The organism is Ruegeria sp. BF7 (assembly GCF_056538605.1).
In genome coordinates this window covers 275721-388230 of record NZ_JBQFTM010000003.1, presented here as the reverse complement: position 1 = coordinate 388230, position 112510 = coordinate 275721, and the positions used below count along the sequence as shown (strand labels likewise).

109 protein-coding genes, 1 pseudogene and 1 riboswitch (2 of these 111 only partly in view) are annotated in these 112510 nt (G+C 59.4%); of the genes and pseudogenes, 73 read left to right on the top strand and 37 right to left on the bottom strand.

Features of this window, described 5'->3' with window-relative positions; translation table 11 throughout:
• The 10 genes and pseudogenes from regB to ACR0IK_RS10405 form a co-directional block, all read left to right on the top strand.
• Window positions 1-1113, top strand: the 3' portion of a protein-coding gene (regB, locus tag ACR0IK_RS10450; RefSeq protein ID WP_480641431.1) for a sensor histidine kinase RegB. 285 nt of this gene lie to the left of the window's left edge; 1113 of the gene's 1398 nt are visible here — the last part of the coding sequence; its start codon lies beyond the left edge, outside the window; its stop codon occupies window positions 1111-1113.
• Window positions 1114-1173: 60 nt separating this feature from the next.
• Window positions 1174-2679 (top strand): PAS-domain containing protein, encoded by a 1506-nt coding sequence (locus ACR0IK_RS10445; protein WP_480641430.1) that lies wholly within the window; start codon window positions 1174-1176, stop codon window positions 2677-2679.
• A 41-nt stretch (window positions 2680-2720) separates the two neighbouring features.
• A complete protein-coding gene (tsaE, locus tag ACR0IK_RS10440; RefSeq protein ID WP_480641429.1) occupies window positions 2721-3194 on the top strand; it encodes a tRNA (adenosine(37)-N6)-threonylcarbamoyltransferase complex ATPase subunit type 1 TsaE in 474 nt (157 codons plus the stop codon).
• Window positions 3191-4195 carry an aminoglycoside phosphotransferase family protein gene (locus ACR0IK_RS10435; RefSeq protein WP_480641428.1) on the top strand — a complete coding sequence of 335 codons (1005 nt, stop codon included), beginning with the start codon at window positions 3191-3193 and terminating at the stop codon, window positions 4193-4195. Before tsaE ends, ACR0IK_RS10435 begins: the two co-directional genes overlap by 4 nt.
• The gene (locus ACR0IK_RS10430; protein WP_480641427.1) at window positions 4192-4878 is read left to right on the top strand and encodes a nucleotidyltransferase family protein; all 687 of its coding nucleotides are present in this window, start codon (window positions 4192-4194) and stop codon (window positions 4876-4878) included. Before ACR0IK_RS10435 ends, ACR0IK_RS10430 begins: the two co-directional genes overlap by 4 nt.
• Window positions 4871-7798 (top strand): double-strand break repair protein AddB, encoded by a 2928-nt coding sequence (gene addB, locus ACR0IK_RS10425; protein ID WP_480641426.1) that lies wholly within the window; start codon window positions 4871-4873, stop codon window positions 7796-7798. Before ACR0IK_RS10430 ends, addB begins: the two co-directional genes overlap by 8 nt.
• Window positions 7795-11154, top strand: a complete 3360-nt coding sequence (addA, locus tag ACR0IK_RS10420; protein WP_480641425.1) for a double-strand break repair helicase AddA — start codon at window positions 7795-7797, stop codon at window positions 11152-11154. Before addB ends, addA begins: the two co-directional genes overlap by 4 nt.
• 42 nt (window positions 11155-11196) lie before the next feature.
• Window positions 11197-11535: pseudogene (gene trxA, locus ACR0IK_RS10415) on the top strand (thioredoxin); the annotation flags it as partial.
• 66 nt (window positions 11536-11601) lie between these two features.
• Window positions 11602-11952: a Lin0512 family protein gene (locus ACR0IK_RS10410; protein ID WP_480641424.1), complete on the top strand. Its 351-nt coding sequence runs from the start codon at window positions 11602-11604 to the stop codon at window positions 11950-11952.
• Window positions 11949-12311: a Lin0512 family protein gene (locus ACR0IK_RS10405; protein ID WP_480641423.1), complete on the top strand. Its 363-nt coding sequence runs from the start codon at window positions 11949-11951 to the stop codon at window positions 12309-12311. Before ACR0IK_RS10410 ends, ACR0IK_RS10405 begins: the two co-directional genes overlap by 4 nt.
• A 57-nt stretch (window positions 12312-12368) precedes the next feature.
• Here the strand turns inward: ACR0IK_RS10405 and ACR0IK_RS10400 are convergent, their stop codons facing one another.
• Window positions 12369-12563 (bottom strand): DUF1127 domain-containing protein, encoded by a 195-nt coding sequence (locus tag ACR0IK_RS10400; protein WP_480592006.1) that lies wholly within the window; start codon window positions 12561-12563, stop codon window positions 12369-12371.
• A gap of 196 nt (window positions 12564-12759) precedes the next feature.
• Here ACR0IK_RS10400 and hslV point away from each other — a divergent pair, with 196 nt between their 5' ends.
• A complete protein-coding gene (hslV, locus tag ACR0IK_RS10395) occupies window positions 12760-13317 on the top strand; it encodes an ATP-dependent protease subunit HslV (RefSeq protein ID WP_480641422.1) in 558 nt (185 codons plus the stop codon).
• Here the strand turns inward: hslV and ACR0IK_RS10390 are convergent.
• Window positions 13309-14550 (bottom strand): MFS transporter, encoded by a 1242-nt coding sequence (locus ACR0IK_RS10390; protein WP_480641421.1) that lies wholly within the window; start codon window positions 14548-14550, stop codon window positions 13309-13311. The genes hslV and ACR0IK_RS10390 overlap by 9 nt on opposite strands.
• 190 nt (window positions 14551-14740) lie before the next feature.
• Here ACR0IK_RS10390 and hslU point away from each other — a divergent pair, with 190 nt between their 5' ends.
• The 3 genes from hslU to ACR0IK_RS10375 all read left to right on the top strand — a co-directional run bounded on the left by hslU (window position 14741) and on the right by ACR0IK_RS10375 (window position 18459).
• Window positions 14741-16048, top strand: coding sequence for an ATP-dependent protease ATPase subunit HslU (gene hslU, locus ACR0IK_RS10385; RefSeq protein WP_480641420.1), 1308 nt, complete (start codon window positions 14741-14743; stop codon window positions 16046-16048).
• 96 nt (window positions 16049-16144) lie between these two features.
• Entirely contained in the window at window positions 16145-17245 is a 1101-nt protein-coding gene (locus ACR0IK_RS10380; protein ID WP_480641419.1) for an alpha/beta hydrolase, read from the top strand.
• Window positions 17242-18459 carry an MFS transporter gene (locus ACR0IK_RS10375; RefSeq protein WP_480641418.1) on the top strand — a complete coding sequence of 406 codons (1218 nt, stop codon included), beginning with the start codon at window positions 17242-17244 and terminating at the stop codon, window positions 18457-18459. The genes ACR0IK_RS10380 and ACR0IK_RS10375 overlap by 4 nt, the downstream gene beginning before the upstream one ends.
• Here ACR0IK_RS10375 and ACR0IK_RS10370 read toward each other — a convergent pair.
• From ACR0IK_RS10370 to ACR0IK_RS10360, 3 genes are read right to left on the bottom strand one after another with little or no spacing between them, the layout of a single operon-like run.
• Entirely contained in the window at window positions 18456-19043 is a 588-nt protein-coding gene (locus ACR0IK_RS10370; protein ID WP_480641417.1) for a Smr/MutS family protein, read from the bottom strand. The genes ACR0IK_RS10375 and ACR0IK_RS10370 overlap by 4 nt on opposite strands.
• Window positions 19043-20083, bottom strand: coding sequence for a murein transglycosylase A (gene mltA, locus ACR0IK_RS10365; RefSeq protein WP_480641416.1), 1041 nt, complete (start codon window positions 20081-20083; stop codon window positions 19043-19045). The genes ACR0IK_RS10370 and mltA overlap by 1 nt, the downstream gene beginning before the upstream one ends.
• Entirely contained in the window at window positions 20080-20739 is a 660-nt protein-coding gene (locus ACR0IK_RS10360) for a Tim44/TimA family putative adaptor protein (RefSeq protein ID WP_480641415.1), read from the bottom strand. Before ACR0IK_RS10360 ends, mltA begins: the two co-directional genes overlap by 4 nt.
• 107 nt (window positions 20740-20846) lie before the next feature.
• Here ACR0IK_RS10360 and ACR0IK_RS10355 point away from each other — a divergent pair, with 107 nt between their 5' ends.
• Complete coding sequence (locus ACR0IK_RS10355) at window positions 20847-21347, top strand: FxsA family protein (protein ID WP_480641414.1); 501 nt, start codon at window positions 20847-20849, stop codon at window positions 21345-21347.
• A gap of 54 nt (window positions 21348-21401) precedes the next feature.
• Window positions 21402-21899 (top strand): protein-export chaperone SecB, encoded by a 498-nt coding sequence (gene secB / locus ACR0IK_RS10350; RefSeq protein ID WP_480641413.1) that lies wholly within the window; start codon window positions 21402-21404, stop codon window positions 21897-21899.
• Between the two features lie 27 nt (window positions 21900-21926).
• On the opposite strand, the gene dnaQ is transcribed toward secB, so the two are convergent.
• Genes dnaQ through ACR0IK_RS10330 form a run of 4 tightly spaced genes read right to left on the bottom strand, consistent with a single transcriptional unit; the run spans window position 21927 to window position 24661 of the window.
• A complete protein-coding gene (dnaQ, locus tag ACR0IK_RS10345; RefSeq protein WP_480641412.1) occupies window positions 21927-22649 on the bottom strand; it encodes a DNA polymerase III subunit epsilon in 723 nt (240 codons plus the stop codon).
• A complete protein-coding gene (gene coaE / locus ACR0IK_RS10340; RefSeq protein WP_480591980.1) occupies window positions 22642-23235 on the bottom strand; it encodes a dephospho-CoA kinase in 594 nt (197 codons plus the stop codon). Before coaE ends, dnaQ begins: the two co-directional genes overlap by 8 nt.
• Window positions 23232-24065, bottom strand: coding sequence for a shikimate dehydrogenase (locus ACR0IK_RS10335; protein ID WP_480641411.1), 834 nt, complete (start codon window positions 24063-24065; stop codon window positions 23232-23234). Before ACR0IK_RS10335 ends, coaE begins: the two co-directional genes overlap by 4 nt.
• Window positions 24062-24661: a Maf family protein gene (locus tag ACR0IK_RS10330; RefSeq protein ID WP_480641410.1), complete on the bottom strand. Its 600-nt coding sequence runs from the start codon at window positions 24659-24661 to the stop codon at window positions 24062-24064. The genes ACR0IK_RS10335 and ACR0IK_RS10330 overlap by 4 nt, the downstream gene beginning before the upstream one ends.
• A gap of 404 nt (window positions 24662-25065) precedes the next feature.
• Between ACR0IK_RS10330 and ACR0IK_RS10325 the strand changes: the two genes are divergently transcribed.
• From ACR0IK_RS10325 to ACR0IK_RS10295, 7 genes are all read left to right on the top strand, one after another.
• Window positions 25066-25515, top strand: coding sequence for a CopD family protein (locus ACR0IK_RS10325; RefSeq protein ID WP_480591975.1), 450 nt, complete (start codon window positions 25066-25068; stop codon window positions 25513-25515).
• Between the two features lie 122 nt (window positions 25516-25637).
• Window positions 25638-26909, top strand: coding sequence for a transcription termination factor Rho (gene rho, locus ACR0IK_RS10320; protein ID WP_480591973.1), 1272 nt, complete (start codon window positions 25638-25640; stop codon window positions 26907-26909).
• A gap of 30 nt (window positions 26910-26939) precedes the next feature.
• Window positions 26940-28226, top strand: coding sequence for a tRNA uridine-5-carboxymethylaminomethyl(34) synthesis GTPase MnmE (gene mnmE, locus ACR0IK_RS10315; RefSeq protein WP_480641409.1), 1287 nt, complete (start codon window positions 26940-26942; stop codon window positions 28224-28226).
• Window positions 28227-28238: 12 nt separating this feature from the next.
• Window positions 28239-30107 carry a tRNA uridine-5-carboxymethylaminomethyl(34) synthesis enzyme MnmG gene (gene mnmG, locus ACR0IK_RS10310; RefSeq protein WP_480641408.1) on the top strand — a complete coding sequence of 623 codons (1869 nt, stop codon included), beginning with the start codon at window positions 28239-28241 and terminating at the stop codon, window positions 30105-30107.
• Entirely contained in the window at window positions 30104-30718 is a 615-nt protein-coding gene (gene rsmG / locus ACR0IK_RS10305) for a 16S rRNA (guanine(527)-N(7))-methyltransferase RsmG (protein ID WP_480641407.1), read from the top strand. The genes mnmG and rsmG overlap by 4 nt, the downstream gene beginning before the upstream one ends.
• Window positions 30711-31514, top strand: coding sequence for a ParA family protein (locus ACR0IK_RS10300; protein ID WP_480591965.1), 804 nt, complete (start codon window positions 30711-30713; stop codon window positions 31512-31514). The genes rsmG and ACR0IK_RS10300 overlap by 8 nt, the downstream gene beginning before the upstream one ends.
• Window positions 31515-31534: 20 nt before the next feature.
• The gene (locus ACR0IK_RS10295) at window positions 31535-32428 is read left to right on the top strand and encodes a ParB/RepB/Spo0J family partition protein (protein WP_480641406.1); all 894 of its coding nucleotides are present in this window, start codon (window positions 31535-31537) and stop codon (window positions 32426-32428) included.
• Here the strand turns inward: ACR0IK_RS10295 and ACR0IK_RS10290 are convergent.
• The 4 genes from ACR0IK_RS10290 to rph are packed head-to-tail and all read right to left on the bottom strand — an operon-like array spanning window position 32418 to window position 35243.
• Window positions 32418-32771 carry a YbaN family protein gene (locus tag ACR0IK_RS10290; protein ID WP_480641488.1) on the bottom strand — a complete coding sequence of 118 codons (354 nt, stop codon included), beginning with the start codon at window positions 32769-32771 and terminating at the stop codon, window positions 32418-32420. The genes ACR0IK_RS10295 and ACR0IK_RS10290 overlap by 11 nt on opposite strands.
• 3 nt (window positions 32772-32774) lie before the next feature.
• Complete coding sequence (gene hemW / locus ACR0IK_RS10285) at window positions 32775-33929, bottom strand: radical SAM family heme chaperone HemW (protein WP_480641405.1); 1155 nt, start codon at window positions 33927-33929, stop codon at window positions 32775-32777.
• On the bottom strand, window positions 33919-34533 hold the full coding sequence (gene rdgB / locus ACR0IK_RS10280; RefSeq protein WP_480641404.1) for an RdgB/HAM1 family non-canonical purine NTP pyrophosphatase: 615 nt from the start codon (window positions 34531-34533) through the stop codon (window positions 33919-33921). Before rdgB ends, hemW begins: the two co-directional genes overlap by 11 nt.
• Entirely contained in the window at window positions 34530-35243 is a 714-nt protein-coding gene (gene rph / locus ACR0IK_RS10275) for a ribonuclease PH (RefSeq protein WP_480641403.1), read from the bottom strand. The genes rdgB and rph overlap by 4 nt, the downstream gene beginning before the upstream one ends.
• 112 nt (window positions 35244-35355) lie before the next feature.
• Between rph and hrcA the strand changes: the two genes are divergently transcribed.
• Both hrcA and ACR0IK_RS10265 read left to right on the top strand, forming a co-directional pair.
• Entirely contained in the window at window positions 35356-36420 is a 1065-nt protein-coding gene (hrcA, locus tag ACR0IK_RS10270) for a heat-inducible transcriptional repressor HrcA (protein ID WP_480641402.1), read from the top strand.
• Between the two features lie 10 nt (window positions 36421-36430).
• Window positions 36431-36994, top strand: coding sequence for a nucleotide exchange factor GrpE (locus ACR0IK_RS10265; protein WP_480591953.1), 564 nt, complete (start codon window positions 36431-36433; stop codon window positions 36992-36994).
• A gap of 31 nt (window positions 36995-37025) precedes the next feature.
• On the opposite strand, the gene mutS is transcribed toward ACR0IK_RS10265, so the two are convergent.
• Complete coding sequence (mutS, locus tag ACR0IK_RS10260) at window positions 37026-39638, bottom strand: DNA mismatch repair protein MutS (RefSeq protein WP_480641487.1); 2613 nt, start codon at window positions 39636-39638, stop codon at window positions 37026-37028.
• Window positions 39639-39799: 161 nt separating this feature from the next.
• On the opposite strand from mutS, the gene ACR0IK_RS10255 reads away from it, so the two are divergent.
• Together ACR0IK_RS10255 and ACR0IK_RS10250 are read left to right on the top strand one after the other, a co-directional pair.
• A complete protein-coding gene (locus ACR0IK_RS10255) occupies window positions 39800-42064 on the top strand; it encodes an NADP-dependent malic enzyme (RefSeq protein ID WP_480591952.1) in 2265 nt (754 codons plus the stop codon).
• A complete protein-coding gene (locus ACR0IK_RS10250) occupies window positions 42061-42930 on the top strand; it encodes a ribokinase (protein ID WP_480641401.1) in 870 nt (289 codons plus the stop codon). Before ACR0IK_RS10255 ends, ACR0IK_RS10250 begins: the two co-directional genes overlap by 4 nt.
• Here ACR0IK_RS10250 and msrA read toward each other — a convergent pair.
• The 5 genes from msrA to ACR0IK_RS10225 form a co-directional block, all read right to left on the bottom strand.
• The gene (msrA, locus tag ACR0IK_RS10245) at window positions 42927-43598 is read right to left on the bottom strand and encodes a peptide-methionine (S)-S-oxide reductase MsrA (RefSeq protein ID WP_480641400.1); all 672 of its coding nucleotides are present in this window, start codon (window positions 43596-43598) and stop codon (window positions 42927-42929) included. The genes ACR0IK_RS10250 and msrA overlap by 4 nt on opposite strands.
• 96 nt (window positions 43599-43694) lie before the next feature.
• Window positions 43695-43979: an SCP2 sterol-binding domain-containing protein gene (locus tag ACR0IK_RS10240; protein ID WP_170326135.1), complete on the bottom strand. Its 285-nt coding sequence runs from the start codon at window positions 43977-43979 to the stop codon at window positions 43695-43697.
• Between the two features lie 63 nt (window positions 43980-44042).
• Window positions 44043-45086, bottom strand: a complete 1044-nt coding sequence (locus ACR0IK_RS10235) for a M48 family metallopeptidase (protein WP_480641399.1) — start codon at window positions 45084-45086, stop codon at window positions 44043-44045.
• A 3-nt stretch (window positions 45087-45089) separates the two neighbouring features.
• Window positions 45090-46157, bottom strand: a complete 1068-nt coding sequence (locus tag ACR0IK_RS10230) for a YjgN family protein (RefSeq protein ID WP_480641398.1) — start codon at window positions 46155-46157, stop codon at window positions 45090-45092.
• A gap of 141 nt (window positions 46158-46298) precedes the next feature.
• Entirely contained in the window at window positions 46299-47522 is a 1224-nt protein-coding gene (locus ACR0IK_RS10225) for an argininosuccinate synthase (protein WP_480641397.1), read from the bottom strand.
• A 140-nt stretch (window positions 47523-47662) separates the two neighbouring features.
• Between ACR0IK_RS10225 and ACR0IK_RS10220 the strand changes: the two genes are divergently transcribed.
• Both ACR0IK_RS10220 and ilvA read left to right on the top strand, forming a co-directional pair.
• A complete protein-coding gene (locus ACR0IK_RS10220; protein ID WP_480641396.1) occupies window positions 47663-48403 on the top strand; it encodes a hypothetical protein in 741 nt (246 codons plus the stop codon).
• 58 nt (window positions 48404-48461) lie between these two features.
• Window positions 48462-49688, top strand: coding sequence for a threonine ammonia-lyase IlvA (gene ilvA, locus ACR0IK_RS10215; protein ID WP_480591939.1), 1227 nt, complete (start codon window positions 48462-48464; stop codon window positions 49686-49688).
• Here the strand turns inward: ilvA and ACR0IK_RS10210 are convergent.
• Entirely contained in the window at window positions 49685-50014 is a 330-nt protein-coding gene (locus ACR0IK_RS10210; protein ID WP_480641395.1) for an Hpt domain-containing protein, read from the bottom strand. The genes ilvA and ACR0IK_RS10210 overlap by 4 nt on opposite strands.
• 132 nt (window positions 50015-50146) lie before the next feature.
• Between ACR0IK_RS10210 and ACR0IK_RS10205 the strand changes: the two genes are divergently transcribed.
• Complete coding sequence (locus ACR0IK_RS10205; protein ID WP_480592162.1) at window positions 50147-51442, top strand: PP2C family protein-serine/threonine phosphatase; 1296 nt, start codon at window positions 50147-50149, stop codon at window positions 51440-51442.
• Here ACR0IK_RS10205 and ACR0IK_RS10200 read toward each other — a convergent pair.
• A complete protein-coding gene (locus ACR0IK_RS10200) occupies window positions 51439-51882 on the bottom strand; it encodes an NUDIX hydrolase (RefSeq protein WP_480591936.1) in 444 nt (147 codons plus the stop codon). The two genes, ACR0IK_RS10205 and ACR0IK_RS10200, sit on opposite strands and share 4 nt — an antisense overlap.
• A gap of 76 nt (window positions 51883-51958) precedes the next feature.
• Between ACR0IK_RS10200 and hslO the strand changes: the two genes are divergently transcribed.
• The 8 genes from hslO (at window position 51959) to ACR0IK_RS10160 (ending at window position 61210) form a co-directional block, all read left to right on the top strand.
• Window positions 51959-52936: an Hsp33 family molecular chaperone HslO gene (gene hslO, locus ACR0IK_RS10195; protein WP_480641394.1), complete on the top strand. Its 978-nt coding sequence runs from the start codon at window positions 51959-51961 to the stop codon at window positions 52934-52936.
• Complete coding sequence (locus ACR0IK_RS10190; RefSeq protein ID WP_480641393.1) at window positions 52920-53525, top strand: CoA pyrophosphatase; 606 nt, start codon at window positions 52920-52922, stop codon at window positions 53523-53525. The genes hslO and ACR0IK_RS10190 overlap by 17 nt, the downstream gene beginning before the upstream one ends.
• Window positions 53522-54676 carry a CCA tRNA nucleotidyltransferase gene (locus ACR0IK_RS10185; protein WP_480641392.1) on the top strand — a complete coding sequence of 385 codons (1155 nt, stop codon included), beginning with the start codon at window positions 53522-53524 and terminating at the stop codon, window positions 54674-54676. Before ACR0IK_RS10190 ends, ACR0IK_RS10185 begins: the two co-directional genes overlap by 4 nt.
• Window positions 54677-54874: 198 nt before the next feature.
• Window positions 54875-56713, top strand: a complete 1839-nt coding sequence (locus ACR0IK_RS10180) for an ABC transporter ATP-binding protein (RefSeq protein ID WP_480591928.1) — start codon at window positions 54875-54877, stop codon at window positions 56711-56713.
• A complete protein-coding gene (locus ACR0IK_RS10175; protein WP_480641391.1) occupies window positions 56710-58542 on the top strand; it encodes an ABC transporter ATP-binding protein in 1833 nt (610 codons plus the stop codon). Before ACR0IK_RS10180 ends, ACR0IK_RS10175 begins: the two co-directional genes overlap by 4 nt.
• 57 nt (window positions 58543-58599) lie before the next feature.
• Window positions 58600-59829, top strand: a complete 1230-nt coding sequence (locus ACR0IK_RS10170; RefSeq protein ID WP_480641390.1) for a class I SAM-dependent RNA methyltransferase — start codon at window positions 58600-58602, stop codon at window positions 59827-59829.
• A gap of 20 nt (window positions 59830-59849) precedes the next feature.
• The gene (locus ACR0IK_RS10165; protein ID WP_480591921.1) at window positions 59850-60635 is read left to right on the top strand and encodes an ion transporter; all 786 of its coding nucleotides are present in this window, start codon (window positions 59850-59852) and stop codon (window positions 60633-60635) included.
• 56 nt (window positions 60636-60691) lie between these two features.
• Window positions 60692-61210, top strand: a complete 519-nt coding sequence (locus ACR0IK_RS10160) for a L,D-transpeptidase family protein (protein ID WP_480591917.1) — start codon at window positions 60692-60694, stop codon at window positions 61208-61210.
• On the opposite strand, the gene ACR0IK_RS10155 is transcribed toward ACR0IK_RS10160, so the two are convergent.
• The 7 genes from ACR0IK_RS10155 to cysQ form a co-directional block, all read right to left on the bottom strand.
• On the bottom strand, window positions 61194-62639 hold the full coding sequence (locus ACR0IK_RS10155; protein WP_480641389.1) for a nodulation protein NodH: 1446 nt from the start codon (window positions 62637-62639) through the stop codon (window positions 61194-61196). The genes ACR0IK_RS10160 and ACR0IK_RS10155 overlap by 17 nt on opposite strands.
• A 6-nt stretch (window positions 62640-62645) precedes the next feature.
• A complete protein-coding gene (locus ACR0IK_RS10150; RefSeq protein ID WP_480641388.1) occupies window positions 62646-64346 on the bottom strand; it encodes a DUF5927 domain-containing protein in 1701 nt (566 codons plus the stop codon).
• A complete protein-coding gene (locus ACR0IK_RS10145) occupies window positions 64343-65329 on the bottom strand; it encodes a glycosyltransferase family 2 protein (protein ID WP_480641387.1) in 987 nt (328 codons plus the stop codon). The genes ACR0IK_RS10150 and ACR0IK_RS10145 overlap by 4 nt, the downstream gene beginning before the upstream one ends.
• 166 nt (window positions 65330-65495) lie before the next feature.
• On the bottom strand, window positions 65496-66533 hold the full coding sequence (locus tag ACR0IK_RS10140; protein ID WP_480641386.1) for a glycosyltransferase family 2 protein: 1038 nt from the start codon (window positions 66531-66533) through the stop codon (window positions 65496-65498).
• 7 nt (window positions 66534-66540) lie between these two features.
• A complete protein-coding gene (gene galE, locus ACR0IK_RS10135) occupies window positions 66541-67524 on the bottom strand; it encodes a UDP-glucose 4-epimerase GalE (protein WP_480641385.1) in 984 nt (327 codons plus the stop codon).
• A 68-nt stretch (window positions 67525-67592) separates the two neighbouring features.
• Window positions 67593-68393 carry a 3-deoxy-manno-octulosonate cytidylyltransferase gene (locus ACR0IK_RS10130; RefSeq protein WP_480591897.1) on the bottom strand — a complete coding sequence of 267 codons (801 nt, stop codon included), beginning with the start codon at window positions 68391-68393 and terminating at the stop codon, window positions 67593-67595.
• Complete coding sequence (gene cysQ / locus ACR0IK_RS10125) at window positions 68393-69190, bottom strand: 3'(2'),5'-bisphosphate nucleotidase CysQ (protein ID WP_480591894.1); 798 nt, start codon at window positions 69188-69190, stop codon at window positions 68393-68395. Before cysQ ends, ACR0IK_RS10130 begins: the two co-directional genes overlap by 1 nt.
• 122 nt (window positions 69191-69312) lie before the next feature.
• Here cysQ and ACR0IK_RS10120 point away from each other — a divergent pair, with 122 nt between their 5' ends.
• Entirely contained in the window at window positions 69313-70134 is an 822-nt protein-coding gene (locus ACR0IK_RS10120) for an ABC transporter permease (protein WP_480591891.1), read from the top strand.
• On the opposite strand, the gene ACR0IK_RS10115 is transcribed toward ACR0IK_RS10120, so the two are convergent.
• Window positions 70131-70733 carry an alpha-ketoglutarate-dependent dioxygenase AlkB family protein gene (locus ACR0IK_RS10115; protein WP_480641384.1) on the bottom strand — a complete coding sequence of 201 codons (603 nt, stop codon included), beginning with the start codon at window positions 70731-70733 and terminating at the stop codon, window positions 70131-70133. The genes ACR0IK_RS10120 and ACR0IK_RS10115 overlap by 4 nt on opposite strands.
• Window positions 70734-70945: 212 nt before the next feature.
• Here ACR0IK_RS10115 and dnaK point away from each other — a divergent pair, with 212 nt between their 5' ends.
• The 13 genes from dnaK to radC all read left to right on the top strand — a co-directional run bounded on the left by dnaK (window position 70946) and on the right by radC (window position 82518).
• The gene (dnaK, locus tag ACR0IK_RS10110) at window positions 70946-72856 is read left to right on the top strand and encodes a molecular chaperone DnaK (RefSeq protein ID WP_480641383.1); all 1911 of its coding nucleotides are present in this window, start codon (window positions 70946-70948) and stop codon (window positions 72854-72856) included.
• A gap of 74 nt (window positions 72857-72930) precedes the next feature.
• A complete protein-coding gene (gene dnaJ / locus ACR0IK_RS10105) occupies window positions 72931-74085 on the top strand; it encodes a molecular chaperone DnaJ (RefSeq protein ID WP_480591880.1) in 1155 nt (384 codons plus the stop codon).
• Window positions 74086-74216: 131 nt separating this feature from the next.
• Window positions 74217-74323, top strand: a riboswitch (TPP riboswitch).
• A gap of 46 nt (window positions 74324-74369) precedes the next feature.
• Complete coding sequence (thiD, locus tag ACR0IK_RS10100) at window positions 74370-75173, top strand: bifunctional hydroxymethylpyrimidine kinase/phosphomethylpyrimidine kinase (protein WP_480641382.1); 804 nt, start codon at window positions 74370-74372, stop codon at window positions 75171-75173.
• Window positions 75170-76147, top strand: a complete 978-nt coding sequence (locus ACR0IK_RS10095; RefSeq protein WP_480641381.1) for an FAD-dependent oxidoreductase — start codon at window positions 75170-75172, stop codon at window positions 76145-76147. Before thiD ends, ACR0IK_RS10095 begins: the two co-directional genes overlap by 4 nt.
• On the top strand, window positions 76131-76325 hold the full coding sequence (gene thiS / locus ACR0IK_RS10090; protein ID WP_480641380.1) for a sulfur carrier protein ThiS: 195 nt from the start codon (window positions 76131-76133) through the stop codon (window positions 76323-76325). The genes ACR0IK_RS10095 and thiS overlap by 17 nt, the downstream gene beginning before the upstream one ends.
• 2 nt (window positions 76326-76327) lie before the next feature.
• Window positions 76328-77092, top strand: a complete 765-nt coding sequence (locus tag ACR0IK_RS10085) for a thiazole synthase (protein WP_480641379.1) — start codon at window positions 76328-76330, stop codon at window positions 77090-77092.
• Window positions 77089-77685, top strand: a complete 597-nt coding sequence (locus ACR0IK_RS10080; RefSeq protein ID WP_480641378.1) for a thiamine phosphate synthase — start codon at window positions 77089-77091, stop codon at window positions 77683-77685. Before ACR0IK_RS10085 ends, ACR0IK_RS10080 begins: the two co-directional genes overlap by 4 nt.
• Window positions 77682-78644 carry a ThiF family adenylyltransferase gene (locus ACR0IK_RS10075; RefSeq protein WP_480641377.1) on the top strand — a complete coding sequence of 321 codons (963 nt, stop codon included), beginning with the start codon at window positions 77682-77684 and terminating at the stop codon, window positions 78642-78644. The genes ACR0IK_RS10080 and ACR0IK_RS10075 overlap by 4 nt, the downstream gene beginning before the upstream one ends.
• A 20-nt stretch (window positions 78645-78664) precedes the next feature.
• Entirely contained in the window at window positions 78665-79600 is a 936-nt protein-coding gene (locus ACR0IK_RS10070) for an ABC transporter substrate-binding protein (RefSeq protein WP_480641376.1), read from the top strand.
• Entirely contained in the window at window positions 79597-80271 is a 675-nt protein-coding gene (tenA, locus tag ACR0IK_RS10065) for a thiaminase II (RefSeq protein ID WP_480641375.1), read from the top strand. Before ACR0IK_RS10070 ends, tenA begins: the two co-directional genes overlap by 4 nt.
• Window positions 80268-80996 carry an ABC transporter ATP-binding protein gene (locus ACR0IK_RS10060; RefSeq protein ID WP_480591852.1) on the top strand — a complete coding sequence of 243 codons (729 nt, stop codon included), beginning with the start codon at window positions 80268-80270 and terminating at the stop codon, window positions 80994-80996. The genes tenA and ACR0IK_RS10060 overlap by 4 nt, the downstream gene beginning before the upstream one ends.
• Window positions 80993-81727, top strand: a complete 735-nt coding sequence (locus tag ACR0IK_RS10055; protein WP_480591849.1) for an ABC transporter permease — start codon at window positions 80993-80995, stop codon at window positions 81725-81727. Before ACR0IK_RS10060 ends, ACR0IK_RS10055 begins: the two co-directional genes overlap by 4 nt.
• A gap of 35 nt (window positions 81728-81762) precedes the next feature.
• Entirely contained in the window at window positions 81763-82518 is a 756-nt protein-coding gene (radC, locus tag ACR0IK_RS10050; protein WP_480591846.1) for a RadC family protein, read from the top strand.
• Window positions 82519-82522: 4 nt separating this feature from the next.
• On the opposite strand, the gene ACR0IK_RS10045 is transcribed toward radC, so the two are convergent.
• The 3 genes from ACR0IK_RS10045 to secA form a co-directional block, all read right to left on the bottom strand.
• The gene (locus ACR0IK_RS10045) at window positions 82523-84079 is read right to left on the bottom strand and encodes a phosphate ABC transporter substrate-binding/OmpA family protein (protein WP_480641374.1); all 1557 of its coding nucleotides are present in this window, start codon (window positions 84077-84079) and stop codon (window positions 82523-82525) included.
• Between the two features lie 25 nt (window positions 84080-84104).
• The gene (locus tag ACR0IK_RS10040; RefSeq protein ID WP_480591840.1) at window positions 84105-85028 is read right to left on the bottom strand and encodes a hypothetical protein; all 924 of its coding nucleotides are present in this window, start codon (window positions 85026-85028) and stop codon (window positions 84105-84107) included.
• 100 nt (window positions 85029-85128) lie between these two features.
• On the bottom strand, window positions 85129-87846 hold the full coding sequence (secA, locus tag ACR0IK_RS10035; protein ID WP_480641373.1) for a preprotein translocase subunit SecA: 2718 nt from the start codon (window positions 87844-87846) through the stop codon (window positions 85129-85131).
• A 176-nt stretch (window positions 87847-88022) separates the two neighbouring features.
• Here secA and ACR0IK_RS10030 point away from each other — a divergent pair, with 176 nt between their 5' ends.
• The 3 genes from ACR0IK_RS10030 to ACR0IK_RS10020 are packed head-to-tail and all read left to right on the top strand — an operon-like array spanning window position 88023 to window position 90499.
• Complete coding sequence (locus tag ACR0IK_RS10030) at window positions 88023-88871, top strand: peptidylprolyl isomerase (RefSeq protein ID WP_480591834.1); 849 nt, start codon at window positions 88023-88025, stop codon at window positions 88869-88871.
• A gap of 6 nt (window positions 88872-88877) precedes the next feature.
• Window positions 88878-90104 (top strand): bifunctional glutamate N-acetyltransferase/amino-acid acetyltransferase ArgJ, encoded by a 1227-nt coding sequence (argJ, locus tag ACR0IK_RS10025; protein ID WP_480641372.1) that lies wholly within the window; start codon window positions 88878-88880, stop codon window positions 90102-90104.
• Window positions 90101-90499 (top strand): (deoxy)nucleoside triphosphate pyrophosphohydrolase, encoded by a 399-nt coding sequence (locus ACR0IK_RS10020; protein WP_480641371.1) that lies wholly within the window; start codon window positions 90101-90103, stop codon window positions 90497-90499. The genes argJ and ACR0IK_RS10020 overlap by 4 nt, the downstream gene beginning before the upstream one ends.
• A 69-nt stretch (window positions 90500-90568) precedes the next feature.
• Here the strand turns inward: ACR0IK_RS10020 and ACR0IK_RS10015 are convergent, their stop codons facing one another.
• The gene (locus tag ACR0IK_RS10015; protein WP_480591826.1) at window positions 90569-90988 is read right to left on the bottom strand and encodes a putative quinol monooxygenase; all 420 of its coding nucleotides are present in this window, start codon (window positions 90986-90988) and stop codon (window positions 90569-90571) included.
• Between the two features lie 331 nt (window positions 90989-91319).
• On the opposite strand from ACR0IK_RS10015, the gene ACR0IK_RS10010 reads away from it, so the two are divergent.
• The 9 genes from ACR0IK_RS10010 (at window position 91320) to ACR0IK_RS09970 (ending at window position 100268) form a co-directional block, all read left to right on the top strand.
• Window positions 91320-93263 (top strand): AMP-binding protein, encoded by a 1944-nt coding sequence (locus ACR0IK_RS10010; RefSeq protein ID WP_480641486.1) that lies wholly within the window; start codon window positions 91320-91322, stop codon window positions 93261-93263.
• A gap of 78 nt (window positions 93264-93341) precedes the next feature.
• The gene (locus ACR0IK_RS10005) at window positions 93342-94160 is read left to right on the top strand and encodes an ABC transporter ATP-binding protein (protein WP_480591824.1); all 819 of its coding nucleotides are present in this window, start codon (window positions 93342-93344) and stop codon (window positions 94158-94160) included.
• Between the two features lie 29 nt (window positions 94161-94189).
• Window positions 94190-95176, top strand: coding sequence for a branched-chain amino acid ABC transporter permease (locus ACR0IK_RS10000; protein WP_480641370.1), 987 nt, complete (start codon window positions 94190-94192; stop codon window positions 95174-95176).
• Entirely contained in the window at window positions 95177-95431 is a 255-nt protein-coding gene (locus ACR0IK_RS09995; protein ID WP_480641369.1) for a hypothetical protein, read from the top strand.
• Window positions 95428-95685: a hypothetical protein gene (locus ACR0IK_RS09990; protein WP_480641368.1), complete on the top strand. Its 258-nt coding sequence runs from the start codon at window positions 95428-95430 to the stop codon at window positions 95683-95685. The genes ACR0IK_RS09995 and ACR0IK_RS09990 overlap by 4 nt, the downstream gene beginning before the upstream one ends.
• A 3-nt stretch (window positions 95686-95688) precedes the next feature.
• Window positions 95689-96765 (top strand): branched-chain amino acid ABC transporter permease, encoded by a 1077-nt coding sequence (locus ACR0IK_RS09985; protein WP_480591815.1) that lies wholly within the window; start codon window positions 95689-95691, stop codon window positions 96763-96765.
• 74 nt (window positions 96766-96839) lie between these two features.
• The gene (locus tag ACR0IK_RS09980) at window positions 96840-98123 is read left to right on the top strand and encodes an ABC transporter substrate-binding protein (RefSeq protein ID WP_480591812.1); all 1284 of its coding nucleotides are present in this window, start codon (window positions 96840-96842) and stop codon (window positions 98121-98123) included.
• A 71-nt stretch (window positions 98124-98194) separates the two neighbouring features.
• Window positions 98195-99028: an ABC transporter ATP-binding protein gene (locus ACR0IK_RS09975; protein WP_480591809.1), complete on the top strand. Its 834-nt coding sequence runs from the start codon at window positions 98195-98197 to the stop codon at window positions 99026-99028.
• A gap of 19 nt (window positions 99029-99047) precedes the next feature.
• The gene (locus ACR0IK_RS09970) at window positions 99048-100268 is read left to right on the top strand and encodes a phenylacetate--CoA ligase family protein (RefSeq protein ID WP_480641367.1); all 1221 of its coding nucleotides are present in this window, start codon (window positions 99048-99050) and stop codon (window positions 100266-100268) included.
• A gap of 67 nt (window positions 100269-100335) precedes the next feature.
• Here the strand turns inward: ACR0IK_RS09970 and ACR0IK_RS09965 are convergent, their stop codons facing one another.
• Window positions 100336-100800 carry a hypothetical protein gene (locus ACR0IK_RS09965; protein WP_480641366.1) on the bottom strand — a complete coding sequence of 155 codons (465 nt, stop codon included), beginning with the start codon at window positions 100798-100800 and terminating at the stop codon, window positions 100336-100338.
• 202 nt (window positions 100801-101002) lie between these two features.
• On the opposite strand from ACR0IK_RS09965, the gene ACR0IK_RS09960 reads away from it, so the two are divergent.
• Together ACR0IK_RS09960 and ACR0IK_RS09955 are read left to right on the top strand one after the other, a co-directional pair.
• Window positions 101003-102667, top strand: a complete 1665-nt coding sequence (locus ACR0IK_RS09960) for an ABC transporter permease (RefSeq protein WP_480591803.1) — start codon at window positions 101003-101005, stop codon at window positions 102665-102667.
• A 76-nt stretch (window positions 102668-102743) separates the two neighbouring features.
• On the top strand, window positions 102744-103094 hold the full coding sequence (locus ACR0IK_RS09955; protein ID WP_480591800.1) for a DUF2794 domain-containing protein: 351 nt from the start codon (window positions 102744-102746) through the stop codon (window positions 103092-103094).
• Here the strand turns inward: ACR0IK_RS09955 and ACR0IK_RS09950 are convergent.
• The 3 genes from ACR0IK_RS09950 to ACR0IK_RS09940 form a co-directional block, all read right to left on the bottom strand.
• The gene (locus tag ACR0IK_RS09950; protein WP_480591797.1) at window positions 103091-103828 is read right to left on the bottom strand and encodes a C40 family peptidase; all 738 of its coding nucleotides are present in this window, start codon (window positions 103826-103828) and stop codon (window positions 103091-103093) included. The genes ACR0IK_RS09955 and ACR0IK_RS09950 overlap by 4 nt on opposite strands.
• A complete protein-coding gene (locus ACR0IK_RS09945; RefSeq protein WP_480641365.1) occupies window positions 103825-105207 on the bottom strand; it encodes a leucyl aminopeptidase family protein in 1383 nt (460 codons plus the stop codon). The genes ACR0IK_RS09950 and ACR0IK_RS09945 overlap by 4 nt, the downstream gene beginning before the upstream one ends.
• Before the next feature lie 63 nt (window positions 105208-105270).
• Complete coding sequence (locus ACR0IK_RS09940) at window positions 105271-105660, bottom strand: hypothetical protein (protein WP_480641485.1); 390 nt, start codon at window positions 105658-105660, stop codon at window positions 105271-105273.
• Window positions 105661-105804: 144 nt separating this feature from the next.
• Here ACR0IK_RS09940 and ACR0IK_RS09935 point away from each other — a divergent pair, with 144 nt between their 5' ends.
• The 7 genes from ACR0IK_RS09935 to ACR0IK_RS09905 all read left to right on the top strand — a co-directional run.
• Window positions 105805-106455, top strand: coding sequence for a carbonic anhydrase (locus tag ACR0IK_RS09935; RefSeq protein WP_480641364.1), 651 nt, complete (start codon window positions 105805-105807; stop codon window positions 106453-106455).
• A 105-nt stretch (window positions 106456-106560) separates the two neighbouring features.
• Window positions 106561-107097, top strand: a complete 537-nt coding sequence (locus ACR0IK_RS09930) for an SRPBCC family protein (protein WP_480641363.1) — start codon at window positions 106561-106563, stop codon at window positions 107095-107097.
• Window positions 107098-107227: 130 nt separating this feature from the next.
• Complete coding sequence (locus ACR0IK_RS09925) at window positions 107228-108364, top strand: LacI family DNA-binding transcriptional regulator (protein ID WP_480641362.1); 1137 nt, start codon at window positions 107228-107230, stop codon at window positions 108362-108364.
• A 17-nt stretch (window positions 108365-108381) separates the two neighbouring features.
• Window positions 108382-109737: an ABC transporter substrate-binding protein gene (locus ACR0IK_RS09920; protein ID WP_480641361.1), complete on the top strand. Its 1356-nt coding sequence runs from the start codon at window positions 108382-108384 to the stop codon at window positions 109735-109737.
• A 57-nt stretch (window positions 109738-109794) separates the two neighbouring features.
• The gene (locus ACR0IK_RS09915) at window positions 109795-111027 is read left to right on the top strand and encodes a carbohydrate ABC transporter permease (protein ID WP_480641360.1); all 1233 of its coding nucleotides are present in this window, start codon (window positions 109795-109797) and stop codon (window positions 111025-111027) included.
• A complete protein-coding gene (locus ACR0IK_RS09910) occupies window positions 111027-112235 on the top strand; it encodes a carbohydrate ABC transporter permease (RefSeq protein ID WP_480591773.1) in 1209 nt (402 codons plus the stop codon). Before ACR0IK_RS09915 ends, ACR0IK_RS09910 begins: the two co-directional genes overlap by 1 nt.
• Window positions 112236-112240: 5 nt before the next feature.
• Window positions 112241-112510, top strand: the start of a protein-coding gene (locus ACR0IK_RS09905) for an MGH1-like glycoside hydrolase domain-containing protein (protein ID WP_480641359.1). The gene runs 978 nt beyond the window's last position; the window shows 270 of its 1248 coding nt (coding positions 1-270); its start codon is at window positions 112241-112243; the stop codon falls past the right edge of the window.

The window sequence follows — 112510 nt, the reverse complement described above, 5'->3', positions numbered from 1 at the left end:
ATCCTGTTGTACCTGACCGGCGGCCTGAACAACCCCTTTGCCCTGTTGCTGTTGGGACCAGTGACAATCTCGGCCAATGTTATGAGCACGCGTTCAACTCTGATTGTTGGTACAGTGGCAATCGTGTTGACCAGCTTACTGGCTGAGTTTCACCTTCCATTGCGCACCGAACAGGGTCTCATACTGCAGATTCCGGATATGCTTCTGTTCGGCAACTGGGCGGCGGTTGTCATCGCGATCGTGTTCATCGGGGCCTATTCTCACCGCGTCAGCGCTGAGGTGCAATCGATGTCCGAGGCGCTGGCCGCCACGCATATGGCCCTGGCGCGTGAGCAGAAACTGACCGATCTGGGCGGCGTGGTCGCAGCCGCAGCGCATGAGCTGGGCACGCCGCTGGCCACCATCAAACTGGCCAGTTCCGAACTGATCGAAGAACTGGATGACCGCCCCGACCTGAAGGACGACGCCGCTCTGATCCGCGAACAGGCCAACCGCTGCCGTGATATCCTGCGCGATATGGGCCGGGCTGGCAAAGACGACTTGCATCTGCGGCAGGCACCCCTGTCCACCGTGGTGCATGAGGCCGCCGAGCCGCACCTTCATCGGGGCAAGACCGTGCACTTTTCCGAAGGCCCGGCCGGGGATGGCGATGTGCAACAACCCTCGATCCTGCGTAAGCCCGAGATCATTCACGGGCTGCGCAACCTTATCCAGAACGCGGTGGACTTTTCCCGAGCAAATGTCTGGGTCGAGGCCGAATGGAGCACGGATCAGATCACCGTTAACATCATGGATGACGGGCGCGGGTACCCATCGCAGATGATTGGCCGGATCGGAGACCCTTTCATGCGCCGCCGCCGGGTCGAGAACGATCAAAGAACCCGCCCGGAATATGAGGGCATGGGGCTGGGCCTGTTCATCGCCAAGACCCTGCTGGAACGCAGCGGCGCCGAGCTGGATTTTGCAAACGGCGCGGACCCATACCAAACCCTATGTGACAATCCCGAGCGCCGAGGCGCGATTGTTCGTGTGTCGTGGCCGCGCAATATGGTGGATGCCCAGACTGGCGACACCCCCGTTCCGTCAGGTGAGAACCAGCAAATCCAGGTCTGAGTTAAGACCCCGTTAACCATTAACACGCATAGTTTCTTCGGTATAAGTTCCGGAGGTCGCATGGTCGACTGGATCATTTTGGCCGCGATCAGTCTGGTGTCTGCCAGCCTGGCCGTACAATGGCTTCTGCCCCGCCGACGGCACAAGGGTGACAATTTCGGATTGTCCACGCCCGCATCGCTGTATGATGCGGTGTTTCTGTTCGACGGCAACCGCCTGATCAGCCATTCCGATATCGCGCTCGAAGGGTTCGAAGCCGTCCGCGACTGGCCCGACCTGCGCCGCCTGTTAAAGCGGGATTTTCCCAGCTTTCCCGAAACCCCCGACCAAATTCGTCATCAGGGCTCGCTGGTCATTCCCCCGATCGACTGCACCGTCGAGCGGGACATTCTGTGCGAATGGGTTGACGGCATCGTCCGCGTTCAGCTTCGCGACAGCGCCGAACGCCCCACCCTGGTCCAGCGCGATGCGCAGGATCCGATCCGTCTGGCGATGGAGCAAGCTCCGTATCCTGTCTGGCTGCTGGATCATCAAGGCAATGTCCGTTGGTGCAATGCTGCCTATGTCACATTGGTCAGAAAGGTCCGTGGTCCCGATACCGATCTGACCGCGCCGCTGTTTCCCGGCGCGGACGGGGATGCGCGGTTGGGTGCAAAAACCCGCATCTCAATCTCGTCCGAGAGCAGCGAGAACAAGCTGTGGTTCGACCTGACGCTGGTCGATCACCCCGAAGGCCACCTGTGCTATGCCGTTGATATCAATGCCATTGTTGCCGCCGAAACCGCCCAGCGCAAATTCGTTCAGACCATGACGAAAACCTTTGCCCAGCTATCTATCGGGCTGGCGATTTTCGACCGCAACCGGCAACTGGCGCTGTTCAACCCGGCGCTGATTGACCTGACCACCCTGCCCCCGGACTTCCTCAGTTGCCGCCCCAGCCTGTCCAGCTTTTTCGACCGGCTGCGCGATCAGCACATGATGCCGGAACCCAAGAATTACCGCAGTTGGCGCAGCCAGATGAATGATCTGCTCGAGGCCGCCGAGGACGGGAATTATCAGGAAACCTGGTCGCTGCCTTCAGGATCGGTCTATTCGGTCAGCGGGCGCCCGCATCCCGACGGTGCGGTGGCGTTCCTGTTCGAAGATATCACCGCCGAGATTACCCTGACCCGCCGGTTCCGCTCGGAAATGGACCTGATGCAATCGGTGCTGGACAAGCTGGCCGATGCAATCGCGGTGTTCGGCGATGACGGAACGCTGGCCTTCACCAACCGCGCCTATCAAGAATTGTGGGGGGCTTCTGATGAGACCGGGTTCGAACCGGATTCCGTGCTGGACGTGACCCGTAGCTGGCAGGACCAATGTGCCGCCACACCGCTGCTGGGTGAGGTTCGCGACTTTGTCGGGATGCGCGACAAACGCGCCGAATGGTCGGGTGAGATACGTATGCGCAACGGCACCGATCTGACCTGTGTCGTCAGCCCGATGCAGAACGGCGCAACGATTGTCCGGTTCGTGGTGGAGGAGCTTGCGACAACACAGCCTATCCGCCAAATCAGCGCCTGAACCGGGTTGCAGCCGACAGGGCCTGAGGTCATTGTGACGCCATGACGTTGCACCCTCGTTCGATCACCCTGAGTTCGCCCGAAGAAACATCGCAATTCGCCGCGCGGCTGGGGGCGGAATTGCGCCCCGGCGACGTGGTGCTGCTTGAAGGTGTAATCGGCAGCGGAAAGACACATTTCGCCCGCAGCCTGATCCAATCCCTGATGACTGTGCCCGAGGATGTACCCTCGCCCACCTACACGCTGGTGCAGGCCTATGACACACCGGCGGGCGAGATCTGGCATTGCGATCTCTACCGGCTGAGCGCCGTGGAAGAGATCGAGGAGCTGGGCCTGACCGAGGCATTTGATACAGCCATCTGTCTGATCGAATGGCCCGAAAAGCTGGGTCCTCTGACCCCTGAAACTGCCCTGAAACTTAGCTTTGAAACAAATCCTGATACGATGGAAAGCCGCCATCTGACCTTGTCGTGGTCCGATCCGAAATGGCCCCGCAAGATGGAGAGCGCCGCATGACGAACCGCGCTGTGCTGGCCGAGGCGCTGATTGCACAAACACCGTGGGCCAACGCAAGGCGTGCGCCACTGGCCGGGGATGCCTCGAACCGCCGATACGAGCGTCTGACCGATCCCGAAACCGGCCGGACCGCCGTGTTGATGGACTCCCCTCCGGGGAAGGCCGAACCGGTCGAAAACTTTGTGCGTATGGCAAACCACCTGCGCTCTATCGGCCTCAGCGCGCCCGAGATTTATGCCGAGGATACGGAATTCGGCTTTCTGCTGCTGGAAGATCTGGGCGACGACCTGTTTGCCCGCGTTCTGAGGCAAGACCCAAAGATGGAGCGGCAGCTATACGAGGCCGCAACCGACGTTTTGATTGCGCTGCATCAGGCCCCCACCCTGTCTTTGCCCTCATACGGCCCATCCCTGATGACCGAGCTGGCGGCGTTGTCCTTCACCAAATACGCGCAGGCGGTTCTGGGTCAGCACGACACGGGCGCGCGGCAACAGTTCGAATACCGTTTTTCGGACATTCTGCACCAGGAAACCTCGGGGACCAAAGTGGTGATCCAGCGCGACTACCACGCCGAAAACATGGTCTGGTTACCGGGCCGTAAAGGCGTGAAACGCGTGGGTTTGCTGGATTTCCAGACCGCCATGCTGGGCCATCCGGCCTATGACCTTGTGTCGATGCTGCAGGATGTCCGCCGCGACGTAGCCCCGGGCACCGAGATGCGAATGGTCAACCGCTATATCGCCGCGACCGGGGTGAATGATCACGATTTCCGCACCGCCTATGCCGTCCTGGGGGTGCAAAGGAACCTTCGAATTCTGGGCGTGTTTGCCCGTCTGGCGACGGAATACGGTAAACCTCAGTATGTTGATTTTATCCCGGCCACGTGGGCACATCTGATGCGCGATCTGGACCACCCGGCACTTGCAACCATAGCTGATCTGCTACGTACGGCCCTGCCCGCGCCAACACCGGAAAACCTGGACAGGCTCAGACAGACATGACCCGACTTCCCGAAGCCGTGATGCTGTTTGCCGCCGGGTTTGGCACCCGCATGGCCGCGCTGACCAGAGACCGCCCAAAACCGCTGATCGAGGTCGCAGGCCGCCCCCTGATCGATCATGCGCTGGATTTGGTAGATGATCTGGGTCCGGATCGTGTCGTGGCCAATCTGCACTATCTGCCCGATCAACTTGAGGCCCATCTGGCCCCCAAAGGTGTCCTGTTGTCCCGGGAAGCACCCGAGATTCTGGAAACCGGCGGTGGGTTGCGCGCCGCATTGCCCCTGTTGGGGGCGAATCCGGTATTCACCCTGAACACCGATGCGATTTGGGCCGGGCCGAATCCTTTGACCCTGCTGCGCGATGCGTGGGATCCCGATCGAATGGATGCGTTACTGATGTGCGTACCTATCGACCAGACCATCGGGTACTCCGGCACAGGTGATTTCACCGCCGATGCCGAAGGCCGGATCACCCGTGGTCCCGGTTTGATTTATGGCGGAACGCAGATTCTCAAGACCGAGGGTCTGATGGCCATACCGGATAAAGCGTTCTCACTAAACCTGCTTTGGGATCAAATGCATAGCCAAGGTCGCCTGTTCGCGGCTACTTATCCCGGCCGCTGGTGCGATGTAGGACGGCCCGAAGGGATTACATTGGCCGAGGGGCTGATTGCGGATGTTTAAGCCCAGCGCCACACCTCGTGTCTTTGCCGTACCGCCCGGATCAGATTTTCCCAAAGCACTGGTGGATGGGCTTCACCTACGCGGCACCAAACACCCACCCGAAGCCTTGGCACGCATTCAGCTTGTCGTGAACACCCGCCGCATGGCCCGCCGCGTACGGGATCTGTTCGATCAGGGGCCCGCTTGCCTGCTGCCGCGTCTTTCACTGGTCACCGATCTAGGCGAAAGCGTCGATCTGGCGCAAATTCCACCCGCCATTCCGCCGCTTCGGCTCCGGCTGAAACTAACTCAACTAGTCGCCAAGTTGTTGGAACAGCAGCCGGATCTGGCGGCGCGGTCCTCTCTGTTCGACTTGTCCGACAGTCTGGCCGCGCTGATTGATGAGATGCAGGGCGAAGGCGTTTTGCCTGATGCAATCCGGCAGTTGGATGTCAGCGACTTGTCCGGGCATTGGGAACGCGCGCAAAAGTTCATTGGGATTGCCGATCAAATCATCGACTCCGGCCCAAATGCGCTGGACGTTCAGGCGCGGCAACGGCGTGTGGTGGAAAACCTGATCGACCGCTGGCAGGTGGCACCGCCGCTGCATCCCGTGATCCTTGCGGGTTCAACCGGGTCGCGCGGCACCACGCTGATGCTGATGGAGGCCGTCGCGCGCCTGCCCCAAGGCGCTCTGATTCTGCCCGGTTACGATTTCGATCAGCCGGATCACGTCTGGCAGGGGCTGGACGAGGCGCTGACGTCAGAAGATCACCCGCAATACCGGTTCCGCAAGCTGATGGCACGGCTTGATATGCAACCTGGTCAGATCGAACCTTGGACCGATGATCCTGCGCCCTCACCTGCCCGCAACAAATTGATTTCACTGGCGTTACGTCCCGCTCCGATCACTGATGCCTGGATGTCCGAAGGGCCGCAGTTGACCGATCTGGACGATGCCACGCAAAACCTGACACTGGTCGAGGCGCAATCCCCCCGGGCCGAGGCGCTGGTCATCGCGCTGCGACTGCGCGAAGCGGCTGAAACCGGCCAGACCGCCGCACTGATCACCCCGGACCGGATGCTGACCCGTCAGGTCAGCGCCGCGCTGGATCGTTGGAACATCCTGCCTGATGACAGTGCGGGCCTGCCGCTGCAATTGTCACCTCCGGGCCGATTCCTGCGCCATGTGGCAGGTCTGTTCGCCCGGCGGCTGGAAGGTGAGGCGCTGCTGACCCTCCTTAAACATCCGCTCTGCCATGGTGGCGGTGATCGCGGTGCACATCTGCTGCATAGCCGCGATCTTGAACTGGATTTGCGGCGTCACGGCCCACCATACCCTGACCGCGCCAGCCTGACCGCGTTCGCCATCCGCAAAGAGGTGCCCGAGAGTTGGATGCGCTGGCTGTCGACGCATTTCTGCGACCAGAATGTGAACGACGAACTGCCGTTATCGGACTGGGTGACGCGCCTGCGTATTTTGGCCGAGGCGATTTCCGCCGGTAGCGAGGGCGAAACCGGCCCGCTGTGGGAAAAAAACGCGGGTCAAAAGGCACTGTCGGTTCTGACAGCGCTAGAGGATGAGGCTGAACATGGTGGCCCGATGACCGCCCACGACTTCGCGGACCTGCTGGGTGCCTTGCTGGCCGGGGAAGAGGTCCGCGACCGCGACGCGCCGCATCCGCATATCATGATCTGGGGCACGCTTGAGGCACGGGTGCAGGGCGCCGAACTGCTGATCCTTGGGGGCCTCAACGAAGGCAGCTGGCCCGAAGCCGCTGCACCTGACCCCTGGCTGAACCGCCAGATGCGCGACAAGGCCGGGCTGTTGCTGCCCGAACGCCGCATTGGCCTGTCAGCCCACGACTTTCAACAGGCTGTCGGCGCGCCCGAGGTCTGGCTGACCCGCGCGACCCGGTCGGACGACGCCGAAACTGTGCCTTCGCGCTGGCTGAACCGGATGACGAACCTATTGCAGGGTTTGCCGGGGCAGGGTGGCCCTGTGGCTTTGTCGGCGATGCGTGGCCGTGGACAGTCGTACCTGCGTTGGTCGGAACAACTTGAAGCCGCGCCCCGGATCGACCCGGCACCGCGCCCGTCTCCACGCCCGCCGATCACCGCACGTCCGCGCCGTCTGAGCGTCACCGAAATCAAACGCCTGATCCGCGACCCGTACGCGATCTATGCCAAACATGTGCTGCGGCTGCGGCCCCTGGACCCTCTGGTTCAGGCCCCGGATGCCCTGTTGCGCGGGATTGTCATCCACGAAATCCTCGAACATTTCATCAAGGACAGTGTTTTTGACAGCGCCTTGCTGACCCGCGAGAACTTCCTGAAACGGGCCGAGACACTGCTGGATCAACATGTGGCCTGGCCCACGGCCCGCAAACTCTGGTTGGCGCGATTGGAACGCATTGCCGACGACTTTCTGACCGCCGAAACCGCCCGGCGCGGCGACGGAGGTCCGGTGGCCTTTGAGGCCGCGATGAAACTGGTGCTGAGCCCTGTGGATTTCACCATCGCAGGCCGGGCGGATCGGATCGACCACAACAGTCGCGGCGCGCTGCGGATTGTGGATTACAAGACAGGCACGCCTCCGACCGAAAGCCAGCAAGCCAAGTTCGACAAACAACTGCTGATCGAAGCTGCGATGGCCGAGCGGGGCGCCATCGACGGAATCGACCCGATCCCCGTGGCCGAGGCTTTCTTTATTGGCATGGGCGGCACGTATAAAGAGGTCACAGCCCCGTTGGCCAAGGAACCGCCCGACAAGGTTCTTGCCGAGCTGACAGAGCTTGTTTCCGCATATTTAGAGCCTGATCAAGGCTTCACATCCCGCCGAATGCTGCACAAAGACACCGACATCGGCGACTATGACCATCTGGCCCGCTTCGGCGAATGGGATCGCACCGATGAGACCGATCCAGAGGTGCTGAAATGAGTGCACGCAACGACGCAACCGAGCGGCAGGTGCAGGCCGCACGGCCCGACGCCTCGACCTGGCTGGCGGCCAATGCCGGCTCGGGCAAGACGCGGGTTTTGACCGATCGGGTGGCGCGGTTGCTGCTGGGTGGGGTGCAACCGCAGCACATCTTGTGCCTGACTTACACCAAAGCCGCTGCCAGCGAAATGCAGAACAGGCTGTTCAAACGGCTGGGTGAGTGGGCGATGTTGGGCGACAGTACGCTGCTGGCTCAACTGACCGACCTGGGCGTGCCGGGCGTCATTGACTCCGACAGGTTGGCGCAGGCCCGCACCTTGTTCGCCCGCGCCATCGAGACGCCGGGTGGGTTGAAGATTCAGACGATCCACTCGTTCTGCGCCTCACTGCTGCGCCGTTTTCCGCTGGAGGCCGGGGTCAGTCCACAATTCTCGGAAATGGAGGATCGCGCGGCGGCATTGCTGCGGGAAGAAATCGTGGAAGATTTCGCCGGAGGCCCGCAAGCCGCGCTGATCGAGGATGTCGCGCGATTCGTCACCGATACCGGGTTTGAAAACCTGACCGCGGCCATCACTCATAAACGCAACTTGTTTGCGCAACCGCTGGACTGGCGCGACCTGCAGCAACGGTTCGACCTGCCGGAGGGGCTTGATGAAGACACCCTGCAGGCCCGCGTTTTTCTGGGCGGTGAGGTTGACCTTATCCGCTCGATCCTGCCAGCGCTAACCGAAAGTGGCGGCAACAACGCCAAAGCGGCTACCAAACTGTCGGCCTTCACCGAGGCGCGGATAAGCAGCCTTACTGTACTGGAAAGCGTGTTTCTGACAGGGAAATCCGCAAAGGAACCCTTTACAGCCAAGATAAACAGCTTTCCCACCAAGGCCCTGCGCGAAGGCGCGTTGGCCGCTCAGATGCCGCAGCTGGAATCCTTCATGCTGCGCATCGAGGCCGCGCGAGAGCAGCGGTTAGCGCTGGTTGCGGCGCGCAAAACCCGTGTGCTGCACCGCTTTGCCGCTGCCTTCCTGCCGGAATATGAACGGCGCAAGCAGCTGCGCGGCTGGCTGGATTTCGACGATCTAATCCTGCGCGCGCGGCAAGTGCTGAACGACCCGGCGGTGGCGGAATGGGTGCTGTACCGTCTGGACGGTGGCATCGACCACATTCTGGTCGATGAGGCTCAGGACACCAGCCCCGACCAATGGGACGTGGTTGAAAAACTGGCGCAGGAATTCACCAGCGGGGAAGGGGCCCGTTCCGGGGTCGAGCGCACAATCTTCGTCGTCGGCGATAAGAAACAGTCGATCTATTCCTTTCAGGGCGCCGACCCGCAGGCTTTTGATCGGATGCAGGCCGAGTTTGGGCGCAGGTTGGCAGAATCAGGCTCTAAACTGTGGGATTCGACGCTGGAGTATTCGTTTCGATCCTCCAGCGCGATCCTGTCGCTGGTCGATATTATGTTCGAGAACCGCGCTGAAGCAGGGTTTCACAAGGACAGCTTGCACCGTGCCTTCAAAGCTGATCTGCCCGGTCGGGTTGATCTGTGGCCAGTGGTCGAGAAGGTGGAAGAAGACGATGATGGCGACTGGACTGATCCGGTCGATCGCCCCGGCGCGCGGCACCACACCGTCATTCTGGCCGAGAAGGTGGCCCGGTCGATCAAGGACATGATCGACCGCGGAGAGACGATCCCTGAGGATGGCGACCCGTCAGGCACATTTGTACGCCGCAAGGTGCAACCAGGGGATTTCCTGATCCTCGTGCAGCGCCGCTCCGATCTGTTTGCCGAGATCATCCGAGCGTGCAAGGCCCTGCGCCTGCCCATTGCCGGGGCTGACCGCCTGAAAGTCGGCGCCGAACTGGCCGTGAAAGACCTGGCCGCGCTGCTGAGTTTTCTGGCCACGCCCGAGGACAGCCTGTCGCTGGCGACCGTGCTGAAATCACCCTTGTTTGGTTGGAGCGAACAGCAACTTTTCGACCTAGCGCATCGGCGGCAGGAGCAATTCCTGTGGGCTGCACTACGCCAGCGCGCCGAGGAGTTTCCGAAAACACTGGAAATCCTGAACGACTTGCGCGGTCAAATCGACTTCCTGCGCCCCTATGACCTGATCGAGCGAATCCTGACCCGCCATGACGGACGGCGTAAACTGCTGGGGCGTCTGGGGGCCGAGGCCGAGGATGGCATCAACGCGCTGCTGTCGCAGGCGCTGGCTTATGAACGCACCGATATCCCCAGCCTGACCGGATTTCTCGTCTGGATGCAGACAGACGATCTGGAAATCAAGCGGCAGATGAGCGGCGTCGGCAACATGATCCGGGTGATGACGGTGCATGGATCCAAAGGGTTGGAGGCGCCGATCGTGATCCTGCCGGACACCGGCAAACGGCAGGCTCCGCGCGACGCCGAGATCATGGTGAGTGAGGGCACGCCACTGTGGAAAGTGCCTGCGGACGCATCGCCAGCCCTGATCGCCAAGGCACGAACCGAGGCGCGGGCAAGGGAGGAGAATGAACGGCTTCGGCTTCTGTATGTGGCTCTAACACGTGCTGAAAAGTGGTTAATCGTGGGCGCGGCCGGGGATGTCGGCAAGGACGGAACCAGCTGGTATCAGATGGTCGAGGCGGCGATGGCGCGGGCAGGGGCCACTCAACTGTCAGAGACTGACACGTTGCGCCTGTCCCATGCGGATTGGGACGCGCTGCCGATTGTGGAACACACTGCGGCCGAGGTTGCCCAAACTCCGCTGCCGGACCAGTTCCTGAACACCGCCACGGCACCGGAGCCGGCACCTGAAACGCTCAGCCCCTCTGATCTGGGCGGGGCCAAGGCGTTGCCCGGCGATACCGGTCAGGATGAAGAGGCCGCCAAGCTGCGCGGTACGCGTCTGCACCTGCTGTTGGAACACTTGTCGTCGGATACGCAAAAAAACTGGCCTCAGCTCTGCGCCCGGGTTCTGCCCGATATGCAGGAAGTGGACAGGCAAGAGCTACTGACCGAGGCGCAAAACGTGCTGACAGCGGACCATCTGCAAGCCGTTTTTGCAGGCGACGCACTGGCCGAGGTTCCGGTGACTGCCGAGCTGAACAGGCGGCGGATGCACGGGGTGATCGACCGGCTGATCGTGACGGATACCGAAGTGCAGGTGGTTGATTTCAAATCAAATGCCATGGTTCCCAGCAGCCCATCGGCCTGCCCCGAAGGCCTGTTGAGGCAGATGGGGGCTTATGCGCATGCGCTGGCCCAGATTTATCCGGGTCGAGAAATCCGAACGGCAGTCCTTTGGACACGAACGGCGGAGCTTATGTGGTTGCCACACGATCTTGTGACGGATGCACTGGCCCGCACCCATATATCTTGACCTTGCCATGCCCGGCCCCTACGTTCTGTTCCCGAGTTTACCCCATTCAGGAGACAGAAAATGTCGACCGTAGCCGTAACCGACGATACCTTTGACGCCGAAGTCAAGAATTCCGACATCCCCGTTGTTGTCGATTTCTGGGCCGAATGGTGTGGCCCCTGTAAGCAGATCGGCCCCGCTCTGGAAGAGCTGGCCGCTGAATACGGCGGCAAAGTGAAGATCGCCAAGGTGGATGTGGACAGCAACCCGAACGCGGCAGCCGCCATGGGCGTGCGCGGCATCCCGGCGCTGTTCATTTTCAAGGACGGTCAGGTTGTCTCGAACCGCGCAGGTGCCGCCCCGAAGGCTGCGCTGCAAAGCTGGATCGACGAATCCATCTGATCCGTTTCGATGCAGACAGATCAAAGGCGCCCCGCACTGGGCGCCTTTTTTACGCCGGAGGATCAAATGGCAAAAACACGGGTTCTTGTGGAATTCGGCATGGGCACCTCGCTGCGGCGGGAAGACTATACCGAGGCCGCGCTGCGGGCGATCAAAGACGCGTTGTGGCACAATTCGGTCAACATGGCCGAGCTGTTCGACTTCCCGAAAGAAGCGATGGTCATCGACGCCGAGATTGGGGTGCAGAAACCCGATCAGGTGGATCAGGACGCGCTGAAAGCCATCTTTCCCTATGGCCAGCCGAATATCACCGTCACGCTGGGCGGGTTGGATATCGAAAAACCGCATACCGCGGGACACACAGTCATTGCCAATGCGGCCATCGTTGTCTCGTTCGACATGGAGCCCGTGGGATGACCGAAAAACGCATCATACTTGAGATGGGCACCGGCAACGACCTGTATGGGCAGGATTACACCAAGGCGGCACGGCGGGCGGTGCAGGACGCGCTGCATCATTCCTCGATCACCCTGTTTTCCAAGCTGGGTATCGACCATTCCGAAATGCGCGTTATGGTCACGATTGGCGCACAGGAACCTGAGCGTGTGGATTGTGAACTAATAGCCGCTGATCTGCCTCGCGGCCGAGCCGAGGTGCGGGCCGTTAAAGGCGGTCTGGATATAGAAGACGCCGAAGCTGGTACCCGGCATGTCGTGGCTACAGCTGCGATTGAGGCCTTCTTGCCTGACCGTTCGGGTCAATACAAACTGGTGTGACAAAGAAAAAGCCGCTCGAATGAGCGGCTCATCTTTTGCGGTCGTACTGATCGCGGATCAGATATTCTTGATGTCCGCGCGGCACAGGCCGATATCTTCCAGCTGTGCGTCGCTCAGTTCCGACAGAACTTTGCGTGTCTTGCGGGTTTCATTCCACTCGGCAGCTTTTTCGAAAGCTGCGGTGAACGCGTCCACTACATGCAGGATGGTAGCTGCTCCGAGCGGCGCATGGATATTTGCGGTGGTTGCCATTTGCGCATTCCTTAAACTGAAACAGCCGACCCTTCGTCGGTTGTGAGCTTCATTTAGGACCAGTTGCCGAGTCTCACAATTGCTAGTCCGGTAACCCCGATTTGCGATTCTTGCATATCTTTTGAGCAGTTTGAGAACTGTTGCGCTACGGACGGGTCCGGCCCATATAGGATGCCAGCGAAGAACGGAGGCCCTGATGGCAGACAGCGATTTTCCCGGTTGGCATGGCACAACGATCATTGGCGTCAAAAAGGGCGGACAGGTGGTGATTGCCGGCGACGGACAGGTCAGCCTGGGCCAGACCGTGATCAAGGGTACCGCCCGCAAGGTACGTCGCCTGTCGCCGGGCGGGTTCGAAGTCGTCGCCGGGTTTGCCGGATCGACCGCCGATGCGTTCACTCTGCTGGAACGGCTGGAAGCCAAGCTTGAGGCCACGCCCGGCCAACTGGCCCGCGCCTCGGTCGAGCTGGCCAAAGACTGGCGCACCGACAAATACCTGCAAAAGCTCGAGGCGATGCTGATCGTCACCGATGGCAAGGATCTGCTGGTGATCACCGGGGCAGGGGACGTGTTGGAGCCGGAACACAACGTCGCGGCCATCGGGTCGGGCGGCAATTTCGCTCTGGCCGCAGCCCGTGCGATGATGGACGGTGACAAACCGGCCGAACTGGTCGCGCGTGAGGCGATGGCGATCGCCGCAGATATCTGCGTCTATACCAACGGCAATCTGACGGTCGAGACTATTTCAGGCTAAAAGCGCCTTGATCTCTTTCCCTTTCCAGCGGCGATGCATCCCGATCAGGCCAATGATCGCGGCGATGATCACTATGTAGTAGGGCACGCGGATATCGATGCTCATCAACCCGCCGCCGATCAGGGACATGACCCCTCCGGCCAGACAGAAGACCGCCGTTGTCACACCCATAACCCAGCCCTGATCCGTCTCACTGACGCTGGACGAGAACAAGCCCAGCAGGGTTGGGTAAGAAACGCCGAAGAAGAAATAGAAGAAGAAGACCGGCACATAGCTCAGTACGCCGCTGGGGCTGAAGGCGAAGGCAAAGCCGCAGATCACCATGACGATCAGCGAGGTGTAGACGATCTGGTGCTTGCTGAACTTCTCCTGCGCCGGTTTCACCAGGAAGGTACTGGAAAAGGCCAGCGCAAAGCCGATCACCACCATCGCCACGCTGCCGCCAATCACGCCATAGCCAAAGCGGCTGGTCAGGAAATTGTCGACAAACACGTAAAAGGTCACGTTGGCGATCATGAAGAATGAATAGACGGGCAGGATTTTCAGGACCATCGGATGACCGCGCACCGCGATCAGGCTGTCGGTGATGTCGCGGGGGCGGAACACGAAGGCCGTGCGTTCTGTGCGCGTGTCTTTGAAGAATGTCAGAACAAGGAAGATGGCAATCAGCACCAGAATAAATGCACCGTAGAAAGGGGTTTTCAGCGTGGCAATACTACCCAACAGAGCCGAGTCCGACAAAACAGCGCCAATGATCGGGCCGCCAACAAGGCCAAAACTGACACCGGTCACGATATAGCCCATGTTTCGGTCTCGATCGGCAGCATCGGTGCTGCCATCAATCATCGCCGCCTGCGCGATGGGCTGGTTTCCGGCCGTGAACCCGGTGATCGACCGCCCAAGGATCAACAGAAGCAAACTGTCCATATAGAGCGAAGCGATGGTGATGGCATAACCCGCCAGCGCTCCACACAAGCAGACCAAAAGCGCGTTCTTGCGCCCGATGGAATCCGAAACCTTAGAGACATAGACCACTCCCAGAAACCACGACAGAAAGAAACACCCAATCACCAGCCCGTAATAGAAATGGCGTCGGCCATCCGGCGTGTTGTCAGGCAGGAAACCGGATTTCGTCTCCATGATCAGCGAGTTGATGATCGGAAAGACAAGCCCCTGTCCGATCAGGTCGACAAACACCACAAACAGCAAGGTGATCTTGGCAATTTTCGTCATGTCCGCGCTCCTGACGTTCAACGCCTTGAAAACAATGTAACAGAACGCCCGCGTTTCACCTATGGAAAGCATTTGCAAACCGGGTAGGGCATTGCTAACCAACGCTGCCAATGAAAAAGGCTTGGTTGTTTTCGCCTCAGCGGTGATTACCTAAGCCCAAGTTTTGCTATGCCGACCGAAAGGATGCGCTTTGACCGACCTCACCCCGCGCGAGATTGTCTCGGAACTGGACCGTTTCATTATCGGTCAGAAGGATGCCAAGCGTGCCGTGGCCGTGGCCCTGCGCAATCGCTGGCGGCGCAAGCAGCTGGACGACGACATCCGAGATGAGGTTTATCCCAAGAACATCCTGATGATCGGCCCCACTGGTGTAGGTAAAACCGAGATCAGCCGCCGTCTGGCCAAACTGGCCCGCGCGCCGTTTATAAAGGTCGAGGCCACCAAATTCACCGAGGTCGGATATGTTGGCCGTGACGTGGAACAGATCGTCCGTGATCTGGCCGATGCCGCCATCATCCAGACCCGAGAATACATGCGCGAGGACGTGAAGGCCAAGGCCTATCAGGCGGCAGAAGACCGCGTGATCGCGGCCATCGCCGGTGAAGACGCCCGCGAGGGCACCCGCGAGATGTTCCGCAAAAAACTGAAAGCCGGTGAGCTGGACGACACGGTGATTGAGCTGGAGCTGTCCGACACCTCAAACCCTATGCCGATGTTTGACGTGCCCGGCCAGCCCGGCAGCCAGATGGGCATGATGAATCTGGGCGATATCTTTGGCAAAGCCTTTGGTGGGCGTACCGTCAAGAAGCGCATGACCGTCGCCGAAAGCTATGACGCCCTGATCGGGGAAGAGGCCGACAAGCTGCTGGATGACGAAACCGTCAACCGTGTGGCGTTGGAGTCGGTCGAACAGAACGGCATCGTGTTTCTGGACGAGATCGACAAGGTCTGCGCCCGGTCCGACGCGCGCGGCGGCGATGTCAGCCGCGAGGGCGTTCAGCGCGATCTGTTGCCTCTGATCGAGGGCACCACCGTATCCACCAAACACGGGCCGGTGAAAACCGACCATATCCTGTTCATTGCATCTGGGGCGTTCCACATCGCCAAACCCTCGGACCTGCTGCCGGAACTACAGGGTCGGCTGCCAATCCGCGTGGAACTGCGCGCGCTGACCGAAGAGGACTTCGTGCGCATCCTGACTGAGACCGACAACGCCCTGACCCTCCAGTACACCGCTTTGATGCGTACCGAAGAAGTCATCGTCAGCTTTACCGAAGACGGCATCGCGGCACTGGCCCGCATCGCCGCGAATGTGAACCAGACCATCGAGAACATCGGCGCGCGGCGGCTTTACACGGTGATGGAGCGGGTGTTCGAGGAGCTGTCCTTTACCGCCCCCGATCAGGCTGGCGCCGAGATCACAGTGAACGCGCAGTTCGTGGACGACAATCTGGGTGAGCTGACCAAGTCCACCGACCTCAGCCGTTACGTTCTGTAACACGGCCAGCTGGTTTTTGCCGTTCCCCTTGCCCCATGTCGCTGGACGTGGGATCAGAAATCGATAGCTTAGCGCAAAATGCTCTGAGGGTTTTCCGTGCTGCGCTATTTTATTGTTCTGATTGCCTCCGTGTCTTTGACCGCCTGCGTCGACCGGACGATTACGGAGACCGTGCCCTCGGCCCTGACCGTTGGCACGCCTCAAACCGTGTTTGCCAGCACAACGCGCGCCCGCGAGCCGGACGGGTCTTACGGCTTCCGTCGCGGTGAAACTTTACAGTTTCTGGAAACCAAGGTTTCGATCCCGCCAAACCACACGCCTGGAACGCTTAAGTTTTCCTACGCGAATCCGAACCCGCAGAAAGAATTCGTTCTGGCCGACATAACAGAATTGGACGGTCCTCAGGGTTTACGAGAGCACCTGCGTGGCCAGGACGACGTCACGATCTTTGTGCACGGCTATAACTCGACCCAGACGGAAACCATCTTCCGTGCGGCGCAGCTGACTCATGACATCGGTTTGCCCGGTTCAATCCTAGTCTATTCCTGGCCCAGCCGCGCGACAGGGTACGGTTATGCCTACGATCTGGACAGTATGCTGTTCGCCCGCGACGGGTTAGAGCAGACCATCCGCGAACTGAAATCCATGGGCGTCAAGCGTGTCGTTCTGGTGGCGCATTCGATGGGCAGCGCACTGTCGATGGAAATGATGCGGCAAACCGAAATGCAGGAACCCGGCTGGGCCAACAGGAACCTCGAAGGGGTCATTTTGATCTCGCCTGACCTGGACGTGGACCTGTTCCGCTCGCAGATGGAGCGGATCGACACGCCGCCCGACCCCTTTATTGTTATGGTGTCGCAGAAAGACAAAATCCTGAACATCTCGGCCCGCCTGCGTGGAACTGCGGAAGGGGAAAGGTTGGGCAATATCAGCTCAATCGGCGAACTGGCCGAGTTTCCGATCAACGTGATCGACACCACGGCCTTCAACAGTGATGCACAATCTTCACATTTCGTGGCAGCGACCTCTCCCGCACTGTTAGCGATCCTCAGCTCGGTCCGACGGGTCAGCAATACCTTCGGACCCGATGAGCGACCCGGAATCGACGTTCTGGTACCGCGCAACCAACGCAACCCCGATGGTGCGACCGAGATCGTCCTGACGGAAACCGGCGAGGCCGAGGTGACCACTCCGTGACGTTCAGCCTGCGTCGGTATCTGATCGAAAATGCGAACTGGCTGAGCGCGGGTGTCCTTCTGACCTTTTTGTCCAGCTTTGGGCAGACCTTCTTCATCTCGATCTTCTCGGGGCAGATCCGTGCTGAATTCGGCCTGAGCCATGGTTCATGGGGGGCGATCTATTCGCTAGGCACCACCGTGTCGGCCATCGTTATGATCTGGGCAGGGGGGCTGACCGACATCTTCCGCGTCCGGATCTTAGGGCCGGTGGTTTTGGCCGGTTTGGCGCTTGCGGCGTTGGCGATGGCGACAAACAGCGCATTGTTGCTGCTGCCGATCGTGATCTTTCTGCTGCGCCTTTTCGGTCAGGGGATGAGCATTCATCTGGCGCAGGTCGCCATGGCGCGTTGGTTCACCGCGACCCGGGGCAAGGCGCTGTCCATCGCCTCATTGGGTTACGCGATCGGGGAATCCCTGCTGCCACTGATCTTTGTGGCCGCGATGGCTTTTCTGGACTGGCGCTGGTTGTGGGTGATTGCCGCGGGGGTGGCGATCCTGAGCATCCCGGTTCTGATTGGTTTGCTGCGGCAGGAACGCACCCCGCAGAGCCTCTCCGGCGATCAGACCGCCACCGGAATGCAGGATCGGCACTGGACCCGGCGCGCGGCGCTGCTCCATCCGCTGTTCTGGTTCATGGCACCCGCGATCCTGGGGCCATCGGCCTTCATCACGGCCTTCTTCTTTCATCAGGTCCATCTGGCCGCGGTCAAGGACTGGCCGCATATCCAACTGGTCGCTTTGTTCCCGGTATTCACCGGCGTTTCGATCCTGTCGATGTTTGCGGCGGGCTGGGCGCTGGATAAATGGGGCACCGCACGGATCATGCCGTTTTACCAGCTGCCCATGGCTGTCGGCTTTGCCATCCTCTCGGCAGTCGACACAATCAGCGGTGCACTGATCGGGCTAATCTTTCTGGCCCTGACCGTCGGCGCGAACAACACCTTGCCCAGCGCCTTTTGGGCCGAGTTCTACGGCACACGGCACATAGGCGCGATCAAGGCGCTGGCAACGGCGGTTATGGTGTTGGGATCAGCCATCGGCCCGGCGCTGACCGGGGTGCTGATCGACCGGGGCGTATCGCTGGGCGCTCAGTTCCTGTGGATTGCCGTTTTCTTTGTTCTGGTCTGCGCGTTGGCCTGGACCGGTATCCGCCGGGCCCGGGCCGAGTTCTAGCGAGTGCGCCGCAGATAGACGTAATAGGCCCCGTCGCCACCATGGCTGATATGCGCGGGCGTCACCTGCAGTACTGATTGCGCCAGAGGCGGGATCGACAGCCAGTGCGGCACCTGATTGCGCAACACACCGCGCGGGGTGGGAATAGGCCCGGGTTCATCCCGATCCTTGCCCTTGCCGGTCACCACCAGAACCAGCCGCTTGCCCTGCGCCTGCGATGTCAGGACAAACCGGATCAGCGCCGGATGCGCGGTGTCAACCCGCATCCCGTGCAGGTCCAGCTTTCCTTCGGGCTTGAGCTTGCCGCGTTTCATCCGCCCATAGGCCTTGATGTCCATCTGCACCGGGCTGGCCCGCAGGTTGTCAGTGACCGAGGGTTTCAACGCATTCCGCACCGGCTTTACCTGCGCATTCTGGCCGACCTCAAACCCCTCCAGCCGGAATTTCGGCGCTTTGGTCGGTTTGGGCTTGGGCAGAGAGGTCGGATGCACCGATTGCGGCAGCTCGGGGTGCAGGCGTTCGGCCTGTTTGGTGACCTTGCGCCACAGCTCGATCTCTTCAGAGGTCAATTTGCGGCGGGGCATCAGAACTCATCCGGGATCAGGGCATAGGCACGCTGGATCGGCAGCAGCAGGACCATCCGACCCGGATCCTTCAAACGTCCGGCGGCCTGTCCGGCCTCATCCCCGGTGCCATAGAAGATATCCGCCCGCTGCGCCCCCTTGATGGCCGCACCTGTGTCTTGCGCGATCATCAGTCGGCGCATGGGCTCTTTCCCGTCCTTTTCCACCCAGACCGGAGACCCCAGCGGCGTATAGGCCGGATCGGCGGCGATGCTGCGCATGGTGGTGACGGATCGGTTCATCGCACCCAGCGGCCCAAATTCAGGCGCAACACGGGTCACCTCGCGAAAAAACACGTAAGAGGGGTTGTGAAAAAGCAATTCCGCCCCGGCCTCGGGGTTTTTGCGCACCCAGGCCTTGATCATCTGGGCACTGACCTGATGTGCCCCCAATGCGCCCTGCCGGATCAGTTCAACTCCGACGGAACGATAGGGGTGCCCGTTGGCACCGCCATACCCCACCCGCAAGGCCCCGCCGTCGGCCAAGCGAATACGGCCCGAGCCCTGAATCTGCAAAAAGAAGAGCTCGACCGGGTCATCGACCCAGGCAATCTCAAGCCCCCGGCCGGTCATTGCATCGCCGGTCAGGATTTCCCGGCGGCTGAGCCAAGGTCCTTCGGCCCGCGCCTCAGGCGGCATCTTATAGACCGGGTATTTAAATCGATCTGTCCGACTGCGGGACCCGTCCAATTCGGGTTCAAAATACCCGGTGAACAGCGCATCATTGCCGTCTTCGACCAAAACCGGGCGGAAGAACAGCTCAAAGAACGACCGCGCGGCGTCGGCCTCATAGGTCTTCGCCACGCCACACAACGCGCGCCAGTCCGGGTCATCCAGATCGCCACATGTGTTCAGAAAAACAGAAAGGGCCGCCCCGTGGTCATCAGCGGCCCAGCCTTCAAGATCGTCAAACGACAGGATCGAGCGCATCGCCTCGGCTCCGGCGGCGCTTGCGGTGGTCATCACGCCCACCAGTAAGAGCGACCGGAGTGCAGCAATCATGCGTCCGTGGCGACAAGCAGCCAGTTCGGATCGTCCGAGCCCATGACACGGGCAAAGGTCCAGCTGTCCTTTTGGCGTTTGACGGTGTTCGGGTTGCCTTCAATGATATCACCGCCGCGATCCCGCACGACCGAGGTCAGTTCACCTACGAATTTCATGGTGATCTCGGCCTGATTGGTATCCTTGTCGAACCTCGCATCAGCCAGCGTGGTTTCACGGACGCCAATGAATTCGGCTTCGATGGTCAGCCCCTGATCTTCGCGGGCTGCAACGACGGAAACGAAGGTGTCAAACACCTCTTCGGACAGGAAAGGCTGGATTTCGTCCAGGTTTCCTTTTTCGAACCCCATAACGATCATTTCATAAGCGCCGCGCGCGCCCTGCACAAATTCACTGACCGAGAAGCTGGGCTCAATCCGCTTCATCGCAGTCAGGGTTTGTGCCTGCTCGCTGTCTTCGGCAACATGGTCAGTGATGTCGTGATCCGGGCCACCTTCGATCACCTCGAACCCGCGACGGGCGTTCTGTGTATCGGGCTGCTGCTGAACGGGAGGTTTTTCAAAACCTTCACGCGTGCCCAGCACGCTTTTCAGACGCAGGATCAGGAAAACGGCAATTCCGGCCAGGACCAGCAACTGGATCATCGGTTCGTTCATTTCATCCTCTTTTCAGACCGCGACTTTGTATACACGGCCTCATGCCACTATGTAGGTGACAGTTCGTGGCAAGTCCACTGCCCGACCTCTGGTAAAGGATAACGCAAATGTATCTGTTCTTGGCATTTTTATTGGTCCCGATCATCGAGATCGCCCTGTTCATTCAGGTTGGCGGTCTGATCGGCCTGTGGCCAACGCTTGCGATCGTGGTTCTGACGGCCGTTCTGGGCACCGCCTTGGTCAGGACACAAGGTCGCATGGCACTGGCCAATCTGCAGCGATCCTTTGCCGAACTGGACGACCCGACCGAACCTTTGGCCCATGGTGCAATGATCCTGCTGTCGGGCGTTTTGCTGCTGACGCCAGGGTTTTTCACCGATGCGGTCGGGTTTGCGCTGCTGATCCCCAGCGTTCGGGTGGCCGTTTTCCGCTATCTCAAGTCGAAAGTGCAAATCACCCAGTTCCAGATGGGCACCGGTGCACAGTTTCGGTCCGGTCCACAGCCATTTGATCAGGATGACGTGATCGATGGCGAATTTACCGAGGTCCGGCCACGTCAGGACCCATCTAAGCCGTCCAAATGGGTCGAAGGGCCGCACCAGCATTGAGGTGCCGCGCCCAACTTGCTAAGCAGTGGCGAAATTCATTTTCGGAGTAGATCCATGGCTGACGAAAGCCCTGCAGAAAACAACGCGGCACAGGCCGCCCCGCAAATCCAGATGCGCGTTCTGGGACAATTCATTCGCGATATGTCCTTTGAGAACGTGATGGCGCAAAAAGGCGTGTCCGGTGACGTTCAGCCCGAGATCGCGGTTCAGGTGAACCTGGACGCGAAAAAGCGTTCGGTCGAGCATCAGTACGAAGTGGCAATCAAGCTGAACCTCAAGTCGAAAGCCAAGGGCATGGAGGACGTTCTGTTCCTGTGCGAGATCGACTATTGCGGCCTGTTCCACATCGAAGGTGTGGCCGATGATCAGCTGCATCCCTTCCTGATGATCGAATGCCCGCGGATGCTGTTCCCGTTCCTGCGCCGCATCGTAAGCGACATCACCCGCGACGGTGGCTATCCGCCGGTGAACCTGGACACTATCGATTTCGTCACGCTGTATCGCAATGAATTGATGCGCCGCCAGGCCGAAGCTCAGAAAACCGAAGCCTGATTGGCCTGACCCGCGCCGGGATGTGTCTCAGGCGCGGGTCCACAGGGCGTTTCCGCCCAGCTTCTCCACAAATGCCTCGTGCGCCACACGTTCTTCGTCGGTTATTTTTGACGCCAAAGGGGTCGGGCGCGCCATTGGACGCCAGTCGTCCTGTCCACCTGCGCCCGAAGACGCCGAGGTAGAAAGACCGAAATCCGGCTGCCGTCCCCCGATCAGTTCAAGATAGACCTCGGCTAGAATCTCCGAGTCGAGCAATGCTCCGTGCAGCACGCGGTTTGTATTGTCGATGTTGAACCGCCGGCACAATGCATCCAGCGAGGCCGGCGAGCCCGGAAAGCGTTTGCGCGCAATAGCCAGCGTATCCAGCGCCTGATCCATCGGAATCTGCGGCAACCCCATCCATCTGAGTTCCGCGTTCAGGAATTTCATATCGAAGGATGCGTTGTGGATCACCAGCTTGGAATCCTGGATAAAATCAAGAAAACCCTGACCCACCCTGGCAAAGACCGGCTTGTCCTTCAGCGTGACCTCACCCTTTTCTGGCGGGCGTGGGCTTTCCAGCAGGTCCGGCCCGATCCCATGTACGCCAAAGGCCTCTTCAGGCATCGACCGTTCGGGGTTGATGTAGACGTGATAGGTCTCGCCCGTGGCCACGTGGTTCCACAACTCGACCGCACCGATCTCGACAATCCGGTCGCCGCTTTCGGGGTCGAACCCTGTGGTTTCGGTATCAAGTACAATCTCACGCATCTGCCAGCCCCGCCCGTATCTGCCTGATTACATCCTGCACCTGCGCGCGGGCGTGGTCCAGCGTATCCGTCACGATCACAAAATCCGACCGCGCGCATTTTTCCTCATTCGGCATCTGCTTGGCGCGGATCTGCTCGAACTGCGCCTCGGTCATGGTGCCACGCTCCATCACCCGGCGCTTTTGCTCGTCGGCCGGAATCGAGACACAGGCAACCGCATTCATCGCCACATCTCCGCCTGTTTCGAACAGCAGCGGAATGTCGAACACCAGAATATCGGCCTTGGTCTGTTCCCGGAAAGCAGCGCGATCAGCGGCCACCAACGGATGCACGATGGCTTCGATCTGTTTCAGCGCAGACGAGTCCCGCGCGATGATCTGTTTCAGCGCCTCTCGGCTGACCGCTTCCTCGACAATGGCACCGGGAAAGGCCGCCCGCATGGGCTCAACAGCGGCTCCGCCCCTTGTATAGAGTCTATGTACGGCCGCATCTGCATCCCACAGCGCGCAGCCTTCGGCGACGAACATCTGCGCCGTCGTGCTTTTGCCCATTCCGATCGAGCCCGTCAGGCCAAGCGCGAAACTCATCCCAAAACCGCCGCGCGCAGGTCATCTGTCACCTCGGGGCGGGTACCGAACCAGCGTTCGAACCCGGGAACCGCCTGATGCAGCAGCATGCCCAACCCGTCCACAGTGGTACAGCCGGCCTCTTCTGCCACTTGCAGCAGATGGGTTTTCAGCGGGGCGTAGACCAGATCGGTCACAACGGCACCGGGTTGCAGTCCATCCAGCGGCACCCGCAACTCGGGCTGCCCCTGCATACCCAATGAGGTCGTGTTGACCACCAGCTCCGCATTTTCGATGACATTCCCAGCCTGCAGCCAATCGACCACGGTAACGCGGTCGCCGAATTCCTTCTGCAACTGGTCTGCTCGGGCGCGGGTGCGATTGGTCAGCAAGATCTGAGGCACGCCCGCGTCCAGCAGGCTCTGTATCACCGCCCGCGCCGCGCCGCCTGCGCCAAACACCACGGCCGGGCCATCCGAGGGCGTCCAATCCGGCGCGCCGCTGCGCAGGTTCTCCAGGAACCCGTAGCCGTCGGTGTTGTCCGCGTGGATCGTGCCGTCCTCGTGAAACACCAGCGTATTCGCCGCACCGATGACCGAGGCCCGCTCGGATACGTGATCGGCAACGCGCAGCGCGGCCTCTTTATGGGGGACCGTCACATTGGTGCCGACGAACCCGGCCTTGGGCAGGGACCGCAGAACGGTTTCAAAATCTTCGGGGGCTACGTCCATCGGGACGTAATGCCCATCCAGTCCGTATTTCTTTAGCCAGTGGCCATGCAGTTTCGGCGATTTGGAATGCGCAATCGGGTGCCCGATCACGCCGGCCAACGGAATACGGTTATGCGTCATTGATCGATCACCCCTTTGGCGGCCAGAAAATTGAGCAGTTCCAACAGGGGCATACCCAAGACATTAAAATAGTCGCCGTCAATGGTGGCGAACAGGCGGACGCCTTCCTCTTCCAGCTTATAAGCGCCGACCGCGTGGCGAATGCTGTCCCAGTTGCGTTCTATATAGTCGCGCAGATAAGCGTCCGAGCTCATCCGCATCCGCAGGCGTACTTGGCCGACGTGGCGCCAGATCGGCTCGCCATCCTGATAGATCACCGCAGCCGACAACAGCATGTGCCGCTTGCCCCGCATTGCCTTGAGCTGTGCCAGCGCATCCTCGGGCGTTTCGGGTTTCGACAGCAACTGCCCGTCGAAATCCAGCACCTGATCACAGCCCAGAACCATCTCCCCGGTGGTCTTGTCACTAACCCTGCGCGCCTTCATCTCAGCCAGAGCGTCGGCGATATCGCGGGGCGGGGCACCTTCGGCCAGCAGTGCGCGTTTCATGGACTCTTCGTCCACGCGCGCGACCTGAACAGAAAACGGCACGCCTGCGTTTTCCAGCAACTGCGCGCGAATGGATGACCCCGAGGCCAGGATGATGGGGACAGACATGTGGACAACCCCGTGTGCAAATCGTAGAGCGTTCTTGAACGGTTTGTATGGTTTTCCGATTGACACGCAACCCCGGGAATTTCGCGCAAAACTTCCCTGAGTCGCTCGAACGCAGTCCATCCGGGACAAGGATAAGTCGAACAGGGGGGATAAGCGGAAACTCCACAGATACCCCGCGATTTATCCCCAGACAGATTGCAGAAAATACATGGTATATGACTGTAATTAAACGATTATTGTTGTAACTCACAGAATCACTCCCCTGTACCGGATAATTTTCCACCTGGGGAAAACACATGTTTAAAAAAGTAATCCAAGGATTTTGTTCACCCTACAAAACCATCATCCTTTTTCTTTTCTTATTTTTTTAATAGGGAGAGTTCCGAGCAACGCCCGGAGCCAGAATGACCGATCTTCTTTTCACGATTTACCCGTGGGTGAAGTCTTTACACATCATGGCCGTGATCTCGTGGATGGCAGGCCTGTTCTATCTGCCAAGACTGTTCGTCTATCACGTAGAAAAGGCACAGGCAGTCGATGGGGCTGAAACCATTTTCTTTGAAATGGAAGACAAGCTGCTGCGCGTGATCATGCGTCCTGCAATGTACGTGGCGTGGATCTGCGGGCTGATCATGGTCTTGACACCGGGCATTGTCGGCTGGGACTGGTCCTGGCCCTGGGTCAAAGGCGCGGCGGTGATTGGGATGACCTGGTTCCATCATTGGCTGATGGCGCGGCGCAAGGACTTCGTGGAGGGCCGAAACAAGCTCACTGGGCGGCAGTACCGCATGATGAACGAGGTTCCGACCATTCTGATGGTTGCCATCGTTCTGGCGGTCATTCTGAAGTTCTGAGGGCCTGTTTGACTCCGACGGCTGCCGCGCTTATGTAGGGATCAACTCGCCCGTCCGGGCGGCGTATCTTCCGTACTGAAATTCCACTTCGTGCCGCGCTGTCAGCGGTGAAGGTATATATCATGACAACTGATGCCCTGAATCTGGCCGACCTGAAGGCCAAAAGCCCCAAAGACCTTCTGGCGATGGCCGAAGAGCTGGAAATCGAAAACGCCTCGACAATGCGAAAAGGCGAGATGATGTTCCAGATCCTGCGCGAACGCGCGGATGAAGGCTGGACCGTCGGCGGCGACGGTGTCCTTGAGGTCCTGCAGGACGGGTTCGGCTTCCTGCGCTCGCCCGAGGCGAACTACCTGCCGGGTCCGGATGACATCTATGTCTCACCCGACATGATCCGCCAGCACTCGCTGCGAACCGGCGATACGGTCGAAGGCGATATCAAAGCACCGGATGAGAACGAGCGGTACTTTGCACTGATCAAGGTCACCAAGATCAACTTTGAAGAACCTGAAAAAGCCAAGCACAAGATCCTGTTCGACAACTTGACGCCTTTGTATCCGGACGAACGTCTGAAGATGGAGATCGAAGATCCCACTATCAAGGACAAGTCGGCCCGGGTGATCGATCTGGTCTCGCCTATCGGTAAAGGACAGCGGTCTCTGATCGTGGCGCCGCCGCGGACCGGTAAGACGGTGATCCTGCAGAACATCGCGCATTCGATCGAACAGAACCATCCGGAGTGCTACCTGATCGTCCTTCTGATCGACGAACGCCCGGAAGAGGTGACCGACATGCAGCGTTCGGTAAAGGGTGAAGTTGTATCTTCGACCTTCGACGAGCCGGCAACGCGTCACGTGGCCGTGTCTGAGATGGTGATCGAAAAAGCCAAGCGTTTGGTCGAACATAAACGAGATGTTGTTATTCTTCTCGATTCGATCACAAGACTTGGTAGGGCCTTTAACACAGTGGTACCGTCCTCGGGTAAAGTTCTGACCGGTGGTGTGGATGCAAACGCCCTGCAACGGCCCAAGCGGTTCTTTGGTGCGGCGCGGAACATCGAAGAGGGCGGTTCGCTGACCATCATCGCCACCGCGCTAATCGATACCGGCAGCCGTATGGATGAGGTTATCTTTGAAGAATTCAAAGGCACCGGTAACTCGGAAATCGTTCTGGATCGCAAGATCGCAGACAAGCGCGTGTTCCCGGCGATCGACATCCTCAAGTCCGGTACCCGGAAGGAGGACCTGCTGGTCGACAAGGGCGATCTGGCCAAGACCTTCGTTCTGCGTCGTATCCTCAACCCGATGGGAACCACAGATGCAATCGAGTTCCTGTTGTCGAAGTTGAAGCAAACGAAGACGAATGGTGAGTTCTTCGATTCGATGAACACCTGACACAGGTCTTAACTGACGCGAGGCCTTCGAATGGATACGATATTCGCCTTGGCCAGCGCACAAGGCAAAGCAGGGGTGGCGGTCATCCGCCTCTCAGGCCCTTTGGCGCATTCCGCTGCGGCTGGCCTGACCGGCGGCCCGCTGCCACTCCGTGGTATGCGGGTTCGGTCCTTGCATGCGGCTGATGGCTCGCGTTTGGACGATGGGTTGGTCCTGACCTTTCAGGGGCCGACCAGTTTCACCGGTGAAGATGTGGCCGAGCTGCAAATTCACGGCAGCACCGCCTCGGTTAATGCCGTGATGCGGTGCCTGTCGGATACGGACGGGTTGCGATTGGCAGAACCCGGTGAGTTCACGCGCCGGGCGCTGGAAAACGGCAAGATGGACCTAACCCAGGTCGAAGGGCTTGCCGACCTGATTGACGCTGAAACCGAGGCGCAACGGAAACAAGCGCAGACCATTCTGGCCGGGGAGCTGGGCGGATTGGCTGAACGCTGGCGTCGTGATTTGATCCGGGCGGCTTCGTTGTTGGAAGCCGTCATTGATTTTGCCGACGAAGAGGTGCCGACGGATGTCACACCCGAAGTGCGTATGTTGGTGACCGGTGTCATGCAGGACCTGCAGCGTGAAGCGGAGGGCGTGAAAATTGCCGAACGCATCCGGACCGGTTTTGAGGTTGCGATTGTTGGCCTGCCAAACGCGGGCAAGTCGACCTTGCTGAATACCCTGGCCGGGCGCGAGGCCGCAATCACCTCGGAATATGCTGGTACAACTCGTGATGTCATTGAGGTTCGCATGGATTTGGCCGGCCTGCCGGTGACACTGCTGGATACGGCCGGGCTGCGCGAAACCGAGGATCATGTCGAAAACCTTGGGATCGAGTTGGCCCGCAAACGCGCAGACGCCGCTGATTTGCGGGTGTTTTTGACCGAAGACCCCTCAGAGCTTGGCGTTCAAATGCTGGACGGCGATATTCAGATGTTGCCGAAATCTGACCTTCGGAAAGATCATAATGGCGGAATCTCCGGAAAAACGGGGCAGGGGATTGATCGGCTAATTTCCCATATATCGTGCGTTCTTGGTAATCGGTCTACCAAACATGGTATTGCAACCCGTGAACGGCACCGCGTTGCGCTGATTGATGCCCGGTCAGCATTGGCTGCGGCGATGGCGGTTCTGGAATCAGGCCCGGACTTGTATGATATCGCTGCTGAAGAACTGCGCACGGCGATCCGTGCCTTGGAAACACTGGTTGGCAGGATCGGGGTTGAAGACCTTCTTGACGAGATATTCTCCAGTTTCTGCCTGGGTAAGTAGGGAGTGTTTCACGTGAAACATTCGAAGTTTGATGTTGTCGTTGTTGGGGCTGGCCACGCTGGTACTGAGGCTGCTCATGCTGCAGCACGTATGGGAGCCGAGACTGCGCTGGTCACCCTATCCGCCTCCGATATTGGTGTGATGTCTTGTAACCCGGCTATCGGCGGATTGGGAAAAGGCCATTTGGTCCGTGAAATCGATGCGCTGGATGGCGTTATGGGCCGGGTCGCGGATCAGGCCGGTATTCAGTTTCGCTTGCTGAACCGCCGCAAAGGTCCGGCAGTACAAGGCCCCCGAACCCAGGCTGATCGTGCGCTATACCGGGCTGCCATGCAAAAGGAAACGCAGGCACAGGATCGTCTGTCGGTCGTGGTCGGAGAGGTCGTCGACTTTCTGATGGACGGGCACAAGGTGGTCGGAATCAGGCTGGCGGACGATACTGAAATTCACGCTGGTGCCGTTATTTTGACTTCAGGCACGTTCCTGCGCGGCATTATCCATATCGGCGATGTTTCTAGGCCAGGGGGGCGGATGGGGGATCGGCCCTCAGTCAAGCTGGCAGAACGATTGGACAGTCTTGATCTACCGATGGGTCGTTTGAAAACCGGGACACCGCCACGGTTGGACGGTCGGACAATCGACTGGTCCGATCTTGAACGTCAGGACGGAGACGACGACCCCACGCTGTTTTCCTTTCTCTCCACGTCCGTTGTCGCACCGCAGATTTCATGCGGTATCACGCATACAAACGCGCGCACCCATGAGATCATCGAAAAGAACCTGTCTCGATCTGCTATGTACGGTGGGCATATCGATGGGGTGGGGCCCAGATACTGTCCTTCGATAGAAGACAAGATTGTGCGATTTGCGGAAAAGGACTCCCATCAGATTTTCCTTGAACCCGAAGGGGTTGATGATCACACGATCTATCCAAACGGTATTTCAACGTCTTTGCCTCAAGATGTGCAGCAAGATTATGTGCACTCAATTAAAGGGCTTGAGAATGCCAAAATCCTGCAGCCTGGTTATGCAATTGAGTACGATTATGTCGACCCACGTGTTCTGACATCCTCTTTGTCCTTACCTGAAGCACCGGGACTATACCTTGCGGGTCAGATCAACGGTACAACAGGATATGAGGAAGCTGCTGCCCAAGGCCTCGTCGCGGGGCTGAATGCCGCTTTGGCTGTATTTGGACGAGATCCCGTTCATTTCACCCGGGCCGACAGCTATATCGGTGTAATGATTGACGATCTGACCACGCGTGGTGTGGCGGAGCCGTACCGTATGTTCACTTCTCGGGCGGAGTTTCGACTGTCCTTGCGAGCAGACAATGCCGATCAGCGGCTGACACCTTTGGGTACAGACCTTGGGTGCGTGGGAGAGGAACGCCAAGCCCGGTTTGCCGAGAAGATGGGCAAACTCACCTCTGCCAAATCCATGTTGACGGATCGCACATACACGCCGAAAGAGGCGCGCGCCGTGGGAATTAACGTCAATCAGGACGGCAATCGCAGGGATGGTATGGCGCTATTGGCGTTCCCAGATGTCTCGTTTGATGATCTGGTTCCCCTTGTCCCTGAATTGGGAGATGTCGAAACAGATATCCGGCTTCAAGTTGAGCGTGACGCGCTTTATGCAAACTACATCGCGCGTCAGCAAAAAGATGTCGAAGCGATGAAACGTGATGAATCTTATGAAATTCCGTGGGATTTCGACTATTCTTCGCTGGAAGGTCTGTCTTCCGAGATGAAACAAAAGCTTTCACAGGCCCGACCGGTGAATATCGCTCAGGCCGGGCGCGTCGAAGGGGTGACACCAGCAGCACTTACATTGCTGTTGGCCAAATTGAGGCGCGGGCAAAAGGTACGCAAGGCATGAGCCACGAAATCTTTGATGGTTTGAGTGTTTCACGTGAAACATTCGAGCGGCTCGAGACCTATGTAGATCTGGTGCAACGCTGGAATCCGAAGATCAATCTGGTATCCCGCAACAGTTTAAAGGACATCTGGACGCGGCACATTCTGGATTCCGTACAGGTTTACCGCTGTGCAGATGCGTTCAAAACCTGGGTGGATTTGGGCAGCGGGGGCGGGTTCCCCGGTATGGTCTGCGCAATCATGGGCATCGAAGAAGCGCCAGAAGCCAAGTTCACATTCGTGGAAAGCGATCAGCGTAAATCGGCGTTCCTGCGCAGCGTGGCAAGAGAATGCGGCGCCAATTGTACTGTCATTTCAAAGCGAATCGAAAACGTGGAACCGATACTAGCGGACGTTCTTTCTGCGCGGGCTCTTGCGGATCTTAAGGCATTATTGTCATTTTGTGACAGACATTTAGGAAAAACTGGTACAGCTTTGTTGCCGAAAGGTGCAAGCTGGAAAAAAGAGCTGGAAGCCGCACGTGAGGAATGGAACTTCGAGTGCGAGGCGATTACAAGTTTAACTGAACCCCAAGCTGTTATCCTAAGGATCAAAGGAGTATCGCGTGGTTGATCTGTCTCGCCCCTCAGGGCCTCGGATAATTGCGGTTGCCAATCAGAAGGGTGGGGTGGGAAAGACGACGACGGCTATCAATCTGGCTGCAGGTTTGGCCGAAGCCGGGTGCAGGGTACTGGTTGTCGACCTCGATCCACAAGGAAACGCGTCAACCGGCCTAGGCGTCGAAGACCGGGACTGGACGACTTACGATCTGATCCTTGACGACGCGCCGCTTGAGGCGGTCGTGCAAGAGACGGAAATAGAAGGCCTGTTTGTAATCCCCGCAACCGTCGACTTGAGTTCGGCCGACATCGAACTGATTTCGAACGAAAAGCGCAGCTACCTTTTGCATGACGCGCTGCGGCAGACGTCAATTGATAAGTTCGAGCTTGATTTTGTGCTTATCGACTGCCCGCCTTCGTTGAACCTGCTGACCGTAAACGCCATGGTTGCGGCTCATTCTGTTCTGGTTCCGCTGCAAAGCGAGTTCTTTGCACTTGAGGGGTTGTCGCAGTTGATGCTGACGATACGAGAAGTCCGCCAAACCGCGAATCCGGATCTCAGAATCGAAGGTGTTGTGTTAACCATGTATGATAACCGCAACAACTTGTCCCGTCAGGTCGAAAAGGATGCACGTGACAATCTGGGTGAGATGGTATTTAAAACCAAGATACCCAGAAATGTGCGGGTCAGCGAGGCGCCGTCTTACGCTTTGCCGGTTCTGCAGTATGATTCGGGGTCGTTGGGGGCGATGGCGTATCGGCACCTGGCGCGCGAAGTCATGTATAAGAATAAGAAAGCCGCCGCCTGAGCGGCAGTGAGGAGGGCTCAGTGGCTGTCAAGAAATCAAAACCCCGAGGTTTGGGCCGCGGATTGTCCGCTCTGATGGCAGATGTGACGCAGGAAGCCCAGGGTCATGTCCCGTCAGAACCCCGTCGGCCGGATATGAAAGTCCCGATCGAAAAGCTGCGGGCCAACCCGAACCAGCCGCGCCGGACCTTTTCGCCGGACCAGCTGGACGAATTGGCGGCCTCGGTCAAAGAAAAAGGCATCATTCAGCCGCTGATCGTGCGCGAAGTTAACGGTAGCCAATATGAAATCGTGGCTGGTGAGCGCCGCTGGCGGGCCGCTCAGATGGCACAGCTTCACGATATTCCGGTCATCGTGCGTGATTTTGACGATACCGAGGTGCTGGAAGTCGCGATTATCGAGAACATTCAACGGGCAGATCTGAATGCCGTAGAAGAGGCTGCAGGCTACAAACAGCTGATGGATCGGTTCGGGCATACGCAGGAAAAACTGGCCGAAGCCCTGGGCAAAAGCCGCAGTCATATCGCGAACCTGCTGCGTTTGCTGTCGCTGCCGCTGGATGTGCAGACTCTGGTGATCGAAGGAAAGCTGTCGGCGGGCCATGCACGGGCGCTGATTACCGCGGAAAACCCGTCTGAGTTGGCGAAAATCGTGGTGCGGGACGGGCTTTCGGTGCGGGCGACAGAAGCGCTGGTGAAGAAACAGCAGGGCGATCAGGTTAAGGCTGCACCACGCTCCAGAAACCTGGATGCAGGTAAGGACGCAGACACGCGGGCGCTTGAGAAGGATCTGTCCGCGATTCTGGCGATGAAGGTTGTGATCAACCACAAGGCCGGAACCGAAACCGGGCAGGTGGTGCTGACCTATGAAAACCTGGATCAGTTGGACGATCTTTGCGCCAAGCTCAGCCGTTAGGCCGGGTCCAGATAAAGACCATTACGCAGCCCAACACCAAGGCCTGGATGATCAGGACATGGGAGGGCAAGGCCAACAAGATAGACAAGCCAAATACGGCGGCGATCGAAATGGTCGCCGCCTTTTTTGCGCCCGGGCGAATGGCGCCCGAAGATTGCCAGTCTACAATCAACGGCCCGAAGGAGCGGTGCGTGATCAGCCAATTATGCAGGCGCGAGGACGACCGAGCGAAGAAGAACGCTGCCAAAAGCAGAAATGGCACCGTTGGCAGCAGGGGCAGGACGATGCCCACCATCGCAAGGCCGACGCAGATCAATCCCAGAATGGCCCAGATGTATTGCATCATCTATCCTAACAATTCCCGGATAACCGCATTCAGCACGGCTCGCCCGTCTTTGGTGGCGATTAGTCGTCCGTTTGTCTGATCGATCATGCCAAACCCAGCCAGATCAGACAGTTTATCCTGTGGCAAAGGTAGGTCTGATAAATTGTTATATCTATCAATATCTAGCCCCTCCCTGATACGTAGACCCATCATAAGGTATTCATTTGCCTGATCTTGCCGTGAAAGTGTGGTGCGCTCTTTTTCTCCGGACCCGCTTTCAACAGCGTTCAGCCACGCGGCAGGCGACAAATAGGTTTCCGTCGCCAGTTTTTGACCGTTCAGCGTGATGCGCCCATGCGCCCCGGGTCCGACACCGACATAATCGCCATAGCGCCAATAGATCAGGTTGTGCAGCGATTCCGCGCCGGGTCTGGCGTGGTTGGACACCTCATAGGCGGGCAGGCCGTGTGCCTCGCAGATTTCTTGCGTCGCCAGATACATATCGGCGGCGCTGTCATCCTCAGGCAACCCGCGCAGTTTTCCGATGGCGTAGCGGGCGCCGAACGCTGTGCCTTCCTCGATGGTCAGCTGGTACAGCGAAAGGTGGTCGACGGCCATCGACAGTGCCTCGGTCAGTTCCGCGCGCCAGGCATCCGGGGTTTGATGCTGGCGGGCGTAGATCAGGTCAAAGCTCACCCGGTCAAAACAATTGCGGGCGATGTCAAAGGCGACGCGGGCCTCGGCCACGGTGTGAATGCGACCCAGCCGGCGCAGGTCTTCGTCGTTCAAGGCCTGCACACCCATCGAGATGCGGTTCACGCCAGCATCGCGATAGGCGGCAAAGCGACCAGCCTCAACTGATCCGGGATTGGCCTCGAGCGTGATTTCCATGTCATTGGATGGCCGCCATAGGGCACGAGCCTCGTCGATGACGGCGGCGACGGTGTCGGGCTGCATAAGGGACGGGGTGCCGCCGCCAAAGAATATCGTGTTCAGGACGCGGTCAGGTGTTTCAGCGGACGAACGGCGCAACTCGCTTAAGTAAGATATAAGCCATTGTTTTTCATCAATATTACGGGAAACATGGCTGTTGAAGTCACAATAGGGGCATTTGGCCTCGCAAAAAGGCCAATGCACATAAAGGCCAAAGCCCCCGTTGCGCCAATCATCCGCCAAAGCAGCCTTTCACGAACATCTCCACCGCGCGGCCGCGATGGCTGATCTTGTTCTTTTCCCAGCGATCCATTTCGGCAAAGGTAATGTCGTACCCGTCGGGGACAAACATCGGGTCATAACCAAATCCGCCTTCGCCCCGGATCGGCCAGACCAGATGGCCGGGGGCGATACCCTCGAAGACCTCGTCATGGCCGTCTGGCCAGGCCAGAACCAACGTGCTGCGGAACTGTGCGGTGCGGGGATGGGCGGCGTTCTTCGCCTCCAGCTCGTCATGGGCGCGGGTCATCGCCATCAGGAAATCGCGGCCGTTGCCGGTTTCGGCCCAATCGGCGGTGTAAACACCTGGTGCGCCGTCCAGCGCATCGATAGTGATCCCGGAATCGTCCGACAGGGCAGGCAGGCCGGTCGCCTTGGCGGCGGCATGGGCTTTGATCCGGGCGTTGCCGACGAATGTGTCCTCGGTTTCCTCCGGTTCGGGCAGGTTCATCTCTGCCGCGCCAATGACCGTCACACCAAAGGGTTCGAGGAGATGGGCCATCTCCTCGAGTTTGCCTTTGTTATGCGTGGCCACCAGCAGCTTGTCGCTGTCGAACTTGCGGGTCATGCAGTGGCGTCCTTTTGCGCAGCAGCCAGTTCGGCCACGCCTTTTTCAGCCAGATCCATCAACTGATCCATCTGGGCGCGGCTGAAGACCGAGCCTTCGGCGCTCATCTGCACTTCGATCAGTTTGCCGGAACCGGTCATGATGAAGTTGCCGTCCACGCCTGCCTCACTGTCCTCGGGGTAGTCGAGATCCAGAACCGGCTGACCTGCATAGATACCGCAAGACACTGCGGCAACCGGATCGAGCAGCGGATCGGATATCACGTCACCCGCCTTCATCAGCTTGTTCACGGCAAGGCGCAGTGCAACCCAACCACCTGTGATCGACGCGCAGCGGGTGCCGCCATCGGCCTGGATCACATCGCAGTCCACAGTGATTTGACGTTCACCCAGCGCAACCCGATCCACACCGGCGCGCAGGGCGCGGCCGATCAGGCGCTGGATTTCAACGGTGCGACCGCCCTGCTTGCCGCTTGCAGCCTCACGCCGCATCCGGGTGTTGGTCGCACGGGGCAGCATTCCGTATTCGGCAGTTACCCAACCCAGGCCCGAGCCTTTGATGAAGGGCGGCACGCGATCTTCGATCGTGGCGGTGCACAGCACGTGGGTGTCGCCCATTTTTATCAGGCAGGAACCTTCGGCATGTTTGGTGAACCCCGTTTCGATTGAAACGGTGCGCATTTCGCTTAAATCTCGTCCTGAGGGTCGCATGAAAAATCCTTTGATTGCTGGGTTGGGGATAACGCCCCGCGGCGTTGCGATGCAACCCCGATTGACCTTTCATTTGCCTGCGATTTAATGACGACCCAGCAGGGGGCCGCCGATGAGCGAAGCGAGCAAAATTCTGAATGAGATGAACGACCGGTCACGCGAAGTATTCCGGTTGATCGTAGAAAGCTATCTGGATAGCGGCGAGCCCGTCGGTAGCCGTACCCTGACCCGTACCCTATCGGAAAAGGTCAGTGCCGCGACAGTGCGGAACGTGATGCAGGATCTGGAGTTTCTGGGCTTATTGGACAGCCCGCATGTTAGTGCGGGACGGATTCCAACACAGCAGGGGCTGCGTATGTTCGTGGATGGGCTGCTTGAAATCGGCGATCTGGGTGCGGATGATCGGCAGAAACTGGACGAGACGTTAGGCTCTAACGCAGGTGATGTGGGCGGAATGCTGGATCGTGTGGGTGCGGCATTGTCACACGTGACACAAGGCGCCTCGCTGGTGCTGACACCCAAGCATGAGGCCGAGATCAAGCATATTGAGTTCGTTTCTCTGGGTCATGACCGGGCTTTGGTGGTTTTGGTGTTCTCGGACGGTCAGGTGGAAAACCGCCTGTTCACGCCGCCACCGGGGCAGACGCCCAGTTCTATGCGCGAGGCGGCGAATTTCCTGAACGCGCTCATCGAGGGGCGAACACTGGGTGAAGTACGCCGTCAGATGCAGACCCAGATCGACGCCCGTAAGCAAGAGATCGACGCGCTGGCGCGGGCGATGGTCGAAAGCGGTATGGCCGCCTGGGACGGGGACGGAGGCGACTCGGCCCGTCTGATCGTACGCGGACGGGCGAATCTGCTGAATGAACCGGGTCAGCAAGAGGAACTGGACCGTATCCGAACCCTGTTTGACGATCTCGAACGCAAGCGTGACATCGCCGAATTCCTCGAATTGGCCGAAGAAGGCGAGGGTGTGCGCATTTTTATCGGCTCTGAGAACAAACTTTTCTCACTTTCGGGTTCCTCTTTGGTGGTGTCTCCTTATATGAACGCTGATCGAAAGATAATCGGTGCGGTCGGGGTCATCGGGCCCACGCGTCTGAATTATGGACGGATCGTGCCGATCGTGGATTATACGGCGCAACTGGTCGGCAAGCTGATATCCGACCGGAGCTAGAGGGTAAGAGATGGCAGAGCCCAAGAACGAAGATTTTCTGGACGATATCGCAACGGCCGAAGCGGAAGAGCTGGCGGAAGAAATCGCGGAATTCAGCGACGAAGCGCTGGAACTGGATGAGCTGCGTGCCGAGCGTGACGATTACAAGGACAAGTTCATGCGCGCCTTGGCGGATGCCGAGAATGCGCGCAAGCGTGGTGACAAAGCCCGCCGGGATGCGGAACAGTATGGTGGGTCGAAGCTGGCGCGTGACATGCTGCCGGTCTATGACAACATGAAACGCGCACTTGAAGCGGCGACCGATGAGCAGAAAGAAGTTGCTGCTGGCCTGCTGGAAGGAGTGGAACTGACCATGCGCGCGCTGAAGGACGTGTTCCAGAAACACGGGATTGAAGTCATCACGCCCGAGGTTGGTGACCGATTCGATCCGAATATCCATGAAGCCATGTTCGAAGCGCCGGTGCCCGGTACCCGTGCTGGTGACATCATTCAGGTTTCAGCCGAAGGTTTCATGCTGCATGACCGCTTGCTGCGCCCGGCGCAGGTTGGCGTGTCATCGACGCCCGCAAGCTAAGAGGCTATGGAACTGAACAGTGTCGAGGCGGTCAGGTTCTGGCCGCCTCTTTCAGTTTGTAGATCAGATCCAGGGCTTCGCGCGGGGTCAATTCATCCGGCAGGATGTCATCCAGCAAATCCGTAACCGGTGAGGTTTTGGGCGCCGGAGGCGGCGGCGGAGCGGCTGAGAACAGCGGCAGGTCGTCGATCAGGGCTTTCTGTTTGCCACCTTCGCGTTCAGTTTTCTCCAGTTGATCCAAAACCACGCGGGCGCGCTCCACGACCGAGGCAGGCAGGCCAGCCAACTGCGCAACCTGAACACCATAGGACCGGTCGGCGGCGCCTTTGTGAACCTCGTGCAGGAAGATCACCTCGCCTTCCCATTCCTTGACGGCGACGGTGGCGTTGTCGACACCTTCCAGATTACCGGCCAGAGCAGTCAATTCGTGGTAGTGGGTGGCAAAAAGCGCGCGGCATTTGTTAGCGGCGTGCAGATGTTCCAGCGTGGCCCAGGCGATGGACAGGCCGTCATAAGTAGCGGTACCGCGACCAATTTCGTCCAGAATGACCAGCGCGTGGTCATTTGCCTGATTCAGGATGGCGGCGGTTTCAACCATCTCGACCATAAAGGTCGAGCGGCCCCGGGCCAGATCGTCCGAGGCTCCGACCCGGCTGAAAAGCTGACTGACGACACCGATATGCGCCTGTTCCGCAGGGACATAGCTGCCCATCTGGGCCAGCAGTGCGATCAAGGCGTTCTGGCGCAGGAAAGTCGATTTACCAGCCATGTTGGGACCGGTCAGCAACCAGATCGCAGCGCCTTGGTCAGCACTCAGATCGCAGTCGTTGGCAATAAAGGCGTCGCCGCTTTGCTGGCGCAGCGCATGTTCCACGACGGGGTGACGGCCACCCTGTACATCAAAGGCGCGTGAGGTGTCGACTTGCGGACGGCACCAGTTTTCTCCACGCGCCAGATCGGCGAGAGCAGTGGTCAAATCCAGCTCGGCCAGCCCACGGGCGGCCTGGTTAAGTCGGGCAGAAAGGGCCAGAATATCATCAGAAAGCCTTTGATAGAGCCGCTTTTCGATCTCCAGCGCCAGATTCCCGGCGTTCAGGATGCGGGTTTCGATCTCGGAGAGTTCCACAGTTGTGAACCGCACCTGATTGGCGGTGGTCTGGCGGTGGATATAGGTCTCGGAGAATGGCGGGTTCAGCATCTTCTCGGCATGGGTGGCCGTGGTTTCGATGAAATAGCCCAGCACGTTGTTGTGTTTGATCTTCAACGAGGTGATGCCGGTATGTTCCGCGTATTTCTGCTGAAATCCGGCGATGACCGAGCGGCCTTCGTCGCGCAGGGTGCGGGCTTCGTCCAACTCGGCGTCGAAACCGGGGGCGATGAAACCGCCGTCGCGGGCCAAAAGGGGCGGTTCAGCGACAAGGGCCTCGTCCAGCAGGTTCAACAGATCATCAAAACCCACGAGGTTTTGCAAAGCGGTCGCCAGCAAAACCGGCAGGTCCTGACCCTCGCAAATTCCGGCAATTGCCGCGGCTTGGGTCAGCCCGTTGCGAATGGCGGCCAGATCGCGGGGGCCGCCGCGGTCCAGCGACAGGCGAGACAAGGCGCGGTCTAGATCGGGGGTTTTGCGCAGCGCTTCGCGCAGGTCCGAGGCGGTCAGGCTGTCATCGGTGGCGTAGGACACCGCGTCCAACCGGGCATGGATTACATCTAAATTGCGTGAGGGGCTGGAGAGGCGTTGCTCCAGCAAGCGCGCGCCGCCCGGAGTCACGGTTCGGTCGATCACGGACAACAGTGATCCGGCGCGACCGCCGGCCAGGGATCGCGTCAGTTCCAGATTGCGGCGCGTGGCGGCGTCAATTTGTACAACGCGGTCTTCGGATTCCTTCAGCGGTGTTTGCAAAAGGGGCAGTTTGCCCTTTTGCGTAATCTCGAGATAGTCGATCAGCGCGCCCATGGCCGAAATCTCGGCGCGCCCAAACGAACCAAACGCGTCCAGCGCGCCCACGTGAAACAATCCGCAGATGCGTTTTTCGGCGGCGGTGCTGTCGAAGCTGGCCCGCCCAACCGGGGTTAATGAGATCCCCAGATCGCGCACCGGTTCTCCCAGCTTATCCTGTACACCATCGGCCACGATCAACTCGGACGGGGCCAGCCGCGCCAGCTCTGGGCTGAGGCGGACGGAGGTCAAAGGCATCACGTGAAACGCGCCGGTCGAGATATCTGCCCAGGCCAGCGCCGCCTCGTCCCGGACTTCGGCATAGGCGGCCAGGAAGTTGTGGCGACGGGCTTCCAACAGGGCGTCCTCGGTCAGTGTGCCGGGGGTCACCAGACGCACCACATCGCGTTTTACAACCGATTTAGAGCCTCTTTTCTTCGCCTCAGCCGGGCTTTCCATCTGTTCGCAGACGGCGACGCGAAAGCCTTTGCGGATCAGGGTCAACAAGTACCCTTCGGCCGAATGCACTGGGACACCGCACATCGGGATATCTTCGCCATTGTGCTTGCCGCGCTTGGTCAGGGCGATGTCCAGCGCCTCGGCCGCGTTCACCGCGTCTTCGAAAAACATCTCGTAGAAATCGCCCATGCGGTAAAATAGCAGGGCGTCCGAATGGGCCTCTTTGATCTCGAGATATTGCGCCATCATCGGCGTGACTATGGACAAAAGCGGTCCCTTTCTGGCGTGTTCCGGGCGCGACCTTACAAATCCCGCATCTTCTGTAAAAGCCGAAAACTCATTCTCGTTGAGGCGCGCGTTCTCCTGCGTTATGAGGCGACAGCCCCGAAGTCATGGAAACGACCAAAAAGATGCCCAAAACGAAGATCACCAAAGAAGAGGCGCTGGCCTTTCACCTCGATCCGACCCCCGGCAAGTGGGAGGTGCAAGCCACCGTTCCCATGACCACGCAGCGCGATCTGTCGCTGGCCTACAGCCCGGGAGTTGCTGTTCCATGTGAAGCCATCGCCGAAGCGCCTGAGACGGCGTATGACTATACCAACAAGGGCAACCTTGTTGCGGTGATCTCGAACGGGACCGCGGTTCTGGGCCTTGGAAATCTGGGCGCACTGGGGTCGAAACCGGTAATGGAAGGCAAATCAGTCCTGTTCAAACGGTTCGCCGACGTGAACTCGATCGATATCGAGCTGGACACCGAGGACCCGGATGAGTTCTGTCGTGCGGTGCGGCTGATGGGACCGACCTTCGGTGGCATCAATCTGGAAGACATCAAGGCGCCCGAGTGTTTCATCATCGAACAACGCCTAAAGGAAGAGATGGATATTCCGGTCTTCCACGATGACCAGCATGGCACAGCGGTGATCTGTGCGGCGGGCCTGCTGAACGCGCTGCACATCTCGGGTAAGAAGATCGAGGATGTGAAGATCGTCCTGAATGGTGCGGGGGCGGCGGGGATTGCCTGTATCGAACTGCTCAAGTCGATGGGCGCGCGGCATGAGAACTGCATCGTCTGTGACACCAAGGGTGTGATCTATCAGGGCCGGACCGAGGGCATGAACCAGTGGAAATCGGCCCACGCGATCACCACCGATCTGCGAACGCTGGAAGATGCGATGAAAGGTGCCGACGTGTTCCTGGGCGTGTCGGTCAAAGGGGCGGTGACGCAGGATATGGTTGCCAGCATGGCCGACAACCCGGTGATTTTCGCCATGGCGAACCCCGATCCCGAGATCACGCCGGAAGAAGCCCATGAGGTCCGCGTGGATGCCATCGTCGCTACCGGTCGCAGCGACTACCCGAATCAGGTGAACAACGTTCTGGGCTTCCCCTACTTGTTCCGGGGCGCGCTGGATATTCACGCCCGCGCCATCAATGACGAGATGAAGATCGCCTGTGCACACGCGCTGGCCCGTCTGGCGCGCGAGGATGTACCGGATGAGGTCGCCATGGCCTATCGCAAATCGCTGACCTTTGGTCGCGACTATATTATTCCAACGCCGTTCGATCCGCGTCTGATCCACCGTATCCCACCCGCCGTGGCCAAGGCGGGTATGGATACCGGCGCGGCCCGCCGTCCGATCATCGACATGGACGCGTATGAGCTGAGTCTGAAATCCCGCATGGATCCGACCGCCAGCATCCTGCGCGGCCTGAACGCCCGTGCGCGCCAGGCCCAAAGCCGCATGATCTTTGCCGAGGGCGACGATCCCCGCGTGCTGCGCGCGGCGGTGACCTATCAGCGTTCGGGCTTTGGCAAGGCGCTGGTTGTGGGTCGTGTCGAGGACGTCAAGCAAAAGCTGGAAGAGGCCGGTCTGGGCGATGCCGTGCGCGAGCTGGAGGTGGTGAATGCCGCCAACACCGCGCATCTCGATACCTATAACGACTTCCTGTATAAACGCCTGCAGCGTAAGGGGTTTGACCGCAAGGACATTCACCGGCTGGCCGCCCGCGACCGGCATGTGTTCTCCTCCCTGATGCTGGCGCACGGGCATGGCGACGGTCTGGTAACCGGGGCCACGCGCAAATCGGCGCATGTTCTGGACCGGATCAACCACGTGTTCGACGCTGACGCGGCCCATGGTGCGGCTGGTGTCACCGCGCTGCTGCACAAGGGCCGCATCGTTCTGATCGGGGATACGTTGGTGCATGAATGGCCGGATGAGAACGACTTGGCGAATATTGCCGAACGGGCGGCCGCCGTGGCCCGCCACATGGGGCTTGAGCCGCGCGTGGCTTTCGTCAGCTTTTCGACCTTCGGTTATCCGGTGTCGGAACGGGCCGAGAAGATGCACCGCGCTCCTGCCGTTCTGGACCAACGCGGCGTCGATTTCGAATACGAAGGCGAAATGACCGTGGATGTGGCCCTGAACGTGGACCAACAGGCGGGTTACCCGTTCCAGCGTCTGACCGGCCCTGCGAATATCCTGATCGTGCCCGCACGGCACTCGGCGTCGATTTCGACCAAGCTGATGCAGGAAATGGGTGGCGCCACGGTGATCGGCCCAATCCTGTCGGGTGTCGACAAGCCGATCCAGATCTGTTCGACCGTCTCGACGGCGAATGACATCCTGAACATGGCCATTCTGGCCTCGTGCGATATTTCGGGCAAACCATGACGATCTGGAATCTCGGCTCGATCAACGCGGACATGATTTATGATGTGCCGCACCTGCCTGGGCCGGGAGAGACCCTTTCGGCCAATCGACTGGATCGGTTTCTGGGTGGCAAGGGGGCAAATATGTCCGTGGCCTCGGCGCGAGCCGGGGCACAGGTGGCGCATATCGGGGCCGTGGGGCCAGATGGGCGCTGGGCGCGGGATCGGTTGACGGAATACGGCGTCGACACCCGCTATGTTGCTGAGGTCGATGTACCCACCGGTCACGCCATCATTGCTGTGGATGCGCAGGGCGAGAATAATATCATCCTGTTTCCGGGTTCGAACCACGCAATCACGCCGGACCAGCTAGGGCAGGCGCTGTCCTCTGCATCGCAGGGTGATCTGCTGGTGATGCAGAATGAAACCACCCTGCAGGTCGAGGCCGCAAAGATAGCCCGTGCGCTGGGCTTGTCCGTCTGCTACGCCGCAGCCCCGTTTCAGGCCGCGGCGGTGCAGGCCGTATTGCCCTATCTGGATTTTCTGATCCTGAATGAGGTCGAGGCCGAGCAGTTGCGCGATGCCACCGGACAATCGGTGACCGACCTGAATATCGAACATGTGATCGTCACGTTGGGCTCAAAAGGCGCGCGGTATTACCATCGCGGCGAGGCCTCGGACTTTCCTGCCCATAAGGTGCAAGCCGTGGATACTACAGGTGCCGGCGATACGTTCACCGGATATGTCCTGGCGGGAATGGATCACGGGATGCCGATGGCGCAAGCCATCGCCCAGGCAAATCGTGCCGCGGCCCTGATGGTCACGCGGCACGGAACGGCGGATGTGATCCCCGACCTCAAAGAAGTGCACGAGGCGCGGTTCGATTAAGACCCGGCAAACGGCGCCGCGCTGCCCCAGAGTTGCTTGACCCGGGCATCGCGGCCACAGGCTTTGCGATAGGCTTTGTAGGCGCTGTGCTGGCGCTTGGGGCCAAAGCGGGTCAGGACCAGCTTGGTGCCCTTGTAATAATCCTGATGATAGGCTTCTGCCGGAAAGAACGCACCTTGCTGCAGGATCGGCGTGACAACCGTTTGCCCCAAGGCGCGCTGCGCATCAGCCTTGGCCCGCTGCGCAAGCGCCTTTTCCCCCGCGTTAGAGACGAAAATCGCCGTGCGATAACTGTCCCCCCGGTCGCAGAACTGACCGCCTGCATCGGTTGGATCAACCGAGCGGAAGAACATATTCAACAGCGTTTCACGGGACACCCGGGCCGGGTCAAATGTGATCTGGACCGCCTCGTAATGACCGGTGCCGCCTTTGGTAACCTGATCATAGGTTGGATTGGCGGTTTTACCGCCGGTAAAGCCCGAGACCGCTCCGATCACGCCCGGTACGGATTCGAAATCGGATTCGACACACCAGAAACAGCCCCCCGCAACTGTCAGGGTCTCGGTCCCGGCGGCCGGTGCGGGCGCGGCGCGCAGCAGGGCGGCCAGCGCGATCAAAGCAAACAGCAGCGTTGGCTTGACGAAGTCGAAATAGGCGATGCGGGTCATGGCAGGGCTCCTTTCGGGATCAGGCTGCCCTGACTTATGCACCGGCGCAATCCGCTGACATGGTTTGTCACGCGGTGGTGAGACGAGTTTATCGCCTCAGCCCAACAGTTGCCCCAGCTTCATCGCCACACCCATATTGCCCGAGATCTTGAGCTTGCCCAGTGCCACCCCGGTCATCGGGTTCAGCTTGCCGGTCAGCAGCTTGGTCAGGTTGTCCTGTGAGATGCGGATGGTGCAATCGGTGTCGCGATCCTGCGTGCTTGCCTGATTGTCGGCCAGCACGATGACGCCGTCATCGCCGCAGTCGAATTTCAACGAGCCTTCAAAGCTGCGCCCGACCAGATTTTTCTGAATGCCATCGGCGATAGCGGCAAGTGTCATGGGGTCCCTCCTGTTTCAGCCACAGGGTTAGGGGGCAGTCGGGGCGCAGGCAATAGCCCGCGCCTAGTGACCTTGGGTCACGGATTTCAGGTTTTCCAGACGATCCTCGAACCGCGGGTGCGTGCTGAGCCAATCTATATCCTGATCGCCGAATTCCTGTTCCAGCAACTCGAAGAAGTCCGACAGGCCATTGGGGTCGAAACCAGCCTTTTTGGCCAGATCGACGCCGAACTGGTCCGCTGCCAACTCGTGCTGGCGGGAATAGGACAGGGACAGGATCAGGTTACCTTCCAGCAGCACCTGTTCCAACACCGGGCCGGTATCGCCCGCCATCATCCCGATCAGTACAAACGCTCCAAGCGAGCGGTAGATTTGTGTCAGCCCGTGCTGTTCGGCCACATGCCCGATCTCATGCCCGATCACCCCGGCCAGCGCATCGGTTGAGACCCGCCGCACCAGGTCGTCGGTCACCACAATCGTGCCACCCGGCAGGGCAAAGGCGTTCGGGCCCATTCCCGGAAGGTCGCGGAATTCCAGAGTGTAGTCGTGATCCTCGGCTGCGGGACCCAGCGCCGCCAGAACCCGGTCGAAACTGTCCTGAACCCTGGCTTTGTCCCGGTCGCTCAGGGCGCTGGGCTCAGTCATGATCTGATCCAGCGCCTGCATCACACCGGCATCAATGGCGGCCACAAGCGGCGGAGGGGTCATCCACACCGCCAGCGCCACCAGCACCGAAAGCCCGTATTTCCACACACCCCAGATCGCGACCAGACTGGCCAGTGTGACAAGGATAAGACGGGGGTGGAACTTCTCTGCCTGATGCAGGCGCGATCCGCTGGAGTCGGCGATCAGATGCTCGAGCGCTGCGTGCTTGTCGGTCAGAAACAGGGTGCCGTCCGGGAACTTCACCCGCCGTTCGGTTGATCCGACGCGGGTCTCCACCGACAGCTCCTCGGGGGTGCAGCGGGTCTGGATCTGACCCTGATCGCCAATCAGCCAGACGGTATTGGTGCCCACTGCCAGCCGCGCAGGGATCTCGCGCGAGCTGAGAGGCGGATAGGCGCGCCCGTGGACAGGCGCGCCGATATCTTCGGGAAACGCGCTCAAAGGTCAGACCGCGATGCCGATGTCAAAGCCCTCGATATCCCCGTAGGCGTCGCCAATGGCACTGACTTGTGCGCTGACGTCGCCCACGAAATCATCCAGCGGACCGGCAGGGACGAATGTGGTGTGATTGGCCAGATAGCGTACCCGGCGTACATGCGCCCAGGGCAGCATCAGACCCAGTGTCATCGCGACAATTACAGCATTCGAAACGGAAATCCACAGCAGACGCAGGGCGTTCACATCCGAATAGAACCGGTGCCCGTCGCCCAGAATAGTGTAGTTGTAGACCGTATTGCGAACCATGGCGCGATAAATGATCGTTGCTGGAACCAGCACCAGCAGAAGAAATGCGTAGATCGTGAAAACGGCCAGGATTGCCGTGATGTCTTCGGGGTTGTCTTCAAGGGCCAGAAATGCGTCGAACGTGGACAGGTTCACCCCCAGCAGGGTACCAATCACGGCAACGCTGACAATGACCCAGGCAGCTGTTGCCAGAAAGGCCTTGTAAAAAGGCGCAATCGGGCTGTCGAAATGCAGAGGCGTGGTGCCGAAGCTGTGCCCGCTCACGTGAAACCTCTGGATCGAGCGGGTCACGAAGGGCCATGTGGTATAGATCGTCAGCGCCGCGATGAGGGGGTATAGGAAATAGTTGGCCGCGGCCGACCCCCATCTGCCCTGAAAATCGAACCGCACGTTCGACCAGCTGGACATGCGTGCCTGAAACCGCAAGGACCGCACCAGCAGGTAGGGGATCAGGAACACCAAACCCAGCAACATGACCAGGTTCACCAGCGGAATTGCGCCCAGAACTGTGAAGGCGATGATCCCGGCGATCACGATCAGCCGCCCGATCAGGATCTGCACGCCCGTCGCGTGATAGTCAAAGCTGCGCCCGGCGACATAGGTGTTCTGGTAAAAGTACTTTTTCGTGCGCACCTTGGCCCAGGCGCTGTAGATGCCAAAGGTCAATAGCGACAACAGCAGGTTTACGATCCAGATGCCGAAGTATTCGCTCGCTGATCCCCGAAACTCAAATTCTGCCGGGGGTTCCTGTCGGTGATCTGCCTGCATGAATGCCTCGATTGGATTGAATGAAAAACGGGCCGGACTCCTTACTGGACCGACCCGTTCTGTGTGTTCAACCAACCGGGCAATTCTGCGGCAAAGTTGCGACCCGTCCGGTCAATTCAACTTTTTTGTGCAGAAGTTCCTCTACTTCAGGCGTTTGTCCCGTGCTGCCAGCAGTTTCAGGCGCAGCGCGTTCAACTGGATGAAGCCTGCCGCGTCCTTCTGATCGTAAGCGCCTGCATCTTCCTCAAAGGTCACATGTGCTTCGGAATAGAGCGAGTGATCCGACCAGCGGCCAACGGTCGAGGCCAGACCTTTGTACAGTTTCACGCGGACGGTGCCGGTGACGTGTTCTTGGCTCTTGTCAATTGCGGCCTGCAGCATCTCACGCTCGGGCGAGTACCAGAAACCGTTATAGATCAATTCGGCATATTGCGGCATCAGCTGATCTTTCAGGTGCATCGCGCCGCGGTCCATGGTGATGGATTCGATGCCACGGTGTGCTTCCAGCAGGATGGTGCCGCCCGGCGTTTCATAGATGCCGCGCGATTTCATACCAACGAAACGACCTTCGACCAGGTCCAGACGGCCAATACCGTGCTTGCCGCCATATTCGTTCAGCTTGGTCAGGATGGTGGCGGGGCTCATCGCTTCGCCATTGATGCTGACCGCGTCGCCTTTTTCAAAACCGATCTCGATGTACTCGGGCTCGTTCGGCGCATCCTCGGGGTGGACGGTGCGCTGATAGACATAGTCGGGCGCCATGTCGGCGGGGTCTTCCAGAACCTTACCTTCCGACGAGGTGTGCAACAGGTTGGCATCGACCGAGAAGGGTGCCTCGCCGCGTTTGTCCTTGGCAATCGGGATCTGGTTTGCTTCGGCAAACTCCAGCAGCTTGGTACGGCTGGTCAGATCCCATTCACGCCATGGGGCAATAACCTTGATCTCGGGGTTCAGCGCATAAGCTGCCAGCTCAAAGCGAACCTGATCGTTGCCCTTGCCGGTCGCGCCATGTGCTACGGCGTCAGCACCGGTTTCTTCAGCGATCTCAACCAGACGTTTCGAGATCAGCGGGCGCGCGATCGAGGTGCCCAGCAGATACAGGCCTTCGTACTGTGCGTTGGCGCGGAACATGGGGAAGACGAAATCCCGGACGAACTCTTCGCGGATATCCTCTATATAGATGTTCTCGGGCTTGATCCCCAGCATCTCGGCCTTCTTGCGGGCGGGTTCCAGTTCCTCACCCTGACCCAGATCGGCGGTGAAGGTGACGACCTCACAGCCATACTCGGTCTGCAACCATTTCAGGATGATCGAGGTATCAAGGCCACCGGAATAGGCCAGAACAACTTTCTTGGGCGCGGACATCTGACTTCCCTTTATGCGTAGAACGCTTGGCCCCTAACGGGTTTTGAAAGCGGGGGCAAGTTATCTGCGTTGACGCTGGGCGGGAATTGGGGTGAAACGGGTGCAAAGAGAACAAGGATTGGTTGAGAGGGCGGTTTTCGATGTTGAGTTGGCAGATTTTCAAACATGCGCTTGGGATGATTTTCAATGATTTCGGAACTGCGTTGCGCGTGTCTTCTCCGATCATTGCAGTTTCCTTTCTGGGGGTGGTGCTGTTCATTGTTAAGGGGCAGGCCTATCTCAGCGGAGAACAAGGAGAGTTTGGCGGCGTATTGCTGCTTGGCCTTTTGAACTACGTTGCGGCCCTTTGGGTGGCCGTTTCATGGCATCGTTATTGCCTGCTGGAAGAGTACCCGGAAAAAACATTTCCGGATTTCAACGGGGCACGCATCGTATCGTATTTTGGATGGGGTTTCTTGTTGGGGGCGATCCTCATAGGTTTGGGAGCCCTGCTGTTCGGCGTAGTTTACGCCGCTGGAGGTTTTGCAGGCGGTTCGCTTTCATTGTTTGGCGGAGCTCTTTTGGTCGTCGGGTTGATTTTCATGTTTTGGGTTATTCAGCGGCTTAGCTTGGTGCTTCCAGCAAGCGCTGTAGGTAAGCCAATTAAGCTTGATGACTCGTGGCGTGCTACGCGGCCCATTGCGACGGCGGTCCTGCTCGTTTTTGTAATTTTGGGCGCGTTTGGCTTTGCTCTTGGTCTTGTATCAGGGTTTTTCGGAGCGTTTTCTGAACTTCTTGGGTTTGTGCTTCAGTCTGTTGTGAACTGGGTGATTGCAATGACCAGTTTGAGCGTTCTGACAACGTTTTATGGGGTTTGTGTTGAAAAACGCGAGCTCTCCTGAGCCACGTACACATATGTATTCCTTGCCCTTTCGGCGGTGATGCGGCAGTGAAACGGTCATGACTGATTTCATGACCCGCGCCCGCACCGCCGAACAGGCAATGCGCACCGTGTTTCCGCCCACACCTCTGCAGCGGAATGCCCATCTGTCCGACCGCTATGGCGCGGATATCTGGCTCAAGCGGGAAGACCTGAGCCCGGTGCGGTCCTACAAGATCCGCGGCGCGTTCAATGCCATGCGCAAGCAGCAGGGGCAGGACCTTTTTGTCTGCGCCAGTGCGGGCAACCACGCGCAAGGCGTGGCCTATATGTGCAAGCATCTGGGCGTGAAGGGTGTGATCTTCATGCCGGTGACGACGCCGCAGCAGAAAATCCAAAAGACCCGCATCTTTGGCGGCGACAATATCGAGATTCACCTGATCGGCGACTATTTCGACGACACGCTGGCCGCAGCGCAGGCGTGGTGCGCGCAGCAGGGCGGGCATTTTTTGTCTCCGTTCGACGATGAGGATGTGATCGAAGGGCAGGCCTCATTGGCGGTTGAGATTGAGGCACAGCTGGGCGACTTGCCCGATCACGTGATCCTGCCGGTGGGTGGCGGTGGCATGTCCTCGGGCGTGGCGACGTGGTTCGGGGACCGGACCCATTGCCTGTTTGTCGAGCCTAAGGGTGGGGCTTGCCTGCACGCGGCGATGGCGGCGGGGCATCCGGTGGCGCTGGATCGGGTGGACAACTTTGTCGACGGCGCGGCTGTGGGGAAAATCGGTGCGAAACCTTTTGAGCTGTTGAAGGATCGCCATCTGTCCGACGTGCTGGTCCTGTCCGAAGACCGCATCTGCACTACCATGATCGAGATGCTGAATGTCGAAGGCATCGTGCTGGAGCCCGCCGGCGCACTGGCGATCGAGGCCATTGTTGATGTCCAAAGCTTTATTCGTGGCAAGACTGTGGTCTGCGTCACCTCAGGCGGTAATTTCGATTTCGAGCGTCTGCCCGAAGTCAAGGAGCGGGCGCAGCGTTACTCCGGCGTCAAGAAATACTTCATCCTGCGCCTGCCGCAGCGCCCCGGCGCGCTGAAGGAGTTTCTAAGCATTCTCGGCCCTGAGGATGACATCGCCCGGTTCGAATACATGAAGAAATCGGCACGCAATTTCGGCTCGGTCCTGATCGGAATCGAAACCCGCAAGCCCGAAAACTTCGCCCGCCTGTTCGCGCATCTGGATGAGGCCGGGTTCACCTATACCGACATCACCGAAGACGAGACATTGGCGCAGTTCGTGATCTAGGTCAGGTTCACGGCCTTGGCAGTCAGGAACACAGTGCGGGACTCGTCATAGATCTTCAAAATCGCGGGCAGATCAACCTCAGCCGCCTTGCCAGCGGCGGCGTTGCGTTCGGCATCCTGACAGAGGCTTGAGAAGCGGTCGAACCCAAGGCTCAGCGCGCTGCCCTTGAGGAAATGCATGTTTTGCTCGAACTCGGCCCGGTTTGTGTCCCGGTGCACCCGTTCAATGGTTTCCTGCACTTCGTCCAGAAAGACTTGCACCACCTCGTCAAACTCACCGGCGCCCACCTCATTCCGCAGCTGTCTGACCCTGGACCAGTCGATCATGTTCTGCCTCTCCACACTTATCGCGACATGACCTGCGTAGCCCGAGGCGGGTAAAGAGCGGGTTAAGCAACGCAATCAAGACGCCTTCACGGGATGTTAAATAGCCGCGCGCTAGGGTCGGCGCGTTCAGGTATGGTTGCAGTGCAGAGGGTACAGGTGGCAGAAGGCAGTCAGGCAGAGGCCAGGACAGAGCTGGATTTTGGCGCGATCCAAAAGGTACTTGTCGTTGATGACAGTCGCCTGCAACGGCGGATTCTGGTTGCCTCGCTAAAAAAATGGGGCTTCGAAGTGCTTGAGGCCGACAGCGGTGATGCGGCCATCGAGATGTGCCACGCCTACCCCCCGGATCTGGTGGTCAGCGACTGGGTCATGCCGGGGATGAGCGGGCTGGAATTCTGCCGCGCGTTCCGGGCGCTGGACAGTGAGCAGTACAGCTACTTCATCCTGCTGACCTCAAAAAGCGAAAAGCAGGAGGTGGCAAAAGGACTGGATGCAGGGGCCGACGACTTTCTGATCAAACCGCTTGAGGCCGATGAGCTGCGCGCGCGCATTTCGGCTGGGGCGCGTATTCTGGATATGCAGCGGGAACTGTCCGAGAAAAACCGGTTGATCGAAACCGCTCTGGAAGAACTGCGCGTGGCGCATGATGCCATCGACAAGGATCTGATGCAGGCCCGGAAAATTCAGGACTCGTTGGTGCCGGAACTGACCCGCGAATTCGGCAAGTCGCGGGTCAGCATGTTGCTGAAACCCTGTGGCCATATTGGCGGCGATCTGGTGGGAATGTTCTCGCCCGGGGTCAATCGGCTTGGGTTCTACAGCATCGACGTGTCGGGCCACGGTATCACCTCGGCGATGATGACAGCGCGGCTGGGGGGCTATCTGTCCAGCAAGCATTTTGACCAGAACGTGGCGATGGAAAAGCGGATGGACAAGTTCTATGCGCTGCTACCGCCCGAGCAGGTGGCCGAAATGCTCAATTGCCGCCTGATGGCCGATGCGGGTGTCGAAGAGTATTTTACCATGGTTTATGCGATCGTTGACTTGCGCAATGGGCATCTGAAAATGGTGCAAGCCGGGCACCCACACCCGCTGGTGTTGCGCCACGATGGCAGGACCGAGTTTCTGGGCGAAGGCGGGCTGCCCATCGGATTGCTGTCGGACGTCTCGTTTCAGCAGACCGAAACCTATCTGCATCCCGGCGACAAGCTGTTGCTGTATTCAGATGGCTTTACCGAATGCGGGCTCGCCAGTGGCGGGCTGTTGGAAGAGGAAGGGCTGCGCCGGATGGCTTTGGAATGCGCCCCCGGCCGCAGCGGGACCGAGTTTCTGGACGACATGTTCTGGCGCCTGACACAGGCCATGGCCCCCGGCAGCGGCACGGATGACGACGTCTCGGCCGTTTTCTTTGAATATAACGGGCCCTAGAGCCGGTTCAGGTGTTGAGCGGCAAAGTGGCGGTCACCGGCATTGCCCAGCATTTGCGTTGCATCTGCGGTATCCATCCACAAGGCCTCATGAAACGGCTCGGTCGGCGGGCCGATACGGCGTACGGGGCGGGCGCGGTAGATCAGGCAGACCTTTTCCGCCCACAGGTCGTATTCGGGCATGTAGGTGAACCGCCGGAACGCGCCAACGCGACGTGGCGCGGCCACAAGCCAGCCGGTTTCCTCGAACACTTCGCGGTGCAGGGCGGTGACAGGTGATTCGCCGGGGTCGATCCCGCCGCCGGGCAGTTGCAGGTCGGGGCCGGGCTCCATCTGACAAGTCAGCAAAAGGTGCCGACCACGAGGCAACAATGCATAAACACCCACACGTCTGATGTATTTCTGCCCCGCTTGCGGGGTTTCACCGAACCGTCTGATCATGTATGGCCCCTTACAACCCGAAGTGTTCGACCTATATGGTGGCGGTATGCCAACCTGTGGCGTTTAAGGAAACCCCATGTCTCTTGGAACGAAAATAGCGTGGGACGATACCGTCCTGCCCTTTCAACTTGATGTATCGGATATGCGCGGCCGTGTGGCCCGTCTGGATGGCGTACTCGACGGCATCCTGAAGCAGCATGATTATCCGGAAAAGGTCGAGGCGCTGGTGGCCGAGATGGCCCTGCTGACCGCATTGATCGGCCAGACCATTTCGCTGCGCTGGAAACTGTCGTTGCAGGTTCAGTCCAAGGGCCCGGTGCGCATGATTGCCACCGATTATTACGCACCCAAGCAAGAGGGTGAACCGGCCCGGATCCGCGCCTATGCCAGTTTCGACCGCGACCGCCTGACCAATGGCGCGCCATTTGATCAGGTGGGTGAAGGTTATTTCGCCATCATGATCGATCAGGGCAAGGGTTCGCAGCCCTACCAGGGGATCACACCTCTGGCCGGTGGTTCGATCAGCGCCTGTGCCGAGGCATATTTTGCTCAGTCCGAACAGCTGCCGACCCGGTTCTCGCTAAGCTTCGGCAAATCGACCGAGCCGGGTGTTGGTGAACACTGGCGCGCCGGCGGGGTCATGTTACAGCACATGCCCAAAGCCTCGCCGTTTGTGGCAACCAGCGAGGGTGAAGGCCAGATCCTGACCGCCGAAGATCTGGTGGATGGTGAAGAGGGTGAAAACTGGGGCCGCGTCAATATCCTGCTGGATACAGTCGAAGATCTGGAATTGATCGGGCCTTCGATCGCACCGACCGACCTGCTGGTCCGCCTGTTTCACGAGGAACAGCCGCGGGTTTACGACGCGCAAGCGGTGCAGTTCGGCTGCACCTGTTCCGAGGACCGCGTGCGGCAAAGCCTGTCGATCTACTCGGCCAAGGACATCGAAAAGATGACAACGCCCGAGGGCAAAGTGACCGCCGATTGCCAGTTCTGCGGTGCCCATTATGTGCTGGAACCGGGCACGGTCGGATTTGATGCGGACGACACCTGATCCAACCGAGCAATTACGGGTGGCGCTCAGCCGCCCTGGTCCCGGGTCGAGCGATTTCGACCTTAACCCGGAAACCGTTTTACCCGAGGGCCGCAAGTTGCGCCCGGCAGGCGTTCTGGTGCCGATCTCGGTTTCAACCGGAATACCACGGCTGATCCTGACCAAACGGTCCTCGGCCTTGAAACATCACCCCGGCCAGATCGCCTTTCCTGGCGGCAAGCAGGATGAGGGCGATGTGGATGTCACCGCCACTGCCCTGCGTGAGGCGCAGGAGGAAATCGGTCTGCCGCCTGACTTGCCCGAGATTCTGGGACACCTGCCGACCCATGAGACCGTCACATCTTTTACCGTGACGCCGGTTGTCGCGATCTTACGGGCACCGTTCCAACTGACCCCGGAACCCGGTGAAGTTGATGAGGTATTCTCGGTTCCGCTTGCACATGTACTCAACCCTGCGAATTATTTCGTTGAATCGCGCCGTTGGCGGGGTCACAAAAGGAATTATTACACTGTGCCGTTCGGTCCTTATTACATCTGGGGCGCGACGGCCCGGATGTTGCGGGGATTGGCCGCGCGGGTGAGTGAATGACGCAAATATCGGAAGACTGGGTTACTGACCCGGCAACACAAAAGGTCTGCGCGGCGTTGACCGGGGCTGGGGCACAGGCGCTGTTTGTGGGTGGCTGCGTTCGAAACGCGCTGCTGGGTGCACCAGTCTCGGATATCGACATTGCCACTGATGCGCACCCTGAGCGGGTGATGGAACTGGCACAGGCGGCAGGTCTCAAGGCTATTCCCACCGGCATTGATCATGGCACCATTACCGTGGTCAGTGGTGGTGCCCCGCACGAGATCACCACCTTTCGCCGCGATGTAAAAACCGATGGCCGCCGTGCTGTGGTGGCCTTTTCTGACAAGGTGGAAGAGGACGCCGCGCGCCGCGATTTCACCATGAACGCGATCTATGCCCGGCCCGAAGGCACAGTGCTGGACCCGTTGAATGGTCTGCCCGACCTGCAGGCGCGGCGCGTGCGGTTCATCGGCACGGCCGAAAACCGAATTCGCGAGGATTACCTGCGCTCGCTACGCTATTTCCGGTTCCACGCCTGGTATGGCGATGCCGAGGCCGGGTTCGACCCGGACGCACTGGCGGCGATTGCGGCCAATCTGGACGGGCTGGCTGGCCTGTCGCGCGAACGGGTCGGGGCCGAGCTGCTGAAGCTTATGGGCGCACCCGATCCCGCGCCTTCGGTTGCTGCCATGCGTCAGGCGGGTGTCCTGGCACAGCTGACCCCGGGGGCCGAAGACCGGTCGCTGGCGCCTCTGGTCGTTTTGGAACACCAGGCCGGGGTCACCCCCGAGCCGATCCGACGTCTGGCCGCCATTGCCACCCCTGAGATCGCCAAAACCTTGCGCCTGAGCAAGGCGCAGTTGCAACGGCTGACCCGGATGCGGGATGAGGCCGCAGGCACCGCCAGTATTGCCGAACTGGGCTTCCGCTATGGGGAAGAAGGCGGGATGCACGAAACCCTGTTGCGCTGCGCTTTTCTGGAACAGCCCTGGTCCGAAGACATGCGGCAGGATTTGCGCAAAGGTGCCGCCGCCGATTTTCCGGTTCAGGCGACCGACCTGATCCCTGACTTCACCGGCCCCGCGCTGGGTAAAAAACTGGCCGAGCTTGAAACCCGCTGGATCGCTTCTGGCTTTTCCTTGAATCGCAAGGACCTGCTGGGCGGTTGAGACGAAGTCTCAAAAAGGGATGACAAAATAATCATATTGTGGTTACGTGCCCCTGTTACCTGATTTGGAGGGAGGCATGCGAATGTATTACGGGATCTGGTTCGGCTAAAGCCGGAACACTTTGACCCGTAAGGGTGGTGTTCTGGCGCCATCTGTTTTCGCACGTCCTGAATTTCCTGCTCAATCGGAGCACCCTCCATGTTTCGCTATTTCGAAAACCTAGTTGACCCTTTTGTTGCGTATGAAGAGACCGACACGCCGCCCACGCGGTTGTGGCCGTTCATGCTGGACTATTCCCGGCCGTTCGTGCGGGTTTTCTTCTGGGCCGCGCTGATCTCGGTCATTGTTGCGGCAGTCGAGGTCGGTCTGATCTATTACATGGGTCGGGTTGTTGACCTGTTGTCCGGGTCACCTGCCGAGGTCTGGCAGGCCCACGGCACTGAACTGATCCTGATGGCTGTGTTCGTGCTGCTGCTGCGCCCGATGCTGCATGTGGTCGACGTGCTGTTGCTGAACAACACGATCCTGCCGAACTTCGGCACCCTGATCCGCTGGCGGGCACATAAGCACGTGCTGCGGCAATCGGTGGGGTGGTTCGAGAATGACTTTGCCGGTCGCATCGCCAACCGGATCATGCAAACACCGCCCGCGGCGGGTGAGGCGGTGTTTCAGGTGTTTGACGCCATTTCTTTCTCGCTGGCCTATCTGATCGGGGCGGCGATCTTGTTGATGGCGGCAGATCCACGGCTGCTTCTGCCGCTGCTGATCTGGCTCGTGCTCTATGGCCTGCTGGTGCGCTGGACAGTGGCGCGGGTTGGCCCGGCATCGCAGGCGGCGTCCGATGCGCGCTCAGCGGTAACGGGTCGCGTCGTAGACAGCTATACCAACATCCACTCGGTCAAGATGTTTGCCCATGACGATCAAGAACTGGACTATGCCCGCGAAGCCATCGAGGAAACCCGCCGGACCTTTCAGGTCGAGATGCGAATTTTCACCATCATGGATGCGGTTCTGGTCACGCTGAACGGTCTGCTGATCGTCGGCGTTGTCGGCTGGGCGATTGCCCTGTGGATGCAGGGCAGCGCCTCTGTCGGTGTGGTCGCTGCAGCCACCGCGCTCACGCTGCGGCTGAACGCGATGACCGGATGGATCATGTGGGCACTGACCAGTTTCTTCCGCCAACTGGGTGTTGTGGCCGAGGGGATGGAGACAATTGCCCAACCCATCGATCTGTTGGATGCGCCAGCGGCTAAACCGTTGCAACTCACCAAAGGACAGATCGACATTCGCGACCTGTCGCACCATTACGGGCGCAAGACAGGTGGCCTGGATCATATCAACCTGACAATTCATCCCGGCGAAAAGATCGGGTTGATCGGGCGGTCTGGTGCCGGGAAATCGACCCTAGTAAAGCTGCTTTTACGGTTTTACGACGTGGAAAAGGGGGCGATCCTGATCGACGGGCAGAACATTGCAAGCGTCACGCAGGACAGTTTGCGCAGTCATATCGGTATGGTGCAGCAGGACAGCGCTTTGCTGCACCGCTCGGTGCGGGACAATATTCTCTATGGCCGTCCCGAGGCCACCGAAGAGCAGATGATCGGCGCTGCAAAACAGGCTGAGGCGCATGAGTTTATCCTCGATCTGCAGGACCCGCAGGGGCGCACCGGCTACGACGCGCATGTAGGGGAACGCGGCGTGAAACTCTCTGGTGGTCAGCGGCAGCGGGTGACGTTGGCGCGGGTGATCCTGAAAGACGCGCCGATCTTGTTGTTGGATGAGGCGACATCCGCCCTGGATTCCGAGGTCGAAGCATCGATTCAGGAAACTCTCTACGGCATGATGCAAGGTAAAACCGTGATCGCTATTGCCCACCGACTGAGTACGATTGCCCAGATGGACCGCATTCTGGTCATGGATGGCGGCCGGATCGTGGAACAGGGCGGACATTCCGAGCTGTTGGCGCATGGCGGGCTTTACGCCCGGTTCTGGGCGCGGCAATCTGGAGGCTTCCTGAACCCGGAGGCCGCGGAATGAAGGTTGCCGACCTGATCGATCCGTTCAAAAACACTGAAACGCCCCCGCCGCAAACGCTGGGGGCGTTTATTCGCTGGTGCCTGTCGGGTGCGTGGCCGATGATTTTTGTTGCGGCCTTTTTCTCGGCCTCGGCGGGCGCGATGGAGGCCGGGACGGCCTGGATGCTGGGACTCGTGATCGATCTTGCAACCGAGAGCGGGCCACAGAACATCCTGACAGGCAGCAATTTGTGGACGATTCTGGGTGTTGCCGCTTTTTTCATGCTGTTGCGCCCGGTGTTTTTCGGGTTTTCGGCGTTTTCGAACAACTATGTCGTCATGCCCAACATCCCACCTCTGGTTCTGGCGAAGCTGAACCGCTGGACGCTGGGCCAGTCGGTCATTTATTTCGATGACGATTTCGCGGGCCGAATTGCTCAGAAACAAATGCAGACGTCGAACGCGATGGCCTCGGTGGTGTCCGAGACGATCAGCGCAATTGTGTTCGCCTTGGCCTCACTTGTAGGCTCTTTGCTTTTGTTAGGGTCTATTCACCCGCTGGTAATCCTGCCCTTTGCTGCCTGGCTGTCGGTCTATTTCCTGCTGATCCGCTGGTATCTGCCGCGCATTCGCGTGCGGTCCTCGGCGCGGGCGGGAGCGCGGGCGATGGTGTCGGGGCAGGTGGTCGACACGATCACCAATATCAAGACCGTCAAGCTGTTCGCTCATTCCGCGTTCGAGGATCAGGCCGCGCGAAGCTCGATGGTCGATCTGCGCGAGAAAATGCTGGCCTTCGGCAAACTGTCTGCCAGCTTCCGCTTTATTCTGATGGTATTGGCAGGTGTTCTGCCAGTTCTGCTGATCGGTGCAACGCTGTTGCTGTGGCGCAACGGAGTTGCGACGGCGGGGGATATTGTGGCTGCGGGTGCGATCTCGATCCGTGTTTCGCAGATGACCGGCTGGGTCAGTTTCACGCTGATGGGGCTCTATGCCAATGTGGGCGAGATCGAAAATGGAATGAAAACGCTGGCCAAGCGCGAGCGGGTCGAGGATGTGCCCGACGCGACCGGCCTGACCGTAACGGCAGGACAGATTGATTTCGACCATGTCAGCTTTGCCTATGGCCGCGATGTGGGCGGTGTATCTGAAGTGACCATGACCGTTCACCCGGGAGAGAAGCTGGGCATTGTTGGCGCCTCGGGGGCGGGGAAATCGACTTTGGTGTCGCTGCTACTCAGGCTCTATGACGGGGAAAATGGCGCAATTCGCATTGACGGGCAGGATGTGCGCCATGTGACGCAGGACAGTCTGCGCGGGCAGATCGGCATGGTTACGCAGGAAACCGCGATGTTCAATCGATCAGCACGTGAGAACATCCTGTATGGCCGCCCGGATGCCAACGAGGATGAGATGATCGCGGCCGCCAAAAAGGCCGAGGCGCATGAGTTTATTCTCAGCCTGCAGGATGCCCATGGTCGCATCGGCTATGACGCGCATCTGGGCGAGCGCGGTGTGAAGCTCAGCGGTGGACAGCGGCAGCGGATCGCCCTGGCCCGTGCCATTCTCAAGGACGCGCCGATACTGGTGTTGGACGAGGCGACGTCCGCGCTGGATTCTGAGGTCGAAGCCTCAATCCAGACAGCGCTTCACCGGGTGATGCAGGGCAAAACCGTGCTGGCGATTGCACATCGCTTGTCCACGCTCAGCGAGATGGACCGGATCATTGTCTTGGATGAAGGGCGGATTGTGGAGACAGGCACTCATGACGCGCTGTTGGATCAAGGCGGGCTCTATGCCCGGTTCTGGCACCGTCAATCCGGCGGGTTCATTCAGGCTGAAGCCGCCGAATAACGCGTATTGCGTTCAAAGGGGTTTTGTTGCGCGCAAAGCCCCGGTATCAGGCCTTCCATGACGCAGCAGTTCACCATAACCCGCTTGGGCCATCAGGGCGATGGCATCGCCGACGGCCCCGTTTACGCACCCCGGACCCTGCCGGGTGAGGTGGTCAGCGGCACGTTGGTTGGCCAGTTGCTGACCGATATCCGGGTTGAAACGCCCTCGGATCAGCGGGTGAAGGCTCGGTGCCGCCACTACAAGGCCTGCGGTGGCTGTCAGTTGCAGCACACCGCGGATGAATTCGTGGCCGATTGGAAGGTCGAGGTAGTGCGTAGCGCCCTGACGGCGCAGGGGTTGGAGGCGCCGATGCGTCCGATCCACACCTCTGCGGAACGCTCGCGCCGCCGGGCGACAATCGCGGTACGACGGACGAAAAAGGGCACGCTGGCCGGGTTTCATGGCCGCGCCTCGGACACGATTACCGAGATTCCTGACTGTCATTTGCTGGACCCGGCCCTGATCGCGGCCATTCCGGTGGCCGAAGCGCTTGCTGTTCTGGGTGGCAGCCGCAAGGGTGTATTGGCGGTGACTTTGACCCTGTCCGAAGGCGGTCTGGATGTGGCGGTCAAGGGCGGCAAGCCTCTGGATGGTCCTCTGGAACTGGCGCTGGCGCAGGCAACCGAGAAACACGGGCTGGCGCGGCTGAGCTGGGATAGTGAGGTGATCGCGATGCGCCATCCTCCGGTGCAGCGGTTTGGCGTGGCCGGGGTTGTGCCGCCGTCGGGTGCGTTCCTGCAGGCGACAAAAGACGGTGAACAGGCTCTAATGCAGGCGGTTTTGCTGGCCACGCAGAGTGCAAAGCGGGTTGTTGATCTGTTTGCAGGCAGCGGTACCTTCTCACTGCCCCTGGCCGAAACTGCCGAGGTCCACGCGGTCGAAGGTGAGGCCGCGATGACCGACGCCCTGGATCAGGGCTGGCGTCGTGCGCAAGGCTTGAAACGCGTCACCACCGAGGCCCGCGATCTGTTCCGCCGCCCGCTGATGCCGGATGAATTGAAGAGCTTTGACGCTGTCGTCATCGACCCGCCCCGCGCAGGGGCCGAGGCACAGATATCCGAACTGGCGCAGGCGCAGCGCCCGGTGATCGCTTATGTGTCGTGCAATCCGGTCACTTTCGCCCGGGATGCAAAAACGCTGGTTAACGCGGGCTACACCCTTGAATGGGTACAGGTGGTGGACCAATTTCGATGGTCATCACACACCGAACTGGCCGCGCGGTTTGTCTTGGGGCCCACATCATGAGCACACAGGAGAAAGTCACAATGGGATTCAATCAACGCCTGCTTGGCATCATTGAAAATCCCATCTTCGGCCGGTTCATCACCGGGGTCATCATTTTCAATGCAATTTTGCTGGGGATGGAGACATCACCCACCCTGATGGAGGCCGCCGGCCCCTTGATCGTGACGCTTGACAGCATCTGTCTGACCATCTTTGTGGCCGAGATCGCCATGAAATTGCTGGCCACTGGGCGGCGGTTCTTTCTAAACGGCTGGAATGTCTTTGATTTCATCGTCGTCGGCATTGCCCTGATTCCCAGTGCCGGGGGGCTGTCGGTGCTGCGGGCGCTACGAATATTGCGGGTTTTACGTGTTATCTCGGTGGCACCCCGCCTGCGGCGGGTTGTCGAAGGCTTCATTTCGGCTCTGCCGGGCATGGCCAGCGTGTTCCTATTGATGGCGATCCTGTTCTATATCGGTGCGGTAATCTCGACCAAGCTGTTCTCGACGTCTTTCCCTGAATGGTTCGGTGACTTGGGTCAGTCGGCCTATACGCTGTTCCAGATCATGACGCTGGAAAGCTGGTCGATGGGCATCGTGCGCCCGGTCATGGAGGTGTACCCGTATGCCTGGGTGTTCTTTGTGCCCTTCATCATGGTCACCACCTTTGCGGTGGTGAACCTGCTGGTGGGTCTGATCGTGAACTCGATGCAGGATGCACACCATGCCGAGGATGAGGTGAAAACCGACGCCTATCGTGATGAGGTTTTGGAACGGTTGGAAAGCATCGAACGTCGTCTGACCGAACAATCACACAGCAAAAAGTGATTTCAGTTTTTCCATTTTCTGGCATAATGCTGAAAAAAATGAGCAGGCAGTGAAACATGGATCGTCGAGCATTTGGATTGGGCGCAATGGCAACGCTGAGTCTTTCAGCTTGTGCCTCGGCAAGCCCCAGATTTCTAACTTATGATGGACCCGAAGTGACCTCACTGGTCATCAACAAGGGTGCGCGGAAGATGTACCTTCTGCACAATGAGAAAATCCTCAAATCATACGATGTCAGACTTGGGTTTGCTCCGACGGGGACAAAGACCCAGCGTGGCGATGGCCGCACGCCCGAGGGCAGCTATCTGATTGATCGGCGCAACCCCAATAGCAGCTATCACCTTTCGCTGGGCATTTCTTATCCAAATTCGAATGACATTGCGCAGGCCAAGGCGGCGGGTGTGGATCCGGGCGGTGATATTTTCATTCACGGTGAGCCCAAGAAACGGTCCGAGCGTAAGCGCGCCAAAAAGACGCCGGATTGGACCGCGGGGTGCATCGCAGTCAAGAATGAAGAGATCGAAGAGATCTATGCGATGGTAAACCGGGGTACGCTGATCACGCTGCGCCCGTAAGCGGCTTCCAAGCCTCGAACCCGAATTGCATGTAATCGCGCTGGTAAGCATCCGCCGCCAGCGCCTCAAGCGTGTCGTCATAAATTTCGGCAAGCGTAAACGGGACATCCGGTGCGCTAAGGCCGGGTGTCGGCGGACGGTCGTGCCCCATCCGGCGCGCCAGATCGGGCAGGGCGGCGGTGATCTCGTCCTCTCGCAGGATCAGGTCGGGGATAGCAAAAGTAGCCATGCCCTCAAGGGCCTGAGATTGGCTGCACCACACACCGTCCACCCGCACCGGCGTCTGTCCGGCCAGGTTTTGCCGCAGAAAGGTGAGGAAGGCAGAAAACGCCTCATGGTGCTGATCGCGCGAATAGTTACCTTTACGCAGCTGGCCGGGGATCGGCATCTTGAACCGGTTGCGCAGCATGTTGCGGATTTTCAGGTAGGCACCGGGTTCGGTGCTGAGGATATAGGAGCAAAAGACCGAATGCGCCCGCGCCAGCGGGTGCCGCAGCACGGTGAATTTCCGGTGTCCGGGGTGGGCCTGCAGCCAGCGCCGCGTCTGTTTGCGGTTCTGATTTGTGATCAGCTTGTCGGTCTTGGTCGCATCAAGATCGGCCAGCCACTGGGTCACGGGTCCCTCGATCCCGCCGCGTATTGGCAGGTACATCAGCGGCGTTTCAGGTGTGGCGACATAAGTGCCGATCGCGGGCCCGCGACGGGGCTCAAAATTCGGAGTGCGGTGCAGATTGAAACTGTCGATCCGGGCCAGCGCCTGCTCGGCCTTTTCCGGATTAGTCACCTTTGACAGGGCCGTTTCAGGGTTCTGCGGCTTGATCGTGTCGTCGATCGAGGACAGCCGCGACGGAACCCCCAGCCATGCGGCCAACCCATTCAGAACGTCCAGATTGGTCAGGTCGTCATAGGCGATGTAAAACGCGGTCTGCCCGGAGATTTGAAGCGCGTTGAGCAGCAGAAGTTGAAACTCCTGCTGCTGGTCCAGGTACTTCTCGAATTCCTGCGGCTCGAATTCAACCTGTGCCTCGCGGCGACGTTTGATGTTCTTCAATTGCCACTGCTTGGTTTCGCGCGCGATTTTCAGCGAAACGTAACTGTCCAGCGGGTTGCGCGTCAGGATGATCTTGGCACAACGCGGGTCGGACAACGCAGGCTCTAATACACGGGGATCGTGCCCCTGAAAGAACCGAAACCCGTTGATCTCACCCGGTGCGGACCTGATCGCCTGGACCAGTTTCATCGGGTCGTCGTCCCGTTCCTCAAGCGTTACGTCCAGCAGGCTTTCGGATTTGAGGCGGCCGATGAAATGCGGGTTGAACGCTTCGCCATGGCAGGTAACCCCGTCCAGTGCGTTCAGGTTGAGTTCCAACAGGTTGGACCCGGTGCGCATCGCGGCAAGAACGATGAAATAGTCAAATTCCGACGTCATCACAGGCTATTGCACCAGATAGGGTTTTTTGAACGGCCGGGCGCGGGCGCCAAACACATCATCGGTGGGGAAGTCGCCCATCAGATAGGGGTGCATCCCCTGATTCTTGAGATTTTGAAGGAATTTCCCGAACCCCGAAAGATCCACCATCAACGGTGCTTTTGTCAGGTGGCTGGCGCGTGAGGTACCGATTTCCTCGATCACCGTCTGCAAGGGCTCCATCGGAGATTCCACAAACTCGGCCAGCGACCAGATACGCACCCGCGCCTTGGTCCAGACCGAGTTCAGAACCTCAAGCTGTTTGGTCTCGATTTGCTGCAGGCGGGCGGCTTCATTGCGGATGTCGGCAAAGTTCCTGTTTGACCGAAACAGCGGGATCGCCCAGGCCCCGGTGATGACCGAGATTTGCGCGTTCCTGTCCCGGGTCAGAAACCAGTTGATTTGCTGGGTATCCGCGGGACCGAACTGAAAGCACTGCCGCTCGCCTCGGGTGTTCCAGATCAGGTTTGAGACAAAGGCCGTGGGGTTATAGTCCCTCAGAACGGCGCAATCGCTGAGCGACCCGTTGATAATCGATTGACCTCCGGAAAACTCGGCACGTTCGGGGCCGAACAGATGCCCGTGCACGCGCGCACCCGTGGTTTCGGTCAGCCAGGGCTCGAACCCTTCGAACAGCTCTGTAAAGCCTTGGAACACCGAATAGGGGAAAGAGGTAAGTCCATTCTCGCTGCCGTGGCGCGGGAAGCGACTTTGCATATACAGCCCGTCGCGCCCACAGGTCCGACGCTCGACCGCTTTGGAAAACACACGGTCGATCTTGCCCGGGTTGGGCTCGGCCGGTCGCATGGCGCTGTTCTGATCGGTCAGGAAGGATTGATACAACCGATCTGCGTGCGGCCAGATTTTCCGCGCCACGAAGCAGTCTGAGCGGCGCAGCAGCTGCAGATGGTCGTCATAAAAGATATGCGGCCGACCCTGATAGTCGAATTTGGACAGGGTCAGCGACCGGCTTTCGATATGGGTGGAATAGAGCCGCGCCAGCGTCTGAAAATAGCTTTCATCCGGAATCCAGACACGCCGGAAATAGCGGTCATAAGTCTGTCGCCTGGGGTCCTGCAGAATGGCCGAGAGGGTCTGGCGAGTCAGGCACCACCACTGGCTGCCCATATGCGGCACCAACCCGTCGGGGATTTTTCGGCGTATGCCGAGCGCGCGCTGCAACTTCACATAGGCGTCGAACAGTTTGCGGTTCCTGCGCCAGGAAAACGGGAACCGCAGGGTGAATCGTTCCTGATCCAACCCGCCAATGGTCCAGCTGACATCGGCGGTGGTGGCGCTTTCGACGAAATCAACGCGGGGCCGGTCCGCGAGATAGTCGATCAGTTCTTCTACCGGCCGCAACGGCAGGCAGGCGCCTGATGACAGGTAGACATGATGCACGTCCGGAAAGGTGCTAAGCATCAGTTCCGCAGCGGATTGCGAGGCCGCAACGATGCCCCAACTACCCCATTCGCAGACATGACGGTCGGAAAACCGGATCAGCGGGTCGTTGGCGCATGAAGCGGTGAATTCGGCGTAGACCCGGGCGGGCACTTTGCGGTCCACGTGGATCACCACCGGGCAGCCTGAGGCTGTCCAATGGCGCGCCACCTGCTCGGCCCGGTGCAGCGCCGTGTGGACCAGCATGATGACGCCCAGACGGCTCATGCCCAGTTTCCTTTCGACATCAGGCCAAGGATCTCAAGCTGCCGCCAGTTGATGAGTTTCTCGGATTGCTCGCACCAGAAAACCGGCTTGTCCCCCAATCCCTCGGCATAAGCGCGGTACTCGCCCGACCGGCGGAAGTGCTGGCGGCGCTGCATCTCTTCCTGCGCCTTTTCACCCAAAGTGTTGATGAGCTTGGCATGCAGCAAGGCGCCGCTGGCCTTTTCGCCGCCCCATTCGTCATAGACCTGGTTCAGCCCGCGCGGCAGCAGCGAGTGTGTCGAACTGACATAGACATAGCGCCGGTCCCATTTGACCAAAGGGATCTTGTTCAGCGCCGGCGCCTTCAAGGGGGTGTCACGGAAAAACACCCGCGCGCGCGGGCCACCCTGAATCCACAGATTCCCGTAATCCGGGTTTTTGGTGATCATGTAATTGCCGGAATCGAACCAGCGGGCGATCTCAAACGGATCCTGCCCCTCACGATAGGGTTCCGCATCCACCGGCCCCCGCGGGTACATGTCGATCAGCATGGTGCCGAAACTGCGCACAGCGCAGCCATCCAGCCAATCGGTCAGGGCACCGATCGGGCGGGTGTCGCAGAACGGGTAGATGAAGAACTCATCCGGATCGACGGTCAGGACCCAGCGCCCATGCGCGTATTTGCGCAGCAGGTAATTAGACCAGTCCAGCCCGAACGAGGCTCGTTTGTAGCTGGCTTGCGCGTGCCAGACTGAGGTATCGGGCTGACTGACCAGATATTCGCGCGATCCGTCATCGCTGTCATTGTCGACGAACAGAAAATGGTCGATGCCCAGCTTGCGGTAATAATCCAAGAAATAGGGCAGGCGGATTTTTTCGTTTCGCAACACGCTCATCAACAACACGTCGTTGCTTCGGATGTTGGCGGTTTTGTCGGACACCGGCTTCAGCTGTCGCTGTTTCAGAACGCAGCGCGCAAGGCGGCGCTTGCGCCGCAATCTCATTCGGTATGAATCCAACAGGCTCACGCGTGCGCTCTGCCTTTTTTGTTCCGCGAGCTTGCCCGGGGGCTGGACGATCCAGAGTGGTGCCGGGCAATTGCCGATTTATGCCACCTTTGCATCTTTCATAGCAACGCATTTAAAATTGGTTAGTCACATATGCGGCATTTCAGCAAATATTCCCCATAAGGCCCAGTTTCTGCAGTTGGGCCCAGTCTTGAAAGCGGACCGATTGGGGCGTCCACATGTCGGGACGGTCGGCGATTGCATCATAATAGGCAGCAAACTGGTCGGGATCGTGGAAATGCTGACGCCGCGCTTTCTCGGATTTTGACTTGCCGACCACTTCAGGCAGGAATTTGGTGTGCAGCAACACCCCTGCAGGGGTGTTGCCCCCGGGTCCGTCATAGATCGCGTTCAGATACCGGGGCAGGGCCGAGTGGCACGAGTTCACAAAGGCATAGCGTCGCGACCACCGGACCAGAGGGATTTTGTTCAGCGTCGGCGAATGGCGGGGCCGGTCGGCAAAGAACATGCGTTCCCGCGCGCCGCCCTGTACCCACAGGTTGCCCAAAGGGCTTTGCCGCTGCGCCCGGTAGGGGCCGGGATCGAACCAGTTCAGAACCTCGGTCGGGTCGGTTTCAGGGTCAAAGCTTTGCGTACCCAGCGGACCCTTGGGATAAAGATCCAGCATCAGCGCGCCAATGGCGGCACGGCCTTGCCGGTCAAGCTCTGCGGTCAGGTCCTGCAGGGGTTTGCTGTCGTGCTGGGGATAGATCAGCAGCTCATCAGCATCCACCATCAAGGTCCAGTGACCATGCCCATAGCGCATTTGCAGCCATGTCAGCCAATCCAGCCCGTATCGCGCCTCGCGATAGCTGGTCGGGGTTTGCCACAGCGACGCATCCGGCTGATCACGCAGGAAATCGACCGAGCCGTCATCGCTGCCGTTATCCACGATCAGAAAATGATCTACCCCCAGCGCGCGATAGTGGCGGAAGAACCACGGCAGGCGGTTGAGTTCATTGCGCAGCGTGGTGAATGCCAGAACGGCACCGGGCCTGATCTGTGCAGTCTGATCGTTCAGGCTGGTCAGTTGATGGCGGCTGCGGAAGGATCGCCACAGCAGCCGCCGCCGTTTCAGACGCAACCGGTATATCTGCACCCATCCTATGGGCGGAAGAGTATCGGTTGCACGGTCGGTCATGGGCGGCTCATTTCGCGTAATTGCCGTTCTGATGCCAGCGCCAGGCATCGCCGATCATTGTCTCTAACGTTGATTTTTTCGGCGTCCAGCCCAGCTCTTGCCCGGCGCGGACCGAGCCCGAGACCAGTTTGGTGCAATCCCCGGCGCGGCGGGGGCCGATAGAATACGGCACCTCGCGATTGGTGACGGTTTTGGAATGGCCGATTACCTCCATCACCGAAAAGCCCGAGCCGGTTCCCAGGTTAAACACTCGGCTGCCTTTGCCCTGCTCCAGCCAATTGAGACCCAGCACATGCGCGTCGACCAGATCGCAGACGTGCACATAGTCGCGGATGCAGGTGCCGTCCGGCGTGTCGTAATCAGTGCCGAACACGGTCAGCCCGTCGCGCTTGCCGTCAATCGCGTCCAGCATCAGCGGCACCAGATGGGTTTCCGGGCGGTGGAATTCGCCCACCTCGCCGTCCGGATCGGCGCCGGCGACGTTGAAATAGCGGAAGATGACGTGATTCAGACCGTGTGCGGCCTGGAAATCGCGCAGGATATCCTCGATGGCGCGTTTCGATGCGCCATAGGCGTTCAGCGGTTCCTGCGGCGTGTCTTCGTCCAGCACCACATTGTCATGTTCGCCATAGGTGGCGCAGGTCGACGAGAAGACAAAGTTCAGGCAACCTGCGGCGACCGCAGCTTCTATCAGGGACAGCGAGCCGGTGACGTTGTTGGTCCAGTATTTGCCGGGTTCGGACATGGCTTCACCCACCTGGCTGAGGGCGGCAAAGTGCATCACGGCGGCAGGTTTGTACTTGGCAAAGACCTCATCCAGTCGGGCGCGATCCAGCAGGTCACCCTGTTCAAACGGGCCGAATTTTACTGCGTCCTGCCAGCCAGTGATCAGGTTGTCATAGGTCACTGGTGTATAGCCTGCCTGCGCCAGCGCCTTGCAGGCGTGCGATCCGATATATCCGGCACCGCCGGTTACAAGAATGTTGGTCATCTATTCTTCCAGGTTTATTAACTGTGCACAGCTACGCCGTCAGGCCTATGTCGATTGGGGGAATAACCTCACTCCAACCCCATGGCGGCCATCATTTCTTCCAGCTTGGGGACGTCCTGAGGGTTGTTCAGCTCCCAGAACTGGCGGCCTTTGGCCTCGACCTCGACGCACAGAACCTTGCGGCCGTTTTCCATGAAACGCAGCTGTTCCAGCCCTTCCAGTTGCTCCAGCGGACCAACGGGCCATGCGGGGTAGGCGGCCAGCGCATCGGGGCGATAGGCATAGACGCCGACATGGTGGAAAACCGGGGTTGCGTCGTCTCCGGCAAAGGTTTCGGCGGTATAGGGGACGACCTCTTTCGAGAAATACATCGCGCTGTTGTCGGCGGCGAACACCGCGGTGGTGCCGCCGACGCGCCCGTTCTTGCGGTCGTTCAGCAGGCTGTTCAGCGCGTTGCCGTCACAACGCAGAACCGGTGTCGCTACCCCGGCTTCGGGCGCGGCGCGCAATCCGGCGATCAGGTCTTCAACAAACCAGTGTGGGGTCAGCGGCGCATCGCCCTGCAGATTCACCACGATGTCGTAACCGGCACCAAGCTCAGTATGCGCTTCGGCGCAGCGTTCGGTGCCATTGCCGCAGGTTTCCGAAGTCATCACAACCTCGGCCCCGAAGCCTTCGGCCACCTCGCGGATGCGGTCGTCATCGGTGGCGACAACCACCTTGTCGACGCCCGAGACCGAACATGCCGCGCGCCAGGACCGTTCGATCAGGGTCATTGCATTGCCACTGGCGCCGGTCAGCGGGACCAGCGGTTTGCCCGGATACCGGGTCGAGGCGTAACGGGCGGGAATGGCGATCAGAACGGACATCAGGCCTCCTTCAGCTCAACGCCCGGAGCGTAAGCGATAAAGAACGGGTTTGCATATTCGTCTTTGCCATAGGTCAGCGGTGTGTGGTCATCAAAGCGCACAACCTTACCGCCGGCGCCCGCCAGAACGGCGTGACCTGCGGCGGTATCCCACTCCATCGTGCGACCTACACGGGGATACAGATCGGCCTCACCCGTTGCCACCAGACAGAATTTCAGCGACGAGCCCGCGCTCTTGCTGTCCTGTACCTGGTATTTGTTGATGTAATCCTCGGTCGCCTGATCCCGGTGCGATTTCGACGCCACGATCAACAGCGCCGAATTGTCTGGTTTAGAGACTGATATCGGCAAAGCATCCCCGGCTTGCGCTTTGTCCAGCGCGCCGGTTTCTTCGACCGATTGACCATTGGCCTGCGTATAGAACATGCGCTCTTTCGCAGGCGCATAAACCACGCCGCGGGTTGGAACGCCGTTTTCCACCAGCGCGATGTTCACCGTGAAATCGCCGCGGCGGTTGATGAATTCCTTGGTGCCGTCCAGCGGATCGACGATCAGGAACGTGTCACCCTTTTTCGAATGTGAAGCGGCCTGTTCCTCGGTCACCAGCAGGATGTCGGGGAAGGCGTCGCGCAGACCGGCCGAGATCAACGCATCGGCGGCCTCGTCCGCTTCGGTCACAGGGCTGGCGTCGGATTTGACTTTGACGTCGAAATCATCCGAATTGTAAATCTCCATGATCTTGTCGCCCGCTTCCAGGGCCAGACGTCGAATGACGGGGATGAGGGCGTCGTAGGTCACAAAAATGCTCCGTTCCTGCGATTTGTTGATCGAATATCCTGACGGCCTTATGATGTGCCGGTTACGGATCGGCAAGAAATTCGTGGCAGATTACAGGCGAAAAAACGGGAAAGACGCTTCGGGTGTATTATTTCAAGCGAAACCAGACATTACTGGGCGGCGCGTTCACAACCGCCGAGCTTATTTTCCATGCCGTTGTGCGCAGTGTGCGATCACAACACAGCAACGCGGTGCTGGCCATCCTGGTCAATATTCTGCAAGTCCTGGCCCTGGTCGCGGTGATTTACGTGATCATGTCCTTCATGGGCCCGCGTATTGCCAGAATCCGGGGCGAGTTCGTTTTGTATCTGCTGTCCGGCGTTTTCTTGTTTGTGACGCATATCAGATCTGTCAGTTCGGTGGCGGGGGTCAGCACCGGGGGTAACCCGATGATGCTGCACTCGCCGATGAACATGATGGTCATGTTGCTGGCGACCGCGTTCGGCACGCTCTATACGCAGATGGTCACAATCATCATCATACTGTTCCTTTACAGTGTCACTGTGTCGCCAATTGAGATTCAGGACCCAGGCGGTGCTTTTGGGATGTTGATACTGGCCTGGTTCACCGGATGTTCCGTCGGTGTGGTATTCATGGCCCTGAAACCATGGTTGCCAACCGTTTCCACGATTCTAAGCAACATCTACCGCCGTCTGAACATGATCTTTTCGGGGAAAATGTTTCTGGCAAATGCGTTGGGTGGCGCCACGCTGGCCATGTTTGCGTGGAACCCACTGTTTCACATCATCGACCAGTGCCGAGGGTTCGTGTTCCGCAACTACTTTCCCCGCAACACCAGTTGGGAATATGCGCTTTGGGTTGGGCTGGCCTTGCTGCTGATCGGGCTTTTGGGGATCTTTTTCTCGCGTCAGCATGTATCCCAGAGCTGGAGCGCGCGCCGCTAGCCTGCCACGCGCAGGGTCAGATTGATCCGACCACCCTTGGGCAGCAGTTTCGAAGACCCGAACCGGATACGGTCAATCCCGTGATATGTCAGCCGGGCCGGGCCGCCCATGATCACCACGTCGCCGGAGTTCAGCCAGATCGACTCGGTCTTGCCGCCGCGCGTCTGGTTGCCGATGCGAAACAGCGCGTCATCCCCCAATGAGATCGACAGCACCGGCCAGGAAAAATCGACCTCGTCCTTGTCCTGATGCAGCCCCATCCGGGCACCTTCACCGTAATAGTTGATAAGACAGCAATCGGGGTCGCGGTCAGGGCTGGCCAATTGGTGCCAGATATCAAGGATGGGATCGGGGATCGCGGGCCAGTCCGCCCCTTTGGGGTGCTGTTCTTGGTATCTGTATCCGGCCCTGTCGGTCACCCAGCCCAGCGACCCGGCCGAAGTCATGCGCACCGACATCTCTTTGCCCGAAGGCGTCACTGGCCGAAACAGGGGGGCCGATTTCAGAATCGGGCGCAGTACCTCGATCAACTGCACTTGGGCTGCGCTGTCCAGATAGCCTTTCCTGATTTCAAAACCGCGCAAAAGTAGTCGCGCCATTCAAGATTCCCCAATCCTAACCAAAACCTTGCCAAAAAGGCTGCAGATTCCCGAAAACCTGCCTTTTACACCGCTTGCAGGGCTCGTTTCACGCCCTTATATACGCCGGGACGCGCGATGGTGTAGGACCGTTCGTGCAAATCAGATCGGGGCCGGGTGCCATAACGGGTTCGGACCTCGGACATCGCCTTGAAGAGAAAGGGATTGAACATATGGGAAAAGTAATCGGAATTGACCTCGGGACCACCAACTCGTGTGTGGCCATCATGGACGGCTCGCAGCCCAAGGTCATCGAAAACGCAGAAGGGGCGCGGACCACGCCCTCGATCGTCGCCTTCACCGAAGATGAGCGACTGGTCGGTCAGCCTGCAAAGCGTCAGGCGGTCACCAACCCCGACAACACGATCTTTGGCGTCAAGCGTCTGATCGGTCGTCGTGTGGATGATGCAGAAGTCGAAAAAGACAAGAAAATGGTGCCGTATGCCATCGTCGATGGCGGCAATGGCGACGCGTGGGTGGAAGCTCGCGGTGAAAAGTACTCCCCAAGCCAGATCTCGGCCTTCACTCTGGGTAAGATGAAGGAAACTGCCGAGAGCTATCTGGGTGAGGAAGTCACGCAGGCGGTCATCACCGTTCCGGCCTATTTCAACGACGCACAGCGTCAGGCCACCAAGGACGCCGGTAAAATCGCCGGTCTGGAAGTGCTGCGGATCATCAACGAGCCGACTGCTGCCGCGCTGGCCTATGGTCTGGACAAGCAGGAAACCCAAACCATCGCGGTCTATGACCTTGGTGGCGGTACCTTCGACGTGACTATTCTGGAAATCGACGATGGCCTGTTCGAGGTCAAGTCGACCAACGGTGACACCTTCCTGGGTGGTGAAGACTTTGACATGCGCATCGTCAACTACCTGGCGGACGAGTTCAAAAAGGAACACGGTGTCGATCTGTCTGCCGACAAGATGGCCCTGCAGCGTCTGAAAGAGGCCGCTGAAAAAGCCAAGATCGAGCTGTCCTCGACCTCGCAGACCGAAATCAACCAGCCGTTCATCTCGATGGGCTCGAACGGTCAGCCGCTGCACATGGTCATGAAACTGACCCGTGCCAAGCTGGAATCGCTGGTCTCGGACCTGATCAAGAAGTCGATGAAGCCTTGTGCCGCTGCTCTGAAAGACGCCGGTCTGTCGGCTGCCGACGTGGACGAAGTTGTTCTGGTCGGTGGCATGACCCGGATGCCGAAAGTGATCGAAGAGGTCACCAAGTTCTTCGGGAAAGAGCCGCACAAAGGTGTGAACCCGGACGAAGTGGTTGCCATGGGTGCCGCCATTCAGGCCGGTGTTCTGCAGGGTGACGTCAAAGACGTGGTTCTGCTGGACGTGACCCCGCTGTCGTTGGGTATCGAGACGCTGGGTGGCGTGTTCACCCGTTTGATCGACCGCAACACCACGATCCCGACGAAAAAGTCTCAGGTCTTCTCGACCGCCGAGGACAACCAGAACGCCGTAACCATCCGCGTGTTCCAGGGTGAGCGTGAAATGGCTGCGGACAACAAGATCCTCGGTCAGTTCAACCTCGAAGACATCCCGCCCGCACCGCGTGGCATGCCTCAGATCGAGGTGACTTTTGACATCGACGCCAACGGTATTGTCTCGGTTTCGGCCAAGGACAAAGGCACCGGCAAAGAGCAGAAGATCACCATCCAGGCATCGGGCGGTCTGTCCGACGAGGACATCGAAAAGATGGTCAAGGACGCCGAAGAGAACGCGGAAGCTGACAAGGAACGCCGCGAGCTGGTCGATGCCAAGAACCAGGCGGAAAGCCTCATCCATTCGACCGAGAAGTCGATGGAAGAGCATGCCGACAAGGTCGACCCGACCACCATCGAAGCCATCGAGCTGGCGATTGCCGCACTGAAGGACGAGCTGGAAACCGAAAATGCTGACAAGATCAAGTCCGGTATCCAGAACGTGACCGAAGCTGCGATGAAGCTTGGCGAGGCCATCTACAAGGCGCAGTCCGAAGAGGCCGACGACGAACCTGCAGCGGCAGATGCTGCTCCGGCTGGTGATGACGACATCGTCGACGCCGAGTTCGAAGATCTGGACGGCGATAAGCGTAACTAACGGGTAACCGGGCCAATTCGGGCCGGTCCGGTTGCCGGGCCGGCCCGATTACGTTGAGGCAGAAGGAAACACTGATGTCAAAACGCGACTACTACGATGTGCTCGGCGTGTCCAAGGGCGCATCGGCGGACGAGATCAAGAAGGGCTTTCGCAAGAAGGCCAAAGAATTGCATCCCGATCGCAACAAGGACAACCCGGATGCTGAATCGCAGTTCAAAGAAGCCAACGAGGCCTATGACGTTCTGCGCGATGCCGACAAAAAGGCCGCCTATGACCGATTTGGTCATGCCGCCTTTGAAAACGGCATGGGCGGTGGCGGCGGTCGTCCCGGCGGCGGCTTCGGTCAAGGCGATTTCTCCAGCGCGTTCTCTGATGTGTTCGACGATCTGTTCGGCGATTTCATGGGTGGCCAACGCGGTGGCGCTGGTGGCGGACGTCGGGCCGCACGCGGGTCCGACCTGCGCTATAACCTGCGGGTGTCACTGGAAGAGGCGTTCTCGGGCCTGCAGAAAACCATCAGCGTGCCCGCAGCCGTTGCCTGTTCGGCCTGTGACGGTTCGGGTGCTGAAGGTGGTGTGGAACCAGTCACTTGTCCAACTTGCTCGGGCATGGGCAAGGTTCGTGCGCAACAGGGTTTCTTTACTGTTGAACGCACATGTCCGACATGTTCCGGATTGGGCCAGATCATCAAGAATCCCTGCAAGTCCTGTAGCGGAGCAGGTCGCGTCGAAAAAGAACGCGCGCTGTCCGTCAATATCCCCGCCGGTGTCGAAACCGGTACCCGAATCCGCCTGGCAGGCGAGGGTGAGGCCGGGATGCGCGGTGGTCCTCCGGGTGATCTGTATATCTTTGTCGAAGTGTCCGATCACAAACTGTTCGAACGCGACAGCGTGAACCTGTATTGCCGCGTGCCGGTCAGCATGGCCAAGGCCGCGCTGGGCGGATCGATCGAAGTGCCGACCATTGACGGTGGCCGTGGTCGCGTGCAGATTCCGGCCGGTAGCCAATCGGGCCGTCAGATGCGCTTGCGCGGCAAGGGTATGCCTGCCCTGCGCGGCGGCGGTGTTGGTGACATGTTCATCGAACTGGCTGTGGAAACTCCGGTCAACCTGACCGCTCGCCAGAAAGAACTTCTGCGCGAGTTCGACGATCTGGGTGAGGATAACCACCCGGAATCGAATAGCTTTTTCTCTTCCGTCAAGTCCTTTTGGGACGGGATGAAAGGCTGAGTCTGCATCCAGTAATTGTAATAAATGAGCCGGTCCAATGGGCCGGCTTTTTTTCACCCCATAAGTCCAGTTTGCCTGTCAACTGCGCCAAAATTGGCCCTTGATTCCCCTGCCAACCCCTGAGATTGTCCGCCCAACCGTTGGGGTGCCCTGATCAAAGGGCTGAGAGGCGTGAATGCGCTAACCCATCGAACCTGATCCGGGCAATACCGGCGTAGGGAACGGTCTCACAGTGCTAAGACGTTTTCCATGCCCCGTTGCCCATTTTGAATTGGAGCAACGATATGGCGCATATTGCCCTGACAATTGCGGGCTCGGACAGTGGTGGCGGGGCCGGGATACAGGCAGACCTCAAGGCGATGTCCGCCTTGGGCGTGTACGGCGCCAGCGTGATTACGGCAGTGACGGCGCAGAATACCCAAGCGGTGACGGCAGTGCATGGGATACCGCTGGATGTGGTGTCCGCCCAGATCGAGGCGGTTCTGACCGATCTGGACGTCGGCGCGATCAAGATCGGGATGCTGGCGACGCCAGAGATTATACAAACGGTTGCGGAATCCATTGCCGGGTTTGATGGCCCCGTCGTGCTGGACCCGGTGATGATTGCGAAATCCGGCGATGCGTTGTTGGCGCGGGACGCGGTGCAGACTTTGCGCGATCTTCTTCTGCCGTGCGCTACCGTACTGACCCCGAACCTGCCCGAAGCCGCCTGTTTACTGGGTGGTGCCGAGGCCGACTCTCCCGATCAGATGATCGCGCAAGGGCTTGCCTTGTGTGGGTTGGGCGCGGGTTCGGTGCTGATGAAAGGGGGACATGGCCACGGGAAAATCTGCTATGACTTGCTGGTTGATACCTCCGGTCGGGTGGCCGAGTTCACCGCCCCTCGGAGGGAAACGCGCAATACACATGGCACCGGGTGCACTTTGTCGTCGTCGATTGCGGCTGGGTTGGCTCGGGGCTTCGGCCTGACCGAGGCCGTCGCGCAGGCGCACGAGTACCTGCAAGGGGCCATTGCCCGGGCGGACGGTCTGATGATCGGACAGGGGCACGGGCCGGTGCATCACTTCCACCGGGTATGGTCCGCGTGACGGTCTGGTCGGTCATAGGATCCGGCGTGGCTGGTTTGGCCGTGGCCAGCGAGCTTGTTTCGCGCGGCGTCAAGGTTCAGGTCTTCGATCCCGCTGGCCCGCCGGGTCCGCATGGGTGTTCCTGGTGGGCGGGTGGCATGCTGGCCCCGTGGTGTGAGTATGAAAACGCCGAGGAGCCGGTGTTGCGGTTGGGTCAGGCTGCGCTGGGCTGGTGGGCGAAGCGAACGCCGGTGGACCGGCGGGGCACGTTGGTCGTGGCCCGCCCGCGCGACCTGCCCGATCTGCGCCGGTTTGCCCGCCGGACCGAAGGCTACAGGGACGTCGAGCAGCCCAAAATCGCCAAGTTAGAGCCTGATCTGAACGGATTCAGCAAGGGTCTCCATTTCACGAATGAAGCGCATCTAAACCCACGCCAGGCCTTGCGGGACCTTCATAAGCATTTGCTGGAACACGGGGTTGAATTCCACCGCAAACTCGCTCCATCGCGGCTTGAAAACGCAATCGACTGTCGGGGTTTGCACGCCCGCGAAGTGCTGCATGATCTGCGGGGCGTGAAGGGTGAGATGCTGGTGATCCGCTGCCCGGACGTGACCCTGACGCGGCCCGTGCGTCTGCTGCATCCAAGGATGCCGCTTTACATCGTACCCCGTGGCGACGGTATTTACATGCTGGGCGCGACGATGATCGAAAGCGAGGACAGCAGCCGCATCACCGCGCGCTCGATGCTGGAACTGCTCAGCGCGGCTTATGCGCTGAACCCCGCCTTTGGTGAGGCCGAAGTGCTCGAGATCGGGGTCGATCTGCGCCCGGCCTTTCCTGACAACTTGCCGCGTATCCGGCGGCTGGGGCGCACGATTTATGCCAACGGACTATACCGCCACGGCTATTTGTTGGCCCCGGCGCTGGCGCAGGGCGTGGCGGATCTGGCGCTGGATAACAAACATTCGGAGATGGTCGATGAAGATCGAGCTTAATGGTGAATCGCGCGAGGTGCGCGCCGAAACCCTCTCGGACCTGCTGGTCGAATGCGGGTTCTCGGGCCGGGTGGCGACGGCCGTCAACGAGGATTTTGTGCCCTCGGGTCTGCGCATTTCCTACAAACTGGCTGATGGCGACCGGGTCGAGGTTGTTGCGCCGATGCAGGGGGGGTGAAAATGAAGAGCTTCTACGGCACCCAACTGCCCAACCCTCTGATGCTGGGTACGGCGCAATATCCCAGCCCCGCGATCCTGGAACAGGCGTTTCGGGACAGTGGTGCCGGGGTTGCCACTGTGTCGCTGCGGCGCGAAGCCGGGGCCGGGCAAACCTTTTGGCAGATGATCCGCGATCTGGGCGTGCTGGTCCTGCCGAACACCGCCGGATGCCACACCGTCAAAGAGGCCGTGACCACCGCCCATATGGCGCGGGAAGTGTTTGACACCAGGTGGATCAAGCTGGAACTGATCGGTCACACCGACAGCCTCCAGCCGGATGTATTTCAACTGGTCGAGGCCGCACGCGTCCTGACCGGGGACGGGTTTCAGGTTTTCCCCTACACCACTGACGACCTGATTGTGGGAGAACGTCTGCTGGCGGCGGGTTGCGAGGTTCTGATGCCCTGGGGCGCGCCCATTGGGTCAGGCCGGGGCTTGAACAACGTATACGCTCTGCGCGCGATGCGGGCTGAATTCCCGGAGGTACCGCTGGTGATCGACGCCGGGATCGGACTGCCCAGCCATGCGGCGCAGGCGATGGAGCTGGGATATGACGCGGTTCTGCTGAACACCGCGGTGGCCCGGGCCGGAGATCCTACCGCCATGGCCCGCGCGATGATGCTGGCGATTGAAGCCGGACAATTGGCCTATCAGGCTGACCCGATCGAAGCGCGCGATATGGCGGAACCCTCCACCCCGGTGATCGGAAAGGCCTTTCTGTCATGACCCTCGACCGGTTTTACCCGATTTTCGACCACTCGGATTGGCTGCGCCAGATGCTGCCCTTGGGTGTGAAACTGGTACAGTTGCGGATCAAGGACCAGCCCGACACGGTGGTGCGCGACCAGATTGCCTTGTCGCGCGACCTTTGCCGCCAACATGGCACGGTTCTGGTGATCAACGATTACTGGCAGCAGGCGATTGAGGCCGGGTGTGACTGGATTCACCTCGGGCAGGAGGATCTGGACGAGGCCGATCTGACTGCCATCCGCAAGGCGGGGCTGAAACTGGGTGTCTCGACCCACGATGACGATGAGTTGGAGCGGGTTCTGGCGATAGACCCGGACTATGTGGCGTTGGGTCCGGTCTATCCGACGATCCTGAAAAAGATGAAGTGGCATCAGCAGGGCTTGCCCCGGGTCACCGAATGGAAGGCGCGGGTGGGTAAAATCCTTCTGGTCGGTATCGGCGGGATGAGCGTTGAACGCGCGCCGGGTGTGTTGCAGGCGGGGGCCGATATCGTATCAGCCGTCACTGATATCACGTTGAACGCTGATCCAGAGGCCCGCGTGCGCCAATGGATCGAGGCCACGCGATGAACCGCTACTCTCGTCAGACAATCCTGCCCGAGGTCGGGTCAGAGGGACAGGCCCGCCTGTCCGTCGCGCGCGTTCTGGTGGTGGGCGCGGGCGGGCTGGCTGCCCCGGCGCTGCCACTACTGGCGGGGGCTGGGGTAGGTCAATTGACCATCATGGACCGTGATGAGGTCGCGCTGTCGAACCTGCACCGGCAGACGTTGTTTGCCGAGGCAGACAGCGGCCGTTCGAAGGTTGAGGTCGCGGCGGATCGCTGTCGATCCCTGAACGCGGAAGTCATTGTGATTGCCAAAAAACAGACTCTGACAAATAAAAATGTGACTGAATCCGTGGAACAGGTTGATTTGGTTCTTGATTGCGCTGACAGCTATGCGGCCAGCTATGTCCTGTCTGACACCTGTTTCGCGCTCGGTAAGCCTTTGATTTCAGCATCGGTGCTGGGGTTCACGGGATATGTTGGCGGCTTTTGCGGTGGAGCGCCGTCCCTGCGGGCGGTCTTTCCCGATGCACCTGACAGCGGTGCAAGCTGTGCGACGGCTGGTGTGCTCGGCCCCGTCGTGGGAATTATCGGCGCGTTGCAGGCGCAGATGGCACTGAACCTGATCCTTGGCCTTCAGCCTTCGCCGCTGGGACAGATGTTGCAGATCGATGGGCAAACGTTCCGCAGCACCACATTTCGCTTTGACGGAGCTCCCGAGCCAGAACGGCGCTTTGCTTTCATTTCGGCCAATCAACTGACCTCAGAAGACCTGATCATCGAATTGCGCGGTCCGGATGAGGTCCCAGATCCGATCCATCCCAATGTCCGGCGCGAATCCGTGGAGTCACTCAAATCAGAGCCAAATAAAGGGAAAAGACTGGCGCTTTGCTGCGCTACCGGCCTTCGCGCGTGGCGGGCCGCTGAAGAACTGCAACCGGATTGGCCGGGCGAGATTGTCCTCGTCGCGGCCTCGACCTCATGAGCGAAAAGGAAACGCGAGACATGAAGAAACTGATCACAATGATCGCCCTGCTGGCCGCCGCGCCCGCCTGGGCCGAAGACAAGATGACCGTTCTGCTGGACTGGTTCATCAATCCCGACCACGGTCCCATTATCGTGGCACAGGAAAACGGTTACTTCGCCGATGAGGGGCTTGAGGTCGAAATCATTCCGCCCGCCGATCCCTCGGCGCCACCGCGTCTGGTGGCCGCTGGTCAGGCGGATCTGGCGGTGTCTTATCAGCCCCAGTTGCACCTGCAGATTCACGAGGGCCTGCCGCTGAAACGCGTCGGCACACTGGTTGCTACTCCGCTGAACTGCCTGCTGGTGCTTGAGGATGGTCCGATTGAAACGCTGGCCGACCTCAAGGACAAGAAAGTCGGGTTCTCTGTCGCCGGTGTGGAAGAGGCGGTTCTGTCGGCGATGCTGCACACCCATGACGTCGCGCTGGACGATATCGAGATGATCAACGTGAACTTCTCGCTATCGCCGTCACTGATGAGCGGTCAGGTGGACGCGGTGATCGGGGCTTTCCGCAACTTTGAACTGAACCAGATGGATATCGAAGGCGTAGCGGGCCGGTGCTTTTATATCGAAGAAGAAGGTGTACCGCCCTACGATGAGCTGATCTATGTAGCCAACCCCGAAACAATGGACGCCGAAAAGGTCGCGCGTTTTCTGGCTGCCACCGAAAAGGCGACCCAGTTCATCGTCAACAACCCGGAGAAAAGCTGGGAGATTTTCGCCGCCACCTCGCCCGAGTTGCAGGATGAGCTGAACGCCCGCGCCTGGGTCGACACGCTGCCCCGCTTTGCCCTGCGTCCCGCGGGCTTTGACGCTGGCCGATATGCCCGGTTCGAGGCATTCCTGAAAGACAGCGGCATGATCGACAGCCTCAATCCGGTCAGCGACATCACCATCGACGTGACCGTGCAATGAGCGGATACGGCAAAGCGTTCACGCTGATGCGTGATGCGGCGCAAGGGTCGTGGCGGGACTATACCCGCCACGCCTTTGTCGAAGGGATGAAGGACGGCACCCTGCCGCGCGCGGCGTTTCTGCATTACCTTCGGCAGGACTACGTGTTCCTGATCCACTTTTCCCGCGCCTGGGCACTGGCGGTGGTGAAATCCGAGACCCATTCCGAGATGCTGACATCTGTTGCGACGGTAAACGCGCTGGTGGCCGAAGAGATGCAGCTGCATATCGGTATTTGCGCGGCAGAAGGCATCTCGGGCGAAGAATTGTTCGCGACCGAGGAACGGGCGGAAAACATGGCCTATACCCGCTTCGTGCTCGAGGCCGGGTATAGTGGCGATCTGCTGGACCTGCTGGCCGCGCTGACGCCCTGTGTGATGGGATATGGTGAGATCGGTGCCCGGTTGGCCACCGAGGCCACATCCGTCACCTATCAGGACTGGATCAACACCTATGCCAGTCCAGACTTTCAAGAGGCGTGTCAGGCGGTCGGAGAATTGCTGGATACGGCTCTAACACGCCGCATTGGGGTGGATTTTGAGGCCTCACTGCGGTGGCAACGTCTGTGTCGGACCTTCCGCACCGCGACAGAGCTTGAGGTGAATTTCTGGCAAATGGGCCTGACCCCGTGACCCCGGCACCCGACCTGACCATCAGCGGTTCGGCCACAATCGGTGGCGCGACTCTGTTCGCACCGTTGACGCTGACCCTTGGGGCGGGGCAATGGACGTGCCTGTTGGGCGGGTCGGGTGTTGGAAAAACCACGGTTCTGCGCTTGATTGCAGGGCTGGACACCGGGGCTGAGTTCACCGGCAAGATTGCGGCCAGCGATATCCAACTGGTGACCGAGCGCGTAGCCTATATGGCGCAGGACGATCTGCTGTTGCCCTGGGCGACGGTGGCGCAGAATGTTTCACTGGGCGCGCGGCTGCGGGGTGAGAAGCCGGATCTTGCCCGCCGCGACCGGCTGATCGAAAGGATGCGCCTGCAGGATCACGTGACCAAGAGACCCCGCGAACTCTCGGGAGGGCAGCGGCAGCGCGTGGCCTTGGCGCGCACGTTGATGGAAGATCGGCCGATTGTGCTGCTTGATGAGCCGTTTTCAGCGCTCGACGCCCGCACCCGCGCGGACATGCAGGATCTGGCGGCTGAGGCTTTGCAGGGGCGGACCGTCCTGCTGGTCACCCATGACCCGGCCGAGGCCGCCCGGCTGGGCCAGTCCATCTTGGTGATGACTCAGCACGGCCTGACCCCCTGCCAGCCGCCAGCCGCGCCCGTTCCGCGCAAGGTCGATGACCTTGGGTCGCTGGAGACACAAGGTGCGCTGCTGCGTCTTTTGCGAGAGGAGGCGGCGTGAAGTACCTTTCGGCCCTTGCCGCGACCCTGTTTGCACTGACGGTCTGGCAGGCCATTGTCTCGTTGACCGGTCTGCCCAAATTCATCCTGCCCGGACCCGCCTTGGTCGCAGAAACATGGTGGCAGAACCGTTGGCTGATTGCCGAACACACGTGGATCACTGCGATTGAGGTGGTGGTCGGGCTTGCTTGTGGCACGGTTCTGGGGGTGGTCACTGCGTTGCAACTGGCCAATTCCCGCGCCGCGCGGGTTCTGGTGCAACCGATGCTGGTGTTCACGCAGGCGCTGCCGGTTTTTGCGCTGGCTCCTCTGTTGACCCTCTGGCTGGGCTACGGGTTGTGGTCCAAGGTGGCGATGGCAGTGCTGATCATCTATTTCCCGATTACCTCGTCCTTTTTCGACGGGCTGATGCGGACGCCAGCCGGGTATCTCGATCTGGCGCGCACCATGCAGGCCAACCCGCGCGCTGTGTTGTGGCATATCCGGATACCGGCCGCCTTGCCCTCGCTGGCGTCGGGGATGCGACTGGCGGCGGTTTATGCGCCCATCGGGGCGGTGATCGGTGAATGGGTCGGTTCCTCGCAAGGTTTGGGGTATCTGATGCTGTTGGCCAATGGCCGGGCCAAGACCGATCTGATGTTTGCGGCGATGCTGACGCTGGGGGTGTTCTCGATCCTGCTGCATATGCTGGTCCGCCGCGCCACGGCCCGCATGGCGGGTGAGGCGCGTTAACCTTTCGGAAACCGATTCTGCGCCAGTCTTGGCGTATGACCCAGGACGCCTTTGCCGAAGCCCCGATGCTGTTTGAAACTGACGAAGCCCCGGTGCAGCCGCTGCCTTCGGGGCGGTTGCCATCCTATATCAAAGATCACCGCAAACGGCTGCGCGAAAGGTTCATGTCCGGTGGATCAGCGGCGATGCCGGATTATGAGCTTTTGGAACTGGCCCTGTTCCGATCCATCCCCCGGCAGGACGTCAAACCACTGGCACGGGCGCTGATGGATACATTTGGCGATTTCAACCGGGTGCTGACCGCGCCCGAAGAACGGCTGCGCCAGATCAAGGGCGTTGGGGATACGGTCATCACCGACCTGAAAATCCTCGAGGCCTGCGCCCACCGCATGGCGCGTGCGCGGGTGATGCAGCGACATGTGATCTCGGGCTGGGACGCGTTGCTGGATTACTGCCACACAACCATGGCCCATCGCGAAACCGAGCAGTTCCGGGTGTTCTATCTGGACCGCAAGAACGTACTGATCGCAGATGAGGAACAGGCCAAGGGCACCGTCGATCACGTGCCGGTCTACCCGCGTGAGGTGGCGAAACGGGCGCTGGAACTGAATGCATCGGCCCTGATTCTTGTGCACAACCACCCATCAGGCGATCCGACCCCGTCGCAGTCAGATATCGACATGACCAACCGGATTCAGGATGCCTGTCTGGCTTTGGGCCTGACACTGCATGACCACCTGATCATCGGAAAATCAAATGAACTGAGCTTTCGATCGGAAGGGTATCTTTAGCGGGTTACCGAACCCAGACCTCGACTCGACGATTGACCTTGCGGCCCCATTCAGTGTCGTCGCAGGCCATCGGCATGGCCTCGCCGAACCCGTCGACCTCAAGTTCGATACTGTCGGGGATCGCGGTTTCCACCGCAGCCAGCACCGCATTGCGCACCGTTTTTGCCCTCAGCAGGGCAATCTGCGCATTGGCCGCTGCTTCACCTTCGCCGTCGCTAAAGCCGACAAAGACCAGTTTGCGTGCATTCAGCGTACCAGCCTCAAGCTGCTGGGCCAGGTGCTGGATGTTTGACCGCGATTGCGCGTCGGGCCGCGAGGACCCTGTTTCGAACCGGAAAGACAACGACAAACGGGACAAAGGCCGCAACGTCGTGACCATACGCTGCAGCTCTTCCAGACCAACCTCGGCGCCGCCCGAGGCAACGGCATTTGCAAACCGGTTTCCCTGCAGTTCGATGGGCATCCTCTCGGGTGCCTGATCGACAAAACCCGCATCGCGGATCACCATCTGTGCCTCAGAGCTTTGGGTATAGGCAAGAAACTGACGGGCGATACGGGGCAGGCGGCGCTGGGGCAGATACAGGAACATGGGCGAGGTCAGCGGGTAATCCTCGGTCTTGATCGTTTGCCGGGTGGCCATCAGAGCATGACCACACCCTCCAGCCAGCGGCAAGGCACGGGCCATATCGGCCTCGGCCTGACTGGCGATACCGATGGCAAAGGGATCATCGGCCACAGTACGCACCAGGTCGCTGCTACGCGTATGTCGGAGGACGGTGTTCGACAGGGAAGCGTCGGCGGGGGTTAGAAAACGATCCTCGACCCCTTGCGCCAATCCCGACCCGGCATCGGGCAGATGCAAGGCAATCGGTGCGTCCGGCCCACCCAGGGCGGACCAGTTGGCAATCTCACCGGACAGCACCAGCGCGAGATCGGATAGGGAAATATGCGGGACCGGGTTGCCGGGTGCCACAATGGGAACAAGCGCGTCCAGTGCCACAACCCGCGACCGGCGCGCACGGGTCAGGTCTCCCAGACCGGCGGCCTCGGCGGCCTTGTGCTCAGCCGGGCGGATTTCGCGTAAGGCCATCACGATATCGGTTTGCCCTGCGATCAGGTCGGTAAAACCGCGACCTGTATTGCCGATGTCGAAAAAGAACCGTCCAAGCGGGGCTTCGCGCCCGGTCTGGTGCAGTTCATACATCAGTTTGTCGCTTTGCTTCGTAAGGGGCTTTGCGGACAACCCCTCCTGTTCAGCAAAGCCCATCAGAAGCGCGGGCAGCACCTTCTCGGCCATGACGGACGATCCCGAAAACCGCAGTTCAGCCACGAAGTCGATCAGGTTGGGACAGGCGGGACCGTCGCAGCTGACCCCTGAGCCGTCGACGGTCAGCTCGCCGAACTGGGTGTCGACGCGGTAAAACTCGCCATCGAAGCCTAGAAGGGTTCCGGTCACCTCGACCTTGCCGTCATGAGAGGTGAGCGTAATGTCTTGCGCCTGAACAGCTGAGGCAAATGTTGCCGAAAACAGTGCGGCCGCCGCCACACGAAGAAATGTCATTGGAAAATCGAGCCTGCCTGCGGGTTTAGTTTGCCGCGATTGTCAGGTTTTGAAACAGATTATTCAACACCAGAAACTCACCGGTTCTGGAACAATCCGGAAAGTTCAGCGTCAGGTCACGCGAACGCAAGCTCCGGTCATACTGAAGTTCCAGGGACTGAACGCTCAGGTCCTGACCGCAATTGGCCTCGGTCACCTCGGCCTCGACCGTCACAACGATCGACCCAGATTGGGGCGACTGCGCCGCTGGAAAAGAGTAGACCTCCACGTTGCGGGCATCATTAAATGCAGGCTGTGCCAGATGCACGACGTTGCCCGTACCCTGCGTGTCGGACCCGGCCGAGACATGACCCGCGTCGCCATAGCTGGCGCCAAATTCCAGCGCATGCAGCTGTAGCTCGGTTTCACCCTGCCACTGCAGGGCGACGCGGGAATACTGGCCAATGTCGGGAATGTGAGTGGTGGCTACGGTCCCTTTCTGATCGTCAAGCGAGATCAGAAAGATCGCGTATTCCGACAGGGCCGGTATAGTCAGATCCAATGTGCCGTTTGCGTCTGTTTCCTGCGTGACGGTCAGACCGCTATGATGCACCTCGATCCGCTCATTGCCGTGGCAGGGGGCTTTGACGATCAGGCGGGCGGCGGCACCGGGCACGGCACGAGCCCGGGCGCTGAGGCCACAATCGGCGCGGTCGGAGGGGGTTGACCGGCGGGGCTTTAACGTCCGTTGCGTTGATGATGTGATCTGGTCCGTTCCCGGGGCGGGTGGCGAGGAAGTCAGGACAATGTCCTCGAGCCCGGACACAGCTGCGTTCGGGGCGGTGGCCACAATTTCAGGATCCTGCGAACCGTTTGGTCCGGCAGGAAACCCGTTTTGCATCAGGTAACCAATCGCCAACGCGCATACGACAGTGCCGCCGGTGGTCACGTAGTTCTTAATTACAAACAAGACACCCTCCCCAGTTGAAGGAGCGAGTCGGACATTGATGGTCAATCACGGCCAATATGTGGCCGTGGCGGGGACTCAATGTGTCTGCGATTAGCTGACGTTAGGTCAGGCGTCCGTGGCAATGTTTGAACTTTTTGCCCGACCCACAGGGGCACCGGTCGTTGCGCGACGGGTTGCCCCATGTGCTGGGATCGTTCTCGTCAAAACCGGGCAGCGGATCGCCCGAGGCTTGGGCCTCGGCCGTGGCTTCGGCACGGTCCGCAGCCTGATCAACGGACTTTTGCGCCTGTGCCTGCTGAGCCGCCATCTGCGCAAGCATTTCCTTTTGCTCTTCCTCGGTCAACGGACGCACGCGCGACAATTGCTGGGTCACGGTTTCGCGCAGGCTGTCAAGCATCCCTTCGAACAGCTGGAAGCTTTCGTTTTTGTATTCGTTCAGCGGATCGCGCTGGGCGTAACCGCGGAAGCCTACGACCGAGCGCAGATGTTCCAGCGTCAGCAAGTGCTCGCGCCATTTGCTGTCGATGGTCTGCAGCAGAACCTGCTTTTCGATGTTGCGCATGTTTTCGGGACCGAAGGCAGCTGCCTTCTGCGCCATCATCTCGTCGGCGGCATTGACCAGACGTTCGCGCACCTGTTCATCATCGACGCCTTCCTCGGCGGCCCAGTCCTGTACGGGTGCATCGATGGTCAGCTTTTCCTTGATCGCCTCGTGCAGGCCGTCGGTGTCCCACTGATCGGCATAGGATTTCGGCGGCATGTATTCGTCGATCAGGTCGTCGATCACCTGTTCGCGCATGTCCGAGACGATCTCGGACAGATCATCCGAGGACATGATCTCGCGCCTTTGGCTGAACACCACTTTCCGCTGATCGTTCATCACGTCGTCGAATTTCAGAACATTCTTGCGCATGTCGAAGTTGCGGCCTTCGACCTTGGATTGCGCGCGTTCCAGCGACTTGTTGACCCAAGGGTGAACGATGGCCTCGCCCTCTTTCATGCCCAGTGTGGTCAGGACCTTGTCCAGCCTCTCTGACCCGAAAATGCGCATCAGGTCGTCTTCGAGGCTCAGGTAGAACACCGTGCGGCCCGGGTCGCCCTGACGGCCCGAACGGCCACGCAGCTGGTTGTCAATGCGGCGGCTTTCGTGGCGTTCGGACGCCATCACGTAAAGACCACCTGCGGCGAGAACCTTTTCTTTTTCTTCCGCGTGACGCGCCTCTTCGGCGGCGCGCAGCTGGGCCGGGTCGGCTTCGGGGTTTTCTGCCAGCGCCTGCAGAACCTTCATTTCCACATTGCCGCCCAACTGAATGTCGGTACCGCGGCCGGCCATGTTGGTGGCGATGGTCACCGCGCCCAGACGGCCGGCATCGGCGACGATCTGCGCCTCTTGCTCGTGCTGGCGGGCGTTCAGAACGTTATGCGCGATTCCTTCTTTTTGCAGCAGTTGGCTCAGCAGTTCGGATTTCTCGATGGACGTGGTGCCCAGCAGGACCGGTTGGCCCTTTTCCTGCGCCTCTTTGGTCTGTTCGATCATCGCGTTGTATTTCTCGGCACCGGTGCGATAGACCTGATCGTCTTCGTCCACACGGGCGATCGGCTTGTTGGTTGGAACCTCGACCACGCCCAGACCGTAGATTTCGGCAAATTCCTCTGCCTCCGTCAGCGCGGTGCCGGTCATGCCGCTCAGCTTGTCGTACAGGCGGAAATAGTTCTGGAAGGTCACGCTGGCCAGCGTCACGTTCTCGGGCTGGATCTGTACGCCTTCCTTGGCTTCGATGGCCTGATGCAGACCTTCCGACAGGCGGCGGCCCGGCATCATGCGGCCGGTGAATTCGTCGATCAGCACGACATTGCCGTCACGCACGATGTAATCCTTGTCGCGCGTGAACAGCTTGTGTGCGCGCAGGCCCTGGTTCACGTGATGCACGACCGTGGTGCTTTCGGGATCATAAAGCGAATGGCCTTCGGGGATCAGGCCTGCGGCAATCAGCTGCTGTTCCAGAAACTCGTTGCCCTCGTCGGTGAAAGTCACGTTGCGAGATTTCTCGTCCAGCGAGAAGTGATCATCGCTCAGCGACGGAATCAGTGCGTCGATGGCGGTATACAGGTCCGAGCGGTCCTGCGACGGACCCGAGATGATCAGCGGCGTCCGCGCCTCGTCGATCAGGATCGAGTCGACCTCGTCCACGATCGCGAAATTGTGGTACTTCTGGTAAATCTCGGCCAGATCGGCCTTCATGTTGTCGCGCAGGTAATCGAAGCCCAGCTCGTTGTTGGTGGCATAGGTGATGTCACAGGCGTAGGCGGCTTTCTTTTCGGCATCGGGCTGGCCCGACCAGATCACGCCGGTGGTCATGCCGACGGCAGCAAACACCTTGCCCATCCATTCCGAGTCCCGCTTGGCCAGGTATTCGTTCACCGTGACCACATGCACGCCCTTGCCGGTCAGCGCATTCAGATAGGCAGGGAAGGTGGCGACCAGCGTCTTGCCCTCACCCGTTTTCATTTCCGAGATGTTGCCCTGATGCAGGAAGGTTCCGCCCATCAGCTGCACGTCAAAGGCACGCAGACCCAACGCGCGCTTGGCGCCTTCGCGCACGTTGGCAAAGGCTTCTGGCAGAAGATCATTCAGACTTTCGCCATCCAGCGCGCGCTTGCGCAACTCGGCGGTCTTTTCGATCAGGCCTTCGTCGGACAGCTTCTCGAACTCGGGTTCCAGCGCGTTAATCTTTTCGATCAGCGGGCGGGTCGCCTTGATCTTGCGGTCGTTCGGTGTTCCGAACACCTTTTTGGCGAGCGTTCCGAGTCCCAGCATGTTCACTCCAGCGGATCTGTTCTTATCGTGGTTGCGACAGGCTTGCCCACCTTGCGCGCAACCCATAGATACGGGGGGTGAAAGGCGGCCCTGTCCAAGGCTTCAAAGCGATGTAAGCGGCAGGTCCCAGAGTGTCAACGCTGCGCCCTGTCGCGGCAAAGAAATAGGATGATTCCATGCCCAAAGGCCTCACTTTTCTGCCATCGCTGGCGCTTGCCGCAACGATGGCCCTGCCATTGGCCGCCGAAACCAAACCCGACGCCAGCACTGTCATCGCGCGCGTGAACGGGGATGAGATCACATTGGGTCACGTCATCGCCACCGGAGCGGTTCTGCCGGAACAATACCAGCAGATCGAAGACGACGTCCTGTACGAACTGATTGTCGACCAGTTGATCCAGCAGACCCTGCTGGGCCAGCAGCAGGATGCTTTGTCCAAGCTGAATACGCTGGCGATCGAAAACGAGACGCGGTCCCTGCGGGCGGTGCAGACAGTGAATGCGCTGATCGAAGAAGAGCTGACGGATGAGACGATCCAGGCGGCCTATGACGCGAAATACGCCGATTTCAAAGGTGCGGATGAATTCAACGCCAGCCACATCCTCGTGGAAACCGAAGAAGAAGCCAAAGAGATCAAGGCGCAACTGGACGACGGCGCCGATTTTGCCGAGCTGGCCAAGGAAAAATCGACCGGCCCCTCCGGTCCGAATGGGGGTGAGTTGGGCTGGTTCGGCTCGGGCCAGATGGTTCCAGCCTTCGAGGCGGCCGTGATCAGCCTGGAAAAGGGTCAGGTATCTGAGCCGGTGAAAACCCAGTTCGGCTGGCACGTGGTCACCCTGAACGACAAGCGCAAATCCGAAGCGCCCGAACTGGAGCAGGTCCGTGCCGAGTTGAGCCAGACCCTGCAGCAAGAAGTCATTCAGGCCCGGATCGACGAACTGACACAGCAGGCCGAGATCGAACGCCCCGCGCTGGAAGGCGCCGGTCCCGAGGTTCTGCGTCAGACCGATCTGATTCAGGAGTAAACACTCGTGGCCACGATCACCAAGGTCTCTCCGCTGGCTCCGGCGGCTTTTCCCGAATTGCCCGCAATTGACGGTGCGCGTTTCGCCACCGTCGAGGCAGGCGTGCGTTATCAGGGACGCACCGACGTCATGCTGGCGGTTCTGGATCCGGGCACTTCGGTGGCCGGGGTTTTTACCCGGTCTGCCACCCGCGCGGCGCCGGTGCTGGATTGTCAGGACAAGATCGGTGGGGCCAGTGACGGCCCGGCGGCGATTCTTGTGAACTCGGGCAATGCCAACGCTTTCACCGGGCATTACGGTCAGACTTCGGTGGCCGAGGTGACGCAGGCTGTGTCCAAAGCCACTGGGGTTCCGGTCGAGCGTGTCTTTACCTCGTCGACCGGCGTGATCGGTGAACCGCTGCCCCACGACCGCATCGTGACCCAGCTTGAGGCGTTGAAATCCGGCCTCAGCCGCCATGCCATCGAGGATGCCGCACGCGCCATCATGACCACCGACACTTTCCCGAAAGGAGCCTCAGCACAGGTCGAGATTGACGGCAAAACAGTCTCTATTGCAGGGATTGCTAAGGGTTCCGGCATGATCGCGCCGGATATGGCGACGATGCTGGTTTACATCTTCACCGACGCGCTGGTTGAGCAATCGGCGCTGCAGGGGATGCTGGGCACGCAGACAGATCGGACGTTCAACTGCATCACCGTGGACAGCGATACTTCGACCTCGGACAGCCTGCTTCTCTGCGCCACCGGGTCCTCGGGCGTCGATGCCACCGGCAACGCCGCCTTTGCAGACGCGTTGGAATCCGTGATGCTCGATCTTGCGCAGCAGGTGGTGCGTGACGGTGAAGGGGCCACGAAGTTCGTGGAAATCCGCGTGACCGGGGCCGCCTCGGACGCGGATGCCAAGGTGCACGGGCTGGCCATCGCCAACTCTCCGCTGGTGAAAACCGCCATCGCGGGTGAGGACCCGAATTGGGGCCGCGTCGTCATGGCTATCGGTAAATCCGGTGCGGCAGCGGATCGCGACCTGTTGAGCATCTCTTTCGGCGACATTTTGGTCGCCGAAAAAGGCTGGGTCAGCCCGGACTACCGCGAGGAAGACGCGGCCACCTATATGAAAGGTCAGGATCTGGTGATCGCCGTCGATCTGGGGCTGGGTGAGGGGCAATCCACCGTTTGGACCTGCGACCTGACCCATGGATATATCGAGATCAACGCGGATTACCGCTCGTGAAAACTGTTCTGGTATCTGCTGTCGCCCTGATCGATATTGAGGGCCGGGTGCTGCTGGCGCAGCGCCCGGAGGGCAAATCCATGGCCGGCCTGTGGGAGTTCCCCGGCGGCAAGATAGAACCCGGCGAAACCCCCGAGGCTGCTTTGATCCGCGAATTGCACGAGGAACTGGGCATCGACACCTGGGCCTCGTGCCTCGCGCCACTGACCTTTGCCAGCCACAGCTATGACGATTTCCACCTGCTGATGCCTCTGTTTGCCTGCCGGAAGTGGGAAGGCATTCCTCAGTCCAAAGAAGGTCAGGCGCTGAAATGGGCGCATGCGAAAGAGCTGCGCAATTTCCCGATGCCTGCGGCGGACGTGCCGCTGATCCCGATATTGCGGGATTGGTTGTAGCAGCACTGCGCCGCCGGTGCCGAACTCTGTTGAATTAGGCAAACCGCATCGATCAATGCCTTGGGATGCTTAGCGGGCAAAGCCTGCAATTTTTTCCAGGTAGACCGCTGGTGCGTCTGCAAAGACTTCTTTGAGATCATCTTCGGCCGGGCCATAGACGGCTATGCTTTCGACAGTGAAGGTGGCAAAAAAATCGTCAGCGAAATTTGATCCAAAATTCCCCATATGGACCATTGCTGCCGCATTGTTGGCATAACGTTCATAGATATGTACCGTGTCGCCGGACCGCATGTATTCATAGATCAATGCGTCAGGTTCGTTGGTCATCGTTGCGTCCGACATCCGGGTCAACAGTGGCACAACGTTGTCCCCCATGCCTTCGTTGATGGACATAACAATGCTCCAGTGGACGTCGTCAGAACTCTGATCATCCGCCAAAGCGCCGGTTGACGCAAAGGCCAGTATCATGGCGGCTACAATATGTTTCATAATTACTCTCCCAAAGAAAATAAGGTTCAGGATCGCATTCGAGTGTCCCCACGTCAACTTTCGGGCATCGTGGAGGGAGAGATGCGATTGTTGCCACCTCACCCTTTCCCAATGAAACTACGTTGGTTTGGCGCAGCACCTTTCCGGTCGCCTGTTACAATTCGTAATAATTGAGAAAACATCAGGCAAAACTTGACGATGATCTTTCTCGCGTCCCTTATCGGGGCATTGGCGTTCGGGCACCATCCCGGACCCGCCATTTCCGACCCGGAGGAGGGGTCGGGTGGGGAGGAGAAAGAGATTGGCTCAGACGCAGTCGGGCGCGGACGGGATGGCCTCCCTTCCGGCGCTGCTACATCGAAATGCGACACAGTTCGGGGATGCCCCGGCCTATCGGGAAAAGGAATTCGGCATCTGGCAATGCTGGACCTGGGCGGAAACCGCTGCCGAGGTCCGCGCGCTGGCGCTTGGATTTCTGGAGATTGGCGTTGGAAAGGGTGACCATATTGCCGTGATCGGCCGCAACCGTCCGGCACATTACTGGTCGATGGTTGCCGCACAGATGGTCGGTGCGGTTCCGGTGCCTCTGTATCAGGACTCGGTGGCCGAAGAGATGGCCTATGTGCTGGAGCATTGCGGCGCGAAATACGTGGTCTGCGGTGATCAGGAGCAGGTCGACAAGGTCATCGAGATTCAGGAAAACCTGCATCAGGTCAAACACATCCTCTATACCGACAAGCGCGGGATGCGGAAATACGACCACTCCCAGATGAATGCGCTGGAAGACCTGAAGGCCGAGGGCAGCGCGGGCCATCAGCGCTTTGATGCGGAACTGGACCAGCGAACTGCTGCGATCACCTATGACGACACCTGCGTGATGCTCTATACCTCGGGCACCACGGGTAAGCCCAAGGGCGTGGTGCTGTCGAACCGCAACGTGATCGAAAGCGCCAAGAATTCGGCGGAATTTGACCACCTGACCCGGAGCGAGGACATCCTGTCTTACCTGCCGATGGCCTGGGTGGGCGATTTCATCTTCTCCATCGGTCAGGCCTATTGGTGCGGGTTCTGCGTGAACTGCCCCGAAAGCGCCGACACGATGATGACCGACCTGCGCGAGATCGGGCCGACCTATTTCTTCGCCCCGCCGCGCGTGTTCGAGACTCAGCTGACCAATGTGATGATCCGGATGGAGGATGCGGGCAAGCTGAAGCAGCGCATGTTCCATCACTTCATGGCCCATGCAAAGAAGGTCGGAGGCCTGTTGTTGGACGGTAAACCCGTGGGTTTTGGCGACCGTATGAAATATGCGCTGGGCAATTTGCTGGTTTATGGCCCGCTCAAGGATACGCTGGGCTATGGCCGCTTTCGTGTGGGGTATACTGCTGGTGAGGCGATCGGGCCGGAGATTTTCGATTTCTATCGGTCGCTGGGCATCAACCTGAAGCAGCTCTACGGTCAGACCGAAGCCACCGTTTTCATCACGGTACAGCCGGACGGTGAGGTGCGTGCCGATACGGTTGGTGTGCCCGCGCCGGCGGTTGAGTTGAAGATCGGCGATAATGGCGAGATCTATTATCGCTCACCCGGTGTGTTCGTCGAGTACTACAACAACCCCGATTCCACCGCTTCGACCAAGGATGCCGAAGGCTGGGTGGCCACCGGAGACGCTGGATTCATCGAGGAAAGCTCGGGTCATCTGCGGATCATCGACCGCGCAAAGGATGTGGGCAAGATGGCCGACGGCTCGATGTTCGCGCCGAAATATGTCGAGAACAAGCTGAAGTTCTATCCAGATATTCTGGAGGTCGTGCTGTTCGGCAATGGCAAGGATCGCTGCGTCGCCTTCATCAATATCGACCTTACCGCAGTGGGGAACTGGGCGGAACGCAACAATGTGGCCTATGCGTCCTACCAGGAACTGGCGGGTCATCCCCGTGTGTTAGAGACGATAAAGTCCCACGTGGAAGAGGTGAACAAATCCGTGGCGGCTGATGAGATGCTGTCGGGCTGCCAGGTGCATCGCTTTGTAGTTCTACACAAGGAACTGGATGCGGATGACGGTGAGATGACCCGCACGCGGAAGGTGCGGCGCGGGTTCGTCGAAGAGAAGTTCCAGGACATCATCAATGCGCTTTACGACGGGTCCAAGAGTGTCTCAACTACGACCGAGGTGACCTATGAGGACGGCCGCAAGGGGTCGATCTCGGCGACGCTGGAGATTGTGGACGCGCCGGTGGTACCGGTGGCGCAGCACAAGGTGGCTGCGGAATGAGTGCCGGTCGTGCGCCGCTCGACCTCTGGTCATCGCCCCGCCCGCCGTCCCGTTTTTGCAAAAGTCAGGGAGTGACTGATGCTGGATAGTACCGAAGGATATGTCACCGAGGACGGTCGCAAGATCGGCGGCGTGGTGATGGAGATGAAAAACATCACCCTGCGCTTTGGCGGTGTGATTGCGATCAAGGATATCTCGTTCGACATTCGTGAGGGCGAGATTCGCGCCATCATCGGGCCGAACGGGGCGGGCAAGTCCTCGATGCTGAACGTGATCTCGGGGTTCTATGTCCCGCAGGAGGGCGAGGTTTGGTTTCACGGCGCCAAGCGCCCGCCGATGCGGCCTTATGAGGTGGCACGTCAGGGCATTGCCCGCACGTTTCAGAATATTGCCCTGTTCGAAGGCATGAGCGTTTTGGACAACGTCATGACCGGGCGGCTGAACTACATGAAGACCAACATGTTCCAGCAGGCCTGGTGGAAGGGCAAGGCCGAGGCGGAAGAGGTGCAAAACCGCGAAGCCGTTGAGAAGATCATCGACTTTCTGGAAATCCAGCACATCCGCAAGACACCCGTTTCCCGCCTGCCCTACGGTTTGAAAAAACGGGTCGAGTTGGCGCGCGCGCTGGCGGCCGAACCCAAGCTGCTGCTGCTGGATGAACCGATGGCCGGCATGAATGTCGAAGAGAAAGAGGACATGAGCCGCTTTATCCTCGATGTGAATGACGAGTTCGGCACCACAATCGCCCTGATCGAGCACGACATGGGCGTGGTGATGGACCTGAGCGACCGGGTGGTCGTGATGGATTACGGCAAGAAGATCGGCGACGGCACACCAGACGAGGTGCGCAGCAATCAGGACGTCATCGATGCCTATCTGGGGGTCAGCCATGACTAAGCATCCGACAGACATGAGGAGCGGCGCAGATGCCTGAACAACTCGTATTCGCGATGGAGGTCATCCTCAACGGTCTGATGGCCGGGGTGCTGTATGCGCTGGTCGCGCTGGGTTTTGTACTGATCTACAAGGCCTCCGGAATTTTCAATTACGCCCAAGGGGTTATGGCTCTTTTCGCGGCAATGACGCTGGTCGGAATCATGAGCGGCCAAGTTCCATTTGCGCACATGATCAACGCGACCTTCGGAACGCATGTGCACAAGTTCGGCTGGAATGTGCCGGCACTGCTGGCGATCATCCTGACCATGGGTGTCATGGTGCTGCTGGCCTGGGCGGTGCAGCGGTTCGTCATGCGCCATCTGGTGGGGCAGGAACCGATCATCCTGTTCATGGCCACGATCGGCCTGGCGTATTTCCTTGAGGGCGTGGCCGACCTGATGTGGGGCTCTGAGATCAAGACGCTGGATGTAGGCCTGCCGCAGGGCATCAACCTGTGGATCGATGAAAGCACCTATAACATCTTTGGCTACGGTTTCTTCATCGACAATCTGGACATCGTGGCGACGGTGATTGCAGCTCTGCTGGTAGCGGCTCTGGTGGCGTTCAGCCAATATACCAAACAGGGCCGGGCAATGCGCGCTGTGGCCGATGACCACCAGGCGGCGCTGTCGGTGGGCATCTCGCTGAACTTCATCTGGATCATGGTGTGGTCGGTGGCCGGATTTGTGGCTCTGGTCGCAGGCATCATGTGGGGCACCAAGTCGGGCGTTCAGTTCTCGCTGTCGCTGATCGCGCTCAAGGCGCTGCCGGTGCTGATGCTGGGCGGGTTCACCTCGATCCCCGGCGCCATCGTCGGCGGGCTGATCATCGGTGTGGGTGAGAAACTGTTCGAGTTCGCCATCGGCCCACTGGTCGGCGGCGCAACCGAGAACTGGTTTGCTTATGTGCTAGCCTTGATCTTCCTTGTGTTCCGACCCCAAGGTCTCTTCGGTGAGAAAATTATCGAGAGAGTATAGATGGATAACCTGAGCCCCCTTTTCAAAGCCCTACCAATTGCCTTGTTGGTCTATGGACTGGCTCGTTCGCTGGCTGAGTGCTTTGAGATTAATTTGACTGGTTCAAACATGGCAATGACAGGCGATACTGAGTGGGAGATGAGGATGCTTCTCTACGCTGGTTACTTGCGGGCACTAGATTCGCTGTTCTTCTACGCCGCCTTTGCTGGGGTGGTTCACTGGCTGAACATCAGAAACATAGGTGCTCCAGCATGACCAAACTCATCGCCATCATCAACGTGATCGCATGGGCCGGGTTCTGGGCCTTTGGATACATCGCCATCACCTCGGAAGATCTGACGGACGGTCAGCTGACCATCGCTGCGATCTTGGCCTTCGCCGGGCTGATCATGGGCGTGCTGGCTTATCTGAAACTGGTCCGCGCTTCCGAGGCGAGCGGATACGCCAAAGGGTCCAATCAACTTGACACCGAAGCCCGCAATCGGGCGCAGGAAGAATGGGAAAAGTAAGACATGTTCTATCGTGAGGCCGGGGACTTCAAAACCTCGTACATTGATGACAGCCAGACCTTTCCGATTAAGTTCGACCGATATCGGTACTATGTCGTGCTGGCGGTGGCGTTCGGGATCATTCCGTTCCTGATCAACGACTATCTGGCCAACGCGCTGTTGCTGCCGTTCCTGATCTACGCGATCGCGGCGATCGGCCTGAACATTCTGGTAGGGTATTGCGGTCAGGTGTCGTTGGGCACCGGGGGATTCATGGCCGTGGGCGCCTATGCCTGCTACAAGCTGATGACCGCTTTCCCGGATGTCAGCATGTTCATCCATGTGATCCTGGCCGGGGGGATCACGGCCTTTGTCGGCGTGTTGTTCGGTCTGCCATCACTTCGGATCAAGGGCTTCTATCTGGCGGTGGCCACGCTGGCAGCGCAGTTCTTTCTGGTGTGGTTGTTCAACCGGGTGCCGTGGTTCTACAACTACTCGGCTTCGGGTCAGATCAACGCGCCGGAACGTGACGTGTTTGGCATCATCATCACCGGGCCGAACGCGCCCGCATGGGCGACCTATCTGTTCTGCCTGATCTTTCTGACCGTCTGTGCCCTGATCGCACGCAACCTGACGCGCGGCACCACCGGGCGCAGCTGGATGGCAATCCGCGACATGGATATCGCGGCCGAGATCATCGGGGTGAATCCGCTGAAGGCGAAACTGACCGCCTTTGCCGTCAGCTCGTTTTTTGTGGGTATCGCAGGAGCACTGTTCTTTGCGGTCTATCTGGGCGCGGTCGAGGTCGGCGAGGCTTTTGGAATCCAGAAATCGTTCCTGGTGCTGTTCATGATCATTATCGGCGGGTTGGGCTCGATTTTCGGCTCGTTCGCGGGGGCGGCGTTTCTGGTGCTGCTGCCGGTGGTACTGAAAGTGGTCGGCGCTGACTGGCTGGGCTGGCCCACGGATATCGTGGCGCATCTGCAGCTGGTAATCGTTGGCGGGCTGATCATCCTGTTCCTGATCCTTGAACCGCATGGTCTGGCGCAGCTGTGGCGCGTGGCGAAAGAAAAACTCAGACTCTGGCCGTTCCCGCACTAAGGGGCAGGCCCAATCAGATAACGGGTGCAAAAGCCCGACCCCAACATCGGATAAACCAAGGGAGGAAACACCCGATGAAATTGAAACTGGCAACCGCGGCGCTTGGCGCCCTGATGGCCGCAGGGCCGGCTCTGGCGGATCTTGTGATCCCCGATCTGAGCTATCGTACTGGTCCATTTGCCGCTGGCGGCATTCCGTTCTCGGATGGCTACAACGACTATTTCACGATGCTCAATGAACGCGATGGTGGCATCGGCGGCGTTCCAATCCGCATGGTTGAATGCGAAACCGGATACACGACCGAAAAGGGCGTCGAGTGTTACGAAGCCACAAAGAACGAAGGTTCACTGGTGTATCAGCCACTGTCCACCGGCATCACGTATCAGTTGATTCCAAAGGTTTCGGCGGATGGCATTCCGTTGCACACAATGGGCTACGGCCGGACATCGGCCGCCAATGGCAAGGTCTTTGAGTGGGTCTTTAACTACCCCGCCAATTACTGGAACGGAGCATCCGGCGCGATCAATCATCTGCTGGAGGAAAACGGCGGCGATCTTAGCGGCAAGAAAGTCGCGCTGGTTTATCACAACTCGGCTTACGGCAAGGAACCGATCCGCACGCTGGAAGAACTGTCCAAAAAGCACGGCTACGAGCTTGCCCTGCTGCCCGTCGATTCCCCCGGTCAGGAACAGAAGTCGCAATGGCTGCAAATTCGTCGTGATCGACCTGATTACGTCATTCTCTGGGGTTGGGGCGTTATGAACCAGGTTGCCATTCAGGAAGCTGCGAATATCCGCTTCCCGATGGAGAACATGATCGGTATCTGGTGGTCTGGCGCGGAACCGGACGTTATCCCTTCGGGTGAGGCGTCCAACGGGTATAAAGCGCTGGCCTTTACCGCAACGGGCGATGATTTTCCTGTTTTCGACGACATCAAGAAATACGTCCACGAAACAGGTAAGGCGGCTGGCGCCGGTGACAAGGTAGGTACTGTTCAGTACAACCGCGCGGTCTACGCCGCGATGTTGGCGGCCGAAGCCATCCGGACAGCGCAGGAAATTCACGGCGTCGCCGATATCACGCCTGTCATGATGCGCGATGGAATGGAAGCACTCAGCATCACCGAGGATAGAATGGCCGAGCTTGGAATGAGCGGCTTTGGCCCGACATTCGATGTCAGTTGTGAAAACCACGGTGGCCCCGGTCTGGTTGGTGTCACGCAATGGGATGCATCTGCACAAACGTGGAATGTTGTTTCTGACTTCAAGCCGACCGACGGTGAAGTGATCGGCGCGCTGATAGACGAAGATTCTGCGGCTTACGCAGCGGAAAACAACATCGACTCGCGCTGCAACTAAGGCGCTTTTAAACACCGGGGCGGCGGTGAACTGCCGCCCCGAACCCCACACTCGCACAAGGACACGCGCAGATGCTGGATGCGGCTCAAAACACCGAAGTTCAGGCAGAAACCCTGCTTGAGGTGAACAACATCGAGGTGATCTACAACCACGTCATCCTGGTTCTGAAGGGTGTCAGCCTGACCGTGCCCAAAGGGGGCATTACCGCCCTGCTCGGCGGCAACGGGGCGGGCAAGACCACGACGCTCAAGGCGGTGTCGAACCTGCTGCAATCGGAACGCGGCGAGGTCACCAAGGGCTCGATCAAATATCGCGGAACCAGCGTGCATGAAAGTGACCCGGCTGATCTGGTGGAAAAGGGCGTCATCCAGGTGATGGAGGGTCGCCATTGTTTCGAGCATCTGACGGTCGAAGAAAACCTGCTGACTGGTGCCTATACCCGTAAGGACGGGAAAGCGGCGATCCAGCAGGACCTTGATCTGGTTTATACCTATTTCCCCCGCCTCAAGGAACGCCGCCGAAGCCAGGCAGGTTATACCTCGGGCGGTGAACAGCAGATGGTGGCGATGGGCCGGGCCCTGATGTCGCGCCCCGAAACGATCCTGCTGGACGAGCCCTCGATGGGTCTGGCGCCGCAGCTGGTCGAAGAGATTTTCGGTATCGTGAAGGATCTGAACGAGAAAGAAGGCGTGTCCTTCCTGCTGGCTGAACAGAACACAAACGTGGCGCTGCGGTTTGCCCATTACGGGTACATTCTGGAATCAGGCCGCGTGGTGATGGATGGACCGGCGGCCGATCTGCGTGAAAACCCGGACGTAAAGGAATTCTATCTGGGCATGTCGGATGAGGGGCGCAAAAGCTTCCGCGACGTACGCTCATATCGCCGCCGCAAGAGGTGGTTGTAAGCGGATGGAGGATATGGTCATGACCAATTACTACGACGCGCTCGAGACCCGTTCAGCCGACCAACGTGCCTCCGATCAGGCGCAGGCCCTGCGCGTACAGCTTCAGCGGGCCTTGTCCGCGCCGGGGTTCGAGGCGCATCTGGCCGAGGCCGACACCGATGCCGTCGCCTCGGTTGCGGATCTGGTAAAGTTGCCGGTTTTGCGTAAATCCGATCTGGCGCAAGCGCAGGCGTCGCGGCCTCCGTTTGGCGGGTTTACCGTCAAACCGGCGCGGCATTTCCACCATGTGTTTCAATCCCCCGGCCCGATTTACGAACCCGGCAGCACCGACCCCGATTGGTGGCGCATGGGGCGGTTCCTGCATGCGGCGGGCGTAGGTCCGGGCGATATCCTGCAGAACTGCTTTGGTTACCACCTGACCCCTGCGGGCATGATCTTTGAAAGCGGCGCGCGGGCTGTGGGGGCAGCAGTGCTGCCCGCCGGCACCGGCCAGACCGAGCTGCAGGTGACTGCCGCGCGCGACGTAGGCTGCACTGCTTATGCGGGAACCCCGGATTATCTGAAGGTCATTCTGGACAAGGCGGATGAAATGGGCGTGACGTTGGGCTTCAACGCAGCCGTTGTAGGCGGCGGCGCGCTGTTCCCGTCCTTGCGTCAGGAATATGCCGACCGCGGCATTTCCTGCCTGCAGTGCTATGCCACCGCCGATCTTGGCAATATCGCCTATGAAAGCCCCGCGATGGAGGGGATGATTATCGACGAGCATGTCATAGTCGAGATCGTAACACCGGGTACCGGAACCCCCGTTGCCGAGGGTGAGGTGGGTGAGGTCGTGGTGACCTCGCTGAACCCCGACTATCCGCTGATCCGGTTTGCCACCGGTGATCTGTCAGCGATTATGCCGGGGGTATCCCCCTGTGGCCGCACTAATCTGCGGATCAAGGGCTGGATGGGTCGGGCCGATCAGACCACCAAGATCAAAGGCATGTTCGTGCGCCCCGAGCAGGTGGCCGCGCTGGTCGACAAGCATGAAGAGATCGTCAAGGCCCGCGTTATCGCCGCCCGTCAGGGCGAGATGGACACCATGACCGTTCAGATCGAAAGCCCCCGCGACGACGATGCGGCCTATGCCAAATCGGTGGTCGAAGTGTTGAAGCTGAAAGGCGCGATCGAGGTGGTGGCCCCCGGATCGCTGCCCAAGGACGGTTTGGTGATCGAGGATCAGCGGGTTTACGAATGAAAAATCCGAGGGCGGTGTATTTTGTGCCGCTCGCCAACATCAAAAGATACGTTGTTGGCGCGGTTTATCATTTGCGATTCAAGACACTGTTCACACGCACTGGAATGCCATCATTTTGCAGCACGATACCTGAATACAGGCTGTAAGCCAAAAACGAGTGGATGGGGTGCATACTCCATTGAAGCTCGTCCTTCGGGATCAATCCGCCAATAATAACCCCTTTTCCGTCGTAATCGTATAACCTCATTACAACATTGGTTTGAGCAATCGGATCTAGTACGCGGAACCCGTTTGCAGCCATCCAGCCCATCAGTTTGTCGGGGTTTGACAATTTTTCGGCCACTGAAAGCAGACAATAATCCAGCTCTTCCAGAAATCTGATTTCCTTCCAGTTCAGCTTTGAGTTTTCCAATTCGGTTTTGCCCGTTTCCAGACATTTCGCAGCAAACTCTACGTCATCACTCGTATCCGCACGTGCCGACGAGCATTGGAAGGCAACAAGTGACAAAAAGAGAAGCACTTTGATTTTCATCGAATTCCCAACTTTGAGCCTTTGAATGAGTTGGAGCTGATCCCAATGATCGCGGCAAGTCTGGAATTCCTACGAATGTCCAAGCCACGGTTTGATCTTATTGAGGCTCGGTGTCTGTATATTGGTGCTGGAAATTTATTGGTGCTGGAAATTCCGACAAATTTAGTCGAAAAGGCAATCCAACACCAAGCAAAGAACCCGCATGGCCGAAATCGAATTTTCAGAACACGGAACACGCCATAGGGGCGTGTTTGGCACCCGGCTGGTTGGCACGGTGGCCTGTCTGGTGGCGGCCGCCTGTCTGTTGCCGATGGTGGCGGTTGTTCTGGCGGCGGTGACGGGTGGGACGGACACGATCTCGCATCTGCTGGACACGGTTCTGCCCCGCTATGCGCTGACGACGGTGATCCTGGTGGTTCTGGTTGCCGCGGGCACCTTTTCCATCGGCGTGGGCGCGGCGTGGTTGGTGACGATGTGTCGTTTTCCCGGTGTGCGCTTCCTTGAGATCGCGCTGGTCCTGCCTCTGGCGTTTCCGGCCTATGTTCTGGCCTATGCCTATACCTTCATTCTGGATCATCCCGGCATCGTCCAGACCACCTTGCGCGACCTGACGGGTTGGGGGCCGCGCGACTATTGGTTCCCCGAGATCCGCTCGACCGAGGGCGCGGCGGTGATGCTGATCCTCGTGCTGTACCCCTATGTCTATTTGCTGGCCCGTGCCGCGTTTCTGCAGCAAAGCGCCACTGCCTTTCTGGCTGCCCGCGCACTGGGCAAAAGCCCGTGGCTGGCTTTCTGGCACGTCTCACTGCCGATGGCGCGCCCGGCGATTGCAGGGGGTGTCCTGCTGGCCATCATGGAGACCATCGCCGACTTCGGTACGGTGGCCTATTTCGGCGTCCAAACCTTTGCCACGGGTATTTACACTAGTTGGTTCTCGATCGGAGACCGCGCCGCCGCTGCGCAGCTTGCCCTGTGCCTGTTAGGGTTCGCGCTGGTCATGGCGATGGCCGAGCGGATACAGCGGGGCCGGGCGAAATACTATCAGGCGGGTAAAAGCCATGCGTCGCTGCCTTCGGCGCAACTGAAAGGCTGGCAATCTGCGGCGGCCTTCACGCTCTGCGCCGTTCCGGTTTTTCTGGGCTTTTTGCTGCCGGTCTTCATCCTGATCCAGATGGGTCTTCAGTCGGAACAGAACCTGCTGTCGCGCCGTTATATCGGTTTCATCCAGAACTCACTTACGCTTGCGGGTACAGCGGCGGTGGTCACTGTGTTTGCCGCGATCTGCGTAGGCTTCTTTCAACGCCTGCGTCCGGGTCGGGGATCGGCCACCGCGGGTTATCTGGCAAGGCTGGGATATGCGGTGCCGGGCGGGGTGATCGCCGTGGGCCTGATGGTGCCATTTGCCAGCTTCGACAACGCGCTGGATGCGTGGATGCGGCAGACTTTCGATATCTCGACCGGGTTGCTGGTGACCGGTTCGATCTGGCTGCTGATCTCTGCCTATATGGTGCGTTTTCTGGCCGCAGCGCTCAGCGCCTATGAGGGCGGGCAAAGCACCGTTCACGCAAATATGGACGCGGCCGCGCGGTCCTTGGGGCAGACACCGCTGGGCACGTTGCGCCGGGTGCATTTGCCGATCCTGACGCCATCGTTGCTGACGGCGCTGCTGATCGTCTTTGTCGACGTGATGAAAGAACTTCCAGCGACCCTGATCATGCGCCCTTTCAACTTTGACACGCTGGCGGTGCAGGCCTATCGGCTGGCCTCGGACGAACGACTCGAGGGGGCGGCCGTGCCTTCTCTGGTCATCCTTGCGGTGGGGTTGTTGCCGGTGATTCTGATTTGTCGTCAGGTCGGGCGGCGCTAGGTCACGATTGACCAAAAAACCACACCTTGTTGTGCTCGGGCTTGATTCAAACGCATTTTCCGGCAAGGCTGAGGGTATGAACATGCAGCCTCCCAGCCGGTTTTCTGCTAACTCGGCACAGATGCCCGTCGCGTTTAACCGGCACGAGATGTCCCATATCCTGTCCGTCTATGGCCGGATGGTCGCCGCCGGAGAAATGCGCGATTACGGAATTTCCAACCTTCGAGACATGGCGGTGTTTTCCATTTTTAGACGCACGACCGAGCATCCGATTTACCGGGTCGAGAAACACCCGCGCCTGCGGCAAAGGCAGGGGATGTATTCAGTGATTGGCATGGATGGCCGCATCCTGAAGCGCGGCCACGACCTGCGCACCGTGTTGCGAGTGCTGGAACGCAAGCTGATCCGCTCGGTTGACCTTGATTAGAGCCTTTTGTGGGATGTAACAGGCCCGTCGCCCTGGTCTAGAATGCGGGTGATTGCCTGATCCATCGGCTCGAATGTCACATCCATGTGATAGGCATTGGCGTGCAGCAGCATGTTTTCACCATAGACCCAGGCGACATGGCCCTTCCAGAACAGCAGATCGCCGTGTTTCGGTTCCGTCCCTGCGGACAGGGACTCGCCCAGTTCCCGTTCCTGATCACCGCTGTCGCCGGGGCAGGGGATGCCGCAAGCCAATAGCCCGGCCTGCACCAGACCCGAACAATCCAGCCCGAACCGGCTGTTGCCACCCCACAGATAGGGTGTGCCGAGAAACAGCTCGGCCACTGCGACCGGATCAGTCAGGTGAGTAGCATTGAGCTTGGCGTGCACGGCAGGGATGAAACCCAGCTCGGTTTCCAGAAACCGGTTCTGTTCCGACAGAACCTGAACCCTGCTACCGAAACTCAGCGAAACCTGGTCGGGGCTTTTCATATCCGGCTCTGCATAGGCATGGGTTGCGGGGGCGGTGATCCAGTGGGTATCGGCAACCGGTGCCCCCAACTGGTCCGAGGCCACCCAGCCGGAGTAACTGTCCTTTTCCGCGATGACCCGGCTCCAGCCGCCTTGGGTTTCGGTCACGGTTACGGCGTCGCCAAACAACACCTGCCGGTCGCGGGGGCCATCGGGGTGGCGCAGCAGGTCGACCACGGGGTTTATGATGCGCTGCTTGGTCATAGGTCCAGAATCTCGGGCAGGGCGGCCAGCAGCGCCCGTGGGCCTTGGCCGAGGCCGCCCTTGCTGCGGCCCGGCGCTTTGCTGGATTGCCAGGAATAGATGTCGAAATGCATATAGCGGCAGTCGCCGACAAAGCGTCGCAGGAACAGCGCGGCGGTGATCGATCCTGCAAACCCGCCCGAGGGCGCATTGTCCAGATCGGCGATACCCGGTTCGATCATCGCCTCATAGGGCTCGTGGAAGGGCATCCGCCAGACCGGATCGGCGGCCTGTTGCCCGACCCGCACCAGTGTTTCGGCGGCATTGTCGTCATCGGTGTAAAACGGTGCCAGATCAGCGCCGACGGCCACCCGCGCCGCGCCGGTCAGCGTGGCCATCGAGATCACCAGATCCGGATTGCCCTCATTCGCCAGCGCCAGTGCATCGGCCAGCACCAGCCGCCCCTCGGCATCGGTGTTGTTGATCTCGACCGTCAGACCCTTGCGCGAGGTCAGGATGTCGCCCGGGCGAAACGCGTTTCCAGCCACCGAGTTTTCAACCGCCGGTATCAGCACGCGCATTTGGACCGGCAGTTTCAGAGCCATGATCATTCGCGCCAAACCCAGAACATTTGCCGATCCGCCCATGTCTTTCTTCATCAGCGCCATCGAGTTGCCGGGCTTGAGGTTCAGCCCTCCGGTGTCAAAACACACGCCTTTGCCGACCAGCGTTAGTTTGGGGCCGGAACTGCCCCAATTCATCTCGATCAGGCGGGGCTCTTGCGCGGCGGCGCGACCGACGGCGTGGATCATCGGAAAGTTCTGCTCCAGCAAAGCCTGCCCCTTGATCACCTCGCACGAGGCACCGAACTCCTGCGCCAGTGCCTCGGCAGTGGCTTGCAACTGGTCCGGTCCCATATCTGAGGTGGGCGTGTTGACCAGATCGCGGGTCAGGGCCTCGGACTGCGCCAGAACCTCAATCCGCACGGCATCAATTCCTTCGGGCGCAACCAGACGGGCCTTGGCCGGAGATTGCGCGGCGTAGCGATCAAACGCATAGCCGGACAACAGCCAGCCCAGACATTCGGTGCCCAACGCACCCACGGGCACGCCCGAGGCGATGTGATAGGTGCCTTTGGGCAGGGATTCGGCTGCGGCGGCCAAGGGAAACCGTTTACGCGCGCGGCCTGCGGCATTGCCATAGCCCGCCAAAGCGAATTCAGGCGCGCCGTCCGAACCGGGGATCAGCGCGGCCTGTCCCAGTGCGCCGGTAAAGCCGCCGGCCTGCACCCAGTTCGACACGCGATCCGGCTGGTCGAGCAGCCAATCGTCCAGATCGGGTTGCGCGACGACATGCAGCGGCAGCGAGGGGTCAGAGGGCGAAGCAAAGGACAGGGTCATGGAAATCTCGACTGGTTCGGTTTGCGCCCAGCCTATCCGCCTGCGGCTTGTCCGCAAGCCCCGTCAGACGGAAAGATCCTGCTGATCCCAGATCACGGTCAGCGATTTTTCTCCGACCCGGATCAGCCGCGACAGGGTGGCTCCGGTAGCCACCGCATCGCCCTTGTCGACGGTCTGCGCCACATCCCCGGCGACGCGGGCCAGCGCGACCATGCCGATCTGGTCCGCAATCGCGACCAGTGACCGCGCGCATTTGCGAAGCCCCGCCCAGTCGCGCTGCCGCCAGAACCGTTCGCAGTTCGACAGGCGTACGGCTAGTTCCTCCACAGTGCGGCACAGCACGTCCAGCGCGTTCTTGTCCCCCAGTTGCCGGTACAATCCGTTCAGTTGGTCCGGATCCAGCCGGACGGTTTCCTTGTGTTCAAGCGTGAGTATCTTATCCACCACATTCACCCCAATTCTTTTCGCCCCCACGGCATAGACCGACTTTGAGGGTGACTTCCTTTGCAAAACCTTGCATCCGCGCAGGATAATGGCTCGAATTTTCTGCGAATTCCGGGTAGAGCAGCCTTCAGGAACTCGAAAATGGACAGAAGAATGGATTTAGCGAAACCCCTGCCGGGCTATTTGGTCAAACGGTACCACGGTTGGAAAGCCACTACCTATTCCGAAAACCAGGTCTGGTACCGCCGCCTGGCGACCGAAGGGCAGCGTCCGCGCGCGATGGTGATTTCTTGCTGCGACAGCCGTGTTCATGTGACGTCAATGTTTGGGGCGGATCAGGGCGATTTCTTCATCCACCGCAATATCGCCAATCTGGTGCCGCCTTACGCACCGGATGGTGATCACCACGGTACCAGTGCCGCGATCGAATACGCCGTCACTGCGTTGAAGGTGGCACACTTGATAGTGTTGGGCCATTCGCAATGCGGTGGCGTTCAGGGTTGCATCGACATGTGCAAGGGCCAGGCCCCGCAACTGGAAGCCAAAGACAGCTTTGTCGGTCGCTGGATGGATATTCTGAAGCCGAAATACGAGCTGGTGGCCGATATCGAAGACAGCGTCGATCAGGCGCGGCAGTTCGAACGGCAGGCGGTTGTCGCCTCGCTCGAGAACCTGATGTCATTCCCGTTTGTGTCCTCGGCGGTGCAGGACGGCTCGCTCAGCCTGCATGGGCTGTGGACCGATATCGGTGAGGGCGGGCTGCAATGCTATGACCCTAAGGAAAAGAAATTCGCGGTCGTCTGATCCGTAGGAATAGTCCGCAGTTTTGACAGGCGCGGGATCAGGCCTCTGATTCCGCGCGATTTTTTGCTATAGTCGCCTTATCCGGGTTTGGATCGGGGACGTATCATGCGATTCATCAAACGCATTCTTCTGGCTCTGGTTGTGCTTGTTTTGCTGCTGATAGGGGTTTCCTACCTGTTGCCCGGAAAAGCCGAAGTATCACGCAGCATCACTATCGACGCCCCACCCGCTGCCATCTTTCCTTACGTGAATTCAATGCAGGAGACCGAGAAATGGTCGCCCTGGCTGGAGCGCGATCCTGAAACGCAACTGACATACAGCGGCCCCGAGGCCGGGGTGGGCAATACCCTTAACTGGAGCTCGGAGCATCCGCAGGTCGGGACCGGATCGCAGGAGATCATCGAAAGCGTCCCCGATCAAACGGTCAGAACGGCGCTGGATTTCGGGTCGATGGGTACCGCTTTGGCGTCGTTCGCCCTGGTGCCCGAGGGTGATCAGACGCAGGTGACCTGGGGTTTTGTCACCGATTTGGGCCTGAATCCGATGGCGCGGTGGATGGGGCTGATGATGGATGAATGGGTGGGCGGTGACTACGAACGGGGACTGTCCAATTTGAAAATGCTGGTCGAAACACAGAGTTAAAGAACTCGGCCCCTCGGTAAGTCGCAGCAACGGAATAAGAAATCCGCATAGGCGCTAAAAATTGACCAGTTTGCACTTTTTTTAACTTTTTTGTTGCCGAAACCGGTTTCGGAGCAAACAAATGTAAGAAATGGCTCCGAATCTATCATATCAATCGCTCGAATCCGCGAATCGCACCTCGGTCTCTGGCCGGGTCAAGCTGGACGAATTGGCGGCACATCTGGGCCTGTCGAAAAGCACGGTGTCGCGGGCGCTGAACGGCTATTCCGATATCTCCGAAGTTACGCGCACGCGGGTCGAGACCGCCGCCCGCAAGCTGGGCTACCGGCCGCTGAGCCATGCGCAGGCGATCCGAACCGGACAGGTGCGCGCCATTGCGATGGTGCTGAACAGCGAAGAGCCCGACCAGCACAACCCGTTCCTGCAGGATTTTCTGGCCGGAGCCTGTGAGGCCGCCAGCAACCTTGATTGGACGATGACCATATCCACGGCGACCTCGGAGCGCGACGCGTTGAAAGTGCTCAGCCGCCTGTTCGAGGAACGAAAAGCGGACGGCTTCATCCTGCCGCGAACGATGGTCAAGGATGCGCGCGTTGGGCTTTTGCGCAACCTCGAAGTGCCGCATATTCTTTATGGCCGAACCGGGTACGGGCAGTCGAACACGTGGGAGGAAACCTCGTGGTTTGACATCGCGGGCGAAACCGCCATGCGCAAGGCGGTGCTGCGGCTGGCAGGGTTCGGGCATACGCGCATCGGCTATGTCGGCAGCGACCCCAAGTTCAATTACAGCCATCTGCGCCGCGACGGCTATGCCGAGGGTCTGCACGAGGCAAGTCTGCCGCTTGCCCCCGATTTGATCCGCGAAGGCGCCCGGACGCGGGAAGACGGTGCCGCGCAGGCGATGGCGCTGATGCAACTGGATCAGCCGCCGACCGCGATTGTGTTTGCCACCGACCTGGCCGCTTTGGGGTTCTGTTCGGCCGCGCAGGATCGAGGATTCAAGATTGGCCGTGACATTGCGGTGATCGGCTATGACGGGATTCCGGAATGCCGCTACGCCCGCCCCGCGCTGACCACTTTCGCCGTTGATTCCCGCATGGCCGGGCAGCGGCTGGCAACCTTGCTGATCCGGCAGATCCGGGGTGAGGCGCCCGGCACCCTGCGCGAGTTGACCGAGGCGACTCTGGTCGAAGGGGAATCGGACGGGCCGCCGCATCTGACATCAGCGGAACTGGCGGTAAAACGCACACAGCTCAATAAAGACTAACCGGGAGGAGACCACACATGAAACTGACACCCAAAGTCGCCAGGCTGATGCTTGGATCGTCGTTGGCGCTGGCGCTGACTGCGCTGTCCGTGCAGGCTGACACAATCCGGTTCTGGACCACCGAGGAACAGCCCGAGCGTCTGGCCAAACAGCAGGAGATGGCCGATCAGTTCAAGGCTGAAACCGGCACCACGGTCGAGGTGATCCCCGTCACCGAAAGCGACCTGGGCACCCGCGCCACAGCGGCGTTTGCTGCTGGTGATCTGCCGGATGTAGTTTATCACACGCTGCAATACGCTCTGCCCTGGGCAGAAGCCGGCATTCTCGACACCGAAGCTGCCACCGAAGTGATCGAGGAACTGGGCACCGACACTTTTGCCCCTGGCGCGTTGGCCATGGCTGCTTTCAACGGTGAAACCGCGTCGGTACCAGTGGATGGCTGGACCCAGATGGTCGTCTACCGCAAGGACCTGTTCGATGAGGCCGGTCTGGACGCACCCGACAGCTTTGCCGACATTCAGATCGCGCTTGAAGCCCTGCATAACCCGCCGGAGATGTACGGCTTTGTCTCGGCTACCAAGGTCGACGAAAACTTCATGAGCCAGGTGCTGGAACATGTCTTCCTCGCCAACGGCGTCAGCCCGGTTGGCCCCGATGGGTTCAAACCGCTGGATGAGGCCAAGACCATCGAGGTTCTGGATTTCTACAAGGCGATTTCCAAGGCCTCGCCTCCGGGAGAGCTCTATTGGAAGCAATCGCGCGAATTGTATTTTGACGGCAAGGCCGCGATGATTATCTGGTCGCCCTTCATTCTGGATGAGCTCGCAGGTCTGCGCGACAGCGCCCCGCCAACCATCACCGACGACCCGACCTCGCGCGATCTGGCGGGCAAGACCGGTATTGTCACCAAACTGTCCGGCCCGTCGAATCCTGATGGCGCGGCCTGGGGGGACGTGCGTTACTTTGGTATCACCAACGACGCGGATACCGACGCGGCAATGGATTTCGTGAAATACGCCATGGATCAGGGTTATACCCAGACGCTGGCCATTGCGCCCGAGGGCAAATTCCCGGTCCGTCGCGGCAATGCAGATAACCCGACCGCCTTTGCCGATGCATGGGCTGAGCTGCCCGTGGGCGTGGATCGCAAGGCCCCGCTGGGCGAGCTTTACGAGCAGGCGATGATCGACGAGATCGTTGGCGGTCTGGACGTGGCACAGCGTTGGGGCGTGGCCGAGGGGCAGCTGTCGCTGGCCTCGAAGATGATCAACTCTCAGGCCATCAACCGGATCGTGCGTCAGTATATCGATGACGAAATCGACGCCGCCGCCGCCGTTGCGGCCATGAACGACGAACTGGCCAAGGTTCAGTAATCAACCAGCACCTGCAGCGGCGTCTGCGCCGCTGCGCACAACCCTTCGAGGTACCCCATGTCTTCGGCCACCCCACCGACCGGAACCGGGGCTCTTGCCAAACGCGAGGCGCGTCTGGCCTGGGCGCTGCTGGCTCCGACCGTGATCAGCGTGTCTCTTGTGGTGATCCTGCCCTTGCTGGCGATCATCTGGATCAGCTTCAAACCGTTTACCCTGTCCGACTTGCGCCCGCCCGCACCGGTCGTGCGTGAAAGCCTGCGCGGATCAGGCGACGATCTGCGGATCGAATACCGCCTGCGCAACTCCAGTCAGGAGTTCGCCATCGACGGCGTGACCCTGAGTGATGTGCTGCCCGACGGTGTGACCGCCGGGAAGGTCGCCGCGCCCTGTGTTCTGAATGGTCAGGAATTGTTCTGCGATTTCGGCACTTTGGAAGGCGGTCAGCGTGAGCGTATCCGCATTCCGGTTGAATTCGATGGCGATCCGGACGCGTTCGAAGAACAGGTCGAAGCGTCTGAACCCCGCGTGACCGGCAGCGGGCCGAGTGTGCTGACCAATCTGGAATTCAGCCTTGAGAACTTTGCCCGCGTGTTTGACGGTTCCGAATTCTGGGGCGTGTTGTGGGTGACGCTGTTCTACACCGTCTTTGGCACCATCGGCGCACTGGTGATGGGCCTGTTTGCCGCGCTGCTGTTGAACAAGAGCTTCAAGGGGCAAGGCTTTATCCGTGGTCTCTACCTTTTCCCTTATGTGGCCCCGGTGATCGCCGTGGCCTTCACCTGGGTCACGCTGTTTGACCCGTTCTCGGGTTCGGCCAATGCGCTGCTGGTACAGATGGGGCTGAGCAGTGAGCCGATCAATTTCTTCGGGGAACGGCCCTTAGCCCTGATCATGGTCACCGTATTCGAAATCTGGCGCTATTTTCCGCTGTCCTTCCTGTTCATCCTTGCGCGGATGCAGTCCATCGACTCCAGTATGTATGAGGCGGCGGATATGGACGGAGCCTCTCCGTTCCAGAAATTCTGGCTGCTGAGTATCCCGCAATTGTTGGGTATCCTGTCGGTGCTGTTCCTGCTGCGCTTTATCTGGACGTTCAACAAGTTCGACGACATCTTCCTGTTGACCGGCGGCAATGCAGGCACGCGCACGCTGACCGTGAATGTTTATGAACAGGCTTTTGCGGTCTCGAACATCGGGGCAGGCGCTGCGGTGGCCGTCGTAATCCTGATGTGCCTGATCGCCTTCAGTTTCGTCTTCTTCAAGTTTATCAGCCGTGAGGAGGGTCTGTGATGCGCAAAGGATACATCACCGGCCCGGTTTTGGGCGCGCTTTGGATGCTGGTAATCGCCACCACCATCGCGGTCACCATGTCCTTCGCCACCGGTGCGGCGTTTCGACCGCAAGTTCTGCTAAGCCTGATCTGGGGCGCGGTTGCCGGGCTGGTCTATGTCCGTTTTGCGGCCCGCCGCGCGCCTTCGCGTTTGGGAGTGGCAGCCCTGCTGGGCTTGTCTTGCCTGACCGGCTTTGGCCCCGTTCTGATCGGATCGGAAACGACCTTGCAATCGGTGCTGGTCACTGTGGTCGCGGTGGCCGTGGTAATGCATATGTCACTGGCCGCGATCCTCAAGGACCTGCCGTTTGCAGAGCTGACCCGCCACGAATACGAGGACGCGGTGATCCGCTTCTGCACCGGCTTCGGCTATATCTTCTTCACCGCCATCGTGGTCATCCCGTTCTACGTCATGGTGATGACCAGCCTGAAGTCGCAGCAGGCACTGCTGCAGAACCCGCTGGATTTCTCGGTCGATCTGAGCCAGGGCATGGCTTTGTTCCGCAGCTATACCGAGCTGTTCCGCGATTTCAATTTCGGCAGCTACCTGTTGACATCCTTCTACGTCTCGGTCCTGACGGTGTTCATCACGTTGCTGTTCAGCGTGCCGGGTGCCTATGCAGTGGCACGATTCCGGTTTCAGGGGCAAAAAGCGTTCTCGCGCTCGATCCTTTTGATCTACATGGTGCCGATGATCGTGCTGGCACTGCCGATCTATATCGCGTTCTCGCTGACGGGTCTGCGCAATTCGATCCTTGGCATCGTCATGATCTACCCGGTCACCACGATCCCGGTCGCGCTGTACATGCTGCAAGGCTATTTCCGCGGCCTGCCGACCGAGGTGGAAGAGGCCGGTCTGATGGATGGCCTGTCGCGGCTGGCGGTGATCTGGAAAATCACCCTGCCGCTCAGCCTGCCAGCGCTGGCGTCGGTCTCGCTCTATGTCTTCATGATCGCCTGGAATGAATTCCTGCTGGCTTTCATGCTGCTGGACGATCCGTCGAAATTTACCCTGACCCGAGGCGTCACGATGCTGAACTCCTCGGAAATTCCCCGCCAACACCTGATGGCCGGTGCGGTGATTGCCACCGTTCCGATCATGGCCCTGTTCCTGGGGCTTGAACGTTTCATGACCAAAGGCCTGACCGCAGGCTCGGTCAAAGGATGACTGAGATGAACTATTATACAACACCGGGTGAATCGGCCCGCAATATTCTGATTGCCAATGATCGGGGTGGTTACACGATCCCGACCAGCGGCCTCTATCCCTATCAGTGGAACTGGGACAGTGCCGTGGCAGCGCTGGGCTTTGCAGAATTCGATATTGACCGCGCCTGGGTCGAGCTTGAAACGCTGTTCTCGGGCCAGTGGGACAACGGCATGGTGCCCCACATTCTGTTTCATCAGCCCGATCCAGGCTATTTCCCCGGGCCGGATGTCTGG

Excerpts from the sequence above, each read along its gene's own strand:
- ACR0IK_RS10445 (WP_480641430.1), top strand. The coding sequence starts at position 1,174 with ATGGTCGACTGGATCATTTTGGCCGCGATCAGTCTGGTGTCTGCCAGC.
- tsaE (WP_480641429.1), top strand. The coding sequence starts at position 2,721 with ATGACGTTGCACCCTCGTTCGATCACCCTGAGTTCGCCCGAAGAAACA.
- ACR0IK_RS10435 (WP_480641428.1), top strand. The coding sequence starts at position 3,191 with ATGACGAACCGCGCTGTGCTGGCCGAGGCGCTGATTGCACAAACACCG.
- ACR0IK_RS10430 (WP_480641427.1), top strand. The coding sequence starts at position 4,192 with ATGACCCGACTTCCCGAAGCCGTGATGCTGTTTGCCGCCGGGTTTGGC.
- addB (WP_480641426.1), top strand. The coding sequence starts at position 4,871 with ATGTTTAAGCCCAGCGCCACACCTCGTGTCTTTGCCGTACCGCCCGGA.
- addA (WP_480641425.1), top strand. The coding sequence starts at position 7,795 with ATGAGTGCACGCAACGACGCAACCGAGCGGCAGGTGCAGGCCGCACGG.
- ACR0IK_RS10410 (WP_480641424.1), top strand. The coding sequence starts at position 11,602 with ATGGCAAAAACACGGGTTCTTGTGGAATTCGGCATGGGCACCTCGCTG.
- ACR0IK_RS10405 (WP_480641423.1), top strand. The coding sequence starts at position 11,949 with ATGACCGAAAAACGCATCATACTTGAGATGGGCACCGGCAACGACCTG.
- ACR0IK_RS10400 (WP_480592006.1), bottom strand. The coding sequence starts at position 12,563 with ATGGCAACCACCGCAAATATCCATGCGCCGCTCGGAGCAGCTACCATC.
- hslV (WP_480641422.1), top strand. The coding sequence starts at position 12,760 with ATGGCAGACAGCGATTTTCCCGGTTGGCATGGCACAACGATCATTGGC.
- ACR0IK_RS10390 (WP_480641421.1), bottom strand. The coding sequence starts at position 14,550 with ATGACGAAAATTGCCAAGATCACCTTGCTGTTTGTGGTGTTTGTCGAC.
- ACR0IK_RS10370 (WP_480641417.1), bottom strand. The coding sequence starts at position 19,043 with ATGCCCCGCCGCAAATTGACCTCTGAAGAGATCGAGCTGTGGCGCAAG.
- mltA (WP_480641416.1), bottom strand. The coding sequence starts at position 20,083 with ATGATTGCTGCACTCCGGTCGCTCTTACTGGTGGGCGTGATGACCACC.
- ACR0IK_RS10360 (WP_480641415.1), bottom strand. The coding sequence starts at position 20,739 with ATGAACGAACCGATGATCCAGTTGCTGGTCCTGGCCGGAATTGCCGTT.
- ACR0IK_RS10355 (WP_480641414.1), top strand. The coding sequence starts at position 20,847 with ATGTATCTGTTCTTGGCATTTTTATTGGTCCCGATCATCGAGATCGCC.
- secB (WP_480641413.1), top strand. The coding sequence starts at position 21,402 with ATGGCTGACGAAAGCCCTGCAGAAAACAACGCGGCACAGGCCGCCCCG.
- dnaQ (WP_480641412.1), bottom strand. The coding sequence starts at position 22,649 with ATGCGTGAGATTGTACTTGATACCGAAACCACAGGGTTCGACCCCGAA.
- coaE (WP_480591980.1), bottom strand. The coding sequence starts at position 23,235 with ATGAGTTTCGCGCTTGGCCTGACGGGCTCGATCGGAATGGGCAAAAGC.
- ACR0IK_RS10335 (WP_480641411.1), bottom strand. The coding sequence starts at position 24,065 with ATGACGCATAACCGTATTCCGTTGGCCGGCGTGATCGGGCACCCGATT.
- ACR0IK_RS10330 (WP_480641410.1), bottom strand. The coding sequence starts at position 24,661 with ATGTCTGTCCCCATCATCCTGGCCTCGGGGTCATCCATTCGCGCGCAG.
- ACR0IK_RS10325 (WP_480591975.1), top strand. The coding sequence starts at position 25,066 with ATGACCGATCTTCTTTTCACGATTTACCCGTGGGTGAAGTCTTTACAC.
- rho (WP_480591973.1), top strand. The coding sequence starts at position 25,638 with ATGACAACTGATGCCCTGAATCTGGCCGACCTGAAGGCCAAAAGCCCC.
- mnmE (WP_480641409.1), top strand. The coding sequence starts at position 26,940 with ATGGATACGATATTCGCCTTGGCCAGCGCACAAGGCAAAGCAGGGGTG.
- rsmG (WP_480641407.1), top strand. The coding sequence starts at position 30,104 with ATGAGCCACGAAATCTTTGATGGTTTGAGTGTTTCACGTGAAACATTC.
- ACR0IK_RS10290 (WP_480641488.1), bottom strand. The coding sequence starts at position 32,771 with ATGCAATACATCTGGGCCATTCTGGGATTGATCTGCGTCGGCCTTGCG.
- rdgB (WP_480641404.1), bottom strand. The coding sequence starts at position 34,533 with ATGACCCGCAAGTTCGACAGCGACAAGCTGCTGGTGGCCACGCATAAC.
- rph (WP_480641403.1), bottom strand. The coding sequence starts at position 35,243 with ATGCGACCCTCAGGACGAGATTTAAGCGAAATGCGCACCGTTTCAATC.
- hrcA (WP_480641402.1), top strand. The coding sequence starts at position 35,356 with ATGAGCGAAGCGAGCAAAATTCTGAATGAGATGAACGACCGGTCACGC.
- ACR0IK_RS10265 (WP_480591953.1), top strand. The coding sequence starts at position 36,431 with ATGGCAGAGCCCAAGAACGAAGATTTTCTGGACGATATCGCAACGGCC.
- mutS (WP_480641487.1), bottom strand. The coding sequence starts at position 39,638 with ATGATGGCGCAATATCTCGAGATCAAAGAGGCCCATTCGGACGCCCTG.
- ACR0IK_RS10255 (WP_480591952.1), top strand. The coding sequence starts at position 39,800 with ATGCCCAAAACGAAGATCACCAAAGAAGAGGCGCTGGCCTTTCACCTC.
- ACR0IK_RS10250 (WP_480641401.1), top strand. The coding sequence starts at position 42,061 with ATGACGATCTGGAATCTCGGCTCGATCAACGCGGACATGATTTATGAT.
- msrA (WP_480641400.1), bottom strand. The coding sequence starts at position 43,598 with ATGACCCGCATCGCCTATTTCGACTTCGTCAAGCCAACGCTGCTGTTT.
- ACR0IK_RS10240 (WP_170326135.1), bottom strand. The coding sequence starts at position 43,979 with ATGACACTTGCCGCTATCGCCGATGGCATTCAGAAAAATCTGGTCGGG.
- ACR0IK_RS10230 (WP_480641398.1), bottom strand. The coding sequence starts at position 46,157 with ATGCAGGCAGATCACCGACAGGAACCCCCGGCAGAATTTGAGTTTCGG.
- ACR0IK_RS10225 (WP_480641397.1), bottom strand. The coding sequence starts at position 47,522 with ATGTCCGCGCCCAAGAAAGTTGTTCTGGCCTATTCCGGTGGCCTTGAT.
- ACR0IK_RS10220 (WP_480641396.1), top strand. The coding sequence starts at position 47,663 with ATGTTGAGTTGGCAGATTTTCAAACATGCGCTTGGGATGATTTTCAAT.
- ilvA (WP_480591939.1), top strand. The coding sequence starts at position 48,462 with ATGACTGATTTCATGACCCGCGCCCGCACCGCCGAACAGGCAATGCGC.
- ACR0IK_RS10210 (WP_480641395.1), bottom strand. The coding sequence starts at position 50,014 with ATGATCGACTGGTCCAGGGTCAGACAGCTGCGGAATGAGGTGGGCGCC.
- ACR0IK_RS10205 (WP_480592162.1), top strand. The coding sequence starts at position 50,147 with ATGGTTGCAGTGCAGAGGGTACAGGTGGCAGAAGGCAGTCAGGCAGAG.
- ACR0IK_RS10200 (WP_480591936.1), bottom strand. The coding sequence starts at position 51,882 with ATGATCAGACGGTTCGGTGAAACCCCGCAAGCGGGGCAGAAATACATC.
- hslO (WP_480641394.1), top strand. The coding sequence starts at position 51,959 with ATGTCTCTTGGAACGAAAATAGCGTGGGACGATACCGTCCTGCCCTTT.
- ACR0IK_RS10190 (WP_480641393.1), top strand. The coding sequence starts at position 52,920 with ATGCGGACGACACCTGATCCAACCGAGCAATTACGGGTGGCGCTCAGC.
- ACR0IK_RS10185 (WP_480641392.1), top strand. The coding sequence starts at position 53,522 with ATGACGCAAATATCGGAAGACTGGGTTACTGACCCGGCAACACAAAAG.
- ACR0IK_RS10180 (WP_480591928.1), top strand. The coding sequence starts at position 54,875 with ATGTTTCGCTATTTCGAAAACCTAGTTGACCCTTTTGTTGCGTATGAA.
- ACR0IK_RS10175 (WP_480641391.1), top strand. The coding sequence starts at position 56,710 with ATGAAGGTTGCCGACCTGATCGATCCGTTCAAAAACACTGAAACGCCC.
- ACR0IK_RS10170 (WP_480641390.1), top strand. The coding sequence starts at position 58,600 with ATGACGCAGCAGTTCACCATAACCCGCTTGGGCCATCAGGGCGATGGC.
- ACR0IK_RS10165 (WP_480591921.1), top strand. The coding sequence starts at position 59,850 with ATGGGATTCAATCAACGCCTGCTTGGCATCATTGAAAATCCCATCTTC.
- ACR0IK_RS10160 (WP_480591917.1), top strand. The coding sequence starts at position 60,692 with ATGGATCGTCGAGCATTTGGATTGGGCGCAATGGCAACGCTGAGTCTT.
- ACR0IK_RS10155 (WP_480641389.1), bottom strand. The coding sequence starts at position 62,639 with ATGACGTCGGAATTTGACTATTTCATCGTTCTTGCCGCGATGCGCACC.
- ACR0IK_RS10150 (WP_480641388.1), bottom strand. The coding sequence starts at position 64,346 with ATGAGCCGTCTGGGCGTCATCATGCTGGTCCACACGGCGCTGCACCGG.
- ACR0IK_RS10145 (WP_480641387.1), bottom strand. The coding sequence starts at position 65,329 with ATGAGATTGCGGCGCAAGCGCCGCCTTGCGCGCTGCGTTCTGAAACAG.
- ACR0IK_RS10140 (WP_480641386.1), bottom strand. The coding sequence starts at position 66,533 with ATGACCGACCGTGCAACCGATACTCTTCCGCCCATAGGATGGGTGCAG.
- galE (WP_480641385.1), bottom strand. The coding sequence starts at position 67,524 with ATGACCAACATTCTTGTAACCGGCGGTGCCGGATATATCGGATCGCAC.
- ACR0IK_RS10130 (WP_480591897.1), bottom strand. The coding sequence starts at position 68,393 with ATGTCCGTTCTGATCGCCATTCCCGCCCGTTACGCCTCGACCCGGTAT.
- ACR0IK_RS10115 (WP_480641384.1), bottom strand. The coding sequence starts at position 70,733 with ATGGCGCGACTACTTTTGCGCGGTTTTGAAATCAGGAAAGGCTATCTG.
- dnaK (WP_480641383.1), top strand. The coding sequence starts at position 70,946 with ATGGGAAAAGTAATCGGAATTGACCTCGGGACCACCAACTCGTGTGTG.
- dnaJ (WP_480591880.1), top strand. The coding sequence starts at position 72,931 with ATGTCAAAACGCGACTACTACGATGTGCTCGGCGTGTCCAAGGGCGCA.
- thiD (WP_480641382.1), top strand. The coding sequence starts at position 74,370 with ATGGCGCATATTGCCCTGACAATTGCGGGCTCGGACAGTGGTGGCGGG.
- thiS (WP_480641380.1), top strand. The coding sequence starts at position 76,131 with ATGAAGATCGAGCTTAATGGTGAATCGCGCGAGGTGCGCGCCGAAACC.
- ACR0IK_RS10085 (WP_480641379.1), top strand. The coding sequence starts at position 76,328 with ATGAAGAGCTTCTACGGCACCCAACTGCCCAACCCTCTGATGCTGGGT.
- ACR0IK_RS10080 (WP_480641378.1), top strand. The coding sequence starts at position 77,089 with ATGACCCTCGACCGGTTTTACCCGATTTTCGACCACTCGGATTGGCTG.
- ACR0IK_RS10075 (WP_480641377.1), top strand. The coding sequence starts at position 77,682 with ATGAACCGCTACTCTCGTCAGACAATCCTGCCCGAGGTCGGGTCAGAG.
- ACR0IK_RS10070 (WP_480641376.1), top strand. The coding sequence starts at position 78,665 with ATGAAGAAACTGATCACAATGATCGCCCTGCTGGCCGCCGCGCCCGCC.
- tenA (WP_480641375.1), top strand. The coding sequence starts at position 79,597 with ATGAGCGGATACGGCAAAGCGTTCACGCTGATGCGTGATGCGGCGCAA.
- radC (WP_480591846.1), top strand. The coding sequence starts at position 81,763 with ATGACCCAGGACGCCTTTGCCGAAGCCCCGATGCTGTTTGAAACTGAC.
- ACR0IK_RS10045 (WP_480641374.1), bottom strand. The coding sequence starts at position 84,079 with ATGACATTTCTTCGTGTGGCGGCGGCCGCACTGTTTTCGGCAACATTT.
- secA (WP_480641373.1), bottom strand. The coding sequence starts at position 87,846 with ATGCTGGGACTCGGAACGCTCGCCAAAAAGGTGTTCGGAACACCGAAC.
- ACR0IK_RS10030 (WP_480591834.1), top strand. The coding sequence starts at position 88,023 with ATGCCCAAAGGCCTCACTTTTCTGCCATCGCTGGCGCTTGCCGCAACG.
- ACR0IK_RS10015 (WP_480591826.1), bottom strand. The coding sequence starts at position 90,988 with ATGAAACATATTGTAGCCGCCATGATACTGGCCTTTGCGTCAACCGGC.
- ACR0IK_RS10010 (WP_480641486.1), top strand. The coding sequence starts at position 91,320 with ATGGCCTCCCTTCCGGCGCTGCTACATCGAAATGCGACACAGTTCGGG.
- ACR0IK_RS10005 (WP_480591824.1), top strand. The coding sequence starts at position 93,342 with ATGCTGGATAGTACCGAAGGATATGTCACCGAGGACGGTCGCAAGATC.
- ACR0IK_RS10000 (WP_480641370.1), top strand. The coding sequence starts at position 94,190 with ATGCCTGAACAACTCGTATTCGCGATGGAGGTCATCCTCAACGGTCTG.
- ACR0IK_RS09995 (WP_480641369.1), top strand. The coding sequence starts at position 95,177 with ATGGATAACCTGAGCCCCCTTTTCAAAGCCCTACCAATTGCCTTGTTG.
- ACR0IK_RS09990 (WP_480641368.1), top strand. The coding sequence starts at position 95,428 with ATGACCAAACTCATCGCCATCATCAACGTGATCGCATGGGCCGGGTTC.
- ACR0IK_RS09985 (WP_480591815.1), top strand. The coding sequence starts at position 95,689 with ATGTTCTATCGTGAGGCCGGGGACTTCAAAACCTCGTACATTGATGAC.
- ACR0IK_RS09980 (WP_480591812.1), top strand. The coding sequence starts at position 96,840 with ATGAAATTGAAACTGGCAACCGCGGCGCTTGGCGCCCTGATGGCCGCA.
- ACR0IK_RS09975 (WP_480591809.1), top strand. The coding sequence starts at position 98,195 with ATGCTGGATGCGGCTCAAAACACCGAAGTTCAGGCAGAAACCCTGCTT.
- ACR0IK_RS09970 (WP_480641367.1), top strand. The coding sequence starts at position 99,048 with ATGACCAATTACTACGACGCGCTCGAGACCCGTTCAGCCGACCAACGT.
- ACR0IK_RS09965 (WP_480641366.1), bottom strand. The coding sequence starts at position 100,800 with ATGAAAATCAAAGTGCTTCTCTTTTTGTCACTTGTTGCCTTCCAATGC.
- ACR0IK_RS09960 (WP_480591803.1), top strand. The coding sequence starts at position 101,003 with ATGGCCGAAATCGAATTTTCAGAACACGGAACACGCCATAGGGGCGTG.
- ACR0IK_RS09955 (WP_480591800.1), top strand. The coding sequence starts at position 102,744 with ATGAACATGCAGCCTCCCAGCCGGTTTTCTGCTAACTCGGCACAGATG.
- ACR0IK_RS09950 (WP_480591797.1), bottom strand. The coding sequence starts at position 103,828 with ATGACCAAGCAGCGCATCATAAACCCCGTGGTCGACCTGCTGCGCCAC.
- ACR0IK_RS09945 (WP_480641365.1), bottom strand. The coding sequence starts at position 105,207 with ATGACCCTGTCCTTTGCTTCGCCCTCTGACCCCTCGCTGCCGCTGCAT.
- ACR0IK_RS09935 (WP_480641364.1), top strand. The coding sequence starts at position 105,805 with ATGGATTTAGCGAAACCCCTGCCGGGCTATTTGGTCAAACGGTACCAC.
- ACR0IK_RS09930 (WP_480641363.1), top strand. The coding sequence starts at position 106,561 with ATGCGATTCATCAAACGCATTCTTCTGGCTCTGGTTGTGCTTGTTTTG.
- ACR0IK_RS09925 (WP_480641362.1), top strand. The coding sequence starts at position 107,228 with ATGGCTCCGAATCTATCATATCAATCGCTCGAATCCGCGAATCGCACC.
- ACR0IK_RS09920 (WP_480641361.1), top strand. The coding sequence starts at position 108,382 with ATGAAACTGACACCCAAAGTCGCCAGGCTGATGCTTGGATCGTCGTTG.
- ACR0IK_RS09915 (WP_480641360.1), top strand. The coding sequence starts at position 109,795 with ATGTCTTCGGCCACCCCACCGACCGGAACCGGGGCTCTTGCCAAACGC.
- ACR0IK_RS09910 (WP_480591773.1), top strand. The coding sequence starts at position 111,027 with ATGCGCAAAGGATACATCACCGGCCCGGTTTTGGGCGCGCTTTGGATG.